This is a genomic window from Limibacillus sp. MBR-115 (assembly GCF_040549425.1).
Lineage (GTDB): Bacteria > Pseudomonadota > Alphaproteobacteria > Kiloniellales > CECT-8803 > Limibacillus > Limibacillus halophilus.
Genome location: NZ_JBEPTJ010000004.1, coordinates 168,342 through 283,684, shown reverse-complemented (window position 1 = coordinate 283,684; position 115,343 = coordinate 168,342). Strand labels below are relative to the sequence as shown.

The 115,343-nt window shown below is 59.2% G+C and carries 100 protein-coding genes, 1 tRNA gene, 1 other RNA gene and 1 riboswitch (2 of these 103 cut by a window edge); of the genes, 55 read left to right on the top strand and 47 right to left on the bottom strand.

Going from position 1 to position 115,343, the window contains the following annotated elements; genetic code table 11:
• Positions 1-710, top strand: the end of a protein-coding gene (locus tag ABIE63_RS11015; protein ID WP_354504521.1) for a PAS domain-containing protein. It extends 2,560 nt beyond the left edge of the window; 710 of the gene's 3,270 nt are visible here — the last part of the coding sequence; its start codon lies beyond the left edge, outside the window; its stop codon occupies positions 708-710.
• 177 nt (positions 711-887) lie between these two features.
• On the opposite strand, the gene ABIE63_RS11010 is transcribed toward ABIE63_RS11015, so the two are convergent.
• Positions 888-1,715, bottom strand: a complete 828-nt coding sequence (locus ABIE63_RS11010; RefSeq protein WP_354504520.1) for an NAD(P)H-binding protein — start codon at positions 1,713-1,715, stop codon at positions 888-890.
• A 113-nt stretch (positions 1,716-1,828) separates the two neighbouring features.
• Here ABIE63_RS11010 and ABIE63_RS11005 point away from each other — a divergent pair, with 113 nt between their 5' ends.
• From ABIE63_RS11005 to ABIE63_RS10995, 3 genes are all read left to right on the top strand, one after another.
• Positions 1,829-2,425 (top strand): TetR/AcrR family transcriptional regulator, encoded by a 597-nt coding sequence (locus ABIE63_RS11005; protein WP_354504518.1) that lies wholly within the window; start codon positions 1,829-1,831, stop codon positions 2,423-2,425.
• 124 nt (positions 2,426-2,549) lie between these two features.
• On the top strand, positions 2,550-2,819 hold the full coding sequence (locus ABIE63_RS11000; protein WP_354504516.1) for a hypothetical protein: 270 nt from the start codon (positions 2,550-2,552) through the stop codon (positions 2,817-2,819).
• A gap of 638 nt (positions 2,820-3,457) precedes the next feature.
• Entirely contained in the window at positions 3,458-6,382 is a 2,925-nt protein-coding gene (locus ABIE63_RS10995; protein WP_354504515.1) for a PAS domain-containing protein, read from the top strand.
• Positions 6,383-6,901: 519 nt separating this feature from the next.
• On the opposite strand, the gene ABIE63_RS10990 is transcribed toward ABIE63_RS10995, so the two are convergent.
• The 4 genes from ABIE63_RS10990 to ABIE63_RS10975 all read right to left on the bottom strand — a co-directional run bounded on the left by ABIE63_RS10990 (position 6,902) and on the right by ABIE63_RS10975 (position 11,558).
• Positions 6,902-6,976 (bottom strand) — tRNA-Gln (locus ABIE63_RS10990).
• Between the two features lie 92 nt (positions 6,977-7,068).
• Positions 7,069-8,004, bottom strand: a complete 936-nt coding sequence (locus tag ABIE63_RS10985; protein WP_354504514.1) for a 4-(cytidine 5'-diphospho)-2-C-methyl-D-erythritol kinase — start codon at positions 8,002-8,004, stop codon at positions 7,069-7,071.
• A complete protein-coding gene (locus tag ABIE63_RS10980) occupies positions 8,004-9,689 on the bottom strand; it encodes a tetratricopeptide repeat protein (protein WP_354504513.1) in 1,686 nt (561 codons plus the stop codon). The genes ABIE63_RS10985 and ABIE63_RS10980 overlap by 1 nt, the downstream gene beginning before the upstream one ends.
• Before the next feature lie 213 nt (positions 9,690-9,902).
• Complete coding sequence (locus ABIE63_RS10975; protein WP_354504512.1) at positions 9,903-11,558, bottom strand: electron transfer flavoprotein-ubiquinone oxidoreductase; 1,656 nt, start codon at positions 11,556-11,558, stop codon at positions 9,903-9,905.
• A gap of 220 nt (positions 11,559-11,778) precedes the next feature.
• On the opposite strand from ABIE63_RS10975, the gene ABIE63_RS10970 reads away from it, so the two are divergent.
• From ABIE63_RS10970 to moaB, 3 genes are all read left to right on the top strand, one after another.
• Positions 11,779-12,690 (top strand): uracil-DNA glycosylase, encoded by a 912-nt coding sequence (locus ABIE63_RS10970; protein WP_354504511.1) that lies wholly within the window; start codon positions 11,779-11,781, stop codon positions 12,688-12,690.
• Positions 12,691-12,935: 245 nt separating this feature from the next.
• The gene (locus ABIE63_RS10965; RefSeq protein WP_354504510.1) at positions 12,936-14,723 is read left to right on the top strand and encodes a lytic transglycosylase domain-containing protein; all 1,788 of its coding nucleotides are present in this window, start codon (positions 12,936-12,938) and stop codon (positions 14,721-14,723) included.
• Between the two features lies 1 nt (position 14,724).
• Positions 14,725-15,273, top strand: coding sequence for a molybdenum cofactor biosynthesis protein B (gene moaB / locus ABIE63_RS10960; protein WP_354504508.1), 549 nt, complete (start codon positions 14,725-14,727; stop codon positions 15,271-15,273).
• On the opposite strand, the gene ABIE63_RS10955 is transcribed toward moaB, so the two are convergent.
• Both ABIE63_RS10955 and ABIE63_RS10950 read right to left on the bottom strand, forming a co-directional pair.
• Positions 15,270-15,929: a TIGR04282 family arsenosugar biosynthesis glycosyltransferase gene (locus ABIE63_RS10955; RefSeq protein ID WP_354504507.1), complete on the bottom strand. Its 660-nt coding sequence runs from the start codon at positions 15,927-15,929 to the stop codon at positions 15,270-15,272. The two genes, moaB and ABIE63_RS10955, sit on opposite strands and share 4 nt — an antisense overlap.
• Positions 15,926-16,618 (bottom strand): TIGR04283 family arsenosugar biosynthesis glycosyltransferase, encoded by a 693-nt coding sequence (locus ABIE63_RS10950; protein WP_354504506.1) that lies wholly within the window; start codon positions 16,616-16,618, stop codon positions 15,926-15,928. Before ABIE63_RS10950 ends, ABIE63_RS10955 begins: the two co-directional genes overlap by 4 nt.
• 144 nt (positions 16,619-16,762) lie before the next feature.
• Between ABIE63_RS10950 and ABIE63_RS10945 the strand changes: the two genes are divergently transcribed.
• The 6 genes from ABIE63_RS10945 to uvrC all read left to right on the top strand — a co-directional run bounded on the left by ABIE63_RS10945 (position 16,763) and on the right by uvrC (position 23,187).
• Positions 16,763-17,869 carry an aminoglycoside phosphotransferase family protein gene (locus ABIE63_RS10945; protein WP_354504505.1) on the top strand — a complete coding sequence of 369 codons (1,107 nt, stop codon included), beginning with the start codon at positions 16,763-16,765 and terminating at the stop codon, positions 17,867-17,869.
• Between the two features lie 70 nt (positions 17,870-17,939).
• The gene (locus ABIE63_RS10940) at positions 17,940-19,022 is read left to right on the top strand and encodes a PA0069 family radical SAM protein (protein WP_354504504.1); all 1,083 of its coding nucleotides are present in this window, start codon (positions 17,940-17,942) and stop codon (positions 19,020-19,022) included.
• A gap of 111 nt (positions 19,023-19,133) precedes the next feature.
• Entirely contained in the window at positions 19,134-19,547 is a 414-nt protein-coding gene (gene msrB / locus ABIE63_RS10935; protein WP_354504503.1) for a peptide-methionine (R)-S-oxide reductase MsrB, read from the top strand.
• Between the two features lie 22 nt (positions 19,548-19,569).
• Positions 19,570-20,355, top strand: a complete 786-nt coding sequence (locus tag ABIE63_RS10930) for an SDR family oxidoreductase (RefSeq protein WP_354504502.1) — start codon at positions 19,570-19,572, stop codon at positions 20,353-20,355.
• Between the two features lie 16 nt (positions 20,356-20,371).
• Positions 20,372-20,773 carry a dihydroneopterin aldolase gene (locus ABIE63_RS10925; protein WP_183416846.1) on the top strand — a complete coding sequence of 134 codons (402 nt, stop codon included), beginning with the start codon at positions 20,372-20,374 and terminating at the stop codon, positions 20,771-20,773.
• 491 nt (positions 20,774-21,264) lie between these two features.
• Positions 21,265-23,187: an excinuclease ABC subunit UvrC gene (uvrC, locus tag ABIE63_RS10920; RefSeq protein WP_354504577.1), complete on the top strand. Its 1,923-nt coding sequence runs from the start codon at positions 21,265-21,267 to the stop codon at positions 23,185-23,187.
• A gap of 28 nt (positions 23,188-23,215) precedes the next feature.
• Here uvrC and mutL read toward each other — a convergent pair whose 3' ends face one another.
• The 10 genes from mutL to ABIE63_RS10870 all read right to left on the bottom strand — a co-directional run bounded on the left by mutL (position 23,216) and on the right by ABIE63_RS10870 (position 36,358).
• On the bottom strand, positions 23,216-25,024 hold the full coding sequence (mutL, locus tag ABIE63_RS10915; RefSeq protein ID WP_354504501.1) for a DNA mismatch repair endonuclease MutL: 1,809 nt from the start codon (positions 25,022-25,024) through the stop codon (positions 23,216-23,218).
• Between the two features lie 89 nt (positions 25,025-25,113).
• The gene (locus ABIE63_RS10910; RefSeq protein ID WP_183416848.1) at positions 25,114-26,397 is read right to left on the bottom strand and encodes a glucose-6-phosphate isomerase; all 1,284 of its coding nucleotides are present in this window, start codon (positions 26,395-26,397) and stop codon (positions 25,114-25,116) included.
• A 109-nt stretch (positions 26,398-26,506) separates the two neighbouring features.
• On the bottom strand, positions 26,507-27,907 hold the full coding sequence (locus tag ABIE63_RS10905; RefSeq protein ID WP_354504500.1) for a pitrilysin family protein: 1,401 nt from the start codon (positions 27,905-27,907) through the stop codon (positions 26,507-26,509).
• A 16-nt stretch (positions 27,908-27,923) separates the two neighbouring features.
• Positions 27,924-29,273, bottom strand: a complete 1,350-nt coding sequence (locus ABIE63_RS10900) for a pitrilysin family protein (RefSeq protein WP_183416850.1) — start codon at positions 29,271-29,273, stop codon at positions 27,924-27,926.
• Between the two features lie 178 nt (positions 29,274-29,451).
• Positions 29,452-30,051: a DUF3035 domain-containing protein gene (locus tag ABIE63_RS10895; RefSeq protein ID WP_221205863.1), complete on the bottom strand. Its 600-nt coding sequence runs from the start codon at positions 30,049-30,051 to the stop codon at positions 29,452-29,454.
• 26 nt (positions 30,052-30,077) lie between these two features.
• Positions 30,078-30,575, bottom strand: a complete 498-nt coding sequence (lspA, locus tag ABIE63_RS10890) for a signal peptidase II (protein ID WP_183416852.1) — start codon at positions 30,573-30,575, stop codon at positions 30,078-30,080.
• Between the two features lie 5 nt (positions 30,576-30,580).
• Entirely contained in the window at positions 30,581-33,418 is a 2,838-nt protein-coding gene (ileS, locus tag ABIE63_RS10885) for an isoleucine--tRNA ligase (protein ID WP_183416853.1), read from the bottom strand.
• A gap of 91 nt (positions 33,419-33,509) precedes the next feature.
• Positions 33,510-34,457, bottom strand: a complete 948-nt coding sequence (locus ABIE63_RS10880) for a bifunctional riboflavin kinase/FAD synthetase (protein WP_354504499.1) — start codon at positions 34,455-34,457, stop codon at positions 33,510-33,512.
• 99 nt (positions 34,458-34,556) lie between these two features.
• Complete coding sequence (locus ABIE63_RS10875; RefSeq protein WP_354504498.1) at positions 34,557-36,005, bottom strand: hypothetical protein; 1,449 nt, start codon at positions 36,003-36,005, stop codon at positions 34,557-34,559.
• The gene (locus ABIE63_RS10870; RefSeq protein WP_354504497.1) at positions 36,002-36,358 is read right to left on the bottom strand and encodes a hypothetical protein; all 357 of its coding nucleotides are present in this window, start codon (positions 36,356-36,358) and stop codon (positions 36,002-36,004) included. Before ABIE63_RS10870 ends, ABIE63_RS10875 begins: the two co-directional genes overlap by 4 nt.
• Before the next feature lie 206 nt (positions 36,359-36,564).
• On the opposite strand from ABIE63_RS10870, the gene ABIE63_RS10865 reads away from it, so the two are divergent.
• Complete coding sequence (locus ABIE63_RS10865) at positions 36,565-37,743, top strand: YncE family protein (RefSeq protein WP_354504496.1); 1,179 nt, start codon at positions 36,565-36,567, stop codon at positions 37,741-37,743.
• 27 nt (positions 37,744-37,770) lie between these two features.
• Here ABIE63_RS10865 and ABIE63_RS10860 read toward each other — a convergent pair whose 3' ends face one another.
• From ABIE63_RS10860 to ABIE63_RS10840, 5 genes are all read right to left on the bottom strand, one after another.
• Complete coding sequence (locus tag ABIE63_RS10860) at positions 37,771-38,889, bottom strand: glycosyltransferase family 4 protein (protein ID WP_354504495.1); 1,119 nt, start codon at positions 38,887-38,889, stop codon at positions 37,771-37,773.
• A gap of 89 nt (positions 38,890-38,978) precedes the next feature.
• Positions 38,979-39,926, bottom strand: a complete 948-nt coding sequence (locus tag ABIE63_RS10855) for a calcium/sodium antiporter (RefSeq protein ID WP_354504494.1) — start codon at positions 39,924-39,926, stop codon at positions 38,979-38,981.
• Positions 39,927-40,194: 268 nt separating this feature from the next.
• On the bottom strand, positions 40,195-41,289 hold the full coding sequence (locus tag ABIE63_RS10850; protein ID WP_354504493.1) for an energy transducer TonB: 1,095 nt from the start codon (positions 41,287-41,289) through the stop codon (positions 40,195-40,197).
• Entirely contained in the window at positions 41,286-42,098 is an 813-nt protein-coding gene (locus ABIE63_RS10845) for an ABC transporter ATP-binding protein (protein ID WP_354504492.1), read from the bottom strand. Before ABIE63_RS10845 ends, ABIE63_RS10850 begins: the two co-directional genes overlap by 4 nt.
• Complete coding sequence (locus ABIE63_RS10840) at positions 42,095-43,096, bottom strand: iron ABC transporter permease (protein ID WP_354504491.1); 1,002 nt, start codon at positions 43,094-43,096, stop codon at positions 42,095-42,097. The genes ABIE63_RS10845 and ABIE63_RS10840 overlap by 4 nt, the downstream gene beginning before the upstream one ends.
• 86 nt (positions 43,097-43,182) lie before the next feature.
• Positions 43,183-43,406: riboswitch (cobalamin riboswitch) on the bottom strand.
• Positions 43,407-43,630: 224 nt separating this feature from the next.
• Here ABIE63_RS10840 and ABIE63_RS10835 point away from each other — a divergent pair.
• Complete coding sequence (locus ABIE63_RS10835) at positions 43,631-45,493, top strand: autotransporter assembly complex family protein (protein ID WP_354504490.1); 1,863 nt, start codon at positions 43,631-43,633, stop codon at positions 45,491-45,493.
• Positions 45,494-45,522: 29 nt separating this feature from the next.
• Complete coding sequence (locus tag ABIE63_RS10830; protein WP_354504489.1) at positions 45,523-49,716, top strand: translocation/assembly module TamB domain-containing protein; 4,194 nt, start codon at positions 45,523-45,525, stop codon at positions 49,714-49,716.
• Positions 49,717-49,738: 22 nt separating this feature from the next.
• Here the strand turns inward: ABIE63_RS10830 and glxR are convergent, their stop codons facing one another.
• The gene (glxR, locus tag ABIE63_RS10825) at positions 49,739-50,632 is read right to left on the bottom strand and encodes a 2-hydroxy-3-oxopropionate reductase (RefSeq protein ID WP_354504487.1); all 894 of its coding nucleotides are present in this window, start codon (positions 50,630-50,632) and stop codon (positions 49,739-49,741) included.
• 38 nt (positions 50,633-50,670) lie between these two features.
• Entirely contained in the window at positions 50,671-50,958 is a 288-nt protein-coding gene (locus tag ABIE63_RS10820; protein WP_354504485.1) for a hypothetical protein, read from the bottom strand.
• Between the two features lie 236 nt (positions 50,959-51,194).
• Between ABIE63_RS10820 and ABIE63_RS10815 the strand changes: the two genes are divergently transcribed.
• From ABIE63_RS10815 to ABIE63_RS10795, 5 genes are all read left to right on the top strand, one after another.
• The gene (locus tag ABIE63_RS10815; RefSeq protein ID WP_354504484.1) at positions 51,195-52,133 is read left to right on the top strand and encodes a cation diffusion facilitator family transporter; all 939 of its coding nucleotides are present in this window, start codon (positions 51,195-51,197) and stop codon (positions 52,131-52,133) included.
• 60 nt (positions 52,134-52,193) lie between these two features.
• Entirely contained in the window at positions 52,194-52,979 is a 786-nt protein-coding gene (locus tag ABIE63_RS10810) for a SapC family protein (protein ID WP_354504483.1), read from the top strand.
• Between the two features lie 23 nt (positions 52,980-53,002).
• A complete protein-coding gene (locus tag ABIE63_RS10805) occupies positions 53,003-53,512 on the top strand; it encodes an Lrp/AsnC family transcriptional regulator (RefSeq protein ID WP_354504482.1) in 510 nt (169 codons plus the stop codon).
• Between the two features lie 163 nt (positions 53,513-53,675).
• Positions 53,676-55,172 carry an NAD-dependent succinate-semialdehyde dehydrogenase gene (locus ABIE63_RS10800; protein ID WP_354504481.1) on the top strand — a complete coding sequence of 499 codons (1,497 nt, stop codon included), beginning with the start codon at positions 53,676-53,678 and terminating at the stop codon, positions 55,170-55,172.
• A gap of 46 nt (positions 55,173-55,218) precedes the next feature.
• Positions 55,219-56,628: an aspartate aminotransferase family protein gene (locus ABIE63_RS10795; protein WP_354504479.1), complete on the top strand. Its 1,410-nt coding sequence runs from the start codon at positions 55,219-55,221 to the stop codon at positions 56,626-56,628.
• A gap of 60 nt (positions 56,629-56,688) precedes the next feature.
• On the opposite strand, the gene ABIE63_RS10790 is transcribed toward ABIE63_RS10795, so the two are convergent.
• Positions 56,689-57,030, bottom strand: coding sequence for a helix-turn-helix domain-containing protein (locus ABIE63_RS10790; protein WP_354504478.1), 342 nt, complete (start codon positions 57,028-57,030; stop codon positions 56,689-56,691).
• 150 nt (positions 57,031-57,180) lie between these two features.
• Here ABIE63_RS10790 and gstA point away from each other — a divergent pair, with 150 nt between their 5' ends.
• Genes gstA through ABIE63_RS10775 form a run of 3 tightly spaced genes read left to right on the top strand, consistent with a single transcriptional unit; the run spans position 57,181 to position 58,456 of the window.
• Positions 57,181-57,795, top strand: coding sequence for a glutathione transferase GstA (gstA, locus tag ABIE63_RS10785; protein ID WP_354504477.1), 615 nt, complete (start codon positions 57,181-57,183; stop codon positions 57,793-57,795).
• 40 nt (positions 57,796-57,835) lie between these two features.
• A complete protein-coding gene (locus ABIE63_RS10780; protein WP_354504476.1) occupies positions 57,836-58,207 on the top strand; it encodes a nuclear transport factor 2 family protein in 372 nt (123 codons plus the stop codon).
• Positions 58,208-58,243: 36 nt separating this feature from the next.
• The gene (locus tag ABIE63_RS10775) at positions 58,244-58,456 is read left to right on the top strand and encodes a 4-oxalocrotonate tautomerase family protein (protein WP_183416875.1); all 213 of its coding nucleotides are present in this window, start codon (positions 58,244-58,246) and stop codon (positions 58,454-58,456) included.
• Between the two features lie 9 nt (positions 58,457-58,465).
• Here the strand turns inward: ABIE63_RS10775 and ABIE63_RS10770 are convergent, their stop codons facing one another.
• From ABIE63_RS10770 to ABIE63_RS10760, 3 genes are all read right to left on the bottom strand, one after another.
• Entirely contained in the window at positions 58,466-59,281 is an 816-nt protein-coding gene (locus tag ABIE63_RS10770) for a hypothetical protein (RefSeq protein WP_354504475.1), read from the bottom strand.
• Positions 59,282-59,358: 77 nt separating this feature from the next.
• Entirely contained in the window at positions 59,359-60,129 is a 771-nt protein-coding gene (panB, locus tag ABIE63_RS10765) for a 3-methyl-2-oxobutanoate hydroxymethyltransferase (RefSeq protein WP_354504473.1), read from the bottom strand.
• 9 nt (positions 60,130-60,138) lie between these two features.
• On the bottom strand, positions 60,139-62,184 hold the full coding sequence (locus tag ABIE63_RS10760; RefSeq protein WP_354504472.1) for a protein meaA: 2,046 nt from the start codon (positions 62,182-62,184) through the stop codon (positions 60,139-60,141).
• 280 nt (positions 62,185-62,464) lie between these two features.
• Between ABIE63_RS10760 and ccrA the strand changes: the two genes are divergently transcribed.
• The 7 genes from ccrA to ABIE63_RS10725 all read left to right on the top strand — a co-directional run bounded on the left by ccrA (position 62,465) and on the right by ABIE63_RS10725 (position 69,279).
• Complete coding sequence (gene ccrA, locus ABIE63_RS10755) at positions 62,465-63,775, top strand: crotonyl-CoA carboxylase/reductase (protein ID WP_183416878.1); 1,311 nt, start codon at positions 62,465-62,467, stop codon at positions 63,773-63,775.
• Between the two features lie 27 nt (positions 63,776-63,802).
• Positions 63,803-65,506, top strand: coding sequence for an acyl-CoA dehydrogenase family protein (locus ABIE63_RS10750; protein WP_354504471.1), 1,704 nt, complete (start codon positions 63,803-63,805; stop codon positions 65,504-65,506).
• A 54-nt stretch (positions 65,507-65,560) separates the two neighbouring features.
• Positions 65,561-65,755, top strand: a complete 195-nt coding sequence (locus tag ABIE63_RS10745; RefSeq protein WP_183416881.1) for a twin transmembrane helix small protein — start codon at positions 65,561-65,563, stop codon at positions 65,753-65,755.
• Positions 65,756-65,771: 16 nt separating this feature from the next.
• Positions 65,772-66,335 carry a cob(I)yrinic acid a,c-diamide adenosyltransferase gene (locus tag ABIE63_RS10740; protein ID WP_183416882.1) on the top strand — a complete coding sequence of 188 codons (564 nt, stop codon included), beginning with the start codon at positions 65,772-65,774 and terminating at the stop codon, positions 66,333-66,335.
• 238 nt (positions 66,336-66,573) lie between these two features.
• On the top strand, positions 66,574-67,323 hold the full coding sequence (locus ABIE63_RS10735) for an electron transfer flavoprotein subunit beta/FixA family protein (protein WP_183416883.1): 750 nt from the start codon (positions 66,574-66,576) through the stop codon (positions 67,321-67,323).
• Between the two features lie 3 nt (positions 67,324-67,326).
• Positions 67,327-68,259, top strand: a complete 933-nt coding sequence (locus ABIE63_RS10730) for an electron transfer flavoprotein subunit alpha/FixB family protein (protein ID WP_183416884.1) — start codon at positions 67,327-67,329, stop codon at positions 68,257-68,259.
• 126 nt (positions 68,260-68,385) lie between these two features.
• The gene (locus ABIE63_RS10725; RefSeq protein WP_354504470.1) at positions 68,386-69,279 is read left to right on the top strand and encodes a 3-hydroxybutyryl-CoA dehydrogenase; all 894 of its coding nucleotides are present in this window, start codon (positions 68,386-68,388) and stop codon (positions 69,277-69,279) included.
• Between the two features lie 82 nt (positions 69,280-69,361).
• Here the strand turns inward: ABIE63_RS10725 and ABIE63_RS10720 are convergent, their stop codons facing one another.
• The gene (locus ABIE63_RS10720) at positions 69,362-69,994 is read right to left on the bottom strand and encodes a DUF6134 family protein (RefSeq protein WP_354504469.1); all 633 of its coding nucleotides are present in this window, start codon (positions 69,992-69,994) and stop codon (positions 69,362-69,364) included.
• Between the two features lie 115 nt (positions 69,995-70,109).
• On the opposite strand from ABIE63_RS10720, the gene ABIE63_RS10715 reads away from it, so the two are divergent.
• Complete coding sequence (locus ABIE63_RS10715) at positions 70,110-70,757, top strand: class I SAM-dependent methyltransferase (protein WP_354504468.1); 648 nt, start codon at positions 70,110-70,112, stop codon at positions 70,755-70,757.
• A 29-nt stretch (positions 70,758-70,786) separates the two neighbouring features.
• Here ABIE63_RS10715 and ABIE63_RS10710 read toward each other — a convergent pair whose 3' ends face one another.
• Complete coding sequence (locus tag ABIE63_RS10710; protein WP_354504466.1) at positions 70,787-71,389, bottom strand: redoxin domain-containing protein; 603 nt, start codon at positions 71,387-71,389, stop codon at positions 70,787-70,789.
• A gap of 15 nt (positions 71,390-71,404) precedes the next feature.
• Between ABIE63_RS10710 and argH the strand changes: the two genes are divergently transcribed.
• Genes argH through ABIE63_RS10690 form a run of 4 tightly spaced genes read left to right on the top strand, consistent with a single transcriptional unit; the run spans position 71,405 to position 76,937 of the window.
• Entirely contained in the window at positions 71,405-72,832 is a 1,428-nt protein-coding gene (argH, locus tag ABIE63_RS10705) for an argininosuccinate lyase (protein WP_354504465.1), read from the top strand.
• Positions 72,833-72,841: 9 nt separating this feature from the next.
• Positions 72,842-73,039, top strand: coding sequence for a lipoprotein (locus ABIE63_RS10700; RefSeq protein ID WP_183416957.1), 198 nt, complete (start codon positions 72,842-72,844; stop codon positions 73,037-73,039).
• Positions 73,039-74,337, top strand: coding sequence for a diaminopimelate decarboxylase (gene lysA, locus ABIE63_RS10695; RefSeq protein ID WP_354504463.1), 1,299 nt, complete (start codon positions 73,039-73,041; stop codon positions 74,335-74,337). The genes ABIE63_RS10700 and lysA overlap by 1 nt, the downstream gene beginning before the upstream one ends.
• Positions 74,338-74,357: 20 nt before the next feature.
• Positions 74,358-76,937, top strand: a complete 2,580-nt coding sequence (locus ABIE63_RS10690) for a TIGR02302 family protein (protein ID WP_354504461.1) — start codon at positions 74,358-74,360, stop codon at positions 76,935-76,937.
• A 26-nt stretch (positions 76,938-76,963) separates the two neighbouring features.
• On the opposite strand, the gene ABIE63_RS10685 is transcribed toward ABIE63_RS10690, so the two are convergent.
• Positions 76,964-77,611: a DUF3426 domain-containing protein gene (locus tag ABIE63_RS10685; protein ID WP_354504460.1), complete on the bottom strand. Its 648-nt coding sequence runs from the start codon at positions 77,609-77,611 to the stop codon at positions 76,964-76,966.
• Between the two features lie 219 nt (positions 77,612-77,830).
• Here ABIE63_RS10685 and ftsE point away from each other — a divergent pair, with 219 nt between their 5' ends.
• The 5 genes from ftsE (at position 77,831) to ABIE63_RS10660 (ending at position 83,163) form a co-directional block, all read left to right on the top strand.
• The gene (gene ftsE, locus ABIE63_RS10680) at positions 77,831-78,511 is read left to right on the top strand and encodes a cell division ATP-binding protein FtsE (RefSeq protein ID WP_183416893.1); all 681 of its coding nucleotides are present in this window, start codon (positions 77,831-77,833) and stop codon (positions 78,509-78,511) included.
• Positions 78,508-79,389 carry an FtsX-like permease family protein gene (locus ABIE63_RS10675; protein WP_354504459.1) on the top strand — a complete coding sequence of 294 codons (882 nt, stop codon included), beginning with the start codon at positions 78,508-78,510 and terminating at the stop codon, positions 79,387-79,389. Before ftsE ends, ABIE63_RS10675 begins: the two co-directional genes overlap by 4 nt.
• 18 nt (positions 79,390-79,407) lie before the next feature.
• The gene (locus tag ABIE63_RS10670; protein WP_183416895.1) at positions 79,408-80,013 is read left to right on the top strand and encodes a YdcF family protein; all 606 of its coding nucleotides are present in this window, start codon (positions 79,408-79,410) and stop codon (positions 80,011-80,013) included.
• Positions 80,014-80,016: 3 nt separating this feature from the next.
• A complete protein-coding gene (locus ABIE63_RS10665; protein ID WP_354504458.1) occupies positions 80,017-80,733 on the top strand; it encodes a lysophospholipid acyltransferase family protein in 717 nt (238 codons plus the stop codon).
• 78 nt (positions 80,734-80,811) lie between these two features.
• Positions 80,812-83,163, top strand: a complete 2,352-nt coding sequence (locus ABIE63_RS10660) for an adenosylcobalamin-dependent ribonucleoside-diphosphate reductase (RefSeq protein WP_354504457.1) — start codon at positions 80,812-80,814, stop codon at positions 83,161-83,163.
• 15 nt (positions 83,164-83,178) lie between these two features.
• Here ABIE63_RS10660 and ABIE63_RS10655 read toward each other — a convergent pair whose 3' ends face one another.
• The gene (locus ABIE63_RS10655) at positions 83,179-83,787 is read right to left on the bottom strand and encodes a gamma-glutamylcyclotransferase (RefSeq protein ID WP_354504456.1); all 609 of its coding nucleotides are present in this window, start codon (positions 83,785-83,787) and stop codon (positions 83,179-83,181) included.
• A gap of 111 nt (positions 83,788-83,898) precedes the next feature.
• On the opposite strand from ABIE63_RS10655, the gene ABIE63_RS10650 reads away from it, so the two are divergent.
• Positions 83,899-84,936 carry a DUF2125 domain-containing protein gene (locus ABIE63_RS10650; protein ID WP_354504455.1) on the top strand — a complete coding sequence of 346 codons (1,038 nt, stop codon included), beginning with the start codon at positions 83,899-83,901 and terminating at the stop codon, positions 84,934-84,936.
• Between the two features lie 19 nt (positions 84,937-84,955).
• Here the strand turns inward: ABIE63_RS10650 and ABIE63_RS10645 are convergent, their stop codons facing one another.
• From ABIE63_RS10645 to ffs, 8 genes are all read right to left on the bottom strand, one after another.
• Positions 84,956-85,894 (bottom strand): prephenate/arogenate dehydrogenase family protein, encoded by a 939-nt coding sequence (locus tag ABIE63_RS10645; protein WP_354504454.1) that lies wholly within the window; start codon positions 85,892-85,894, stop codon positions 84,956-84,958.
• The gene (gene hisC / locus ABIE63_RS10640; protein WP_354504453.1) at positions 85,891-86,976 is read right to left on the bottom strand and encodes a histidinol-phosphate transaminase; all 1,086 of its coding nucleotides are present in this window, start codon (positions 86,974-86,976) and stop codon (positions 85,891-85,893) included. The genes ABIE63_RS10645 and hisC overlap by 4 nt, the downstream gene beginning before the upstream one ends.
• Positions 86,976-87,860, bottom strand: coding sequence for a chorismate mutase (locus tag ABIE63_RS10635; protein WP_354504452.1), 885 nt, complete (start codon positions 87,858-87,860; stop codon positions 86,976-86,978). The genes hisC and ABIE63_RS10635 overlap by 1 nt, the downstream gene beginning before the upstream one ends.
• A gap of 124 nt (positions 87,861-87,984) precedes the next feature.
• On the bottom strand, positions 87,985-89,406 hold the full coding sequence (locus ABIE63_RS10630) for a DUF4139 domain-containing protein (protein ID WP_354504451.1): 1,422 nt from the start codon (positions 89,404-89,406) through the stop codon (positions 87,985-87,987).
• A gap of 91 nt (positions 89,407-89,497) precedes the next feature.
• Positions 89,498-90,100, bottom strand: a complete 603-nt coding sequence (gene recR, locus ABIE63_RS10625; protein ID WP_183416903.1) for a recombination mediator RecR — start codon at positions 90,098-90,100, stop codon at positions 89,498-89,500.
• 28 nt (positions 90,101-90,128) lie between these two features.
• Positions 90,129-90,452 (bottom strand): YbaB/EbfC family nucleoid-associated protein, encoded by a 324-nt coding sequence (locus ABIE63_RS10620; protein WP_183416904.1) that lies wholly within the window; start codon positions 90,450-90,452, stop codon positions 90,129-90,131.
• The gene (locus ABIE63_RS10615) at positions 90,449-92,311 is read right to left on the bottom strand and encodes a DNA polymerase III subunit gamma/tau (RefSeq protein ID WP_354504450.1); all 1,863 of its coding nucleotides are present in this window, start codon (positions 92,309-92,311) and stop codon (positions 90,449-90,451) included. The genes ABIE63_RS10620 and ABIE63_RS10615 overlap by 4 nt, the downstream gene beginning before the upstream one ends.
• Positions 92,312-92,373: 62 nt before the next feature.
• Positions 92,374-92,470: signal recognition particle sRNA small type (gene ffs, locus ABIE63_RS10610), an RNA gene on the bottom strand.
• A 112-nt stretch (positions 92,471-92,582) separates the two neighbouring features.
• Here ffs and nudC point away from each other — a divergent pair.
• Positions 92,583-93,509, top strand: a complete 927-nt coding sequence (nudC, locus tag ABIE63_RS10605; RefSeq protein ID WP_354504449.1) for an NAD(+) diphosphatase — start codon at positions 92,583-92,585, stop codon at positions 93,507-93,509.
• A 28-nt stretch (positions 93,510-93,537) separates the two neighbouring features.
• On the opposite strand, the gene ABIE63_RS10600 is transcribed toward nudC, so the two are convergent.
• Together ABIE63_RS10600 and ABIE63_RS10595 are read right to left on the bottom strand one after the other, a co-directional pair.
• A complete protein-coding gene (locus ABIE63_RS10600; protein WP_354504448.1) occupies positions 93,538-94,398 on the bottom strand; it encodes a prephenate dehydratase in 861 nt (286 codons plus the stop codon).
• A gap of 66 nt (positions 94,399-94,464) precedes the next feature.
• Positions 94,465-95,226 (bottom strand): 3-deoxy-manno-octulosonate cytidylyltransferase, encoded by a 762-nt coding sequence (locus ABIE63_RS10595; protein WP_183416954.1) that lies wholly within the window; start codon positions 95,224-95,226, stop codon positions 94,465-94,467.
• Positions 95,227-95,459: 233 nt separating this feature from the next.
• On the opposite strand from ABIE63_RS10595, the gene ABIE63_RS10590 reads away from it, so the two are divergent.
• The 7 genes from ABIE63_RS10590 (at position 95,460) to ABIE63_RS10560 (ending at position 104,388) form a co-directional block, all read left to right on the top strand.
• Complete coding sequence (locus ABIE63_RS10590) at positions 95,460-96,509, top strand: cytochrome c family protein (protein WP_354504447.1); 1,050 nt, start codon at positions 95,460-95,462, stop codon at positions 96,507-96,509.
• 203 nt (positions 96,510-96,712) lie between these two features.
• Positions 96,713-97,525: an inositol monophosphatase family protein gene (locus ABIE63_RS10585; RefSeq protein WP_322091251.1), complete on the top strand. Its 813-nt coding sequence runs from the start codon at positions 96,713-96,715 to the stop codon at positions 97,523-97,525.
• Between the two features lie 129 nt (positions 97,526-97,654).
• Positions 97,655-99,541 (top strand): extracellular solute-binding protein, encoded by a 1,887-nt coding sequence (locus ABIE63_RS10580; RefSeq protein WP_354504446.1) that lies wholly within the window; start codon positions 97,655-97,657, stop codon positions 99,539-99,541.
• A gap of 10 nt (positions 99,542-99,551) precedes the next feature.
• A complete protein-coding gene (gene yejB, locus ABIE63_RS10575; RefSeq protein WP_354504445.1) occupies positions 99,552-100,661 on the top strand; it encodes a microcin C ABC transporter permease YejB in 1,110 nt (369 codons plus the stop codon).
• A gap of 5 nt (positions 100,662-100,666) precedes the next feature.
• Positions 100,667-101,788 carry an ABC transporter permease gene (locus ABIE63_RS10570; protein ID WP_354504444.1) on the top strand — a complete coding sequence of 374 codons (1,122 nt, stop codon included), beginning with the start codon at positions 100,667-100,669 and terminating at the stop codon, positions 101,786-101,788.
• Complete coding sequence (locus ABIE63_RS10565; RefSeq protein ID WP_354504443.1) at positions 101,788-103,425, top strand: ABC transporter ATP-binding protein; 1,638 nt, start codon at positions 101,788-101,790, stop codon at positions 103,423-103,425. Before ABIE63_RS10570 ends, ABIE63_RS10565 begins: the two co-directional genes overlap by 1 nt.
• Before the next feature lie 33 nt (positions 103,426-103,458).
• A complete protein-coding gene (locus ABIE63_RS10560; RefSeq protein WP_354504442.1) occupies positions 103,459-104,388 on the top strand; it encodes a glyoxylate/hydroxypyruvate reductase A in 930 nt (309 codons plus the stop codon).
• Between the two features lie 30 nt (positions 104,389-104,418).
• Here the strand turns inward: ABIE63_RS10560 and ABIE63_RS10555 are convergent, their stop codons facing one another.
• Positions 104,419-104,862, bottom strand: a complete 444-nt coding sequence (locus ABIE63_RS10555; protein ID WP_183416914.1) for a universal stress protein — start codon at positions 104,860-104,862, stop codon at positions 104,419-104,421.
• Positions 104,863-104,984: 122 nt separating this feature from the next.
• On the bottom strand, positions 104,985-106,373 hold the full coding sequence (locus ABIE63_RS10550) for a leucyl aminopeptidase family protein (RefSeq protein WP_354504440.1): 1,389 nt from the start codon (positions 106,371-106,373) through the stop codon (positions 104,985-104,987).
• Between the two features lie 112 nt (positions 106,374-106,485).
• On the opposite strand from ABIE63_RS10550, the gene ABIE63_RS10545 reads away from it, so the two are divergent.
• Positions 106,486-107,133 (top strand): glutathione S-transferase family protein, encoded by a 648-nt coding sequence (locus ABIE63_RS10545; protein ID WP_354504439.1) that lies wholly within the window; start codon positions 106,486-106,488, stop codon positions 107,131-107,133.
• Between the two features lie 25 nt (positions 107,134-107,158).
• Here ABIE63_RS10545 and ABIE63_RS10540 read toward each other — a convergent pair whose 3' ends face one another.
• Positions 107,159-108,301: a TAXI family TRAP transporter solute-binding subunit gene (locus tag ABIE63_RS10540; RefSeq protein ID WP_354504438.1), complete on the bottom strand. Its 1,143-nt coding sequence runs from the start codon at positions 108,299-108,301 to the stop codon at positions 107,159-107,161.
• Between the two features lie 203 nt (positions 108,302-108,504).
• Between ABIE63_RS10540 and ABIE63_RS10535 the strand changes: the two genes are divergently transcribed.
• The gene (locus tag ABIE63_RS10535; protein ID WP_354504437.1) at positions 108,505-110,028 is read left to right on the top strand and encodes an AMP-binding protein; all 1,524 of its coding nucleotides are present in this window, start codon (positions 108,505-108,507) and stop codon (positions 110,026-110,028) included.
• Between the two features lie 46 nt (positions 110,029-110,074).
• Here ABIE63_RS10535 and ABIE63_RS10530 read toward each other — a convergent pair whose 3' ends face one another.
• Positions 110,075-110,551, bottom strand: coding sequence for a hypothetical protein (locus ABIE63_RS10530; RefSeq protein WP_183416919.1), 477 nt, complete (start codon positions 110,549-110,551; stop codon positions 110,075-110,077).
• Between the two features lie 175 nt (positions 110,552-110,726).
• Here ABIE63_RS10530 and ABIE63_RS10525 point away from each other — a divergent pair, with 175 nt between their 5' ends.
• On the top strand, positions 110,727-112,517 hold the full coding sequence (locus ABIE63_RS10525) for an SLC13 family permease (protein ID WP_354504435.1): 1,791 nt from the start codon (positions 110,727-110,729) through the stop codon (positions 112,515-112,517).
• Here the strand turns inward: ABIE63_RS10525 and ABIE63_RS10520 are convergent.
• Positions 112,467-114,158: a tetratricopeptide repeat protein gene (locus tag ABIE63_RS10520; RefSeq protein WP_354504434.1), complete on the bottom strand. Its 1,692-nt coding sequence runs from the start codon at positions 114,156-114,158 to the stop codon at positions 112,467-112,469. The two genes, ABIE63_RS10525 and ABIE63_RS10520, sit on opposite strands and share 51 nt — an antisense overlap.
• Positions 114,159-114,337: 179 nt before the next feature.
• On the opposite strand from ABIE63_RS10520, the gene ABIE63_RS10515 reads away from it, so the two are divergent.
• Positions 114,338-114,754, top strand: a complete 417-nt coding sequence (locus ABIE63_RS10515) for an OmpA family protein (protein WP_354504433.1) — start codon at positions 114,338-114,340, stop codon at positions 114,752-114,754.
• Between the two features lie 93 nt (positions 114,755-114,847).
• Positions 114,848-115,343 carry the 5' portion of a transglutaminase-like cysteine peptidase gene (locus ABIE63_RS10510; RefSeq protein ID WP_354504432.1) on the top strand. It continues 167 nt past the right edge of the window, so the window shows 496 of its 663 coding nt (coding positions 1-496); the start codon lies at positions 114,848-114,850; the stop codon falls past the right edge of the window.

The window sequence follows — 115,343 nt, the reverse complement described above, 5'->3', positions numbered from 1 at the left end:
TAGAAACCGAAAACGTTTCTGCCGCATCGGACGCGGTTCTCCAGAAAGCCAACCTACAAACCGGCGACTATCTGCTTCTTTCGGTGACGGATAACGGTTCGGGCATGGACGCGCAAACACTTGCCCATGCCTTCGAACCCTTCTTCACGACCAAGGAAGTCGGGAAGGGCAGCGGTCTGGGTCTCAGTATGGTTTATGGGTTCGTGAAACAATCCAAGGGACACATTGACGTTCAATCAAAACCCGCCAAGGGAACCCGTACAAGGCTTTACTTCCCCCTTGCGCAAGGTGAGGCGCCGCAAAGGACGCATCAGACACACAGGCCCAGAAGTGCTGCGGGAACCGAGAAGATTTTGTTGGTGGAAGATGATGATCTGGTCCGCCGAAACGTTTGCAGCCAGTTGACGCTGCTGGGCTACGACGTGACCAGTGTTGCCGATGGCCATCAAGCTTTGCAAAAACTCGAGGAAGATCGCTTCAATCTATTGTTTACGGACTTGGTTATGCCAGGCGGAGTTAGTGGCCAGAAACTTGCCACGGAGGCAAGACGCCTGGACCCGGCACTGCCAATAATCTTTAGCTCGGGGTACTCCGAAGACGCTGTTGTGGGTAAAAGGGGTCTGGAAACCGGCGTTCACTTGCTGGCCAAGCCATATCGCCGCCATCAGCTTGCCGAAACGGTTCGCAAGGCCCTCGACACCGGCACGTAGGGAACCGAAGGGTTGACGCCGGGTCAGCTTCCTACGGCGCTGCGAGTCCAAAGAGCGGCATCGGATTTTCCATACCGCGAAGAGAATACTCTCCAAGCGCCCGCCAGTCGGCCGACGTCGCCGATGCAGGCCTGTCCCTGTGATGATCATCTCAGGGACAGGCCCTTGCCAACTCCTTCAAGCTGCGGCTTTCCAGAACCCCTCCGCGGCCGATGCCCGGCAGAAATCCGCGAAGTCACGGGGTTCCCGCCCGAGGGCCCTTTGCACACCATCACCCAGGAACTGGTTCCGTCCGTCCAACGTTTGGCGGCATATCTCCGTCAGGATATCGGCAATGAAAGCTCCGCTGATCGCGACCATGGAGGCGTGGAACGCCTCAAGAGAGATCGAATGGTAGTCGATCTTGCGCCCCAAGACAGAAGAGACCTCGGCTGCGGCATCCGCGAAGCTCAGTAACCGCGGACCCGTCACTTCATAAAGCTCACCCGCATGACCCTCCTCGGTTAAGGCAGCGACTGCTACATCGGCGATATCGTCGGCATCGACGATTGGCTCAAGCATCTCGCCCGCCGGAAGAGCGATCGCGCCGCCAAGAAGATGCGGGAGCAGATAGCCCTCGGTGAAGTTCTGAGCAAACCACGCGCACCGAACCAAGGTATACGCCACACCGCTGTCCGCAACGATGGCCTCGCAACGCTGTGCATGCAGTTCTCCGCGACCCGATAGGAGGACGAGACGTTGGACGCCCGCTTCGGCGGCAATCTTCGTTAGCGCCTCGATCTTTTCCGCCGCGCCCGGGAACGCGAGGTCGGGAAAGTAGGAAATGTAGAAGGCTTTAGTGCCGGCAACAGCGGCGCGCCACCCCTCCGGCCTGTCCCAGTCAAAAGGTAGCTTGGCTTGGCGCGATCCTTCACGCACCGCTTCCCCACGGGCTCGCAGTCGCTTGACGATACGAGAGCCGGTCTTGCCGGTAGAGCCGATAACGAGAATTGGCTGAGTGGACATTGCTGTTCTCCTTCAGGTTTCCAATTGAGCGGGAGCGCTACCGCATCTCCCCTTCCCAACGAACTTTACACCATGTAAATTGACACCATGACAATTAGGCGGAGGTTTACACGGTGTCAAGTAAAATTGGCGATACGCAAACCAGAATTTTGGCTTCAACCTGGGAACTCCTTGAAAATGCGAGAGGAAAAGAAGTGCGTATGGCCGATATCGCCAAGCACGCAAAGGTCAGCCGTCAGGCCCTCTATCTCCATTTTCCTTCGCGCCGGGACCTCTTGATCGCGACGACGCACTACATCGACAAGATGAAGGACGTGGACGCCAGGTTAGCCGCCAGCCGGTCGGCGAAGAACGGGCGGGATCGGCTCAATGCCTTTATCGAGGCCTGGGGAAACTATATTCCCGAAATTCACGGTCTCGCGCGGGAGCTGATGGCTATGAGCGACAGGGACGAGGCCGCCAAACTTGCCTGGAACGAGCGAATGACCGCCCTGCGCCAAGGATGCCATGCCGCGGTGATGGCTTTGCGCCGGGATGGGTGCCTCTCTCCTGAGCACACTGTCGAGACGGCAACGGATATTCTTTGCGCGCTGGTCTCGGTGAGAAACTGGGAGTACTTCACGATTGACCGCAATTGGTCTCAGCAAACCTACGTCACGAAGATGAAGACCGTCGCGCTACAGGTGCTCGTGCACCAGGACACCGTCTAGTCACCGTGAACAGCCCAGCGTTGCCTGATGTCACCCTGATAATGGCGCAGAAAGCGCCCAATGATACTTTTCCCGGCGCAAACACAAAGCGTCGCGCGCACACCGGTCACCGGGCCGAATAGAAATGGCTGGGGCGGCTCTCACCGAAGCGGTTCATGAGTACGAGCAGACTTGCCGACATCCGGACCTTCCCGCGTTCGAGATCAGTCCGACCTATGACACTCATACGAACCGGGACACCGGTTATCCTTTCGGAGATACGGCCGACTGCTACGCCTTCTTCGATGCAAACGAGAAGCTCGTCTATATAGGCAAGGCTTCCCTGAGCCATATTCTTGGCCGGAGAATTGATAGCTACATCCTCCGCGCCGGAAGTTCACCGACGCCGTCTTGAAGCACCAGTGGGAGTCACCCCTCGCTTTATCGTTTCGATCGCCGTTACCAAGCCTTACAAAGCCCCTTCCCTGGAAGAGTTCCTGATCGACAAACTTCAACCAGCGGAGAATTCGAGGGGACGGTACCAGGTGCCACGCAGGCACCTCCAAACCCCTCGGTAAGAGCATAAATGACTGCAAAGCGCTTTGGGTGCTGAACGTCACACTTCGGCATTACAGGAGGCTTTTTCTGGCGCTGGCCTTTTTGGGAAACAAAGTTCCTGTGTGTACCCGCCCCACAAAGAGCAGTTGCCCGCCGGCAAATCCAACATTCAGGCAGCACTTATCAGTCAACAAGGCCGCCTTCTCCCCATATCTCAGAAAATCAAGGCGTGCCTTAATCATAAGCTGATGTGTTTGGTTTATCTTATGGGGCAACTTTTTTACATACTCAGCGAAGCTAAAATAATTAAATTACTTGATTTTTATTTCATATTTAACAGATCATTTTTGTAATTTTATTCAATTGACGTCAAAATCTTTAAACCACACCTTTATATCTTAATACTGATCAACGGGACGAATACCGTCCCTGATGGGTTAAGAATGATACATATGGTTGAACAAGGAGGCACTTCTCAATTTCAGGAGGTTACATTTGCGCATTACTCCATCCATAGGTCGTCGGTTGCCAAGATATGCTCCCGTTCTTGGGATAGGTTTTAGCACGTTGATTTTTGCTGCCGGGAACTACGCTTTCCGGAACGACCAGTTTCTGCGTAGCGCTTGGAACGACACACTTTGGACCCTCGCTGCGCTCGTCGTGACGATGGAGTGCGTAAAAACGGCAAGATATTTCGGTCTTAGACGATCGAATGCCTGGAATGCCTTTAGCGTTGCCGGCATTTGTTGGCTTTCAGGCATGTTGATATGGAGCTTTCAGGAACTGATTCTTGGCCATTACACGCCATTCCCGGGCCCAGCTGATATAGGCTTTCTACTCTACCCTATATTCATCATAGCCGGCTTTTTGCTGATACGCACCAAGCACAATCTGAAATTCCAAACGCTATGGAAGGTTTCTACATTATCTGTGTTTTTCTCTGCTGTTTTATTCGTAATGGTAATATTCCTATTTAGCGACATGAAACAAAATACTGATCCGTCTATATTTATAGCTTCACTTTACCCGTTACTATATGGCGTATCTTTTGTGTATTCGGTATTTCTGACAATAAATCACTGGAAATCAAATTTATTTATTGTTTTTCTTTTGATTTCATTGTCGATGGCAGCATTTGTGCCTACGAATATCATCTATGCTGCTTATTTGATAAAAAATATTTACCTGGTCGGTGCGTACTTCGACGCGTTCTGGATAATTGCCCTGGGATTCATGGCGTGGGCAGCATACGAACGCCGTAGTCTCCCCATTTCTGTCGAGACATCACCTGCATTCGGACTGGTTGCGGAGGTTATCGTGCCAGTTCTGTGCGGAGTGACTGGCGTACTAACCTTGGGCGTATTCTTCATGCAGATGGAGGTCGCATCTGCTCCGTGGCTAGGGTTTTTTGCAATTACTTTTCTAATCGGCAATGGCCTTCAAAAATATAGCCTTCTGCGTTCAGAGGCAGACCGCGCAGCAGAGGTCCAACTAGCAAATCAAAAACTAAAAGAGGGCGAGACGCGTTTTCGTAACCTAGCAGAACTCACGGCCGATTGGTTCTGGGAGACGGATATGGAGCAGCGGTTCACATACTTAACCGGCTCGACGGTCTTCGAGGGCGCGGGATTAAAAGCCGAAGATTGGATTGGAAAAACCCGCAAAGTCATGCACGAGGCCTTCACGGATCAATCAATCCACAATGAGCTGCAGGCATACATGGACAAGGGTGAGCCATTCTACAACGTGCGCCGACGTTTCTTGCATCCGACGGCCGGAGAGTCTTGGTTAACTATTTCCGGCACGCCGATTCGTGACATTAACGGAAACTTGACCGGATACCGCGGCGTCGGCCGGAACATCACCGCGGAAGAACGAGCACACCGCAAGCTTCAAGAACAGGAATCGCTTCTTCGTCTCATCATGGAAAGCGTTCCCGCCTCCGTTTATTTGAAAGACCTCTCATGCCGATACCTGCTCGTGAACCAACGTCATCGGAGCTTCATTGGCGTGAGCGACGATATCGTCGAAGGCAAGGCATTACGCGATCTCACGGATGAACCTTGGGGACGTGAATTTGAAGAACAAGACAGACAGGTCATTGAAGCCGGCAAACCACTCCACTTCGAGACCCAATTGACTTCGGCTGGCGGAGAGGAACGGCATTTCGACGTCACCAAGTTTCCCGTATACGATGCTGACGGCGCGCTCGTGGCGATAGGAGGAATCAATCTCGAGATTACAGACAAACTCGCGCTGGAGCGTCAATTGCGCCAGTCTCAGAAGCTGGAGGCGGTTGGAATGTTGACGGGCGGCATCGCACACGACTTCAACAATCTCCTTGCCGTCATTCTATTGAACGTCGAAAGCTTGGTAGAAGAGCTCCGCGATGCACCAGACAAGCTTGCGCTCGCTGAAGGTATTTTGGAAGCAACTGAGCGAGGGTCCCAACTCTCCCATCGGCTCTTGGCTTTTTCCCGCAAACAAGACCTGAAACCGCGAACCCTTGATGTCAATGAGCGCATCTCCGGCTTTCGCCTACTACTGGCGCGAACCCTTGGGGAGAACATAGAGATAAAGATGCTGCTGGACAGTCATTCTTGGTCAGCCGTCGTCGACCCCGGGCAGCTTGAGAACGCTATCTTGAACTTGGCCATCAATGCGCGCGACGCCATGCCAAATGGTGGGAAGATTGTCATAGAGACCCGGAACGTTAAAATCGCTCCTGACGAAGTGCTCGAGGGAACGGACGCTCGTGCTGGCCGCTATATCTGCTTAAGCGTTTCTGATACCGGTGAAGGAATGGCTCCAGAAACCCTTGAAAAGGCCTTTGACCCATTCTTCACGACAAAAGAAACCGGGAAAGGAACAGGCCTTGGACTCAGTATGGTTTATGGCTTCCTCAAACAATCTGGTGGATGGGCAAGCATTTACAGCGAGGTCGGGGTTGGCACGACCGTTCGCCTTTATTTACCGAAAGCTGACGGCGACAACGACGCTAATGAGAACACTAGCGACGACGATTTGACGATCGCTACTGGGACAGAGACGATCCTGGTAGTGGAAGATAATCAACTCGTCCGGACGTCCTTGGTAAGGCGACTTAAAACACTGGGCTACCAAGTGTTAGAGGCCGGCGGCGGACTGGAAGCACTTGACATCCTTCGCAGCGAGGCAAATGTCGACCTTCTCTTCACGGACATGATTATGCCGGGACTGCACGGTTACGAACTTGCCAAGACAGCGCGGCAAATGCGGCCCGACATCAGAGTAGTATTTACAACAGGCTTCAGTGGAATCACAGACCTTGAAGTTCACGAAGAGTTAATAGGTGCCAAGGTACTTCAAAAACCCTATCGCATGGCCGAACTCGCGACCTTGATCCGAGATGTTCTGGATGGTGGCGCCGAGAAATCTTAAACAGAACAGTTAAAGCAAGGCTCAAAAAGCCAGCCGGCATACCCCAGAGGAGATGGTTCCAAGGAGAGGCGGGGGCGAGATGGCTTGCAGCTGCAAGCACTCCCCCGAACTGCGCCGGCGGCACAAGTCCGACGAAGGCCTGCAACAGAGCCGTCGCCGAGCTGCCGATCAAGTTGACACCCCAAAGGTGGGCCGTGCGCAGGAAGCTGCCGCGTGAAGGCGTCTAGGAGAGGGCCGCCATCCGGAAGTAGATTGCGCGCAGAAAAAATTGCCGATCGATTCACGCTTCACGAATGCCCATGCTTGAACGCCCGTGCTTCTACAACTGGAAGCAAGAATTGAGACGATCGCAGCACGCGACCATTACCTAGTGGAGCTCTGGTATGTCTTGCGTTACTTGACCGCTAACGCGGCCGTCATTTCTACCGTCTCAGTAATACAGGAAACTGTTACGACCCGTCCCAATCCAATCCCGGAAAGGTCAGCCTAAACTATTGATAATAAAAATTTCTCAAGAAATGGCTGGGGCGGCAGGATTCGAACCTGCGAATGCCGGTACCAAAAACCGGTGCCTTACCGCTTGGCCACGCCCCAACAGCCAGGGCCAACCGGCCCGAAGTGAGCCGGAAGATAGCGCCCCTTTCCGGGCACTGCAACGCCCTCTTTTCGATTAGCCGTCTCTTTCGTCATTGTCGGCGGCACGCTGCCGCGCGGACCCACCACTCTGGCCTTGCCACCTGAAGCGCCGCCGCGCCATGGCGCGCTTCTTGTAATGTCGCAAAGAGTCCGAAGCAACTCGCGCCGCTGCCCGACATGCGGGCCAAAACACAGTTGGGGAGAGCTTCCAGCCTATCCAGCACCTCTCGCACTGACGGTTGCAGGCTGATCGCTGCAGCTTCAAGATCGTTGGGTCGATCTTCCAGAGTCGCCACGAAGCTCTGAAGATCGGCAAAGGATTCCGGCCAATCGGTAACCTTCGAGAAAGCGCCCTGCCAAGCGCGAAAGACATCCGGCGTCGCCAAAGCCACCCCCGGATTGACCAAGAGCAGCGAGAAATCAGGTAGCTCTGGCGCCGGATCGATAACCTCCCCTACTCCACGCATGATGGACGCCTGACCATGCAGGCAGACCGGAACGTCCGCCCCCAGGGACCGGGCCAGTTCAAACAGTTTTTCAGGCTCGATGGGGAGCTTCCATAAGGCACGCAAGCCATCGATCGCCGCTGCCGCGTCAGCCGAGCCACCGCCCAGCCCGGCGGCAACAGGTAGACCCTTTTCAAGGCGAATTGCAGCCCCCGGTGGATTGCCTTCAAACGTCGCACCCGCCAACAGTCCTCCCGCAGCGCGCAGAACCAAATTTTCCTTAGTGTCCTGCAGCGCCGCGGCGAAGGGTCCCGCAACTTGGAGCGATACCGTCGCGGAAGGCCGGAATGAAAGCCGGTCACCGAAATCGGCAAAAACCGCGAGGCTTTCCAGTTCATGATAGCCGTCTGGGCGTTTTCCGATGATCTGCAGAGAGAGATTAACTTTGGCGGCGGCCATGCGGACGATGCCGGCTTCCTCTCCCGCTCTGCAGTCCTGCTTCCCGCCTGCGGGTACTGACCCGGAAGGCAACGCTGTCATCAGATGTCCTTCGGCGAATCCGTCAGGCCAGTCTCAAGCTTCTGCTCGATGAGCAGCCGCTGTTCCTCGTCATCCTGCAACCCCAAAGCGCGGATCCATTGAAAGCGGGCCTCCCGTTTGCGCCCGACCTGCCAGTAGGCATCACCCAGGTGATCGTTAATGGTGGGATCTTGCGGACGCAACTCCACGGCACGCTCCAATCGATCCGCCGCTTCTTCGAAACGACCGAGACGGTAATAGATCCACCCCAGGCTATCGACGATGTAACCATCCGAAGGACGTGCCGCCACGGCCTGCTTGAGCATCTCCTCGGCGCGCTCAAGGTTGATACGCAACTCGACCCAGGAATAGGCGAGATAATTCAGGACGTTCGGTTGTCCCGGCTCAAGCTCCAACGCTTTTAGGAAGTCGGCTTCGGCCATACTCCACTGATCAGACTGCTCGTAGGCAATGCCGCGGAAATAGTATATCGACCAATGCCGGCGTTCCGACACGCCGATACGCTCCAATGCCTTCGAGTACGCATCAACGGCCTGCGTAAAGCGCTCCTCGGATCGAAGCAGATTGCCAAGCCGCACCAGCGGCTCGAAGCGATCCTTGCGGTCGGCAGCAAGTGTCTTGAGTACCCATTCCGCTTCATCCACTTTTCCGACCTCGGCCAACTCTCCAGCAATCTGGAGCAAGGCGGTCCAGCCAAGCGGGGTCTTTTCGTCGATGCGTCGGAACGCATTGATCGCCGACTGCGATCGACCTTCATTCTGGTGAATTTCGCCAGCGAGCATGTTGGCTACATCCAAGTCCGACCGCAGATGTAACGCTAGTTCGGTGAAGATCAAAGCGACGTCGTTCGCGCGCTGCTGGCGAAATATCGTCGCCAAATGAAAGAGCGATTCCGAAAGTCCATCAAGTGGCGAGGCAATCAAGGGCTTCGGTACCTGGCCAACATCGAGGCGCGTAAAGGCAGGTTCGAAAAGATTACCATCCGATTGCTGCGACGCCTGATCCTGGTACAGCGCACGTGCCTGTGCCGCCTTTCCGCTGCGTTCGAAGAAATTCCCGATTACCAGCGCCGAACGGTAGGAGATCCGTTCACGGTCGCTCAACAACGCCTGATAAGCCGTATCTGCCGCCACGACCTCGCCTGCCAAATCATTGATCATTCCAATGTGAAGGTCGCGTAAAGCCGAGGCACCCTGCAGTTTATCCAAAGGCTGAAGCGCGAGCAGCGCGCCCTCGCGATTGGATGCGGCCATGGCGACCCAAGCCTTGAGCGGCGGGCCGACAAGTTGAGCCACGCCACTATTGGGCAGGCTGTCCAGAAAACTCTGGGCCAGCGAAACCTTGCCGCGCTTCAGATCATCCACCACCAAGACCGTTAGCGCCGTCGCATTAGCGGGATCCTGGCTGTAAAGCTGCTGCGCCAATGGCACCGCTTTTACCAGCTGTCCCGCCGACGCCAAGAGCGAGAACGTGCGTCGCAACAACTCAACGTTCTCCGGGTCCCGGGTCAAAGCGCGTTCGTAATAATGCGCCGCTTGCACGATATCGTTTTGCAGGTCCGCGTGGCGGCCCGCCAGATAGTCGCCTGCGGCCTGCGCCATGGCGCTTCGCGGCAAAGGTGCCAGCGACAAACCAAGGATGAAGACACCGGCCGCCAGCCGGCGAAATACTTTCAAGTCTTTCATAGTGGTAACAGCCACAAGGAGGCCTCGCTTCCCGTTGATCGGGGGTTTTCCGTTACGGACGCCTTTTGGATGTCTCCTGCGAGATACACCACCAGCACGTCACCCGTCACGATAGTCTAGCGCTCAAGCACAAGCCGCCTCAATCGCCGAATGATGGAGTAAAGGGGAAGTGACCGGGTAACCAGCCACTGATCCTCCCCCTAAATCCAGCGGTTACATGTTCGGATAGTTCGGGCCGCCGCCGCCCTCGGGTGTTCTCCAAACGATGTTCTGTTTCGGATCCTTGATATCACAGGTCTTACAGTGCACGCAGTTTTGCGCGTTGATCACGAACTGCGGGTTCTCGCCCTTATCGTCATACACGACCTCATAGACACCGGCCGGGCAGTAGCGCTGGGCCGGCTCGTCGAAAAGCGCCAGATTGTGCGAGATCGGCACTGAAGGATCCTTCAGATGCAAGTGCACCGGTTGATCTTCTTCATGGTTGGTATTGGATAGGAAAACGCTCGAAAGCCGGTCGAAGGTAATCACGCCATCAGGTTTCGGATAGGCGATCTTCGGCATTTCCGAGGCCGGCTTCAGGCTCTCGTGATCGGCGTGCTTGTGATGGAAGGTCCAGGGCGCCTTGCCGGCAAGCACCTTGAGATCAAAGCCACCGTACAGCGTGCCGCCGAGCAGTCCCCAGCGAGCAAAAGCCGGACGGAAATTCCTGGCTTCGTGCAGCTCCTTGTAAACCCAAGATGATTTGAATGCCTCCGGGTAGGAATCCAGCGTCGGCGCCGGGCTGTCGTAATCGGACTCTAGCGCCTGGGCGATGGACTCCGCCGCGAGCATTCCGCTTTTCATCGCGTTGTGGCTACCCTTGATTTTGGGAACATTCAAGAATCCCGCCGTACAGCCGATCAAGGCGCCACCAGGGAAAATCAGCTTGGGGATGGACTGCAGTCCGCCTTCGTTTAGCGCACGCGCTCCGTAGGCAATCCGCTTACCGCCATCCAACAACGCGCGGATTGCCGGATGCGTTTTAAAGCGCTGCATCTCCTGGAACGGGCTTAGGTGCGGATTCTGATAATCCAGCCCAACCACGTACCCGACGTAAACTTGATTGTCGGGCAGATGGTAAATAAAGGAGCCGCCGTAGGTCGCGCCATCCATCGGCCAACCCGCGGTATGGACAACCGTGCCTTCCTGGTGCTTCGACGGATCGACTTCCCACAGTTCCTTGATGCCAAGTCCGTAGGTTTGCGGGTCCGCTCCGTCGCGTAGATTGAATCGCTGCTCCAGGGTTTTGGTCAATGAGCCACGGCACCCCTCGCCAAACAGCGTGTACTTGCCATGCAACTCCATGCCCGGCTGATAGGAGTCCTTGTTGTTGCCGTCCTTGCCGATGCCCAGATCACCCGTCGCCACGCCTTTGACCCGGCCGTCCTCGTGATAGAGCACTTCAGCGGCGGCAAAACCCGGATAGATCTCCGCGCCAAGCGCCTCGGCCTGCTCGGCCATCCAACGGCACAGGTTTCCAAGCGAGATGATATAGTTGCCATCGTTGTGAAGCTGCTTGGGCAACAGGGCGATGGGAAAATTGAACGCTTTCTTCTCGGTCAGCATCATAAATTTCTCATGCCGTACCGGATTTGTGAGCGGTGCGCCTTTCTCCTTCCAATCCGGGATCAACTCGTCCAACGGCCTGGGCTCGAACACAGCGCCCGAGAGAATATGTGCGCCAACCTCGGACCCTTTTTCCAAGACACAAACCGTGATCTCTCGGCCGGTTTCCTGCGATAACTGGCGCAACTTTATGGCGGCGGCCAAACCGGCAGGTCCGGCGCCAACGATGACGACATCGTACTCCATATACTCGCGTTCCATAGCTTTCCTCCGTCACCGTGGCGCGTTGCAATCACCCGACATACTAAGGGCAGATGCCAGCCCTGCAAGTCCTGCGGCAGCATAAATCATTCATTGCCCTGACTTAATTTGAGGCTCTATCGCCGATGCGACAGATTTCACCCTGACTGGCGTCTTTAGGCGCTCTCAAATCGCAAAAATTCCCTGCCATCGGGCGCCTCGGGTGCTAGCTTGTCTCATCATGAGTGGTGACAACGACAAAACGGATGCCAAAGCGGCAGATCCTGGGCGAGCCGCGGCGCTCGAAGCCCTCCGCTGGCAGATCGAGTTAGGCGCGGACGAAGCAATCGCCGACCTGCCGCAGGATCGCTATGCGGAATCGAAACACGAGCCCGCTCCGCTCCCCGCGACACCCGGCAAGGCGATGCCGAAGCCAGACAACAAGACTGTTGCTTCCCACACGGCCAATAAGCGCGGGCCAGAGGAGAACTCCGGCCCAGCGACAGGAGTATTCGAACCCAGGGTTTCCGAATTGCGATCCCAGGATGCCGCCGTCGCAGAGGCCCGCGCTCTTGCTACGACCGCTTCGACACTGACCGAACTGCGTGCAGCGCTTGAAGGATTCGATGCCTGTCCTTTGAAGAAAACCGCAAGCAATACGGTCTTCGCCGACGGAAACCCCGAAGCCGACCTGATGATCATTGGAGAAGCGCCGGGGGCCAATGAAGACCGTAAGGGTCTGCCCTTCGTCGGCGACGCGGGCCAACTGCTCGACCGGATGCTGGCAGCCATCGATCTGGATCGGACGCGGGTCTACATTTCGAACGTCGTCTTCTGGCGTCCGCCCGGCAACCGCACGCCCACCCCGGCGGAAGTGGCGCTTTGTTTGCCCTTTGTTGAAAAACACATAGCGCTGGTTCGGCCGCGCCATCTGCTTTTTGTCGGCGCTAGCGCCGCTAAGACCCTGTTGGATACGACCGAGGGTGTATTGCGGCTGCGCGGTCGCTGGTTTGACTACAAGAATGAATTCCTCGACCAACCCCTACCGACGCTGGTGACATTGCATCCTGCCTACCTGCTCCGCATGCCGCAGCAGAAAAGCTTGGTCTGGCGAGATCTGCTATCACTCAAGGCGCACAGAGAAGAAGCTTGATCTCTTGCTTCCTGAAGGCCCGGCGAACACATCGTTTGATCGGAAAAGTACGGCCGCCGGCAGGCCGCTACGAAACCAAAGCATGAGCCGCCCGGACGAGACGCTTGTCGCGCCGCCCCGCCCGCGTCTAGACTTCCCGCTTTCCATAAGGCGTCACCCCTGGTTTGAAGGGGGGCCGAACAGGCTCAACGATCAAGGAACCGCTATTGCCATCCCCTTGTAGGATTTCCACAGCAATTGTGAGGATGGCAGCCTTTATCTGTCTGCTAGTGGTCAGCCTTGTGCTTTCCGGCGAACCGGCGATCGCCGCGGACAAGGTGGAGGCCACTGGGGTCCAGAGCCTGCCAAGGCTACTCAGTCAGGCCGACGCAGAGCGCTACCAAAAGATCTTAGCTTTGCAACGCCGCGGCCAGTGGGATGCTGCAGACGGGATAATTTCCGAACTGGAAGATCCCCTTTTGCTGGGGCACGTTCTTTTCCAGCGCTACATGCACCCAACCGCCTATCGGTCGCGTTATGGCGAACTGGCGGCGTGGTTACGGGATTACCGAGACCATCCCGGCGCGGACCGCATCTACAAGCTTGCCCTTCAGCGGCAACCGGCATCGGCACCGGCGCTCGTCGAACCCAGAGCAAGCGGTGTCCTGCTGCCTCCCTTCTCCCTGGCGCTCGACCGGACGCCTGCTTATGTCTCGCCCCGGGCTCGCAGTTCTTCAGAAAGGCAGCAGGCTACGGAAATCCTGACGCAGGTCCGGCGCAACGTAATGCGCGACCGACTGAGCGCGACCGAGGCTTGGCTTGCCAGCGCCGAGGTCCGGCAGGTTCTGGATCAGGTCGAGCTCGATGTTGCCTACGGTGAGGTTGCAGCAGGCTGGTACTATTTGGGGCGCGACGACCGCGCCCTGGCCTTGGCCGCACCGGCGGCTAAGCGCTCCGGCGCCATGGCGCCCTATGCGACTTGGATCGCCGGGTTGGCAAGCTGGCGGCTGGAAAGGTTCGAGGACGCCGGCGCCTTCTTCGGAAAGCTCGCTGGAAAGGGGCGCGCGTCACCTGCAAACCGTGCTGCCGGCGCATACTGGGCTGCGCGTGTCGCGTTGCGGTTGAAGCAGCCTCAGGCCATGAGCCACTGGCTTAGACTCGCCGCCGCCGAAGGCCATAGCTTCTACGGCCTCTTGGCCCGCGACGCCCTCGGCATTGCGGCAGTGCCGTCGATCCCGCCGAGCAATCTGGCGGCGCTCGGCGGTTTGGAGGCCAATCCGGCTATCAAACGCAGCATGGCCTTGCTGCAGATTGACCGCCGTGATCTCGCGGAGGCGGAACTTCTCCAATCCGGTGGTTGGGAGGAAGAAGTCGGTGCGCGTCAGTTGCTCATTCTGGCTGATGCCGCCGGGCTGCCGCACCTGTCCTATCGCTTGGCCGGGCAGCTCCTTCGTCTGGGTGTCGCGCCCGATGACCCGCATGTCATTACCGGCCTTTATCCTCTGCCGCACTGGAAACCGGAGAGCGGGTTCCTCCTCGACCGGGCCTTGATCTTCGCGTTTGTGCGCCAGGAGTCCCGCTTCGATCCGCGGGCACAAAGCAGCTCAGGCGCACGCGGCTTGATGCAGATATTGCCGTCGACAGCCAGCTACATCTCCGGAGACTCCCGCTATAGCAACGGCCGTTTACGAAATCTTTACATTCCTGAAGTAAATCTTGATCTCGGCCAGAGCTACCTTAGCTATCTGCTGGACCAGTCGATGGTGGAAGGTGATCTGTTTCGGCTTGCGGCCGCCTATAACGGCGGCCCCGGTAACTTGTTGAAGTGGCAAAGGGAAACCGACCACCGCTATGACCCGCTACTCTTCATCGAATCGCTGCCATCGCGCCAGACTCGGTTTTTCATCGAACGCGTGTTGGCAAACTTTTGGATGTACCGGGCGAGACTCGGACAGGAATCACCTTCATTGAAAACACTGGCAGCCGGTGATTGGCCTCACTATTTATCCTTGGATGACCCCCTTCAGGAGGCCGCACGGCGCGGCACGGAATAGCATGGCGCGAATTGACGAGACACTTCCATTTCTTCCCGTAAACGTTGCAGTTCTGACCGTGTCCGATACGCGCACGCCGGAAACCGACAAATCAGGCTCTCTTCTGGAACGCATGATCCAGGAAGACGGCCACAAGGTCGTGCAGCGCGAAATCGTGACCGACGACCAGACCGGTATCGCGCGCGTCCTGCATCGTTTGATCGAAGATCCCCTGATCGATGTCATCATCACCACGGGCGGCACCGGGGTAACGGGACGCGACGTGACGCCGGAGGCCCTGCGCCAGGTGATGGACAAGGAAATCGAGGGCTTCGGCGAGCTGTTCCGCTGGCTGAGCTACGAAAAGATTGGGACCTCCACCATGCAGAGCCGGGCTGTCGGCGGCGTGGCGCGCGGCACCTACCTCTTCGCCCTGCCGGGTTCGCCCAGCGCCTGCAAGGACGGTTGGGGGCAAATCCTGCGCTATCAGCTCGACAGCCGCCACAGACCCTGCAACCTCGTCGAACTGATGCCCCGCCTCCAGGAGCACATGAACAAAGCCGCCGGTTAAGCGCTGCTGCGCCAACGCGCCAAATCATCGGCGGTGTCGATGTCGATGAGCGGGCGAAGAAGCGCGAGGTCTGCACCTTGTGCTTCCAGGTTGGCCGCGGTGTCTGCGCGCGAGGAACTGCCACCCCAGCGCACCTGGTCGAAGGGGTCGTGCCGCAAGGCGCCGTTCGCCAAGCCACGCCGCAGGCCGATCAACCAGTAGCCGCCATCCTCCGATGGCCCCAACACCGCGTCGTGGCGCTGTAGACTCTGGAAGGCAGAGGCTATATCGGCGCGCTCAATGCCCGGAATATCCGACCCAACGATCACCAGCGGACCCGGCGGCAGAACTGTAAAAACCCGTGCCATGCGCCGGCCGAGATCGCCTTGCCCCTGACCCAGGAGACGCACCCCGCGCGGGAGAGGCCACAGGCCCCCACAGCCGCCCGCACCCCCGGCGTAGGGCCCGGAGGCAGTCTTCGGATCCGGCGTGACCGCAAGCCAAGCGGTCCAGCGCCGGTCGCAACCCAAGCGGCGCAGCAGCGCCGCCGTGGTATCGCGGTGAAAGCGCCAGGCGGCCACCGCCCCCAAATCGCGCGCCAGGCGCGTCTTGACCGTCCCCAGGCGCGGCGCCCGGGCAAAGATCACGAGATGGCGTTGCAGCGGTCCCAAGGTCACCGGTAGCGCTCCGCCAGCCACGTCGGCGACGCACCCAGGAAGTAGAGCCCCAACAGCCAGAGGTTCTTGAACGGCCGCCGCCACCAACCGTCCTGACGGTAACGCGCCGCGGAGGTCACGGCGATCAGATTCAATGGACTCAAACGGCGGCGGCCAATCTTACGGACCAGGGCCACATCCTCCATCAGGGGTTGGTCCGGATAACCGCCCAGATCCTGATAGAAAGCGCGGGCGATCAACAGACCCTGGTCACCGTAGGGAAGACCCAAAGCCCTTGCGCGCCAGTTCGCCAGGGCCGCCACGCGTGCCGCGGCGCTGCCCGGCTCGTCAAAGGCCAGTCTGCAATAACCGGCGCGGCGGCGGTTGCCCGCATCGCCGATAAAATCGAGAACGACCCGCCGCCAACCGTCACCCAGGCGCGTATCATCGTGCAGGAAGAATAGCCATTCGCCGCGCGCTGCTTCGGCGCCCTGGCGAAGCTGCGGCCCCCGCCCCTTGGGTGCTGCGATGATACGGGCGCCGGCCGCACCCGCTAGCGTGACGCTGGCATCGCTCGACCCGCCATCGACGATCACCAACTCACATTCGAGCGCGCGCGCGCCGTTACCCGCAGTGAGGGCCGCCAGGCATCCAGGCAAGCGCTGAGCGCCATTGACCGTTGGAATAACGATGGAAAGCGATGTCTGCATATCCTGCCCGTGATAGCACGCCGGCGCGCGGCGTGATATGCCTTCCGATAGGTCCGGCGGCCACGATTTTATGATCGCTGGACTTCTTGGCAAACGTCGGTAAAGCGCGTGGGGACGGGCTTTTAGGGGTACGCGGTCGGAAAGATGGTGGAAACGCAGATCATACGAGCCTTGCACGCGCGGCTGACCGCCGTTGCAGGCTTTTACCGCCTGCCCATCGAGGCGCTTGAAGAGATGGATGCCAAAGGCTTGGCGCACGATCACCTGCGGGTAAAGGGTACAGGCTGGTTGCTGCGTGTCCCCAAACAAAGCCAGTTCGGGTTTTCCGCAAGCGAAAACCTAACCTATCAAGCCGCTTGCTTCGGGCGGGTCGGGGCCAGCGGTCAGGCGCCGCGCCTGAGAAGTGTTTTCGAGCCGGGCCCCGATCTGCCCATGGGGGCGCTCCTGGTTGAGGAAATCAATGGCATGGCGCCCATTCTGCCGCGCGATCTTCCTCTCCTGGCCGAAGCCATGGCGCGGGTTCATGCCCTGCCCCTGCCGCCACCTGCGGAACGGCCGCCGCTGGAGGATCATAGCGACCCGGTCGCCGGGATCCTCAAGGAGATCGAATCCCAGGCGCGCTATTTAAAACCTGCCGGATTGGACCCGCGTGCCGAAGCCGCCATCGAAGGTGAACTTGATTGGGCCCGCTCCTTTGCCGCTGCGGTTCGACGCCGAACATCGCCGCAACCGGTGACATTGGTTCTGACGGACACGCATCCCGGCAACTTCCTGATCACCAGCAGCAAAGCGGTCATCGTCGATCTTGAGAAGGCCCTCTACGGTGCGCCCGGTATCGATCTTGCTCATGCAACGGTCTATTCCTCGACCACTTGGGACAGCGCCACCTATGCTGTTTTGACGTTGGCGGAGATCGCCGGTTTCTATCGAACTTATCTGACTCAGGTCGCCGCGCTTAAAAGTATGGACTTTGCCGTGCAGCTGGAGCCCTGGCTGATTCCGATGCGGCGCCTTTTGCTGCTGCGTGCGCTGACATGGTGCGCACTCTGGCGCGTCGAGCATAAGAAGGCCGCAACCAGCGACAAGACCTCCGCAGCCGAGACACGCGATTGGTCTGCCGATAACACCGATGCCACAGTGATCGACCATGTCCGTGACCGGGTCGATCACTACCTGAGCGGCGACACGGTCGCCATGATGCAGTCCGAATGGTTGGAATCGCCGACGCTCGAAGGCCTTATCGATCTCTGACACCATTTTAAAGTTCTTGTTTTGTTCTGTTTCTCTGCTACCCTCTCGATAAGCAGAAAGGATAGCGGCGATGACGAGGCAAGGTGTCCATAAAGGCAGAGGCGCGTTGTCCAACAGCGATGGTCGTTATGAGCGGTTCCAGCATGAAGCCGTCGACGATGGGTGGGGTTCTTTGGAAGCGGAAAGCGAGCATGAAAAACCGCAAACTCAAATCCAACCGGATCGCAGTCGCAGCATCCTGGCACACAACGATTCACCAGATGTGCCCTTCGATCGCTCGATCAATCCCTATCGCGGTTGCGAGCATGGTTGCGTCTACTGCTTCGCACGGCCGACGCATGCCTTTCTAGGGCTTTCTCCGGGTCTCGATTTCGAAACCAAACTCTTCGCCAAGTATGACGCCGCATCCTTGCTGCGCCGGGAGATCAGCCGTCCTGGATACCAACCCTCGCCGATAGCTCTGGGTGCCAACACCGACCCCTATCAACCCTTGGAAAAGAAGCTGACGCTCACGCGGCAGATTTTGGAGGTTTTGGCGGAAGCGAAGCACCCGGCCACCATCGTCACGAAATCCGCGCTGGTGCTGCGTGATTTGGATATTCTGACGGCAATGGCAAAGCAGCGCTTGGTGCGGGTTTGCGTCTCGCTCACCAGCCTTGACCCGCGGCTTTCCAGAATCATGGAGCCGCGTGCCGCCAGCCCGCAAAGGCGGTTGGACACGGTTGCGGCTCTCAGCCGGAACGAGGTTCCGGTTACCGTTCTGACTGCCCCATTGATCCCGGCAATCAACGATCATGAATTGGAGGCACTCCTTGAGGCAGCGGCAGAAGCCGGCGCGGGGCACGCGGGTTATGTTCTCTTGCGCCTGCCATTGGAAATCAAGGATCTCTTCGAAGAGTGGCTGGAAACACATTTCCCGGATCGAAAGAACAGGGTACTGGCACGCCTCAAGGCGATGCGCGGCGGTAAGCTGTACGATGCGCGCTTTGGCCGCAGGATGTCGGGCGAAGGACCCGAAGCACAACTGTTATCGCGGCGCTTCAAACTGGCCTGCAGGCGGCTGGGCTTGGAGCCTAACCGTGAAACCTGGTCTTTGGATGTGAGTCTTTTTCGCAGACCCATGGAAGACAAAGGTCAAATGAGCCTGTTATAAGGCTCTCACGAAATGTGAACGGCCTTGAACCGGAAACGCTGGACAGTAAGCTGCGCCGCGCCCACCTTTTCTCGCAGGCAAGTCAGGTTCGAAGTCAGGAGATTGTATGCCATGACCCAGCGAAAATTCAGCCAGGACGAATTGCGTCAGAGACTCTCGCTAGAGGCTTATCACGTGACCCAGGAGGAAGGCACCGAGCGGGCCTTCACGGGTAAACTTTGGGACAACAAAAAGGCTGGCACCTACCACTGCGTGGTCTGCGGCGAAGCGCTCTTTGCCGGTGATCATAAGTTCGATTCGAGAACGGGATGGCCCTCGTTCTGGCAACCGGTAAGCGAAGCGGCGGTAGAGACCAAGACCGACCGGAAACTGTGGATGAAGCGGACGGAGGTGCATTGCGCCACTTGCGGCGCGCACCAGGGGCATGTCTTCGAGGACGGCCCGCAGCCGACCGGCTTGCGATACTGCATAAATTCAGCCTCACTCACCTTCAAGGCAAAGGAAGGCGACGGCGAGGCTTCTTAAGCAAGATGGAGAAAGAAACGGCATGAGCCCCAGGGTGCATGACAAAGACTATCCTAAGGCGGCTTTGGTTACCGGCGGCGGTAAACGCATAGGGCGCGCCCTGGCGCTCAAGCTGGCCAAAGAGGGGTATGCCGTCGCGGTGCATCACAATCGTTCCTCGAGCGAGGCGCTTGCCGTTGTGCGCCAGATACGCGAGAGCGGCGGGAAAGCGGTCGCGCTGAAGGCAAACTTGGCAGACGAATCACAGGTCGCCGAGCTGCTGCCGGAGGCGCAGCGAGCCCTGGGTCCACTCGGTGTCTTGGTCAACAACGCCTCCACCTTCGAATGGGATACTGTTGCAAGCACCGACCGGAAGACGTGGGACATGGCCATGGAGCCCAACCTGCGGGCGCCTTTCGTCCTCGGCCAAGCCTTCGCGAGAGCTTTGCCGGATTCCGCCTGTGGCGTCATCGTCAACATGCTGGATCAGCGGGTTTGGAACCTGACACCCTATTTCATGAGTTACACAGTCTCCAAGGCGGCGCTTTGGACGCTCACACAGACCATGGCGCTGGCGCTGGCTCCGCGCATCAGGGTGAACGGCATAGGCCCCGGCCCGGCACTTCCCAGCCCGCGCCAGAGCGACGAAGAGTTTCGTCGCATGGCGCGGTCCATGCCCCTGGGCCAGGGCACCAGCCCCGAAGAGATCGCTAGCGCACTGTCATTCATCCTTGCGGCGCGTTCCATGACCGGGCAGATGATAGCGCTGGACGGCGGCCAACATCTCGCCTGGAGCCTACCCAAAGACACCCGCCCCCCACAGGAATGAATGAGCACGAGGTATCATGACTTTGGATATTCCCGACCCCAAAGCGCTCGGATGCGTTGTCAGCGGGCAGAAAATACGGGTGCACAATATGGTTGTGGAAAGCCATATCGGATATCCCGACTGGGAACGTGAGGAACGACAACGCCTCAGGCTGGACCTGGAAATGACGACGCGGGTGATCCGCCCCCTTGACGACACAATCCATCACGTCGTGGATTACGGCCCCATCCTGGATCGCATCCGCGAAATCTGTGCAAACAGCCGTGCCCGTCTGTTAGAGGTATTGGCCGACCGGATCGCCGCGACCTGTCTTGAAGCTGAGTTTGTCGAATCCGTCACTGTATCGATTGGCAAGCTGGAACTTTGCAACGATGCGGAATCTGTGGGTATCGAAGTTACTTGGCAAAGAAACACTTAAAGATTCGGATATTCGGCAAGCAATTTTGGACCCCACTTTGAGGCTTTCACCTCTCGGTTAATTTCAAGCAAGGTCGTTAAGTCTTTGGAATCAATGACGCTGGTCCATCGCATCAAAGGCGAAAGTTTTACACAGTCAATTTGAGGGTTCCTTGTAGCACAGTGAGTCAATGTAAAAAAGACGATCGTGACATTTTAATTGCAGTTGACAGGCCGTACTTATAATAAAATCAATGGGTTATAAACTTTGCCCAAAAATTAGGCAAAGCATAGAAAGGCTAGGAGGGCCTAGGAGGGGACCACCTCCCCGAGAAGTTAATCACAGCTTTGTCCACAGGAATGGTGGATGACTGCGGGAACGGTTTTCCGAAGGATCAACAACCCTTAGAATTTATTTGCAAATCCGCAACAGACCCCGAAGGCATCATGGCCCAACGAAAAGGAACCAGACGACCGAAGGACCTGAGCCAAGGCGGCAAGCGGGCACCTATGATGCTGGCCGAAGAGGCTGAGGCTTACCGGGCCGAAGCAAAGCCGGAAGCGGAATCCAAAAATAGTCCACGCGGCATTTCCCGCGGTGTCGAAGCCATTGCCGCAACAGTGCGAACTCTGCCCCATCAGCCGGGCGTCTACCGGATGCTCGACAGGCGTGGCGATGCGCTCTACGTGGGAAAAGCCCGCGACCTCAAGAAGCGTGTCGCAACCTATACACAGATACAAAAATTGCCACGCCGCCTACAACGTATGGTCGCGTCAACGCAATCCATGGAGGTTGTCACAACCGCCAGCGAAGTCGAGGCCCTGCTGCTGGAAAGCAATCTGATAAAGCGATTGATGCCTCGCTACAACGTCCTGCTGCGCGACGATAAATCCTTCCCTTACATCCTGATTACCGGGGATCACGCCTTCGCACAGATCACCAAGCATCGCGGCGCGCACAATCGGCCGGGCAAGTACTTCGGCCCCTTCGCTTCGGCCGGCGCGGTCAACCGCACGGTGACGGCTTTGGAGAAGGCCTTCCTGCTTCGGTCTTGTTCCGACCATGTGTTTTCCAGCCGTACACGCCCCTGCTTGCTGTTTCAGATCAAGCGGTGCTCAGCGCCCTGCGTCGAGCGCATCAGTCAAGAAAATTACGCCGCGTTGGTGGATCAGGCACAGGCCTTCCTCTCGGGAGCCAGCAACCAGATTCAGCGCGAACTGGCGAGCCGGATGGAGGCCGCCTCCAATGCTCTCGATTTTGAAACGGCGGCCATTTACCGCGACCGCGTGCGGGCGCTGAGCCACATTCAGTCGCACCAGGAAATCAATATTGAAGGGTTGGAGGATGCCGATATCCTGGCCTTGGCCGAGGAGGGCGGACAGACCTGCATTCAAGTTTTCTTTTTCCGCGGCGGGCGGAATTACGGCAACCGGGCCTACTTCCCAAGCCATGACAAAAGCGAAAACGCCGAGGCGGTCCTGGGTGCCTTTATCGCCCAATTCTATGATAACAAGCCTCCGCCGCCAGATATTGTGATGAGCCATCAAGTGCCGCAAGCAAGCCTGTTGGCTGAAGCGCTGAGCTTGAAGGCCGGTCGCAAGGTGCGCCTTGCCAGACCCCTTCGTGGCACCCGCCGCAAGGTGATGGAGCAAGCACTGAACAATGCGCGCGAGGCTTTGGCGCGGCGGTTGGCGGAAAGTTCCGCGCAACGCAAGCTGCTGGCCGAGCTTGGCGATCTCATGGGATTGGACGGCACACCGGAACGGGTCGAGGTCTACGACAACTCTCATCTGCAAGGTACGTCCCCCTACGGCGCAATGATTGTCGCCGGGCCGGAAGGATTCCAGAAGAACGCCTATCGAAAATTCGGCATCCGCAGTCCGCAAACGGAAACCGGTGGTGACGACTACGGAATGATGCGCGAGGTCATGCAGCGGCGTTTCAGCCGGGCCCAGAAGGAAGACCCCGACCGCGACAAGGGTCAATGGCCCGATCTTGTCCTGCTCGATGGTGGTAGGGGCCAGCTATCGGTCGCCCTGGAGGTATTGGCGGAGCTTGGAATTGACCAGCAACCCATCGCCGCCATCGCCAAGGGTCCCGACCGCGATGCCGGTCGTGAACGAATTTTTCTGCCGGGCCGTGAACCGATCCTGTTGGCGCAGCGTGACCCCGTACTCTATTTCATTCAGCGTCTGCGCGACGAAGCCCACCGCTTTGCCATCGGCTCGCACCGTCTGGGCCGCGCCAAAAAGCTCACGGCATCACCACTGGACGAAATTTCAGGGATCGGCGCGCGGCGCAAAAAAGCTTTGCTGCTCCACTTTGGTTCCGCCAGAGCCGTCAGTCGCGCCGGTCTTGCCGATTTGACGGCTGTTGAAGGCATCAGCGAAACCGTGGCACAAAAAATCTACGATCACTTTCATCCGCAGCCATGAGGAGTGCCTGGCCTCCGGCCCGGATGGGTCAGCGCCGACCGAAGAGCTTCTCGATGTCGGCGAGCTTCAGTTCGACATAAGTCGGGCGCCCATGATTGCATTGCCCCGAGTGAGGCGTCGCCTCCATTTGCCGCAACAACGCATTCATCTCCTCCGCCGCGAGGCGGCGTCCGGCACGGACGGAGCCATGACAGGCCATCGTACCGCAGACCTCACCCAAACGCTCGGTCAAGGCGAGCGCCTGATCCATTTCGGATAGCTCATCGGCGAGATCACGTACCAGCCCCTGCACATCTAGTTTGCCGAGCAGCGCCGGCACCTCGCGCACCACCACCGCACCAGAACCGAAGGCCTCCAGCACCAACCCCAGCGCCGCCAATTCTTCGGCTCGATCAGCTAGGCGGCGAGCATCTTCCTGTTCAAGTTCCACGACTTCGGGGATCAGGAGTATCTGTCGGGCGACGCCTGCACCCGCCATCTGCTCTTTCATGCGTTCATAGACCAGGCGCTCATGCGCGGCATGCTGGTCGACGATGACGATGCCATCTGCGGTCTGAGCGACGATGTAGGTCTCGTGTAGCTGTGCGCGAGCGGCGCCCAACGGGAAGTCGGTTGCCGGGCCGCTAGGCTCCTCCGGCGCGCCGTCAATACTCCGGGCACTGCCGTCGGGCGCAAGCGGCTCGCCTGCCAAGCCGGACAACGGCGCCTGATAGTCAAAGCCGCGATCCGAAAGACCGCGGGGCAAGGCACTCCCCCGGTAGCTGCCCGCGTAGTTTCCAGGTTGCTCCCGACGGAATGCGCCCAACGCACCTTCCGCCACCGTCGTGCTGGCCCTATGCCCGGCTTCGGCGAGCGCATGGCGGCAGGCGCTGACGATCAAGCCGCGCACCACGCCTTGATCGCGAAATCGGACCTCGGCTTTCATGGGGTGAACGTTGACGTCCACCTCATCGGGCGGAATATCGAGAAAGAGCGCCAGAAGCGGATGGCGGTCATGCGCCAAGAAATCACGATAGGCGCCACGAACAGCGCCGTAGAGCAGCTTATCGCGAACCGGTCGCCCATTGACGAAGAGGTACTGCAATTGACTCGTCGATCGGTTGAGCGTCGGCAGACCGATAAACCCCGACAGGCGAATGCCCTCGCGTTCAGCTTCGATAGGCAGGGCATTCTCGCCAAACTCCCGCCCCATGATGGCGCTCAGGCGCTTGAGGCGTTGGTCGAAAAAGTCTCCCTGTCCGGCGGGCAGGCGGAGATGATCCCGGCCATCCTCTTCCAGCGAGAAGGCAACCGAGGGGTTGGCCATCGCCAAACGCTTGACGATGTCGAGTGTGTAACCGGTCTCGGTTCGGCTTTGCTTGAGGAATTTGAGCCGCGCCGGGGTCGCAAAGAAAAGGTCACGAATTTCAACCCTCGTGCCGCGATCCAACGCCGCCGGCTTCGGCTTTTGTTGCTTGCCACCTTCCACCACCAGGGCCCAGGCTTCGTCGGCACCGCTCTGGCGGCTGGTCAGTGTCACCCGTGCCACGGCGGCGATTGACGGCAAGGCCTCCCCCCGGAATCCCAAATGACGGATATGCACCAGGTCGTCATCGGGTAATTTGGAGGTGGCATGCCGTTCCACGGCCAATTCCAACTCTTCGCGTGTCATGCCGCAACCATCATCGGTGACGGCGATTAACGCCTTGCCGCCATCGCGCAGGCTGACATCAACCCGTCGAGCGCCAGCGTCCAGAGCGTTTTCGATCAGCTCTTTAACTGCCGATGCCGGACGCTCGACCACTTCGCCGGCGGCGATTTGGTTGACCAGGGTTTCCGGCAGTCTGCGGATTGGCATAGCGAACTCTCCCAGTGCCGCGGCACGTACCACGGCCTCCTAGACCCCAACTGGCTCCTACCCCCGGAGGCCGCGTCCGTTGGCGGCTCTCAGACCTCCTTCAGGTAATCGCGTGCCAGACGTTTTCCGGTCTCGACCGCAGGCTGGCCGAAGGGATCGACACCGAACAAGTCCGCAGCCAGGATGGTTTCCAGCATGAAATGCATGAAAAGCGATCCTAACTCATGCTCGTCGAGTCGCTGCAGTGTCAGTCGGCGAACCGGCCGACCGGCCATAAGCAGACTGTCCGCCGTGGCTTGCGCCGACGCCCTCAAAAGATCCCCCATCTTGTGACCGCGCAGGTATCGCAAGTCAGGGTCGTGCGTCAAATCTTCGGCAAAGCGTGCACCGCCCCCATTTTCCTCCAACTCGATGAAGGTGAAGAGCTTGTCATCAGGCCCATCGAGATAGAGTTGCAACTGACTGTGCTGGTCTACCGTGCCCAGCGCGTTGATCGGTGTCGTACCCTGCTTTTCCTTGCCCAGACTTTCCGCCCAAATCTGTCGGTACCAGTAACCGAAGGGCTGTAAACGGTCGCTGTAGGGCATCATGATCGACTGGCTGATACCCCGCGTTTGGCAAAGGCCAACAGAGATCGCGGCGCCTACCGCGGGCAAGTTTTCGTCGCTCTCACCCGATACCAGACAGCGGTTCAACGCCTCAGCGGCACCTGCGCGAAGGGCCGCACAGTCCAGCCCGGCCAGACGCGCCGGTAGCAACCCGACATTGGTCAAAACCGCAAACCGTCCGCCGATATCGGTCACATGATCGGTTCTCGGTAAGGAAAAGCGCGCTGCCAAACGACTGAGCGCGGAATCGCGCTGCTCGGTCAGAACAAGAAAGTGCGCGGGCAAGGCAGCTTCATCCAAGGCGCTGCGAAAAAAATCCAAAACCAGCGCGGCTTGCGCCAAAGTCTCGGCGGTGCCGCCGGATTTGGAGATAACGATGACGCCGGCGCGCGCCGGGTCGCAGTCCGCCAGACGATCCGAGACGCTGACCGGATCGACGTTCTCCAAAAAGATAAGCCGCGGTTTGGATGAAAACCCCGCCAACCGGGTGATTGTCCTGGCGCCGAGCGAAGAACCGCCGGTTCCCAGAATAAAAATCTGATCGAAGGACTCCCGGAACCGGGTCGCCAAAGCCTCTATCTCGTCCAGATCCGATCGCCACTCCGGCACCTGCAGCAACGCCATCTGGCCACTTGTCCGCTGCCTGGCAAGGCCTTCGCAGGCCCGCACGGCGCGGCGCAGCATGCCGCGATAGGTTGCCTCCGCCAGTCCTTGTTCGCCGATAACGCTGGCCAAGCAACCGTTGCTGTCAATCCTGTAGCTCATATCTGTTCACTGCCCCCCATTTTTTCATAGAAGAACCGCGCCGGTTCCACAATGCAAGGGAAGAAAGCGAACAGGAAGACATTGAGCCCCCGACCCTATCGCCCGGGCCCTACCCCTGGGTTTTTCCTTCGGTGTCGGCGGGCTGCCCAGCCGGCGGCTCCTCTGGCGCCGCGCGGGTTGGCACGACGTTCTGCGGCTGTCCGACAACGACTACCGTCAAGTTCTTCACATCAAACAGCTTACGGGCGACGCGGCGGGCATCCTCCAGCGTGACCGCGTCGATATAGTCGTTTCGGCGCTCCAGGTAATCGATCCCAAGATTTTCGATCTGCATGCCCAACAACATGCCTGCGATCCGCCCGCTGTTGGAGAACCTAAGTGGGAATGAGCCGGTCAGATAGGTCTTGGCCGCTTCCAATTCCTCTGCCGTCGGCCCTTCTTCGGCCAAGCGTTCCCACTCCGCACGGATCAAATTCAAGGAATCGCCCACTCGTTCACCCGCGGTTGCGACGCCGCCATAAACCAACGCCGTATGGTCGAGCGGCAGCAGATAAGAGTATACCGAATAGGCAAGTCCACGCTTCTCCCGCACCTCGGCAAACAGGCGGGAGGTGAAACCGCCGCCGCCAAGGATGTGGTTGACCACGTAGGCGACGTAGTAATCCGGGTCGTCACGCTTTAGACCCGGTTGGGCAAAGGCAACGATGGATTGCGGAATCGGCGCGTCGATCACGACCGTTTCACCCAGGTTGGCCGGCGCGACATCGGCAACCAGGGTCGTATCGCCGGCCGCTGGCAGCGCGCCAAACGCTTCGTCCAGCAGGCTCGCAAGCTCGCTCGCCGTGATATCGCCTACGACACCAATTTTCAGGCGTTTCAGGTTCAAACGTTCGGCCACGAAGGCCCACAGGTCCTCGCTATCAATCGCTGCAATGCTGTCTACCGTTCCCGAGGTTTCGCGCCCATAGGCATGATCCGGATAGAGCAGTTGCCAGAGCGTCCTTCCCGCCAGCGCGTCGGGGTCTTTTTCGCGCCGCGCTATACCGGTCAGTATCTGCGCCTTGATGCGCTCCAGCGGTTCGGCGTCGAAACGGGGCTCGGTGAGCGAAAGCCGCAAAAGTTCCACAGCCTTTTCCCGATTACGCGTCAAAGTCCGCAAGCTGCCGGAGAAGGTATCCTTGCTCGCACTGTAAGAAAGGCTGATCGAATTGTTTTCCAAGGCCGTTCTGAAGGCCGTTGAGTCATAAGAGCCCGCCCCCTCGTCCAACAGGCCAGAAACCATGTTGGCAAGCCCTTCCTTGCCGGCCGGGTCTAAAGCCGCGCCGCCGGAAAACGCGAACTCGATCGCAAGAATCGGATTGCTGTGATCTTCGATCAACCAGGCTTCAATTCCGCCTGGGCTGAGGACTTTCTGTACCTCCGCGGCACGCACCGAAGCCGCGAGCGAGAGGATTGTCAGGAGGGCGAGCCCAGCAACAGCCGAGAGCCGCAAAAATCTGAGATGCAGCATGTTACGCTTTCCTCTCTTAGCTCGTAGGCTTTGGCAATAGCAGGCGCGTGACCGAGCTATTGTCCTTTAGAATGGCGCGGGCCGCCGCTTCCACCTGCTCAGGGGTCACCGCCTCGATACGTTCCGGCCAAGATTCAATATCATCCAGAGTCTGGCCGGTTACCAACGCTTGTCCAATAGCACGGGGTGCCGTGGAAAGGTCGTCACGCGCGAAAATCGCTGCGGCGGTAAGACGTTGCTTGGCATCGCTCACCTCCTGCGGCGTGACACCCCCTTCCAAAAGCGTGGCAATCTCGGCTCGCAGCGCCTCTTCTGCTATCTCCACGTCCACACCGGGCCTAGGCGAGATGTAGAGGCCGAAAGATGACAGATCATAGTCGCTGGCGTCGTACCAGCTTCCGGCGCCTGCCGCCAACCCCTGGTCAACCACCAGGCGTTGGTATAGTCGGGAAGAACTAGCGCCACCAAGCAATTCGGAAAGAATTTCCAACGCGTAGGGATCAGCCTGCGCGAATTCATCAGTGCTCCGATTGTAGCTTGGCGCGAGATACTCGATCGAGAGAGAGGGCTGGCGCACCTGCTCGCTTTCCAAGGAAACACGGCGCGGGGCCGTCTGTGGTGGTTCGCTTGGACGCACGCGGTCTGGAACATCGCGGCGGGGCACAAGTCCGTATGTCGACTCGGCAAGCGGCTTCACCTCTTGTGCCGTGACATCGCCGGAGATCACCAACACGGCATTGTTAGGGGCATACCATTGCCGATAGAAATCGATAGCATCCTGGGTCGTCAGCGCAGAAACCTCCTGCGGCCAACCGATAATCGGCGTTCCGTAAGGGTGATGCAAAAACAGTGATGCACGAGCCATTTCCGAAAGCCGCCCACCCGGCTCATTGTCGGTCCTGCTGCGGCGCTCCTCCAGGACCACGTCCCGTTCCGGCAAAACAATGGCATCGACCAGTTTCAGATTGGCCATGCGATCCGCCTCGTGGCGCATCATGATCTCAAGACGGTCCTTTGCAACGGTCTGATAGTACCCGGTGTAGTCCCAGGAGGTGAAGGCGTTCTCGCTGCCGCCATTGGCGGCGACGATCCTGCTGAACTCGCCCGGTGCAAGCTTATCGGTTCCCTTGAACATGAGGTGTTCGAGAAAGTGGGCGACACCCGATTTTCCGACGGGTTCGTCCGCGGCGCCGACCTTGTACCAAAGCATATGCGTGACGATGGGTGCGCGCGCATTGTTCACAACAACAACCTGCAGACCATTGTCCAACGTGAAGGATTCGGGATCGAAGATGCGCGCAAAAGCCGGAACCGAGAGCGCCAGCAAAACCGGCAGAAACAGTAATGGTAAGGTGAATCGGCGCATGCTCTGCATTCCCATCTTGTTTCATCTACCCACACTTGCGACAGCCGCCACGAGGAGCAGCCTGCTCAGTAGATAGCGCGAAAGGAAGCTTACGCAACTGCAGGATCGCGGATTTGGCAGGCGCGCACGATAGTTTGATGGCGCACTTTATCCGGTCTCAAGCTACCCAAGAAAGAAACTAGAACAGGCTGCCGCCGTCCAGCAAACCTTCAAAGATCGCTTTTTCCTTGCGCTGTATGCTCGGTGTGTCACCGGTTGTGACGGCTTGTCCCAATGCTTCGTTCTCGCGCAAGCGCTGCGATTCAGCAGTGGCGTCGATCACGGTGCCCGGCTCTTCCTGCTTGCGCCAGAAAATCAAGCTGTTGATAAAGCTGTCCTGCTCTTCGGCTAGAGCAGCCGCCTCGCGATTGACCTCCTGGCGAATCGCTGGGTTGGCATTGAGAGCGCCCGCTTGACGCAGCAACGCTACTTCGCCTTCGCTGCGTCCGTCGCTGACAGTCACCTGCTGGTCGAGCGGAACCACCTGCCCTTCACGCCTGAACACCGCATTGCGCGCTTGGTCTGTCGCAGAACCTTCCTGCGGACGCACAGCACCGGGCGCCGGCGGACGCAAAGCAAAATCAGGCGGCAGCGATAGCGGTGCGCGGGCAACCACGCGGAATTCATCAGGCGGCCGCTTGCGCTCCAACCCGAACTGTTCGCGTACGCCGCCGCAACCAACCAGCAGCACCGCCATCAGGCAGAGAATCGCCCCATTCATCTTGCCTCGTGCGGTCATATTCTGTCCCTTCGTGGAAACGTCCCTCATTGGCCCTTCGTTTTACTCTTTGTCGCGCCGCCAAACAAGCCATCCAAAAGGACAAGTGCGACACCCAGGAAAAGCGCGCTGTCCGCGACGTTGAACGCTGGCCAGTGATAACCGGCGGCATGTAAATCAAGAAAATCCACCACGGCGCCGATCCGCACCCGGTCCAGCGCATTACCCAGCGCACCCCCCACGATCAGACCGAAGGCAGCGGCAACTCTTGGGCCTGCACTGCGAAAAGCCCAAACCGTCAACCAAAGAGAAATGGCCACGGCTAACCCTGCCAGCAGATAAGGTTGCCATGCCAAGCCGAGTCCGCCGAGCATCCCAAAGCTGACCCCCCGGTTGAAAACCAGAACCAGGTTAAAAAACCCAGTAACCTGCACCTGCCATCCGATCCCCTCGGCCAGATCCAGAATCGCCAGCTTGCTTCCCTGGTCCAACAGAAAGGCGATCAGCGCCATCGATAGGAAGAGAAAGCGAGGACCGCGCACCATCTCGGTCAGGCCACCCCGCCCAAGGCGCCGACGGCATCGGCGCAGCGACGGCAAGTCCGTGGTACTTCTTCGATCTCACCGACCTCGGGAAGGACCTTCCAGCAGCGCTCACATTTCTGCCCCTCGGCGGTTATCGGCACCACAGCGACGCCTGCGATATCCTCCAATCTGAAGGCTTCATCGGGCCCATTTCCTGCTTCAACACGAATCTGGGAGGTGATGCAGATAGCCGCCAGATCGACACTCCCGACGACGTCGCGAAGACCGGCATCTTCGATATGAACCAGAGGGCAGGCTTGGAGAGATGAGCCGATACGCTTCTCGGCCCGCTCCAACTCCAACGCGCCGGTCACAACACGGCGAACGCGTCGGACCTTCTCCCATTTGTCGGCAAGCGCATCGTTGCGCCAGTCCGCCGGGATCGTCGGATGGACCCTCAGGTGAACACTTTCCGGCGCCTTGCCGCGCGCCAGCCAGGCCTCCTCAGTGGTGAAGCAGAGAATGGGCGCCAGCCAAGAGGTCAGGCAGTCGAAGAGAATATCGAGCACCGTTCGGCAGGCACGCCGGGTGAGATCGTCCGGGCGATCACAATAGAGCGCGTCCTTGCGAACGTCGAAATAAAAGGCGGAAAGATCGACGGCGCAGAAGTCGTGCAGCGCGCGATAAAGCGCATGGAACTCAAAGGAATTCGCCGCATCGCGCACTTGCTTGTCCAATTCCTGGACCCGGTGCAAAACCCAACGCTCCAGTTCCGGCATCGCTGCGACCTCGACACGCTCTTTCTCCTCAAAGTCAGAAAGCGCGCCTAGCAGATAGCGCAGCGTATTGCGCAAACGCCGGTAGGCGTCGGCCTGATGCTTGATGATGTGCTCGCCGATTCTCAGATCCTCCGAGTAGTCCGATCCGACCACCCAAAGGCGCAGGATGTCGGCGCCATATTTCTGCATGATGTCTTCAGGCGCCACCACGTTGCCCAGCGACTTGGACATCTTGCGAGCCTTTTCGTCCAGAACGAAACCGTGCGTTAGCACAGCGTCATAGGGCGCGCGGCCGCGCGTGCCGGAGGACTCCAGCAATGACGAATGGAACCAACCGCGGTGCTGATCCGATCCTTCCAAATACAGGTCGGCCGGCCACTTCAACTCTGGACGCGCCTCAAGAACGAAAGCGTGAGTCGAGCCGGAATCGAACCAAACTTCAACCACGTCGCTGATCTGCTCATACTCTGCGGGATCATAGTCGTTCCCGAGGAAACGGCTCGCGGGCGACGAGAACCAGGCGTCGCCGCCCTCCTCCTCGAAAACTGCCGCGATGCGATCTACGACGGCTTGGTCCCTCAGGGGTTCGCCGGTCTGCTTGTTGACGAAAATCGGCAGCGGCACACCCCAAAGGCGCTGACGGGAAATGCACCAATCCGGCCGTTGGGAAATCATTGATCGCAGTCGCGCCTGTCCCCCTGCAGGCACAAAGCGCGTGTCATCGATGGCCTTGAGCGCCTTTTCCCGCAAACCGTTCGTTTCCATGGATATGAACCATTGCGGTGTGTTGCGGAAAATGAGCGGCGCCTTGGAACGCCAGGAATGCGGGTAGCTATGGCGCACACTGCCTTTGTTCAGCAGTTTTCCTGCCGCCGCCAAAGCCCGAATCACGGCGACATTGGCATCACCTTCCTTGCCGTCGCTGGTGTAAACCACCGTACCGGCAAAGAGGGGAACGTGCGGCAGAAAGCGACCCTCGCCGTCGATGTTGTTGGTGATTTCCAACCCCTTGCGGCGACCTAGGTCCCAGTCATCGGCGCCATGTGAAGGCGCCACATGGACGAAGCCGGTGCCCTGGTCCATGGTCACGAAATCAGCCTCGTAAAGCGGCACCTCGTAGTCATAACCCTGGCCGCGCAGCGGATGAGCGGCAACGCTGCCGGCAAGCGCGGACCCAGGGAACTCCGCTTCGACTTCATAACTTTCCAACTTGGCGTCGGACGCAACCTGTTCAATCAGTGCCTTGGCGATCACGATGCGCTCGCCTGGTTCGGCCTTGCTGTTCTCCAGCACCGACCCGACCTTCAGCACCACATAAGTTTCCTCCTCGGCGAAAGCCACGGCGCGGTTCGAGGGGATGGTCCAGGGCGTGGTCGTCCAGATAACGATGCTGGCTCCCTCCAATTCACGACGGCTCGCCGTGACAACCGGGAAACGCACCCAGATGGTATGCGACTTATGCTCGGCGTACTCGACCTCGGCATCCGCCAGCGCCGTCTTCTCCACAACCGACCAAAGCACCGGCCTGGCACCGGCGTAAAGCCCGCCGTTCATCAGGAACTTGCCCACCTCGCGAACGATTTGCGCCTCGGCGGAGAACTTCATGGTGGTATAGGGGTTCTCCCAGTCGCCGATAACGCCTAACCGCTTGAACTCGCCGATCTGGATATCGATCCACTTTTCGGCAAAGGCCCGGCATTCGCGTCGGAAAGTAACCTTGTCCACGGCGTCTTTATCCTGGCCACGCTCGCGGTACCCTTCCTCGATCTTCCATTCGATCGGCAGGCCATGACAATCCCAACCCGGCACATAATGCGCGTTCTTACCGAGCATCTGCTGTGCCCGGTTGATGGTGTCCTTAAGAATCTTATTCAGGGCATGGCCCATGTGAAGATGGCCGTTCGCGTAGGGGGGCCCGTCATGCAAAACGAACAATTCGCGGTCTTTCGATTCCTCGCGCAGGCGATCGAACAGACCGAGCTTTTCCCAGTGTTCCAGGATTTCCGGCTCTTTTTGCGGCAGACCCGCGCGCATAGGAAATTCGGTCTTTGGCAAAAAGACGGTGGACTTGTAATCGACGGTCATCACTCAACACCTCGGGAGAGCGCTAGATTCGCATGATGCGAATGCGCCTTAAAGAACTTCGCGCGCGATGTTAGTCATGCGCGGGGCCGGGTCAAGCATCCCCTTGCCCCAATCGCGCTCGGGCCAAGGCCGCATCGCGGTGCATCTGCTCCGTCATAGCCTCCAGGCTGTCGAAATTCTCTTCCGCGCGCAGGAAAGAAATCAATTGAACCCTTAGATGTTTGCCATAGAGGTCACCGGACCAATCAAAGAGATGAACCTCCAGCAGTGTGTCCTTTCCAGCGACGGTCGGACGGCGCCCCAGATTGGCCACCCCATCGATGAAGCGCGTCGCCCCGCCTGCGTCGATACCGGCACGCACGGCGTAAATGCCATGCGCCGGCTCCAGATAATCGTCCAGCCTCACATTAGCGGTTGGAAAACCCAGGGTGCGGCCAAGCTGCTTGCCTTTTTCGACGCGCCCTTCGATCTCGAAGGGGCGGCCCAATAGACGCGCAGCGAAATCCGGTCGCCCAGCTTGCAGTTCCTGACGAATCAGGCTGGAGGAATAGATCTCCGTCGAACCGTCGCGCACCGGCTCGACCACCGTCACGCCGAAACCCAATTCCGCTCCCTTGGCCCGCAGCAGCGCAGCGTTGCCCTGGCGCTTGTTACCGAAACAGAAGTCCCAACCAATGACCACATGCTCAACCCCCATACCCTCGACCAGGATGTGCTGGATGAAGTCCTCGGCGCTGATGGCGGCAAAAGCCGTGTCAAAATGCGCCACCACCATGTGATCAATACCCAACGCCTCGAGCGTGCGGGTCTTGATGCGGAATGGCGTCAACCGAAAGGGCGGCAAGTCGGGTTGAAAAATGGAACGCGGATGTGGCTCAAATGTCAGGACCAGGCTTGGAACGCCCAGAGCTGCAGCGCGTGTTCTTGCCTCGCCTAGCAATACCTGGTGCCCCAAATGCAAGCCGTCGAAGTTCCCGATCGCCACCACGCCCTTGCGTGCTTCTTGCGGCAAACGTTCGCTATGCCTGTAAATTGCCATCCAGTCCGATCACCAAATCCATTGACTTGCCCGCCACCTCTGGCGCGCCGCACCATAGCCGCTGCCGCCACAGGTGAACAGACCCGACGCGCAAACTTTCTAGGGTGAGACGACGACCGGCTGAGCGAGTATCCACAGCGATGCCATGGTGAAGCCGATCATCAGTATTGTGATCGGCGTTTGGCTGCGGATTGCCTTGTCATCATTCGGAAATTGGCGCAGCGCCTCGTAGTGGGCCAGCACGACTGAAATTACATGCCCGGATATGACGGAGGTGATGGCCAGGTACCAGACCGCCTTGGCGTTCATGACGCTAACGTCGATGACATAATCTCGGGTGCCAAAAACGTTCCAACCCAGGCCGAAGGGGTCGGAAATCAGGGGAATTGCATACTGCCCAACGAGCGCCAGATAGGAGAAGTAGTGCGCAAGGTGGTAGGCAATGGCGATCGGCAGCAGCGTATGGGCAAAGCCGCGGACCAACTGCATCGTGGTCAAACCGCCCGCCAGACGCGCTGATATCCAGCAGGTCAGGACATAGAAGCCGGTGACAATCAGCGGCGCGGCCAACAAACCCAGCGTCTTGATCGCAGTCAAAGGCTCTATATCGGCCCGGACGGCAACAAGAAGCCAGGGCCTGACCTCCGCGCTTTCGGCAAACCACTGTAATAAGTCCACCCAAAGCGGTGTTTCGGAGAAGCCGTCGAAGGTGACCGTGGCGAGCACGGCCATGACGAACACAACGCCGGAGAGCTCTTTTGGGGGATCGCCGAGCAATCCCTGGGCGGGTAAACGGACAACCGCGAAGGCACCCGGGTCCTCTATGGATCGACCCATAAAGCCAAAACGCCCGAGCAGGTTAAAGAAGCGATGAAACGGATCGAACCGATCCAGCCAAACCTGCCGCCCGTAGAGCGCCATGCCAAGCCAAGTCATGGCGCTGTAGGCTAGTATCAACCACCCCAAGCGACGCGGATCGTCACCGAAATCGCCGATCATCTCCGCCCAGGCAAACCCCAGGAACAGTAGCACCGCCGGCCAAACCCCGAGCCAATCCGGCAAAGCGCGCGGCGCCACGAAATCCGCGATACGGCTCCAGGAGAAAAGCGTTGACCAAGGGTTAAGGGCATTCCAAATGTTGCCGACAAAGGCCGTGAAATGGGCAAAGCCAACCCACCAGATGACCCACACGATCAAGGTGGCAAAGTTTCGCGTTGGCGATGGGTCGCCGAAAAAAGCAACCGACAGCGCGAATAGAAAAATGCCGACCCCCAGGATACGGACCGGCAGGACCAACCCCGCCAGCATTTCGCCAAAACCCCAATCCGACACCAGAGGATATTCCAAAGGTTCGGGCGAACTACGCGGCCGCCCGATGACAGTCAGTATCAGGAAGGTGATGGCAACCGCTGTGCCGGCGGCAAAGAGGTAGAAACCAATAGGCAGGGGCAGGTCATAACGGCCCCCAAATGCATGGGCGATTGCGTCCGTCGGACGCAACGACAGGACAAGAGTGGCCGCTATCCAAAGCCAAGTGCGGCGCATCATTTTGGATAGACTTCGTAATAAAAGAGGACGCCCTTGCCATGACCGCCGTCATAGTGATGGATCTCGGCCGGGAAACGTCCGATGAGATGGCTCGGCAGGTCAATCTGCAGCGGCGTTCCGGCCTGCAGCGCATATTCCAGGTCGTAACCGTGCAGATGAACGACCAACGCTTTATCGCTCACAAGTGATAGTGAGACGGAATCATCCTGATTGACGGTGATGGTATCGCCTCCTTCGCTCAAAGCGCCGCCGACAGCCTGCAGTGCAAAGCTGCGCGTGTCAGCCAGCACCGTCGCCGCCACAACCAGCAGGGTGGAACTCAACAGAAAGCCTGAAATCAACTTTCGGTTCAAACCTTAACGTCCTTTCGACCGTAAATAGAGTCTGCTGTAACGGGCATTCTAATTGACGAAACCGGGTTGGTGGCAGAAGATTTGTCGAGCTGAGTAATTCAAAAAACTGCATGAGAGGCTCTCAGCCGAGCAGCCCCCGAAGGCTAAGCGGCGATCATATCAAGAACAACTCTCGGGGCGTTTCACCTACTAGGGAGAGAGTTCCTATGAAAGTTCTTACGATGACAACAGCGCTTGGCATTGCAGCAATGCTTCTGAGCGGAACATCCACGCAAGCTGAAATTCTCGCCATGATGAACTACGAGAGCAAGACAGCGGATTCGCTGAAAGCGCTAAAGCTATCCGGACCGGGCGAGCGGCGAGAGGGAATAGCGATTATCGATGTCGATCCGGGGTCCGGTTCCTTCGGCAAGATCATCATGGACATTCCCATGCCCGCCGATCAGGTGGTCCATCATATCTTCTACGATAGGACCATGACCAAAGCCTACGTAACCTCACTTGCACAGCCCTCGCTGATGGTGATGGACATGCAGCGCTATCCTTATCGTTTGAAGCCCATCGCGCTGGAAGGCTGTCAGATGGCGGAGGATGTCATTTTTGACGAAACCAACGAGCGGTGGTTCACGACCTGCATGAACTCGGCCAACGTCTTCGTAGGTCGCGTCTCTAACGATGAAATTTTGGCGGAGATCAAGCTGCCGGGCACCTATCCGCATGGTCTGGCAGTCAACAGCAAATCCAATCGGGTTCTGGTCACCAGCACGATCAGCGGCGACCTGAAGAGCCCTGATGAAGTTGTTTCTGTCGTCGATGCAACGACCTATCAACCGCTGGGATCACACCGGCTTTCGATGAAGCCGGAGGGGTCCGGAGAAGCCCCTGTAGAGATTCTTTTTGTCCCTGGAGCAGAACCTCCAATAGCCTACGTCACCAATATGTTCGGCGGAACGCTCTGGACCATGACCTGGGACGAGGGCTCACAGGACTTCAAGTCGGAGCAGGTCTTCGATTTCGCTTCGCTGGAGGCAGGCGTGCCCCTTGAGATGTACTTCAACGATGCAGGCGACCGGCTCTACGTAACGACTGCCAAGCCAGGCCATCTCCATGTCTTCGATGTCGGAATGGACCCCGGCAAGCCGAGCTTGATCGAAAGTCTTCCCGCCGGAGAGGGTGCTCATCACGTTGCCATCACCAAGGACGAGAAGTACGGCTTCGTGCAGAATGCCCTACTGAACCTCCCGGGCATGAGCGATGGCGGCGTCACGGTCATAGACCTTCAGCAGCATAAGGTCCTGGGGTCGATGGATACCCTGAAGAATGCGGGCTTCAATCCCAACTCGATCGTACTGTTGCCCGAATGGAATCACTTAGCCGGACACTGACCGGGCTCACGCTGGCACCCTGGAGGTTCACGTAATCTCGCGATAAACCTCCAGGGTCGCAGCGGTAATCTGGGCGTCGCTGAAACGCTCCAAAACCAAATCCCGGCTGGCCTTGCCAAATTGCGCAAGGAGATTTCTGTCGCCCGCGAGCTTTCCCATCGCAGCCGCTAGGGCCGGGACATTGCCCGAGGGCACGATGAAACCGTTTCTCTTATCCTGGGCGATGGCCCGGCAACCGGGCAGTTCGCTGGCGATCAAAGCTCGGCCAACTGAAGCGCCTTCGAGCAGACAGCGCGGGATGCCTTCGCCGTAGGCGCTCGGCAGGACCACCGCATGAACCGAAGCCAAAAGGCTCGGCATGTCGGCGCAGTAACCGACCCATTCAATCGTGCCCATGCTTTTCCACCGCTCCAGCAGGGCGCGCTCCAGTCCGTCCGGATGTCTTGAATCCAGATCGCCGGCCAACAAAAACTCAGCCCTGACACCGGCTGCCCGAAGCTCGGCCGCGGCAGCGGCGTAGCTTTCTATGCCCTTCGACTTAAGAAGCCGGGAAGCAAGAAGAAACCGAGTGGGGCCGTTGGGCAGCGGCGCCGGAGCAAAGCTTTCGGTATCCACGCCCGATCCGTCGATAACACGGGCGCGGGCGCGCAGACCCGGCGTCCAGGCAAGAAGAGCCCGGTCGCCCGAATGTTCGGTCAACAGCCTGGCCTGTGCAGGCGTCGCCAGACAAACTGCAAGTTTCACCGGCCAGCGCAGCAACCGCCAATCCCAGGACTCGGCGGTAAAAAGGTAGCCCAGGCCCGTCACGGCATGAACCATCGCCGGAACCCGGGCCAAGCGGCCCGCAAGGCCGCCCAAGACGACGGCCTTCAACGTCACGTGGTGCACTAGATCCGGACGCCGGGTGCGGTAAAGACGCCAGATTGCCGCCAGCGACAAAAAGGCGCCCAGGAGGTTGCGGCCATGACGGCGGAAAGGCAGTGAGTGGACGACAAACCCCAATGCGGCGATCTCCGCTTGCCGGGCGTCGGGGGCCGTTGCTACCTCAACCTCCCACCCGGCCGCGCGCGCCGCTTTCGCCAATGCCAGGCGATGGCCCAGGAAGTATCCTGCATCAGGAACCAGAAAGATTAGCCTTCGCACCATTCAAACCTCGACTTCGCCAGGCGCGCCGCCAAGCTCAGGCAGAGATAACGGCTCTGTCGCCAAGGGGAAACAGGAAACCGCTCTCGCGCTTAGCTGTAGAGATAAATGATGTAGCCCGCATAGGCGGCGAGAAGGAGACTTCCCTCGCTCCGTGACAAGCGCTTCTCGCTCAGAATCAAGACTCCCACCAGAAGCGTCGAGGCAATGCAGATCCAGACATCGACCTGCGCTATTTCCGGAGAAAAGGGGATGGGCGTAATCAGAGACGCCGCGCCCAGTATGGCAAAAACATTGAAGATGTTGCTGCCCAGGACATTTCCAAGCGCCACATCGGAATGCCGGCGGATGGCGGCGACAATCGAGGTTGCCAACTCCGGCAGGGACGTCCCCACCGCTACCAGGCTAAGACCAACGACGGCCTCGGAGATACCAAACTGCATCGCGATGTCTATGGCACCTTCAATCAGCAAATTCGATCCCAGCACCAACGTCGCAATTCCGGCTGCGGAGACAACGGTACCCACACCCAGATTCGCCGCCGTCGACTTGCTTGGCAAGCGCATCTCATCAAGCAGTTCTTCCTCGGCCATCGGTTGACGGCTCTGCCTGCAATAGGTGTAGACCAGGAACGCAGCAAGCAACGCCAACATGACAATGCCCTGCCAGAACACGATGATTCCCATATAGCCGAGCGGTATCAGCAGCAGCGCACCGAACAATACGGCCAGCGCCTCTCGCCAGATCTGATTGAAGCGTGCGGGCATCGGATAAATAACGGCGGCAACGCCAAGAATAAGCAGGAGATTGGCGATGTTACTGCCGACGATATTGCCTACGGCAATGTCCGGCTTGTTCACCAAGGCCGCCTCGACCGAAACCACGAACTCCGGCGCCGACGTTCCAAATCCTACGATAACCACACCGACGAAAAGCGGTGAAACGCCCAGCGCTCGGGCCAGCACAACCGCACCACGAACGAGTGCTTCGCCTCCGACAAAGAGGAGAACCAAACCTGCTCCGACCAGAAAATAACTCATGGAATGATAGGCTCGTGCTGCAGCAATTCTATCCCCGATGGGCTATCCGGGTACCGGAGCCAAACGTATAAAGATAAACGCAACAATTGGCGCATTATACGAGGACTTTTCACCCGAGCTATCACCGGAAGGCAATGACGCGTCATATTGGACCGCGCTGCGTGATTGCAAGGGCTTAGTTAAATTTGCCGACCGGGGAGAAACGGCGGCGCATCGGCCTTATCACGCGAAATTCCAGCGCGAAGGAAGTCAAACCTACTTTCCGCGCCTAGTCGGTCAGGCGAAACCGAACGGGTATTTCAAGCGTCGCTGCTATGCTTTGGCCAGCCCGCACCGCGGGTTGGAACCGCCAATCTTCCACCGCATCGACAGCCGCCCGGTCCAGGATCGAATGCCCGCTGCTGGTTGCGATCTGCACCGCGGCCACCTGACCGGCGGGCGTGACTTCCACACGTAACAGAACAAGCCCTTCCTGGCCGCGACGGCGGGCGATGTTCGGATAAGCGGGGGGTCGATTGCCTGGCGCCGCGACCGCCAAGCTGCCGCCAGCACCGCTGAAGGCCTTGCTGTCCGAGGAAGCCGGGCTACCAATCGGGTCGACATTGTCTCCCGGTCCCACATCTTGCTTTGCGTCCAAAGTGGCTGAGTGATCGGGCAAAGCTGCCGTTTGTCTGTCGCCGGGTTGCTCCCGAGGTTCTTCTATCGGGGCCCTCGGCGTGAGCGCCTGTTGATATGCGACACCGGCATCTAGAGGCGGAGCCGGTTTGATCGGCGGCGGGCTGGGCAAGGCCTTTGCGAGGGAAGCTTCCTGAGGCTTTTCTGCCGAGCTTGGCGATGACCGAAGTAAAGGCGCTTCAGGATGAACCGTCACAGGCGGCTCCGAGGAAAGGATATCGCTAGAAAGGGCCGACGCCTGTTCAGGCATGGGTCCCGGTGGTGTGACCGGGTCCACGACCTTGGCAACGCTCGACTGCGTCGCCGCCACATCGTCCAGCTTTGTCGCCAAGGTTGGTCGGCTGAACCGCGATTGGGGCGGCACGGCGTAGGGAACACTGGGTGTCTTTTCCGCATTTCGTTCATTCTGTGCCTCGCGCTGCGAGGGCAATTCCCGCGCTCCAGACGTCGGCGAAGCACTCTCAACCAACAGCACCTCGATGGTCTGAATGTCCCCCATCTCAACCTGAGCACTGCCACTCCATCCGATGAGCGCGGCCAAGGCGACGCCGTGCAGCAGCAATGACAGAAATGCCGTGATCAAGGTTGGTAGGCCCGCAAGACGGCCTGACGAAACGATCGCCGTCGGCAACAAAGGCCGCTCCACCGCCGCTTCCAAACTTACGCCATGCCGCACCGCTTGGGTCATCGTGCTTTCCCACCCTCGGCGCTTTCCGAGCGCCCGCCGTCCAACCTGCGCCAAGGAACAACAAAGAAGCGGTCTCCCTGCTCGCCTGTCAGCGCCTCGACCCGGTAAATCTCCGCCAGGCGGGCGGCGGTCATTTCCGTCCTGGGATCACCTTCCGCGACAAGGCGGCCCTGATCGAATAGTGCAACGCGGTCGCAAAAGCGCCCGGCCAGGGTTAAATCGTGCAGGACCACGGCCACACCCATCCCTCGACCAGCCAAAACGGTCAGGCACTCCATCATCTCCAGGCGGTGATATGGGTCGAGTCCGGCGACCGGCTCGTCCGCAAGCAGCACCTTGGGTCGCCCGGCTAGCGCTCTGGCCAGCATCACACGGGCACGCTCGCCACCCGACAACTCCGTTGCAATTCTCCCGGCGAGGTTCTCCACATCGCCGAGCTGCATAGCCTCGGCCACCGCGGCCTCACCCTCGGGATCACGACCCCAACCCGTCTGGTGCGGCAAGCGCCCCAACGCAACCACGTCGCGAACTGGCAACGGCCAGTGGACCTCGGCAGCCTGCGGCAGGTAGGCAAGATCACGCGCCAGCAAAGTACGATCCCAGGTTTCAACCGGGCGCTCGGCAAACCGCACCGTACCCGCGCTCAGCGGCAGCAAGCCGACGCAAGCGCGCAGGTAGGTCGTCTTTCCCGCGCCGTTTGGGCCGATCAACCCCAGGACCTCGCCGGGGTGCAGCGCCAGTGAGACCTGCGAGAGTACGCTCCGCCCCGCAAGCTCAACAGAGAGTTGATCGGATTCCAGAAGGGTCATAGCGCCCTCCTCTGTCGCAGCACAAGCCAGAGGAAGAACGGCGCTCCGATCAGGGCCGTCACCACGCCCAGCTTCAACTCCTGCCCGTTCGAGAAGAGCCGTACCACGAGATCGGCGGCGAGAAGCAGCAGACCTCCACCGAGCAGGCTAGCGGGAAGAAGTCGGCTGGGCCGCTGGCCGACGAAGGGCCGTAGCAGATGCGGCACCACAAGGCCGACGAAGCCGATAGCCCCGGCGACCGCCGTAGCCGCGCCAACAGCCAATGCGGTACCGCCCACCAAACGCCAGCGCAAGCGCACGACGTCGACCCCCAAAGAAGCCGCTGCGTCCTCGCCAAGCGTCAGGGCATCGAGCGAACGGCCCGTGGACAGCAGCAGAAGCCAACCCACAAGAATAAAGGGCAACACCAACCACAACTGCGGGAAACTTCGATCGGCGAGTGAGCCGAGCAGCCAGAATACGATCTCCAATGCGGCGAAGGGACTTGGAGCCAAGTTCAAAGCGAGCGACGTCAGGGCCGAGGCAAAAGCGCTCACGGCAACGCCTGCCAGGATCAGGGTCACGCTACCGGCCTGCCGACCCGCCAAAAGCTGGACCAGCAGCACAGCCGCCCCGGCCCCCAAAATTCCGGCCACCGGCAACAAAGCCGCAAGCTGCCCCGCAAGCCCGAAATAGAAGGCTAGAACGGCGCCCAGGGATGCCGCGGCTGAAACGCCGATGATCCCCGGTTCCGCCAGGGGGTTGCGGAGATAACCTTGAAGCGCAGCGCCAGCCAGCCCGAGGCTGCCGCCAACCAGCAAGGCAAGAAGCGTGCGGGGCAGACGTAACTCGCCAAGGATTATGACGACCCGTTCGTCACCGCCAAGCAGGCCCCGCCAAAGATCCAGGGGACCTATATCGGCCGGGCCTATAGCAAGCGAAGCCACCGCCGCCAGGAACACAAGCAGCAGCAACACCAGATACAATATACCTGAGGAGGAGTTCGACCCCTCTGCCATCAAAGCACCCGTCGCTATCAGCCCTACACCTTTCGGTGCGCCACCGCTACGGCTGACCGCCCTGTCGAAACACCCCGTTCGTCAGGTGGGTGACGCTTCATTTGGGCCGGTCTCCTGACTTTGCGGGTCACAGCCAGCACTGCCGCCTTCCCAGTCGCTTCGCCGTCTCATGAAGCTATACCAGTGGCCGATTGGCAGTGCTGCTCGCCGCTTACAGTTGCGGGGGCAGCCGCGGAATGGCACCGCGTTCCCGTAATCCCCTTTCTCATCACATCGAAAAAGAGGCAAAACCCAAACTTCCGCGCAGTATCGTGACTTGCCCTGAAGCTGTCAACGAAGCGAGAACGACCGGAAATTCGGCGACATTTTTGCCTTTGTCTCATATGCCTCTAAATTAACGGTTCCCACGGAATCCCTTTCCGTGGGAAAGAGGCATTTCTGCCGCAATTGTTTGCTATTGCCTCAAAGGGCGCAGAACCAGGGGAGACATAGACTATCGACGCTTACCGGTTCACATACCTTGCTAGCCTAGCCATGCTGGTTCTTTTCGGAGCCGCGCAAACCCTGTCGGCTGAGGAACGCGATCTCTCTTTGGTCGATGCCCCGAACATCGCCGATGATCTGGCCAAGCCGGCGAGCGACCCTGCAAACATCAACACCAACACGGATACCGAGGAAAGTACGGGCGGAGAATCCTACAGTGTGACGATCACAGGCCTGGAGGAGTCGAAAAAACTCGAAGAGCTTATCCAGCAAACCTCACAGCTGCTATCGCTTCAGGATCAAAGGCCGCAAACCCGCGGTGGTTTGCGACGGCGTATCGACAACGACATCGAGCGCTTTTCGAAGACGCTCCGTTCGGAAGGCTACTACGACAGCAAACTGTCCTATGAGATTTCGGAAGGCGACCCGGCTGCCGTGATCATCTCCATCGAGCGTGGCCCGGCCTACCGACTGGCGGAATACAAGATCATTGATGACGCCGAGAATCAGCCTGGCACAGCTTACGAGCAACGCCTGGAGGACTTGGGACTGGGCCTGGGACGACGTGCCCACGCGCCGACTATTGCCGCAGCCCAAACCAAGCTTTTACAGATGCTGCGTCGCGAGGGCTTCCCCTTCGCCAAAGTCACCGACCGCAAGGTCTATGTCGAACACGACAAGCAGATTCTGTCTGTAGAATTGTACCTGGATAGTGGTCAGCCGCACAAATTTGGCGAGGTCCGCTTCAATGGGGTTGAGAGCATTGATGAAAGCTATTTGCGGCACCTGATCGTCTGGCAGGACGGCGCTCTCTACGACGAGCAGTTATTGGACGAAAGTGAACGCAATCTCATGTCCAGCGAGCTGTTCGACAGCGTGACCATGGAGCCGCTGGCCGCCGAGGTCACGGATCACAAACTGCCCGTCGAGGTGGTGGTCCAAGAACGGCCTCAACGGACTATCGGATTCTCGCTCAATTTCGATTCCATCGATGGACCGGGTGGCTCGGCGCGCTGGCAGCACCGCAACCTTTTCGGTGCCGGTGAGCGTTTGACCCTTGAAGCAAAGGGCTCGCTTCTGGAGCAAAGTCTGACGGGCCGTCTGCGCAAGCCCTGGTTCCTGGGCGAGGATCAAACCCTGCTCGCAGAGGGGGGCTTTATCCGCGAGGACACCGACGCTTTCGAATCGAAGGCGATAACATCCTACCTTGGCCTGGAACGCACCTGGGGCGAGGATTGGACCTACAGCCTTGGCGGCAGTCTTGAGTTTGAGCAAAGCACCGACGCCCGCAATACGGAAGCCCGTACACTGGGGCTTGTCGGCGTGCCGATGGCCGCACAATACGACGGCACCGACAATTTGCTCGATCCGACGCATGGCCAGCGATTGGGTGTCGTGCTGACGCCCTACTTCGCGACCATTGAAGAGAGCTTTTCCTTCACCTCGACGGAAATCAACGCTTCAACCTATCACGCCCTGGACGAAGACAGCCGTTACGTCTTTGCCTTGCGCGGCCGGCTAGGCAGCGCTTTCGGTGCAACCGCCGGGGAACTGCCTGCTTCCAAGCGTTTCTACGCTGGCGGCGGCGGTTCAGTGCGCGGCTACGCCTTCCAATCCGTCGGCCCGCTCGATGCGAGCAATGATCCGCTCGGCGGAAAATCGGTGGCCGAGATAAACGCGGAATTTCGCCTGCGCGTCACCAAGGACATAGGTGTGGTACCCTTCTTGGATGGCGGAATGGTCTCCAGCAACACAATGCCGAGCGGTAGTGAGCCGTTTCGCTGGGGCGCCGGGCTTGGATTGCGCTACCACACAGCCGTCGGCCCGATCCGCTTTGACTTCGCCGTACCGTTGAACAAGCGGGACAGCGATGACAATTACGCATTCTACATCAGCCTCGGTCAGGCGTTCTGACATCGGGGCCGCTGACGGAAGGGAAATCCTTGCGCCGAATTCGCCTGTTTATCCTGCTGCTGTTGTTACCGCTGCTCGTGGTAACCGCCGCGATTGCCGCTGCGACCTATTGGCTTCGCAGCGCGGAGGGGCTTGCGTGGCTGAAGACGACCATTGAAGAAGCCGCCTCGACCCCCGGCGAAATGGAACTCCGCATCGCAGCCTTGAACGGCGACCCCTTCTCCAGCCTGGAGGTTACCGGTCTTTCGCTAGGCGATCCCGATGGCACTTGGTTGGGTCTCGATCGGCTGCGCCTGGAATGGCAAGTCGATGCCCTCTTCTCTCGTCGCCTGGAAATCTCCTCTCTTGAGGCAGGGACGCTTTCGCTTGCGAGGTTACCTGCTGCAACCGCCGACGAGCAGGAAACCAGAAACGAGCTATCCATTCCGGAGCTCCCTTTCGGTTTTCAGATCGACAGGTTGGTAATCGCGCAGATCGATCTCGGCCAGGATGTTATCGGTGAAGCGGCATCGCTCTCACTTTCCGGTCGATTGAAGGGCCGCGAACCGGGCGAATTGACCTCTTTCCTCGACCTGCAGCGTCTGGACGGCGATCTACGCGTCAAGGCCGATGCCGCTTATTCGATCGGCAGCGGCAGGTTGCGCCTCTCTCTTGACGCCTCTGAAGGCAGCGGCGGGTTGATCGCCAAGCTTGCGGGGGATCCCGCCTTACCGGCTGTCGCGCTGCATCTGACAGGCGACGCCCCCGTCACGGAATGGAAAGGAGAAATCGCGGCTTCGCTGGAGGGGCAGGCTTCGCTGGACGGAACCCTTCTGATCAGTTCGCAAGACGTACTTGAGGTTGCCTTCGACGGGCTCTTGGACCTGCCGCTCACCGCCGACAGTGCAGCGGCAGAATTGTTGCCCGGCCATCAGGAATTCAGCTTGCAACTTCGGCTCCCGGAAAGCGACCGGCTTGAGATAAAGCGCTTCGTCCTTGCCGGACCCGTGGCCGCCGCGCGCGTAACCGGGACCGTCAATATGACGAGTCTGGAAGCCGCGCTGGAAGGTAGCGTCAATCTGGTTGACGCAAGCGCGTTGACCAAACTGGCCCCCGATGTCCAGTTGGACAGCCTCGCATTCGTCTTTTCGCAGACCGGGCTACTGACGGCACCGGCCCTGCATCTGGAAGCGAGTATCTCGGGACTCCGCCTGCTGCAGCACCCTGGGGCCGGGCCGAGCGCGACCTCGGCGAGCCTTGTTCTCGACAGTCAACTTCTGGACCCGGAAAGCAAGCACCTGGCGTTATCAGGAGTCATCAAACTCGATGGTCTCGCGCTGCCGGACATGCCCCAGCCACGTGTGCTTCTCGGCGGCAGTCCAAGCCTTGAGGTCGCGGGTGAACTCAATGGCGATGCACTGGTGCTGACCCTTTCGCGCCTGCACCTTCAAGGCGCTCTCCTCGATGCGCGTGCGAGCGGCGTTCTGCCCTTGAATGGGGGTGACGCCGACCTTTCGCTCGAAGCCGAGATGCCGGATATCGCACCGCTGGGTGCAATGGCCGGACAAGCGCTGACTGGATCGGCCCTGCTGACCGCGAAGGTCACCGGCCCGCTCGATGGAAGCGGCGCCAAAGGGCAGGCAAAGCTGGATATCTCGGAATTCTCTGCAATGGATCAACCGCAGTTGGGCGCGCTCATTGAAGACAGTCTCGTCCTTGCCACCGACTTTTCCTTTGGTGCGGACAGCGGCGTGGCGCTGTCCAATCTTGCTTTAACTGCAGCAAATCTTTCGGTCGGCGGAAGTTTGTCGCTTGGCGCGGATTTCGATGAATTGGGCGGAAACTACAAAGTTTCCATCGCCGATATTTCCAGACTGGCCGTCGACCTCGGCCTACCAATCGAAGGTGGTTTCACGATTGACGGACAGCTTCTGGGGAGTATCGCACAACCCGGCAGCCGCTTTACCGCCTCCCTCCCCGGGTTGGAGGCTGCCGGCTCTCTTATCTTGCCGGCGAACGCGACCTTGCCCCAGGGGAATGTCACGCTCAGCGTTGCCGACGCCAAACACTGGCGCACCCTCGCCGGTTTGCCGCAGCTTCAAGGTAGCGGCCAGATAAAAATCACCCTCGCCGGCTCTACCGCTGCGCCCGAACTGCAAGCCGCCGGTAAACTGGATCAACTGGTGCTGGCCCCGTCACAAACGATCGAATCGGCGATATTCGAGGCCCGCTTGACAGATTTGCTCGGCAACCCCGGCGGGTCGTTCACACTCGATTTATCGGGCATTGCAGCGTCCGACACCACGCTGGAAACGGCCCGCCTAACAGCCAAAGGAACAGCGGAAAAACTTGATCTGCGCCTGGACGCCAAGGGGACCCAACCACTGGCCAGCAAACAGCAGCCCCTTGCCCTGACACTCGAAGCCCGGGCCAGTGAGCTCGCTGGCGGCCAACCGCGAATCGTCGCTCAATCGGGCCGCCTGGAGTTGGCCGGTCAGGCTCTTTCAATCATGCAGCCCGTGGACCTGCGGATCACCGAAAACGGTATCCGGCTCGCCGCGCCGGAACTGGCGCTGGACGACGCCAGGTTCGCCGTCACCTTCACCAAGAGCGCACGCGGTGGCGATCTCGACGCGCAGATCTCAAATCTGCCGTTGGAACTGATGGAGTTGGTTTCTCCCGACGCAGGCGTTGCCGGTCGCCTCGACGCCAAGGTCAAGGTAAGCGGCAATCCGATGGCAACAGGCACCATCGACGTTTCAGCCAGCGATCTGAAGTTCTCGGCGGAAAAACGCCTGAACCCCCTACGGGCTACGCTTGCGGGGCGGCTCGACGGGAAAACCCTCGACATGAATGTCGAAGCAACCGGCTTCGCCGAAGATCCCTTGACGGCAAGGGTCAGTTTGCCTTTCCGGGTGAATATGGCGAGTTTGTCCGCCGACCTGCCTCAGACCGGGCAGCTCACCGGCGACATGACCTGGGCAGGCGATCTTGCCCCCTTCGTCGATATCTTCGGCCCTGCCAACCAGCGCATGGGCGGCCAGGCCAGACTCGATGCACGGCTTTCCGGCACGCCTGCCTCACCGCGCGTAGATGGCAACTTGAACCTCGACGGGGGCTTTTACGAAAATCTGGAGCAAGGCACCCTGCTTCAGGACCTGACAGCAGCGCTCAGGTTCAATGGTGATCGAATCATTTTGGAGACCCTGACAGCGAGCGATGGCAGTTCGGGGACGCTGTCGGCAACGGGTAACGTCGAACTCCAGCCGGAACGTGGCTACCCGGTATCCCTCGCCGCCGAGCTGAGTCGCATGGATCTGGTAAAGCAGGATGATTTGAAGGCCACGATCTCCGGCGACCTCACCTTGCGGGGCAGTCTGGTTGACCCGATTCTGGAAGGTGATCTGGCCAGCGATTTGGTGGAGGTTTCCATCGCCAACGACTTGCCCGCCGAAGTGGTGGACCTGGAAGTCATAGACCGCAATGCGCCGCCACCGGTTGAAGCAGGCGACCAAGGTCCCCGCCTGTTTGCCGACATGCAGCTCGCGCTGAACGTCGAGCTGCCTCGTCAAGTTTTTGTCCGTGGTAGAGGGCTTGATTCAGAATGGTCCGGCGGCTTCGACGTCTCTGGCAAGCTTAGCGAGCCCTTCGTCATCGGCAGTCTGGAAGTGGTGCGTGGCCAGATGACCATCGCCGGCAAGATTTTCAAGATAACCAAAGGCACCATCCGGCTGCCCAACCGTCCCGGCGCGCCGCCGGTGATCGATCTGACGGCGGAATACAAGACCGATGGCCTGCAAGTCATCGCCAAGATTTTTGGCCCCAGCGACGCCATCGAAGTGGAATTGAGCTCTGTGCCAACGCTGCCGCAGGATGAAATACTCGCGCGGGTTCTGTTTAACAAACGCGGCAGCGAGCTGAGCGCAGTGGAAGCTCTGCAACTGGCCTCTGCTGTCGGGCAGCTATCCGGGAAAACCGGCGGTGTCGATCTCATGGATTCCATCCGCCAGGGATTGGGTGTCGATGTCTTGCGGGTTGACGGTGGAAGCGAAAACGCAGGGCCCAGCGTCGAGGCCGGCACCTATCTATCCGAAGATCTTTTCCTGGGTGTGGAGCAAGGGGCCGACCCGCGCAGCAGCGGGGTCAGTGTCGAGCTGGAAGTAACGCCCAACATCTCGGTGGAGAGCAAGCTCAAGCAAAGCGGCAGCAGCAACCTCGGCGTCCTTTTCGAGTGGGACTATTGAGGCGCTGCCGCCGGGTAAGCGATCAATCCTCGGCGACTTTGCTGTTCGCCAGCTTTTCCAAGGCCTTCACCATTCCAGAATGATCCCAGCCAGAGCCGCCCATGGCCGCACAGGCATTGAAGAGCTCCTGGGCTGTGGCGGTATTTGGCAGACTGACATTCAGATCGCGTGCAGACTGCAGCGCCAGATTGAGATCCTTCTGATGCAGTTCGATCCGGAAGCCCGGATTGAAGGTCCGCTTGATCATCCTCTCGCCATGAACTTCCAGAATTTTCGATGATGCGAAACCGCCCATCAACGCTTCGCGCACCTTCGCCGGATCGGCGCCCGCCTTGGCTGCGAACACCAACGCTTCCGAGACGGCTTCGATGTTCAGAGCAACGATGATCTGGTTGGCGACCTTACAAGTCTGACCATCTCCATTGTTCGTGCCGACCAACGTGATGTTCTTCCCCATCAACTCAAAAAGCGGCTTGATCTTGTCGAAGGTTTCCTGCGCGCCCCCCACCATGATCGTCAGCGCAGCGTTCTCTGCCCCAACCTGCCCCCCTGACACGGGCGCATCCAGATAGCCGCAGCCGGCAGCCGTGATACGCCGGGCAAAATCCTTGGTCGCCGTCGGGGAGATCGAACTCATATCGACGACGGTCTTGCCCTTCGACAGACCCGCCGCCACACCGGATTCACCAAACAGCACTTCCTCTACCTGCGGGGTATCCGGAACCATCAAAATGATAATCTCCGACTTCTCCGCGACTTCCTTGGCGCTGGCGCAACTGACCGCACCCTTGTCCGCATTGACCTTGGGAACCGGGTTTCGGTGCGTCACCGTAAAGAGCTCGTGCCCTGCGTCCTGCAAGTGGGCCGCCATGGGGCTTCCCATGATCCCCAAGCCGATGAAACCGATTTTTGCCATGTCCTATCTCCCTCGAATCAAACCTGATCTATATCTCTTCACGCGTTTGCCGCGTTGACAATGCCGCGATATGGCGCAACCGGGTAGAACTCGAAGGTAAGCAAATTCTTTTGAGCTAGCGGCAACTCCGACAGGCGTTGACGCGCTTCGTCTTCGCTGGCTGCCTCGCAAACCATGACCGCGCCCCTGCCATCGCTACGGCTGTAAATCTCGCGCACGAAGTCTTCGGCCATCAAAGACAGTGCCTTTTTCGACTCTGGCCCAAGCAACGGCTGAAACTCCTCGGCGGGACGATCCGCACGCGTCGCGATCACAATGATTTTCATCTGATTTTCTCCTACTCTTGTTTGCCGTCGCCAGGCTAGGTCTCTTGGAAATGGATGTTGACCCCGAAAGGTGCGTGTTAGCGCGGGGGCTTCTTGAGCTGCCGGCCCTTCACCCGTTTGGCTGTGCTGAACTTGCCCCCGGCTGACATGTGGGTCAAAGTCTGGCGATATGAACCACAAGGGGCAAGCCTCTTGAAAGGATTTGAGGAAACCAAGCCAATGAAGGTTTCGTGAGGATGGCCGCTTCAGGTTCCAAAACAGTTATTTATGCCGCCTTGGTCGGCAATCTTCTGATCGCGGTGACGAAGTTCGGCGCTGCCCTTTATACAGGCAGTTCCGCAATGTTGAGCGAGGCCATTCACTCATTAGTGGATAGCGGCAATCAGGGCTTGTTGCTCTATGGTCTTCGTCGCGCCAAGCGGCCGGCCGACGACCGCCACCCCTTCGGTTACGGCATGGAACTCTACTTTTGGGCTTTCGTGGTGGCGATTCTGATATTTGCGGTCGGATCGGGCGTCTCGCTTTATGAAGGCATCTTGAAGATACTTGAGCCGCATCCCATTACAAATCCACTCATCAATTATGTAGTCCTGGGCGCCGCCATCATTTTCGAAGGCGTTGCCTGGACAATGGCCTTCAAGGAATTCCAACGCACCAAAGGAACCCGCGGTTGGATGGAGGCCGTGCGTCAAAGCAAGGATCCGGCACTCTTTACGGTCCTGTTCGAAGATAGCGCCGCCATGGCCGGGTTGATTGTCGCGCTGGTCGGCATCTACCTGTCGCAAGCCCTGAACATGCCTTGGCTGGACGGCGCCGCGTCGGTGGGAATTGGCATCATATTGGCCGTGGTTGCGATGCTCCTGGCTTACGAGTGCAAAGGACTCCTTATCGGCGAATCTGCCGACAAAGCTTTGGTCGATAACGTATCCCGCATCATACGGAGCGAGCCGACCGTCAATCGCCTCAACGAGTTGCGTTCGATGCATCTGGGACCGCGAGATGTGTTGCTGGCCGTCAGCATCGACTTCCGAGACGGGCAAACCGTCGGCGAAGTTGAAAGCACGGTTTTCCGCCTGGAGCGGCGGATCAAGCAACAATTTCCGGAGGTTCGCCGCATCTTTATAGAGGTACAATCGCACGGCGATCATAAACGCATGGTCGCGTCGGAACGCTAGCGCTCAAAGGCCCCTCGTGTTAGTGAAAGCATCGAGGAGTCAACAAGAAAGGGTAGGGGAATGAGCGACATAGCCGGATCTAATGGCGCAAGCACGAGCGGGAGTGGCGAAACGACCCAGCCGCAACTGCCCCTGTTCTACAAGACCTTGGTACCATTGGATTCCACCAAGCACGCCAAGCTGCGCCGCAAAGCCGGTGCGAACTATGCCTTCGCACGCGGTAGCAACCTGGCTCCGTTGCTTGCGGTTGAGTTTTCCGTTGCACAGAAACACTACCCCATCGTCTTTGCCCGCAGCGCGCCCTATTTGCCAATGGCACTGCTGGGTTACGAGCAAGGCAAGAATGTCTTCGTGGACGCCGAAGGGAACTGGCAGCAAGGAAAGTATGTGCCCGCATATATGCGCCGCTACCCCTTCTCGTTGGTGCCAACGACCCAGGATACCAACCAGTTGGCGCTGTGTGTCGATGAGACAAACACCGTGCTTGAGGAGGGACCCGATAGCGTGCTCTTCGAGGGTCGCGACCTCAGCGACGCAGGCAAGAAGATAATGAGCTTTTGCCAAGAGTTTCATCGCCATCTCATGGCTACTCAGGAACTGGGCAAGCTTCTCAATGAACTGGGCCTGCTGCAGGAGAGCTCGCTTCGCATTCAATCCAGCGGGCGTACTTCTGAACTCAAGGGTTTCATGATCGTCAGTGAACAAAAGCTGGGCCAACTATCCGACGACGACATGTTAAAGCTAAGGCCAAGGGGCCAGATCGGCGTCCTTTATGCGCACTTAATGTCGTTGGGCAGCGGGCAATCGGTCGCACTGCAAAACCGCGGCTTGCCGGAGATCGCTTGAACCCACGGATGGGGTCTTAACTCTTGGCCAGAAAACCGAACAACCTTGGCCTTGACGCCATCGACATTCGAATCCTCGCCGCCTTGCAGCGCGAAGGCCGCATCACCAAACTCAAGCTGGCTGAGCGGGTGGGATTATCCCCAACGCCTTGCTGGGAGCGTTTGCGACGCCTGGAAGCTGTCGGAATCATCGAGGGATATCACGCTCAACTGGCGCTGAAGAAACTGACCGCGTTCACCGCCGTCCTGGCGGAAATCACACTCGAACAGCACACCCAAGCCGCCTTCGAGCGTTTCGAGCGGGCGGTGATGGGCGTCCCGGAAATCGTTGCCTGTTGGTCCACGGGCGGCGGTGTCGACTACATCGTCAAGTTCGTGACTCGCGACGTGGACGCCTATCAGACTTTGATCGACCGGCTGTTGACGGCTGAAATCGGCATTGATCGCTATGTGACCTACATCGTCACCAAACCGGTCAAGGAAAGTCACGAATTGCCGCTGGCTCACCTGCTGGAAACCGACGGTCGCAGCTAGGCTTCCGTCGGCGGTAGAAACCGCAGCAGAGAATAAATCTGGTTTCCCACCCGGAAAGCGTCAGAATTTCTTCGCGATGATCGACCTTTGGTCACACTCTCTAGGTTCTCTTGCATACCCTGGCCGTCTGGAATTCCGCTTCGGTATCGCAAAGGGCCCAGCGATGAAACAATCTGCAATGCACGTATCCTATTCCCGCGGTCTGGACAGTCTCAGTGACACCCGCTTGTGGTGCTCGCACGCCTATATCGATGGGCGGTGGGAAGCCGCGGACAGCGGCAGTGACCTCATGGTTTACAATCCGGCCAATGGTGCATTGCTGGGGCAGGTGCCAGCCATGGGCGTACGCGAAACCGAACGGGCCATAGCCGCGGCCCGTACCGCCTTTAGTTCCTGGCGGCGGAGCTTGCCACATCAGCGCGCCGCCCTATTGCAAGCCTGGCACCGTGAGATCATTGCCGCCAAGCAAGACCTTGCGCTGATCATGGTTCTGGAACAGGGCAAGCCCTTTGCCGAGGCCTTGGGCGAAATAGACTACGCTGCCGACTTCGTCGCTTGGTATGCCGAAGAAGCCAAGCGATCCAACATGGAAGGGATCACCAGCCATCTGCCAGACGCCGAGATGAAGGTAGTCCGGCAGCCGCTTGGTGTTGTGGCTCTGATCACGCCTTGGAACTTTCCCTGCGCCATGATCACCCGCAAGGCGGCGGCCGCCGTCGCGGCAGGCTGTACCACGGTCATCTATCCTTCGCCGGAGACGCCGTTTTCCGCGCTGGCCCTGGCGGTGTTGGCAGAACGGGCCGGATTGCCTGCCGGCTTGATCAACGTGGTTACCGGGCACCCGACCGAGATCGGCTCGACACTGGCAACACACGCCGACGTTCGCGGCGTCAGCTTCACCGGCTCAACCGAGGTCGGCCGTCTCATCGCCAAACAAGGTTCAGCCACCGTGAAGCGTCTGGTACTGGAACTGGGCGGGCACGCGCCGTTTATCGTTTTTTCCGACGCGGATCTGGAGAAGGCGGTGGACTCTGCCATCTCCGCGAAGTTCGCAACCTCGGGACAAGACTGCCTGGCAGCCAACAGAATCTATGTCCAACGCCCTGTCTACGATGACTTCCTGAAGGCTTATGCTGATCGGATAAGAGCGCTCAAACTTGGTGAGGGACTGGAGCCCGGCGTCGATATTGGACCCCTGATTCACGAGCGCGCGGTCACGAAGGTCGAAAGGCAAGTCGACGATGCGATGGCCAAAGGAGCAAAGCTTCTGGTCGGCGGAAAGCGGACATCGGCAGGCAGCTTATTCTATCAACCGACCCTGCTGGCAGACTTGCCGGACGACGCCTTGATGGCCCGCGAGGAGACTTTTGGCCCCGTGGCGGCCGTAAGCCCCTTTGACGAGGAAGCCGAAGTTCTGAGCCGAGCGAACGCGACCGAGTTCGGTTTGGTCGCCTATCTTCATAGCCGGGACCCTGATCGCATTCATCGCATGACTCGCGACCTGGAGTTCGGCATGGTGGCGGTTAATCGAACAAAAATCACCGGCGCGCCGATCCCATTCGGCGGGATGAAACAATCCGGCCTCGGGCGCGAAGGGTCGCGCCTCGGCATGGAAGCTTTCACCGAGGTCAAGTACATCTGCCTGGACAGGCCCAATTGAACACAAACGACGCGATAGAAGATCGCTGGAACCAAGGAGACGGATCATGGATGACAACAGCACCCGCGTGAACCGCGACGAGCTAACCGCCTGGGACAGGGATCACTTCTTCCACCCTTCGACCCATATGGCCGGACATGCGCGTGGCGATACTGCAAACCGTGTGGTAACCGGCGGCAGCGGCGTGCGGATCGAGGACCGGGACGGCAAGGTCAGCCTAGACGCCTTCGCTGGGCTTTACTGCGTCAACGTCGGTTATGGTCAAACAAAAATCGCCGATGCAATCGCTGAACAGGCGCATAAGCTGGCCTACTACCACGCCTATGTCGGCCACGGCAGCGAACCCGCCATCAAGCTGTCGCGCATGATCGCCGAGCGGGCGCCGGCTGGGCTTAATCACGTCTACTATGGGCTTTCCGGTTCCGACGCGAACGAAACCAACATCAAGCTGGTTTGGTATGCCAACAATATCCTTGGCCGTCCGGAGAAGAAGAAGATCATCTCGCGCTGGCGGGGTTACCACGGCTCGGGCATCATGACCGGCAGCCTGACCGGGCTGGAGCTATTCCACAACGCTTTCGATTTGCCGCGCGCACCCATCCTGCATACGGACGCCCCCTACTATTTCCGCCGCACCGACCGCTCCTTGACCGAGGAAGCCTTCTCCCAGCTTTGCGCGGATAATCTGGAAGCCCTGATCCTCAAGGAAGGGCCGGATACGGTTGCTGCGTTCATCGGCGAACCCGTGCTAGGCACCGGCGGTATCGTACCCCCGCCGCAGGGTTACTGGCAGAAGATTCAACGCGTTCTGAAGAAGTACGACATCCTGTTGATCGCCGACGAGGTCGTCACCGGCTTCGGACGCCTTGGCAGCATGTTCGGTTCGGCGCACTACGGTATGGAGCCGGACCTCATCACCATCGCCAAGGGCCTTACCAGCGCTTACACGCCGCTGTCCGGCGTGATCGTCGCGGACGGTCTTTGGAAGGTACTGGAGCAAGGGTCGGACAAGTTGGGCCCAATTGGGCATGGCTGGACGTACTCCGCCCACCCGCTCTGCGCCGCGGCGGGTGTCGCCAACCTCGAACTGATCGACGAATTGGGGTTGGTCGACAATGCCCGTGACGTCGGAGCCTACTTCAGGCAGTCCCTCGCAGAAGCCCTGGGCGACCATGCAATGGTCGGCGAGGTTCGCGGCGAAGGCTTGCTCGCCGCCGTCGAGTTCGTCAAGGACAAGGACGGGCCCAAGGGCGGGCCGGTATTCTTCGACGCCGCCTTGAAGGTCGGGCCACAGGTGGCCGCTTCGCTGCTCGAACGCGGAGTTATTGCCCGGGCCATGCCCCAGGGCGATATCTTGGGCTTCGCGCCGCCGCTCTGTCTGACAAAGGCTGAGTCCGACGAGATCGTCGCGGCCACCAAGGGCGCTGTTGGGGCAATCGCAGCCAAAGTCCTGTAAGCTCAAAGCCTGCCAACAGAAACAGTTAGAGCCCCTTCCGGTATCCGGGAGGGGCTTTTTCTATTGCTGCTTTATTTTGTGACCGACGGCGACGATGGCCTCGATAGCCGGCACCAGTTCTTCACCCAGTGCTGTCAGGGAATACTCGACCGAAGGCGGCGAAGTTGGTCTGACTTTGCGGTTCACGACACCCTTTTCCTCCAACCCGCGCAGCCGCATCGTCAACACCTTCGGCGATACTGGAGGAATATCCAGCCGCAACTCGCTAAAGCGTCTGGGGCCAGCCCGTAGACTCCAAATGACGTTCGGCGTCCAGGCTCCGCCGATAACGGACATGCACTCAGTAAGTGGGCAACCCGGAGGTGGCTCCGGGCTCCGGTTCTTTCGTATTTTCAAAGCCATAGACGTTCTCTTCCATGGTATTCCGGTTACCGTTTGGAAACGCGATTCTTCAAGTATCAAAAGGATATCACGTTTACAAAAGAAATTTCTATTCCTAGCTTCTGCGCCAGACCCTGCGGCGGTTCCGCAGACTTACTATGGAGATGGAATATGAAGCTGTTTTACAAACCGGGAGCCTGTTCCCTGGCGCCGCACATTGCGTTGCGGGCTGCTCGCGCGACCTTCGAATTGGAGCAGGTCGACACCACGAAAAAGACCACTGCAAGGGGCAGTGATTATCAGCAGATAAACCCGAAGGGTTACGTTCCCGCGCTCCTTCTAGACAGCGGCGAGGTTTTGACCGAAGCGCCTGCCATTCTTCAGTATATCGCCGATCTCTATCCCGCAGCGGCCTTGGCGCCGCCGCCTCACGGCCTGGCGCGCGCGCGGCTCCAGGAGCATCTTAATTTCATATCCTCCGAACTGCACAAGGCGTTTTCACCCTTTTTCGGTGCGGCGCCGCTGGCAGACACCGAGCGCCCCGCGGTGGTAGCGAATATCGCGCGTCGCTTCGCTATTTTCGAGGCTCAACTATCCAAGGGTGGGCCTTACCTGATGGGCGACACCTTCACGGTGGCTGATGCCTATTTTTTCGTCGTGGTCAATTGGGCCAACTTTGTCGATATCAGTTTGAGCCAATGGCCACATATCGCACACTACATGGGCCGCGCCTCGGACCTGCCCGCCATCAAGCAGGCGATGGTGGCCGAAGGACTGATAAACTGACCATCATGAACGACGTCAAACCAGCTGGAGTACTCTGAAAATGGATCCTCGCTACGCAGATGTGGTCGCATTGCTATCGCGCTATTTCGACGGGCTTTACACCAGCGACAATTTGGCATTGGCCGAAGTCTTCCACCCGAAGGCAATCTATGTCTGTGCCAGCGAGGAACCGCTGGTCCAACTTACGATGTCGGAGTACCTGCCCATCGTTGAGAAACGTCCCTCGCCCGCCAGCCGCAACGAGCCGCGCAAGGATCGCATTCTTTCGATCGCTTTTGCCGGCCCGGTGACCGCGTTTGCGCAAGTCAATTGCGCTATTGGAGATAGGTACTTCACAGACTTCTTGAGCTTAATTCAAACCGAGGGTCGCTGGCAGATCATCTCCAAGGTCTTCCATTACGATCGAAACTAATAACCCCCTCAAGTATCTACATTGCACGGAGCCAACATGCCTTACGTGAACATCAAGATCACCCGCGAGGGTGCAACAAGCGAACAGAAAGCGACCCTGATCAAGGGCGTGACCGATCTACTGGAGACGGTGTTGAATAAGAACCCGGCAACGACCTTCGTCGTAATCGATGAGGTGGAAATGGAGCATTGGGGAATAGGCGGCCTGCCGGTGGAAGAGTATCGCCGGAAAATCGGCACAAAGCCTTAGACCAATTTCTCAGTTGCCGAGTTGCTGTGTCAGTAAGACCGCACCGACTGCGGGAGCCAGCAAACCGATGAGGAACACCAGCACGCGCAGGCTCCCCGCAACACTCTTGCCCAGGCCATCGTTGCCGCTGACCGAACGGGCGGCGAAAAGATCGGCGAAAAAGATCGGCAACAGGAAGATAACGGGCCAGGGACTGACACTGGTATAGAGCAGGAGGATCGTTGCCAGCCCCACCAGCGACCCGCCGCCCACGAGCAAGAGAGAACCGCCCAGGACGAGGCCGCCGCCCCGTGCAAGAAGCAGACCAAAGGCGGCGCCAACCGTCCCTGCCCCAAGGGCCGCTATTAGCTTAGCCATGCCGTGTGCGTTGCTGTAGTGAGCGATGGCGGATAGGGCGAAAGCCGCAACCAGCAGCATCATGAAAGAAGCCCCACCGCCGCTTTCCCGCAGTCTTCCAACTGCAAGACTTCCGGCAAGCGCAATTGCGATCGCCACTGCGATGGCAATCCAATCGGGCGCAGAAACCACCGGCCAGGCAAGCCAGCCAACCACCAGCCAAACCCAACCCATGGCCACGACCTGCATACCGCGGCCGGCTGATACCGCCTCTATCAACAGCCCCAAGGCCAGGGCGACACCGGCAAGGTAGGACAGCTTTTCAAGGGCCCCGTCCGGCGGAAAATGCAAGGGGCCATGCAGAACCCAAGTCACGGCGACCAAAGCTGCCGCAAGACCGAGCGCAGGCCAGAAATCAGGCACGCGGCCCCGTCCGATTACGACCGCACCCAGCCAAGTGATCAGGCAGGCGGCAAACAACGGCAGCACTAACGCCTGAAGGTTGGGGTTCTGTAGTAGATCCGTATTAATTACGCCTGCTCCTCACCATAATGATCCATGCCGGATCAAGCCTTTGGCTTGGTCAGACTCTCCGCAAACTCGCTGAGAGCTTTGCGCATGGCATCTTTGATACCGGAATCGGCCTCGACGAACCCCGGCGGATTCGGCGTCACGCCGAGCAAGTCCTCGGTAACACGAATCTCGCCGTCGCTCGCGTCGCCTGCTGCAATACCGATGGTCGGAACTTCAACGCCTGCCGTTACAGCGCGGGCGACCTCCTCCTTCACGCCTTCAACCACCAGGGCAAAGGCGCCCGCCTGCGCAATGGCACGGGCATCGGCTACAACCTTATCAACATCCGACTCACGGCGAAAACCGCCTCTTGCGTGGACGTGTTGAGGCATCAGGCCGACATGACCCAGCACCGCGATACCACGCCGGGTCAGGAAGGAAACGGTTTCCGCCATCTCCTCGCCCCCCTCAAGCTTAATCGCGTGGCAACCTGTTTCAACCAGAACCCGGGCCGCATTTTGAAAGGCTTGCGCCGGTGATTCCTGATAACTGCCAAAAGGCATATCCACCACGACACACGCTCGCTTGCTGCCACGCATCACCGATCCGCCGTGCGCGATCATCATCTCCAGTGTCACGGGCAAGGTCGACTCAAAGCCATAAAGGACGTTGCCCAGGCTGTCGCCGACCAGAATCAGATCGGCGACTTCATCGACAAGAAGCGCCATGGGGTGGGTATAGGCGGTCAGACAGACCAGCGGGCCACCCTTCTTGGACCGTATGTCGCGGACGGTCAGCCGTTTCTTTGCCTTTAAGTAGGTCATAGCGCGGTACTATGCCGCCTCCAAACTGTGCGCGTCCACGATCTCGACGACTTTTCCCATGATTTCCGTCAAATTAAAATTCTTCGGCGTGAAAACAGCGGCTACGCCGGCGTTGGTCAGCGCAACCGCATCTTCCGGCGGAATGATTCCCCCGACAACGACCGGCACGTCGCCCAAGCCGCGCTCCCGCAGTGATTCGAGAACCGCCGTAACGAGCGGAAGATGACTGCCGGACAAGATCGAGAGTCCCACCACATGCACGCCCTCTTCGAGCGCCGCCGTGGCAATCTGGATCGGTGTCAGGCGGATACCCTCGTAGACAACCTCAAATCCACAATCGCGTGCCCTGACGGCGATCTGCTCGGCGCCGTTCGAATGACCGTCCAGCCCGGGCTTGCCGACCAGCATCTTCAGTCGACGGCCGAGCCTATTCGAAAGCTTTTCAACACTGCCCCGCACGTCCTCAATCGCCGTACGTCCGCCGCGTCCAAGCCGTCCGCTGGCTCGCCCGACACCGGTCGGCGCGCGGTACTCACCGAAGACACGGCGCAGACAGTCCCCCCACTCACCCGTGGTTACGCCGGCGTGGGCGCAGGCGATCGAGGGCTCCATCACGTTCTCGCCGTCACGCAGCGCGATCTCCAAGGCTTTGAGGCTTTCGGTCACGGCCTTCGTGTCACGCTCGCGCCGCCAAGCATTCAAGCGTTCGATCTGACCGCCCTCCTCCGCGGGATCCACGGTCAAGATTGCAGCCTCGCCGCTGGACAGGGGAGACGCTTCGGTTTCCTGATAGGCATTGACCCCGACGACGACCTGCTCACCGGATTCGATTGCCGCCAAGCGCTTTGCATTCGATTCCACCAGGCGTTCCTTCATGTAGGCGTTCTCGACCGCGGCGATCGCACCGCCCATTTCCTCTATCCGATCCATTTCTTCGCGAGCCTCGGCGATCAATTCGGCGACTTTCGCCTCCACGACCGGCGAGCCGTCAAAAAGATCGCCATACTCCAGCAAGTCCGTCTCGTAGGCCAGGACTTGCTGCATGCGCAAAGACCACTGCTGGTCCCATGGTCTCGGCAGGCCCAGGGCCTCGTTCCAGGCGGGAAGCTGCACCGCGCGGGCGCGCGCGTTCTTGGAGAGCGTCACAGCCAGCATCTCCAGCAGGATGCGATAGACATTGTTCTCCGGCTGTTGCTCCGTGAGTCCCAGGGAGTTTACCTGGACGCCGTAGCGAAAGCGCCGGTACTTCTCCTCTTCGACGCCATAACGCTCGCGGCAGATACCATCCCAGAGCTCCGAGAACGCGCGCATCTTGCAAAGCTCCGTCACAAAGCGCAGCCCCGCATTCACGAAGAAGGAAATTCGCCCGACAACCTTTGGAAAATCCTCGGGTGGCACCTGCCCGGAGTCCCGCAGGGAATCCAACACCGCAATCGCCGTCGACAAAGCAAAGGCCAATTCCTGCGCCGGTGTCGCCCCGGCTTCCTGCAGGTGATAGGAGCAGACGTTGGTTGGGTTCCAGCGTGGCACCTGCCCATAGGTAAAAGCCACGACGTCGGTGGTCAGCCGCATCGAGGCCTGTGGCGGAAAGATATAGGTACCGCGGCTTAGGTACTCTTTGATGATGTCGTTTTGTGTCGTGCCCGAGAGCGCAGTGCGCGCGATCCCCTGGCGCTCGGCGGCGGCGACGTATAGTGCCAACAGCCAGGGCGCCGTTGCGTTTATCGTCATCGAGGTGTTCATGCGATCCAGCGGTATGCCGTCAAGCAGCGTCACCATGTCGCCTAGATGAGAGACAGGGACGCCGACCTTTCCGACCTCGCCGCGCGCCAGCACGTGATCGGAATCATAACCGGTCTGCGTCGGCAAATCGAAGGCAATGGAAAGGCCCGTCTGCCCTTTTGCGAGATTACTGCGATAGAGCGCATTCGAAGCAGCCGCCGTCGAATGCCCTGCATAAGTGCGAAAAAGCCACGGTCGGGAGGGCTCCACCGCCGCCTTGGCGTCCTCGATTTGCGTTGCAGCATTTTGTGGGTCTTTGCCCAATCTTGCCATATGTACCTCCAAAAACCGCCTTTTTATTGCTGATATTATGATTGAAGCGATCTAAAATTTCTCTATTGATAATCTAATAGAAAGAAAAACACATTTGTGCATTGCAAACAATCCCAGAAGCCGGTAAGAGTCAAGAAAATCATAGTAAATGACTGGATTTTCAAAACGACGATCAAAAAATTCTGCTGCAGCGCACGCAAAATGGGTGAAACCGCCCGCAACCAGCAGGATCAACCGGGTTCAATGAACGGACGAACAGGAACGGGAAAGGGAAAGAGGCATGAGCCAAGGTACAAATCAGGCCACGAAGAGTCAGGAAGCTGACGTGATAACGCTCGATACGCCTCAGCGGCCGCAAAAGGCGCTTTATGAAATCGGCGAAATTCCTCCGCTCGGCCACGTTCCTAAACAAATGTACTCCTGGGCGATTCGCCCGGAGCGGCACGGGCCGCCCGAACAAGCCATGCAGCTTGAGGTCGTCGATACGCCGAGCATCGATCCCCAGGAGGTTCTGGTGATGGTGATGGCGGCGGGCGTGAACTACAACGGCGTGTGGGCCGGGCTCGGGACTCCAATCTCAGTTTTTGACGTGCATAAGGCCGATTACCATATTGCCGGGTCCGATGCCGCGGGGATCGTCTGGGCAGTCGGCGACAAGGTAAAGCGCTGGAAGGTCGGCGACGAGGTTGTCATCCACTGTAACCAGGACGACGGCGACGACGAGGAGTGCAACGGCGGCGACCCCATGTTCAGTCCCAGCCAGCGTATTTGGGGATACGAAACCCCGGATGGCTCCTTCGCCCAGTTCACGCGCGTTCAGGCGCAGCAGCTCATGCCGCGGCCAAAGCATCTGACCTGGGAAGAAAGCGCCTGCTATACGCTGACCTTGGCGACGGCCTACCGCATGCTCTTCGGGCATCGGCCTCATATCCTGCGACCCGGTCATAATGTGTTGGTCTGGGGTGCTTCGGGTGGCCTTGGCTCCATGGCCATTCAGCTCATCGCGACTGCCGGCGCGAACGCCATTGGCGTCATCTCAGACGATAGTAAGCGCGATTTCGTCATGCAGATGGGCGCCAAGGGCGTCATCAACCGCAAGGATTTCAACTGCTGGGGCCAACTGCCGCCGGTTAATTCTCCAGAATACAAGGAGTGGTTCAGCGAAACGCGCCGCTTCGGCAAAGCCATTTGGGATATCACCGGCAAGGGCAATAACGTCGACTTCGTCTTCGAGCACCCGGGCGAGGCGACTTTCCCGGTCTCCTGCTTCGTGGTCAAACGCGGTGGCATGATCGTGTTCTGCGCGGGCACCACCGGCTATAATATCACCTTCGACGCCCGCTATGTCTGGATGCATCAGAAGCGCATCCAGGGTAGCCACTTCGCCAACCTGAAGCAGGCCAGCCAGGCCAACAACCTGGTCGTCGAGCGCCGCCTTGACCCCTGCATGAGCGAGGTCTTCTCGTGGGACGATATTCCCCGCGCCCACACCAAGATGTGGAAGAACGAGCACAAGCCGGGCAACATGGCGGTTCTCGTCCAGGCGAAACGGCCAGGTCTTCGCACACTGGAAGATGTGGTCGAAGGCTGACATCGACAGAGGGCTTGGGAGCGGATCATGAACCACGCAAAAGCCGTCCCGGCATCGGAGGGCTCTCCAGGAGTGCGCCTTCCCGCGCTCCTGGAGACCTGCTCGAAAGCTCTCGCGGCGGCAGAAATCTATGGCGCTGCCGCCCGCCAGGGTCTGATCGCCCTAGTCGCGCCGAACGGCAGGGTCGACGGAGACCTGTTGGAGCGTGAACAGTTCGCCGCCCACGGCTATGCCTGGCTGGCGACTTACCTCGCGGCGCTGCGTGAGATGCTGGCTTGGGCGACCCACCTGGAAACCGCCGGGAAACTGGGCGAGCTCGAAACCCTCATGTTGCAGGCCGCATACGGCGAGTATCTGAATCAGATTTTGGGCGGGCTACCTCTCAGTCAGGTCGAAGTCGTGCGGCCTGACGACCTCAAGGCCGACGCAGCCGCCCGATTGCTGGCTCAGAACGAAGCGGTCGCCACTCTTTGCCGCTCGGGAAACACCGCTGCCCTGCGGAGTCGGCTTGCCACGCTTCTCGCCGAGGCCCTGGAGGGCGGTTCATTCGGCGACGCGGACCTGGGCGATGAAACCCTGGTGATGATCCGCGATCAATTTCGCAGGCTCGCGGATGAACACCGCGAAGCCGCCCACGGCTGGCACCGCGACGACAGCTTGATCCCGATGGAGGTCGTCCAGCAGCTTGCCGATCTTGGTGTCTTTGGCCTGACGATCCCCGAAGAATGGGGCGGTTTGGGCCTTGGCAAGACTGCCATGTGTGTTGTGACCGAGGAGCTGTCGCGCGGCTACATCGGCCTTGGGTCACTCGGAACCCGTTCGGAGATTGCCGCCGAGCTCATACGCCTTGGCGGTACCGAGTCGCAAAAAGCTCACTGGTTGCCCCGCATCGCCAGCGGCGAGATTCTACCAACCGCCGTCTTCACCGAACCGGGCACCGGCTCCGATCTCGGCTCTCTCAAGACGCGCGCGATCAAGGACGTCCAAACCTATCGCATTACCGGCAACAAGACCTGGATCACCCACGCGGGACGCAGCGACATTATGACGCTCCTGGCGCGGACCGACCCGACCGAGACGGGCTATAAGGGCCTTTCCATGTTCATCGCCGAGAAGCCACGTGGCAGCGATGCCGACCCCTTTCCGGCTCAGGGTATGACAGGCGGCGAGATCAAGGTGCTCGGCTACCGCGGTATGAAAGAGTACGAACTGGCTTTCGACGGCTTCGCGGTGGCGGCGGAAAACTTGCTCGGCGGCGTCGAAGGCGAAGGCTTCAAGCAACTGATGGCGACCTTTGAGTCGGCCCGCGTCCAAACGGCCGCACGGGCGGTCGGCGTTGCCCAATGCGGGCTGGAACTCGGTCTTGCCTACGCCCGTGAGCGCCTGCAGTTCGGCAAACCTATCTATAGCTTCCCGCGCGTGTCGGGGAAGCTCGCCTGGATGGCCGTCGAGACCATGATCGCCCGGCAACTGACCTACCACGCAGCGCGCGAGAAGGACAGCGGCCGACGCTGTGATATCGAGGCGGGGATGGCGAAGCTGTTGGCCGCGCGCGTCGCTTGGGCCAATGCCGATAACGCCTTGCAGATACACGGCGGCAACGGCTATGCGGAGGAGTATCCGATCTCGCGGGTGCTGTGCGATGCGCGCATCCTCAACATCTTCGAAGGTGCCGCGGAGATCCAGGCGCATGTCATCGCCCGCGGCCTGCTGGCGCCAGGACGGAACTAACCGCATCGGTTTCTTTTCTCGACCGCCAAAGGCAAAGGGCCTATATCGACGGATATGAGCAACTTGATTTTCATACTGATCGGCATCGCAATGGCAATCACCCTGGGCGTGCTGTTCGCTGGCATCGTCGTTATGGCCAAGGGTGGCCAAGTCAATGCCAAGTACGGGAACAAACTGATGCGTGCGCGCATCATCGCACAGGGTTGCGCTTTAGCGCTCCTGGTGCTGGCATTCCTTATCGGCAAGTGAACGGGGGAACCGTGCGATGGTGCAACTGACGCGCATCTACACACGTGGCGGCGATAAGGGAAAGACCTCGCTGGGCAATGGCCAGCGACGCCCCAAGTATGATCGGCGGATCAGCGCCTACGGCACAGTTGACGAAGCAAACGCGGTTCTGGGGATCGCCCGCCTGCACTGCGATGGGCGGTTGGACGAAATGCTCGGCCGTTTGCAGAATGACCTTTTCGACTTGGGTGGCGATCTTTGCACACCCGAGGAAGACAATCCGAAGTATCCTCCCTTGCGCATTGCCCCTGAACAGGTGTTGCGACTGGAGCGGGAGATCGACGAACTTAACGCCGATCTGCAGCCTTTGAAGTCCTTCGTCCTTCCCGGTGGTAGTGCAGCCGCTGCATACCTGCATCTCGCCCGGACCGTGGCCCGCCGCGCGGAGCGGGAAATGGTCGAATTGGCGGAAATCGAAACGGTCAACGCAGAGGCGATTCGCTATATCAATCGCCTCTCCGATTTGCTGTTCGTCATGGCCCGGTGGGCCAATGACCAAGGCCACGCGGAAGTGCTTTGGGTGCCGGGACAGAACCGCTGACTTTGCTCTGCAGGGCAGTGAGTTCAAGAAAGGCGGAAAACGTACAGTAATGGACGCTCCGGGTCGATTGACTCGCTTCGGGCATGAAATTATTGTGCAGGCGCGAAAAACGCCGGGAGCGAGCCTGGGCAAACGGCGGAAATAAACTGCCCGCCGATGGTGCCGGGGCTCAAAACTATAATATCCGCGTCGGTGGCCCCGCCAGGAGGCCGCTCGCGCGACGGACCGAGAGGGACCCATGAAAGTTCTCGTCCCCGTGAAACGGGTGATTGACTACAACGTGAAGGTGCGTGTGAAGGCGGACCAGAGCGGCGTCGAGTTGGCCAATGTCAAGATGGCCATGAACCCCTTCGATGAGATCGCCATAGAAGAGGCGATCCGGATGAAGGAATCAGGCAAAGCAACCGAAGTCGTGGCAGTCTCAATCGGCCCGGCGCAAGCGCAGGAAACCATCCGCACGGCCTTGGCCATGGGTGCTGATCGCGGCATTCTGGTGCAGACCGATGAACTGGTTGAACCCCTGGCCGTTGCCAAGATGCTCAAAGCACTGGTCGAGAAGGAAGAGCCCGGAATCGTACTTCTCGGCAAGCAGGCCATCGATGACGACGCCAATCAGACCGGCCAAATGCTTGCCGGCCTGTTGGGCTGGCCTCAGGGCACCTTTGCCTCGAAGCTGTCTTTCGAAGGCGATGGACTCAAGGTTACGCGCGAAGTGGACGGCGGCTTGGAAGCCATTCAAGTCAAGCTACCGGCGATCGTGACGGTCGACCTGCGCCTTAACGAACCGCGCTATGCCTCGCTGCCGAACATCATGAAAGCCAAGAAGAAGCCTATCGATACCATGGCGCCCGCCGATCTGGGCGTCGAGGTAGCGGCACGGCTGAAGGTCTTGAAAGTCACCGAACCGCCGAAGCGCGCGGGCGGTGTCAAGGTCGCGAACGTCGCCGAACTGGTCGATAAGCTCAAGAACGAAGCGAAGGTGATCTGAACCATGGCCATTCTCGTAATCGCAGAACATGATGCACAGAACCTGGCGCCGGCGACCCTGAATACTCTGGGCGCTGCAAAGGCGATCGGCGGCGACATCCATGTGCTTGTTGCCGGTCAGAACATCGGCGGCATCGCCGAACAGGCCGCCAAGGTCGAAGGCGTCGCCAAGGTGTTGAAGGCGGATGCTGAGGCTTATGCGCACTCCGTCGCCGAAGCTCTGACGCCCCTGATCGTTGCGCAAGCGGCCAACTACAGCCACGTCCTGGCGCCCGCCACGACTTTTGGCAAGAATGTGTTGCCACGTGCGGCAGCGCTCTTGGACACGCAGCAGATTTCCGACATCTCCGGCGTCGAAAGTGCCGATACCTTCGTGCGCCCAATCTATGCGGGCAATGCGTTGGCGACGGTTCAGTCCAGCGACGCCATCAAGCTGATCACCGTCCGTTCGACGGCTTTCGAGCCGGTTGCTGCCGAAGGCGGCTCCGCCGCCATTGAAGATGTCCCTGCGACGGAGAGCCAGAACCTCGTCAGCTTCCTGGGTCAGGAGCTGACGAAGTCCGAGCGTCCGGAATTGACTACGGCAAAGATCGTTATCTCCGGTGGCCGCGGCATGCAGTCTGGCGAGAACTTCGTCATGCTTGAGCGTATCGCCGACAAGCTGGGTGCCGCTGTTGGCGCCAGCCGTGCCGCAGTGGACGCGGGCTTTGTGCCGAACGACTATCAGGTCGGCCAGACTGGCAAGGTCGTGGCGCCTGACCTCTACGTCGCGGTCGGTATTTCCGGCGCCATCCAGCATCTGGCGGGCATGAAAGACTCCAAGGTGATCGTCGCTATTAACAAGGACGAGGAAGCGCCGATTTTCCAAGTGGCCGACTATGGGCTTGTGGCAGACCTCTTTGAGGCTGTCCCGGAACTGGAGAAAGAGCTGGGCTAGAAACGACCTGAGCCGGCGATAAGCCGGAATTGAAGCACCGATGCGGCGAAGGTCGCCGCATCGGTGTCTTGCCCTTCCATCCGGAAAGGCGCAAAACGAAAAAGACAAAAGAGATAGGCAAACTCAATGAGTGAATCGACCCTGCCCGAAATCAAGACAGTCGGCGTCATCGGCGCCGGTCAAATGGGGAGCGGCATTGCCCACGTCTGTGCGCTGGCCGGATTGAATGTCCTCGTGTCTGATATCAGCGAAGCGCAACTCGAAAAGGGTGTTGCTTCGATCGGCCACAATCTTGATCGGCAGATCAAGAAGGGGTTGATCTCGGAAGCTGACAAGAGCGCCGTTCTGGATCGCATTTCGACCGGCACCAGTCACGATATTTTTGGCGATTGCGATATCGTCATCGAAGCCGCGACCGAGAACGAAGAAATCAAGCGCAGTATCTTCAAGGAGCTCTGCCAGCATTTGCGGGACGACGCGATCATCGCGAGCAACACCTCCTCGATCTCGATCACCCGTCTGGCATCCAACACTGACCGCCCGGGCCGATTCATCGGCATGCATTTCATGAACCCGGTGCCGTTGATGCAGTTGGTCGAGTTAATCCGAGGTATCGCCACCGACGAGGACACCTTCGCCAGCGTCAAGCAATTTACCGACAAGTTAGGCAAGAACGCCGTTGCGGCGGAAGATTTCCCCGCCTTCATCGTCAACCGTATCCTGTTGCCGATGATCAACGAGGCCGTCTACACGCTCTACGAGGGCGTTGGTTCGGTGGAAGCCATCGATACCGCGATGCGATTGGGTGCCAACCACCCAATGGGACCGTTGGAACTGGCGGATTTCATTGGCCTGGATACCTGCCTGGCCGTGATGTATGTGCTTTACGAGGGCCTTGCCGATTCCAAATATCGCCCCTGCCCGCTGCTCGTGAAGTATGTCGAGGCTGGTTGGGTCGGTCGCAAATCGGGGCGCGGGTTCTACGATTATTCGGGCGACAAGCCGGTTCCGACCCGCTGATTACCGCCGCCGAAGAATGCAAAAAGCCCCGGCTACACACCGGGGCTTTTTTGCGCTGCTAGATTGTGGCCACTGGTCTCCGTCAGCGGCGCCGATATTCGATCTGTGAATCCCGACTGACGAAAGTCATCAGCAACAACCGACCCTGGTCGTCATACCAGAGATCTCGGGCGAAGGCGCCGCCGGTGCGCAGATGTTCGGCTTCAAAAGTGCCCGCGGGCACCGTAATGCTTTCCGTGCCCAGGTTCTCGAGCATTACCGGATCATAGATTTCGTCGCTTTGCGCCGAAAGCCCCTTGGCTTTGCCAGTTGCCAGGGCGCGATTCCAGTCGGGAACCGGCGCAAAATCCGCACCGAAGCTCTCCGTAGTACCGTTGACCGTTCGCTCGTATCCTTCGCCATTCTTGACAAGTTGCAGGGAATAGGGCGTTCCATCATCGTCGGTTTCGGCTTCGAGATGCACGAGATTGCCGCCGTCCCATGTCTCGACACGGCGGTGGGTCCGGCGATAGACCGTCACGAAGAGCGCCTTGACGGATACTTCCATGGTGACCGTCACTTGATCGCCCGCAATCTCGACGACCTGGGCGCCGACATCACTGCCGTCGCGCAGTATCTCGTATCTCAAGGTTTCTGCCGTTGCGGTCTGCCAGGCCGACAAACCCAGAAAAACGACGATCGCCCAAAAGCAACGCAGCCAAGTCCTGTACCGCAAAACCAGCCTCCAAAATTTGCTCGCTATCCACTTGAGCATTATATCGCTCTCAGACCTACAAGATCGCAGTTTTTTGTCGTATGCTCGTTTCGGGAGAATACAAGCGAGGCTACACGTGAGTTATGAATTCGACCCGAGCCTGAAAAAATATCAGCAAAATCCAGCCACCTGGGGTGCCAAGGACCCACGATACCAGCAAGCGAACACGCACGATCTGTTTCGCGAAAAACTGAAGGCCATGCACCAACCGCGCGTTTTGGAGATCGGCGTCAAGCGCAGTATTCCGGATCGCCCCACCATTCATCGCGGTTGGGCCCCACACGCCTCGTCTTACATCGGCGTTGATCTCGAAGACGGTCTCGATGTCGATGTGGTTGCCGACATACACGAACTGAGCCACCACATTTCGCCCAACAGCATCGATGCTTTGTTGTGCATCTCGGTACTGGAGCACGTTGAACGCCCCTGGGTCGCCGCCTGTGAGATCGCGAAGGTCCTAAAGCCGGGCGGATGGGTCTTCTGCGCAACGCATCAGACGTTCCCGATTCACGGGTTCCCAAAGGACTATTGGCGTTTCACCCGAGAGGCGCTGGAATCATTGTTCAGCCCGGAGGTTGGTTTCGCCGACGTTACGTCGTTCTATGCCTTTCCCTGTGATATACGAGCCGAGGAAGCAAGCGACACCTGGCAGCACTTTTCCTTCCTTCATGCCTCGATCGTGGCGCGGAAGGAGTGTGACCCCAAGGAGTGGGTTTTGCGATAGCCCGGCCGCATGCAGCGGCATAGGTGGGATCAACTGTCCTTGGGCTTGTCTGCCAGGTAATAGCGAATCAGGTCCAGGACTTCCGGCGCGTCCCATTCAAGCGGACCCTCACTTCCGCCCACGAGGCGCCCCTGGCGATCTACCAGATAGGTCGAGGGCAGGCCGCGCAACCCATACTCCTGTGCGTACTCACCTCTAGGGTCTAGGAAAATCGCAAGATTCTCCAGCCCCAGGCGCTGGTAGAAGGGCAGCACGGCATCGATCCCGCCGCGATCGATCGATACGGCCATTACCTTGAAACCCTCGGCGGAAAGCGCGGCCTGTAGCCGGTCGAGTGAAGGCATCTCCCGCACGCAAGGTGCGCACCAAGTGGCCCAGAAGTTCACCAGAACCACCTGCCCGCGATAGTCCGCAATCGAAACCGCTTCGCCAAATTCCCCGGACATGGTCTTGTTCGGCGCTGGAACCGGCTCGTCGAGCAGGGTAAAGTTGCCCTCCAACTGACCCTTGAGGGGCGGTTGATCGACAGCAGCAAGCGAAGGCGCAAACGGCACGGCCAACGCCAGCAAGAAGACGAACACCAAGCCGTATCCGATGACACGACGTATTTTTTTCCGATTTAGGGGCAGCAAGACGCAATCTCCATCATGACAGCATCCAAGAAAAAGAACGGCAACGAAAGCACCCAGGATTCCAGCGCCAACAGCATGTGGGGCGGTCGTTTCAGCGAAGGCCCCGCCGAGGTTATGGAGCGTATCAACGCCTCGATAGGCTTTGACAAGAAACTCTATGCCCAGGATATCGCCGGTTCCAAGGCGCACTGCCGCATGCTGATGAAACAAAAAATCATCTCCAAACAAGATGGTGAGCAGATCCTCAAAGGTCTAGACACGATCCTGCGAGAAATTGAAGCGGGCGATTTTGTTTTCGACGCCAAGCTGGAAGATATCCACATGAACGTGGAAGCCCGCTTGTCGACCCTCATCGGCGCAGCGGCAGGAAGGCTGCACACGGCAAGGTCGCGCAACGATCAGGTGGCGACGGATTTCCGCCTCTGGGTGCGCGGTGCCCTGGATGATCTGGATCTGGCTGTGCAGGGCTTGCAAGCCGCACTGATCGATCAGGCCGCCGCCAATGCAGAGACGATCATGCCGGGCTACACGCATCTGCAAGTCGCCCAGCCGGTTACACTCGGCCACCATTTTTTGGCTTATGTAGAGATGCTGGGCCGCGACCGCGGCCGCCTGAGCGATGCACGGGCGCGGCTTAATGAAAGCCCGCTGGGTGCGGCGGCCCTTGCCGGGACGGCGTTTCCCATCGACCGCGAAATGACCGCCCGCGAACTGGGTTTCGATCGAGCGATGGCAAACTCCCTGGATGCGGTATCGGACCGCGACTTCGCGATGGAGTTCCTGGCGGCCGGGTCGATTATCGCCATCCACCTCTCGCGGCTGGCTGAAGAATTGGTGCTTTGGACCAACCAGGGTTTTGCCTTCGTGGAGCTGTCGGACTCCTTTACTACCGGGTCTTCGATCATGCCGCAGAAGAAAAACCCCGATGCCGCCGAGTTGATCCGCGGCAAGTCAGGCCGTGTCATCGGTGCCCTCAACAGCCTCCTGGTTACCATGAAAGGGCTACCGCTAGCCTATGGCAAGGACATGCAGGAAGACAAAGAGCCCGTGTTCGACGCCGCCGATACGTTGTTGGTTTCGGTCACGGCCATGCAGGGCATGATTGCCGATTTGAAGGCGCGGCCAGACAAACTGCTGGCCGCAACCACGGCCGGGTTCATCACCGCAACCGATTTGGCGGACTGGCTGGTGCGCGAACTCGGGCTGCCATTCCGGCAGGCGCATCATGTCACCGGCAGCCTGGTTGCCGAAGCCGAGCGTGCCGGATGCGACTTGGCGGAGTTGCCGCTGAGCAAGATGCAGGCTGTCGAACCCGCTATTCACGGTGGCGTTTTTTCCGTTCTCTCGGTAGAAAAGGCGGTCGCGTCACGCCGCAGCTATGGCGGTACGGCGCCGGACCAGGTGCGGGCTCAGGTTGCACGCGCTCGTGAACGATTTTTGTGAGGAAGCCTCATGACCCGACGCTTGTTGCTGATGACACTGCTGATGGCCGCCACGGCGGGCCTGTCGGCCTGCGGCAAGCGGGGCGATCCGCATTTGCCGGAAGGCACGGTCGGCACCTATCCGCGCGCCTACCCGGACCCCGCCACGGTACGCCCGAATACAAGTGCGGGTAACAGCGGTCAGGAATCCGAAGAGCAGACAAACTGATGAACAGCACGGCCCTCTTGCCGCAGGAAGGTTTTTCCTTCCGCGAAGGTCTTCTTCATGCCGAAGGCGTTCCCATCGACCGGATCGCCGAACAGGTCGGCACGCCTTTTTACCTCTATTCTTCGAGTGCGATGGAAGCGGCCTATCAGCGCTTCACCGCCGCGCTTGCCGGGCTCAATGCCAAGGTTTTCTACGCGATGAAAGCCAACAGCAATCAGGCCGTCGTGCGCAGTTTCGCCGAATGGGGTGCCGGGTCGGATGTCGTCTCCGAAGGCGAGTTGCGGCGCGCTTTGGCAGCCGGCGTGCCTGGCAACAGAATCGTCTTTGCCGGCGTCGGCAAGACGCAGCGGGAGATGGCCTTTGCCTTGGAGGCCGGCATTCTACAATTCAATGTGGAGTCCCTGCCGGAGTTGGAGCAGCTCAATCAGGTTGCTCTGAGCATGGGCCGAACGGCGCCGGTCGCCTTGCGCGTAAACCCGAACGTCGATGCCCAAACCCACACCAAGATTGCCACCGGCCGCAAGGCCGACAAGTTCGGTATCGATCTTGACCACGCACGCACCCTCTACCGCGATGCACAGGCCATGAAGGGGATTGCCGTCGAAGGGTTGGCGGTTCACATCGGATCGCAATTGACGCGCATGGAGCCTTTCCGCGACGCTTTTCAGAGGACGGCGGATTTTTACCGCGAGATGCAAGCCGCCGGAGTTCCGTTGCTGCGTCTTGATCTGGGCGGCGGTTTAGGTGTGCCTTATCATCACGATCAGGCACCCGATCTGCAGCGTTATGCCGAAATTGTGAAGGAAACGACGGCGGGCTTAGGTGCCGAGCTCGCCTTCGAGCCGGGCCGCTACCTCGTTGCTTCGGCAGGCCTTCTGGTAACCAGGGTCGTCTTCGTTAAGGAAGAACGCGGGCGCCGTTTCATCATCGTCGACGGTGCGATGAACGACCTGATCCGCCCAACGCTTTATGAAGCCTGGCACAACATCATTCCCTTACGTCAGGCCGATTCCGGGGCCGAACTGACGCCCTGCGACGTGGTCGGGCCGGTATGCGAATCTGGTGATTTCTTTGCCAAGGAACGCGATCTCCCGCCGCTGAAGAGCGGCGATCTTCTGGCGCTTTGCGACGCTGGCGCCTACGGCTCCGCCATGGCGTCGAATTATAATTCACGGCCATTGGTGCCCGAAGTCATGGTGCGCGGTGATGAGATGGCGGTCGTGCGTCCGCGCCAGGATTATGCCACAATGATTGCCCAAGATCGTTTGCCCGGTTGGCTCCCCGCCCTACATAATTAGTCAGGCGGCCCGGCCGGACGGTGATTGAAACCACCGTTTTGCAAGAGCAGTCTGGTGGCAAGGGAGTTCTGGCACTGGTGACGGAACGCAAGCGTGCCGAGGAAACACTAAAGGACCTGGAAGGTGTGAAGCCTCTGGTCTTGGTGGCGCGTTCGTTCCTGTTTTGGGAGAAACTTTGGCCCGCTCTCTGGCCGTCCCTGGCAGTGCTTCTGGTCTTTGTCAGCCTCGCCCTGAGCGACGCGCTCACGCTTTTGCCCGGCATCCTACATTTATTTGTCCTGCTCGCCTTCGCAATGGCTTTGGCCGCCAGTCTGTGGGTTGGATTGCGACGGGTCCGGTTACCCAACACGACAGCGGGACTGCGCCGCTTGGAGAACGATAGCAATCTGCGCCACAGGCCCCTCACCGCTTTGGCCGAAATCCAGGAAAGCGGCACCGCCGACCCGCAGAGCCGCCGGCTATGGGAAGCGCACCGCCATAGCGTACAGCAACAGTTCAAGAATCTTCGGCTGAAGGTGCCGAGCCCCGGTTTGCCGGTGCGCGATCCGATAGCCGTGCGCGTGCTGCTGAGTTTGGTGCTTCTGGTTACGCTGGTGCGCGCTGGCGACGACTGGCAGGAGAATCTGATCCGGTCGGTCCAACCGCACCTATCCGGCGCAGTTGCCGCTAATAACATTCAGCTTGATCTCTGGGTCTCGCCCCCCGCCTACACCGGTCAAGCACCCCTGGTGCTGGCAACAGCGAATTCCGACAATACGGCGGATGACGAGCCCGATAGCGCAATCGATCAGCCCGTACAGCACTACGAGGTGCCGCAAAGCAGCAGTTTGCTCGTGCAAATTCAAGGTGGCGAGGGTCCGGCATCGGCGACGATCAACGGACTTTCGACCGCAACCTTCAAGACATTGTCGGGCAACAGCTTGCGGGCGGAAGGCACGATCAGCGGGTCCGGCACCCTTCAGGTTACCCGTGGTGGTGAGACGCTTGGCAGTTGGAATATCACCGTCATCGCTGATGAAGTACCAACAATCGAGTATCTGAGCCCGCCCCAACGCAGCGAACGGGCATCGTTGCAGGTCAAGTACAATGCCGCCGACGATTATGGAGTCGCCTCCGTATCTTTACGGGTCACGCTTTATGATCGGCCCGACCTTGCGCCCGAGTTGGTGGAACTGCTGCGCCCACGACCCGGCATCACCGATATCGACCAAAGCAGCTTTCAGGATTTCACGCCACACTCCTGGGCCGGCCTGCCGGTCGAATTGACCCTGTTGGTCGAAGACGCACTGGGTCAGAAAGGCGAGAGCGATCGGATACTCACGGTGTTGCCGGAGCGTATCTTCCAGCATCCGGTCGCCCGCGCGCTGGTGGAGCAGCGCAAGGCCTTGACGCAGGACCCCGAGAAACGTTTTCCCGTCGCCCGCGTGCTGGCGCAGCTTTACCAACGGCCGGAGCACTTTTTCGACGACATCGTGGTCGCCCTGGCCATACACAGCGCGCAGCGGCGCCTGCTTTTCGACAAGAGCGACGAGGCCATCCCCGCCGTGCAGGATTTGCTATGGAAAACAGCGCTTCGTATCGAGGAGGGCGAGCTGTCGCTTGCCGAACGGGATTTGCGGGAGATCATGGAGGCGTTGCAGCGCGCGCTTGCTGAAGGCGCTCCCGATGAAGTCATAAAACGCTTGATGGATCAGTTGCAGGCTGCCCTGGATCGCTACATGGACGAACTGGCACGCCAAGCCATCAAGGACCTGAATGAAGGTAATTTTCCGCAAGCCAATATCGATGACAACAGCCAGACAATGGGCCGCGAGGATTTGCAACAGTTGCTCGACGCAGCCCGTCAGATGACCGAAGCCGGCGCCAACGAGAGCGCCCGCGAACTTCTCGCCCAGTTGCAGCAGATGCTCGAAAACATGCGCGCCGCCACGAGCGGCTCGCAGGAAGCCCGTGAGCGCCGGGAAGCTATGGAAACCATGGAGCGCATGAACGGCATGTTGGGCCGTCAGCGCGAATTGTTGGACCGCAGCTTCGAACGCTCGCAACGGGGCGAAGGCGATCAGGGGCAGCCACAGGGCGAAGGCGAGGACGGGCGCGACCAAAATCGTGGCGAAAACCAGCGCGATGCGTTTAGCCAACAACGCTTGCGCGACGAACTCGGCCAGATGATGGAGCAACTTCGGGGCATGTTCGGCGGCGATGTTCCGCAATCCCTGGGTGAAGCACAAAATGAAATGCAGAGCGCCGAAGAGGCACTGCGCGGTGATCAACCCGGTCATGCCGTCGAACCACAGCGTCGCGCCTTACAGGGGCTTCAGCAGGGCGCGCAAAGCCTTGTTGATCGCTTCATGCAGCAACTTGGCCAAGGCCAGGGTGGCAGCGCCGGAACCTTCGGCGAAGGCCCTGGCACCAGACGCGACCCGTTGGGCCGCAACCCGGAGGGGCAAGGCATGGGGCGTGTGGAGGGTGTCGAGGTTCCCGGTGTCTCCGAGCGGGAGCGCGCGCTCGGCATCAAACGGGAGTTGCAACGCCGCGCCGGTGAACGTGATCGACCACGGTTTGAACTGGACTATCTGGAAAGACTGCTCCGCCCCTTCTGAGAATGGGGATGACAAGGACGAAGGCGCTACTCTGGTTCGATGAAACGGATCGCAGCCTCGGTCTGAACCGAAGGCGCGTCGCGAAGCGTACTGGAGAAAAACACCTTTTCACCCGCTAGCAGACTGGGGCGCGGAAGCGGCGTCACCCAACGCTCCAGCTCCTCACCGGCCTGATCGATCAGACGAATTTGCAAAGCGGGCAGCGTTTTCTCGGAATTCGTCGGATTCTCAACAGTCCCCTCGACGATCAGTGTTCGCGTTCCCTCGTCGAGACGGGACACCGAACGGACCCCTGTCAGCAGCAATCCCTCGCCGGGTACACTGTCAACAAAGCTCAGGGAATCATAAAAGGTCGCCATCCCTGGAAACTGCCGCACCAACGAATCACGGCCCAACCATAGGATCATCGCGACGCTGACGACCACCAACAACGCAGCCAACAGGATGGTGGATACCCTGCCGTTCGTCCCTGGCGAATCGGCATCGCCCGAGGTCTCCTTTAGCTTGCTGCGAAGGCTTTCGACCGGATCGGCTACGGGTTCTTCTTCCAGGTCTTCCTGCTGGGCATGCCACTGGTGGCTACAAAGATGGCAGCGGACCTTCGCACCCGAATCGCTCAATTGCCCACCATCGATCTGGTATCGGGTGGCACAGGAGGGACAGGTGAGAATCATGAATTACCCATTTCTTTTCGGCGCGGCTCGAATTATGGGCCACTTTAGGTAGGCTCCCCAAGACGTGCAAGCCGTCGCAGACCCCTTTGCGAAGAGAGAGAGCCAAGGCTATTGTCCCAGAAGGCGTTTGTCCCGGCGTCGCTTGTCACAACGAACCCGGGGCGAGTGATCTCGAATCGAAAGACCGGAAGCGGTCCAACGGGCGGCAGGAGAAGAAGCTTGATCCAATTCGAGGATGTGGCGGTGCGCTATGGCAGGATGGCAGATGTCCTGTCGGACGTCACCTTTCGCCTTGAGCCGGGATCGTTCCACTACGTCAGCGGACCCAGTGGCGCCGGAAAATCTTCGCTATTGAAACTGATGTATCTGGCCATGCCTCCGACGCGCGGACGCATCAGCCTGTTCGGCCGCGATGTGGAGAGTCTGGACCGAAACGAGCGCGCCCTGCTCAGACGCATGGTCGGCGTGGTTTTCCAGGAATTCCGGCTGCTCAATCACCTGACGGTTTTCGAGAATGTCGCCCTGCCGATGAAAATCTCCGGCGAACGCCCGTCGCGGCGCCAGGCCCATGTCAAGGAACTGTTGGAATGGGTTGGCCTTGGCAGTCATCTTCATGCCGCCCCCTTGACGCTCTCAGGCGGCCAGCAACAACGTGTCGCCATCGCCCGGGCGGTCATCACGCGGCCAAAACTTCTGATCGCCGATGAACCGACAGGCAACATGGATGATCGAATGGCTGTCAGGCTCATGTACCTATTCGAGGAGTTGAACCGGATCGGCACTACGGTGGTGATCGCCACTCACAACGATCGTTTGATCGAGCGCTTTGCGCACCCGGTCATACATTTGAATGAAGGCCGACTGTCGATCCTGGAGCCAGGTGAGCAGGTGCTCGCATGATCTGGCGCAGCGACGTACCGCTACAAAGAGACCCTTCGGCGAGATTTCTTCCGCTGCTCGTTGGCTTCATGGTGTTCCTTGCTGCCCTGGCGCTGGGCGCCTCGCTGGCGATGAACCGTGTCGTGGGCGAGTGGGAAACCGCCTTCACAGGAAAACTAACTGTGCAGTTGCCGCCCCCGGAGGAAAGTGGCGGGGACCAGAAGCAACGCCTCGACAAGGTCGTGGCGCTGTTGGAGGCGGTACCAGAAGTCACCGACCTTCACGTTCTGCCGGAGGCGGAAACCCGCGCGCTCGTCGAGCCCTGGCTTGGCGCTGGCGCAAACGTCGAGGAATTGCCAATTCCAGATCTCATCGCGGTCTCATTTGACAGCGGGAGTGATCCCGATGTCACTGGCCTTGCTATTCGCATTGAAGAAGCGGTGCCGGGGGCAACTCTGGACAATCATCAGCAGTGGTTGTCTGACGTACTGGAAAGTATGCGCTTGTTGGAGATCGTAGCCCTATTGGTGGTTATCGTGGTCGGCTTTGCGGCAGTGCTGGCGGTCATCTTCGTGACCCGAACCGGCCTCGCAATCCACCGTGATGTGATCCAATTACTACACTTGATTGGCGCCAAGGACAGTTATGTGGCGCAGCAATTTCAGCGACACGCGCTCGTATTGGGATTGAAGGGCGGTATCATCGGACTGCTTCTGGCGCTGCCTGCTATTTTCCTGATCGGAAAGTTCCTCGGCAGCAGTCAAACCGCGATCCTACCGACTGTCGATTTCGGTTGGTTCGAATGGACCGCCCTTGTCAGTCTGCCGTTCCTCGCTGCCTTAATAGCCAATTTGACGGCTCGCCGCACCGTCATGCGAACTTTATCCCGACTATCTTGACCGGGCGCTGCTATGCGAATGCACTTCAGACCCACCCGCCATCGATTGGCAAAACGCCTGGGCTTGCTGCTTTTTCCCTTGTTGGCCGCCTGGATAGCCGGACTTATATGGTTTGCCGCGCAAATTCCCGACAATGAGGAAACTTCGACGACTGCAAATGATGCCATCGTCGTTCTGACAGGCGGGAGCGAGCGACTGGGCGAAGGCGTTCGGCTGTTGGCCGAAGGGCAGGGCAAGAAGCTCTTCGTTTCCGGGGTTTATCGAGGAGTCGACGTGCGTGCCTTGCTACGGTTGTCACAAGATGCCCCGGAAGAACTGGCGTGCTGTATCACCCTCGGTTACGAAGCGGATGATACGCGCGGAAATGCCCGGGAGACGGCTGCCTGGATCGCAGAAGAAGGGTATAGCTCCCTCCGCCTCGTCACGGCAGCCTACCACATGCCGCGAAGCCTATTACTGTTCCGCCGTGCCATGCCCGATGTTGCCATCCTGCCGCACCCTGTTTTTCCTGAAGGTTTTCGCAGGGAGGACTGGTGGTTACGTCCGCGCAGCGCCTGGCTGCTGATCAATGAATACAGCAAGTTTCTAGTCGCCTTGGCAGTTAATCACATTCGGGACATCTAAGGGATGCGTTACCTAGGCTCCATAGCGTTCAATATCCTCTTTGTCGTCTGGACCTTGCTGATTTTCATTATCGGCCTGCCGGTGCTCTTGCTCCCTACCCGCTATGTTTTTGCGTGGGGGTGCCTCTGGGCCTGGGTGACGTTGAAGTTGCTGCGCTTCATCGGCGGAGTCGACAGCCGTTTCATCGGTATGGAGAAACTGCCGGAGGGACCCTTCATCCTGGCCAGCAAGCACCAATCGACCTGGGATTCTTTGGTGCTGCCGCGCCTTGCGCCAAACTCCGCTTACGTGCTCAAGCGCGAGTTGACAGAGATTCCATTATTCGGTGCCTACGTGAAGCGGGCAGGTATGATCCCGGTGGACCGGGAAGCGGGCGCACCGGCTATTCGCTCAATGCTACAGCAGGCCAAGGCCGCCGTTGCCCAAGGCAAGATTATAGGCATCTATCCTCAGGGAACGCGCACGGCGCCGGGAACGAAGCTACCCTATCATCCGGGCGTCGCCGCGCTTTACACGCACTTGAAACTACCGGTGGTCCCTGTCGCCCTGAACTCGGGCCTTTTCTGGGCGCGCCGCGCCTGGTTCCTGCGCCCCGGCACGATCACGCTGGAGGTTCTCGACGTCATTGAGCCTGGCCTCGATCGCAAAACTTTCCTGTTGGAGCTGGAACGACGCATTGAAGAAGCCAGCGATCGCCTCGCCCGCGAGAGCGAACAATAAGGGAACATTTCTTGACCGACGACCCTTCGCCGCCTACTCTTTAGGCTAGGAGAGGTAGCCCAAAGCTGCCTGCTGACCATGACCAAAAAGGTAAAGACGGACAAGCGCGATCTGCCCCCCATCTCTCAGGACATCTGGGAGATGAAGTATCGATTGCGAGCCCTTTCCGGCGACGCGCTGGACGAGACACTTGACGATTCCTTCCACCGCGTCGCCAAAGCCTTGGCTGCTGCCGAGGAAAAGCCGGACGACTGGGAGTCTCCCTTCTTCGAGGCCATGCGCGACCTGCGGTTCCTTCCTGCCGGACGCATTCTTGCAGGGGCTGGCAGCGACCGTGACGTCACGTTGTTTAACTGCTTCGTCATGGGGCAGATTCCCGACAGTATGGATGGCATTTTCAGCCAACTCCGGGAAGCGGCCCTAACGCTGCAAATGGGTGGCGGGATCGGCTACGATTTCTCGACCCTGCGCCCACGTGGCGCGGCTGTCATGGGCGTTGGCGCCGATGCGTCCGGCCCGCTCAGCTTCATGGATGTTTGGGATTCCATGTGCCGCACGATCATGAGCGCGGGTTATCGTCGGGGCGCGATGATGGGGACGCTGCGCTGCGATCACCCCGACATAGAAGATTTCATTGCCGCCAAACAGGATCCCGGCAGGTTGCGTATGTTCAACCTATCCGTCCTGGTGACGGATGCCTTCATGCAGGCTCTTCGCGAAGACAAAGATTGGGACCTGACCTTCAACGGCAAGGTGACACGCAGCCTGCGCGCGCGCGACCTCTGGGATAGGATGATGCGCGCGACCTATGACTATGCGGAACCCGGCGTGATATTCATCGACCGGATCAATCAGCAAAACAATCTCGCCTATGCCGAAGAGATTTTCGCGACGAATCCCTGTGGCGAGCAGCCTTTACCGCCCTACGGGGCCTGCCTGCTTGGGTCGGTGAATTTGGCGCGGATGATTGACAACCCCTTCAAGAAGACCGCGACGCTGAACATCGAGGCCTTGAAGAATACCATTGGAACCGCCGTGCGGATGCTTGACAACGCAATCGATGCGTCCCGCTTTCCGCTTCCGGCACAGCGCGACGAGGCCATGGCTAAACGGCGCATCGGCCTTGGCATAACCGGCCTGGCGGATGCCCTGATTTTCTGTGGCCAGCGCTATGGGAGTCGAGAGGCGGTTGCTACCGTCGAGCAATGGATGCGGGCATTCCGCGACGCCGCTTACGAGACCTCCATAGAACTCGCCAGGGAAAAGGGCGCGTTCCCGCTCTTCGAGAAGGAACCCTACCTGAACAGCCCGCAGGTCAAGGACTTACCCGAGACGCTCCGCCAAGCGATTGGCGAGCATGGTATCCGTAATGGTCTTGTTACCTCGGTCGCGCCGACAGGTACCATTTCCCTTCTTGCCGGCAATGTATCCTCAGGCCTGGAACCGGTGTACGCCTTCAGTTACCGCCGTAATATTCTGCTGCCGGACGGTAGCAGCCGCCAAGAAATCGTCGAAGATCATGCCATGCGCCGGTTCCGCAAGATGTTCGGTGACACAGCAGAAGTTCCCGAAAGCTTTGTCGACGCCCAGCATCTGGAGCCCGGTGCTCATTTGGTCATGCAGGCAACGGTGCAGCGTTTCATTGATTCTTCGGTTTCCAAGACCATCAATCTGCCCGAGCAAATTTCATTCGATGGCTTCAAGGATGTGTACCTGCGCGCCTATGAAATGGGTTGCAAGGGATGCACGACCTACCGCCCCAACCCGACGACCGGCGCGGTACTGGAGCCCATGGCGGCGGTCGAGCAAGGTGACCCTGCGCCTGCCGCCGGGTCAATCGAGGCCGATGGCCAGGTCGTCTACATGTCCCAACCCCTGGACCGGCCGCAGGCCCTGCCGGGGCGCACCTACAAACTGCAGTGGCCCGAAAGCGATCACGCCATTTACATAACACTCAACGATATCGTGCAGGATCAGCGCCGGCGGCCTTTCGAAATCTTCATCAATTCCAAGAACATGGAGCATTACGCCTGGACCGTTGCTTTGACCCGCATGATCAGCGCCGTGTTCCGGCGTGGCGGTGACGTGTCCTTCGTCGTGGAAGAGTTGAAGGCCGTGTTCGATCCGCGCGGCGGCGCCTGGGTGAAGGGCCGCTACCTACCGTCGCTGTTGGCGGCCATTGGCGAAGTAATCGAGCGGCATATGCTGGATATCGGTTTTCTTGCTCGGCCCGAGACCTTGGTTGAACCGCAGCAGGAAACAGCGCGCGAAGGCGCTAAGAGCGACCCTCCCTATTCCATTTCTTCGCACAGCAGCCACCAGCCCGGCCAACGTGGTCCGGCACAGTGTCCCCGCTGTGGCGCAGCAGCTGTTATCAAACAGGAGGGTTGCGATCTCTGTACGGCTTGCGGTCATTCGCGCTGTTTCTAAGCCGTGTCAGCGAAGCTAGGTGGTTTCAACCAACTGCAAGAGCCTGTGCAGGCTGCGGTCATGCATGCCCAAAGCTTCCAGATGGCGGACGGTGTTGCGCAGATACTCCTGACATGCGCCTCGTTTGCCGGCACCTTGGCAAATCAAGGCGGCCGTTTCGCTGTCCGAAAGAGCGCCAGCATACTGCTTGTGATGCCGATCGACCACAAAACCAAGCGCCGTCACCGAACGTCCCCTGTCGTCCTTCAGAGCAAGCCAACGCGGGATATAGACCCCTGTCATCATCTCGCGCTCATAGAGATAAGCCATCACTTCGGCGCCCTCGGCGCGGGGGACACGGTAGGCCAGTCCCCAGCAGGATCCGCCGCGATCGAGGCCGAGCACCAGTCCCGGCCGCTCCGGAGTACCACGATAATTATAGGAATAAACGCAAAAACATCGGCGAAAGCCATGCAATCGGGTCGCACGCACTTCAAGATGCGGGAAGCCCGGGTCCCACATCAAGGAGCCATACCCGAAAACCCAATAGTCATCCCGAGGAATATCCATGGCCGGGCGTTTCAGGCCCTCCTGGGCCAAACGCCGTTCTAAAGTGGCAATTCGTTGGGATGCGGTTTCGGTCATGATTTTCGACATGATACTCAAAGAGATTGGGACGACAAGCGCCAGCCCAATGTTTACTATGGACTGACGGATTTTTTCCGACCAAAGAGAATCCCCAAAAAGAGAGGATCCATGTCGCGTCGCCTCCTTGTTTCGCTCGTTCTTTTGGTTGTCGCGTCAGGCTCGTTGTCCGGCCTTTGGTATTGGGGCACAGGGATCATGCTCTCCCGGATGAACGAATGGGCCGAAGCCCGAAGAGCGGAGGGAATTGCCGTTTCCTGGCAGAAGGCCGAGCGCGACGGCTTTCCTCTATCCATTGCGGGTCGAATAACCGCACCGGCGGTAGACCACCCCTTAGGGTGGCGCTGGTCCGGCGCGGCCTTGCGCATGGAGACGACCTTGGCGCGGCTTGACCGCTATGCCCTGCAAGCGCTGGGCGAACAAACGCTATCCTGGCCGGGCCTAACCGAAAACCAGACGCCAGCCAGCCTAGTCGCCGCCGAAGCGCGCGGGGAAGCAAGTTTCGATTTCGACGGCCAAGCGGAGTGGCTGGAAGTCACCTTGAAGGATTGGAAGGCGCGGGGGCCCTTCAAAGGCGAAGAAATCTCGGGCGACGGCGGCGATATCCGGCTGGAACGGGCAAAGAGCGACCTGGGATATCCGGAGGGCGCTCTGGGCCGAACCGAGGTTCGGGTTCGCCGCCTCGTCCTGCCGCCCGAATTCGAGGCCCCTCTGGGAAACGAGGTGGCTTTGCTCGACTTACAGGCGGTGTTGACAGGTAGCGCAGGCGACCTCAAAGCGACCCCAAGGGAAATTCTCGCTGAATGGCGCGACACCGGCGGGACATTGGATGTCATGCATTTGGCGCTCGATTGGGGGCCCCTCAGCGTCAAGGGCGACGGCAGAGTGACGCTGGATGATGCGTTTCGTCCGCTTGGCGCTTTCTCGCTGAAAGTAAAGGGGCTCGGCAAGACGCTCGACCTCCTGGCGCGCAAGGGCCTCATAGAAGGAAGCGCTGCTTTTGCGTTGCAGGCCGGGAGCTTAGCGCTTGGAAAGGTAGATCCCGAAGACGGGCGGGCGGAAATTCAGCTCCCCTTGACGCTCCAAGACGGCTGGCTGTCTCTCGGCCCCCTGCCTATTCTGAAGCTCAAGCCGCTGCCGTTGCCATAGTAAACCCGACCGACTGATCTCAGTCCTCGGACTCCTCTGGCGTCTTACGCTCGCGCGTGTCGAAAGTTCCGGCCTGTCCCAACTCAACGACGCCGCGTCGAATTTCGCGCGTCCGGGTAAAAAGAGTTTCCAATACATCACCTTCACCCCAGCGGATCGCCCGTTGCAACGCAGTCAGGTCCTCGGTAAAGCGCTGAAGAATTTCAAGCACCGCTTCACGATTATTGAGGAAGATATCGCGCCACATTATCGGATCCGAGGCGGCAATACGGGTAAAATCGCGAAAACCACTGGCCGAGTAGCGAATGACTTCCTGGCGGGTTGCTTCCTCAAGGTCCTGGGCCGTTGCGACAATCGTGTAAGCGATCAAGTGAGGCAGATGCGAGGTGATGCCCAGCACCTTGTCGTGGTGCGCGGCATCCATGATCTGTACGGTGGAGCCGCAAGCCTCCCACAAGGCCTGAACCTTCTTTACCGCCGCGTCATCAGTGCCCGGCGGTGGCGTCAGAATGCAGTAGCGATCCTCGAAAAGCTCGCCAAAGGCCGCGGCGGGCCCGGAATGCTCCGTGCCGGCGATTGGGTGGCCGGGCACAAAATGCACGCCTTCGGGAACGAAGGGGCCGAGATCACGGATCACCGCATTCTTGACCGATCCCACATCCGTGATGATCGCACCTTTCTTGAAGGCGCCCGAAATCGCCTCTCCCAAGGCGGCATAACTACCGACTGGCGTACAAAAGATGATCAGATCGCTGTCTCGCACCGCTTCGGCAGCATCGCCCGTGACGGTATCAGCAAGACCCAGCTTCTTGATCTGCTCGCGTGTCTCCTGACGGCGCGCAACACCGACGATCTCCCGCGCCAGGGACTTTTCGCGCAGATTGATCGCCAGCGAGCCGCCGATCAATCCGACGCCCAGCAAGCAGACCCGCCCAAATAAAGGCGTCGCAGAGGTCATGTCAAAAACTCCGCGATTGCATCACGGGTAATTTCCATCTCTTCCCGCGAACCAACCGTGACACGCACGCACGCTGGCAAACCATAGGACGCCATGCCGCGCAGGAGCACACCACGATTCTTGAGCGCTTCGATCGCCTCGCCCGCTGTCTTGCCAGACGTTTCCGGAAACTCGACCAGAAGAAAGTTCCCCTGGCTGGGATAAACGGTCAAACCCAAGGTCGTGAAGGCATCGGTCGACCATGCGCGCACCTCGTTGTTGCTGCGTCGCGACTCCTCGACGAACGCCTGGTCTTCAAGTGCCGCGATCCCAGCCGCCTGCGCAGCCTGCGACACATTGAAGGGACCCCGCACACGGTGCAATACGTCAGCAACGGCAGGCGGGCAGTAGGCCCAGCCGAGCCGCAAAGCCGCCAAACCATAGATCTTCGAGAAGGTCCGGGTCATCACAACGTTCTCGTGCCGCTCGACCAAGCGCGCGCCGCTCTCGTAAGCCTCTGCATCAACGTACTCTGCATAAGCGGCATCGATGACCAACAGGCATTCCGGCGGCAAGCCAGCTTGCAAACGCTCAATCTCGGCGGATTCCAAATAGCTGCCGGTCGGATTGTTAGGATTGGCCAGGAAGAGGATACGGGTTCGCGGCGTCACTGCCTCCAATAGGGCGTCAACATCCGCGCGTAAGTTCTTTTCCGGCGCCTGCACCGGACGGGCGCCCGCTGTCCGTGCCGCAATATCGTACATCAAGAACCCATGACGGCTGTAAAGCACTTCGTCGCCCTCGCCCGCATAAGCACGGACCAACAGCGCGATCAACTCATCGGAGCCCGCGCCACAAACGATTTGCGATTCATTGAAACCATGCACCTTTGCCAAGGTTCGGCGCAAAGCGACCGCGCCACCGTCCGGATAGCGATGCAATTCGTCGGCCAATCCAAGATAGGCCTCACGCGCCTTGGGGCTGCATCCCAAGGGATTTTCGTTCGATGCCAAGCGGATAATGCGATTCACGCCCGCCGCATTGGACTCTCCTCCAACATAGGCCTGTACTTCCAAAATTCCCGAACGTGGTGACGGCGCCATTACTTTTGCTTTCCTTTATCGGCAGGTTTCTTCTCAATTGCATTGGCCGTCAGCGGTACCGCCGCAGCCCCCAGAAACCAACACTGACCGATCCGGGCGTCCTCAAGTGCATTCAGGGCGTCAAATGCCTTATCCGCCTCGGTTACAAAACCCTCAACCTCTAGCAGGGACAGGGTGCTGCCGCCGCTTTCAAGATAGGAACGCAACGAAAGCACCTCGAGACCGGCCTTTTGCAACAAATCGCGAAGCCCGCTGCGCGAAATCTGCTCATGGGTTTCGACAACCAGGAAGCTCGTATCCTCGCCACTGGCTTCCGGCTTAACACGTGAAATAGCAAGGGCTTCGACCTTGTCTTCACCGCCGGCCATGCTGCCAAACGGCAGACGGGCGATGATCTTGGGCACATCGCTTCCGCTGCGTGCCAAGGCTTGCCACCAGGAATCCTGCTCTTCGAGTTGAGGAAAGGGGAGAACGCCAATCACATGCGGACTTTCGGAAACGTGCTGAAGCACCTGCGCCGCCGAGCCACAGGGGATAAGCCCCGCCAAAGTTCCGTAATGGTCGCGGGTGATGGAGCGCAAAATGGGCCCGACATCACCACAAAAATAGGCCACGTCGAAGTGGCCCTGAATCAAGCTGCTCGAAGAAATGATCTCTCGCCAGATTCGAAGCATGCCGCGCAACGGGAAAGAGCCGCTGTGACGTTCGACGATACGGCGGAGCACCTGTGCCTCACGGCCAGGCCGCGTTACCGGCCCCTTACCCTTGTGCCCAGCAATTCGTTCCACGATTGAAGCACGCTCCATCAGCAGTTTCTGCAGACGTGCATCCACATCGTCGACCTGCTGCCGAAGGTCATCCAAGCTATCTTTTTCGTCCGCCATTCCTAGACTGCCTCTTGATCGCCAAGCCGCGAGGCGAATTGATAGTCTCTGATACAAGCAAAATCAAAGGGGCATTATGCGAAAAACCGCCGCTCCGCCCCCAGACTCGACTTTTCGACTAAGATCAGTAACTGACGAGCACCCGGTACACCAGAACAGATTCACCCTTTGGCGGGACCTGCAGGTTCCAAAGCAGGCGCGTCGCGGAAACGGCTTCATGAGCCTGGGTCTCTTTCAAAACGCGCGTGTTCGGCGGGTAATCGCCAACCAACTCGACCTGAACCGCTTCGTTCTTGGCATTCTTCACCGTGACGGTTTGTTCGGTTTCGAAGGAGCGGTTCGACACCTGCTTGTAGTCGTTCGTTACAGCTTCGGCCGTGATATCGAAGGCTGCCCCCAGCGTCAGGGTAGCCTCGCCGTTCTCAGCCAGATGATCCTGGCGGGATTCCCCCAACAGCAAGGCGCCGCCTTCAGGCGATTCTCCGTAGACACGCCAGACACCGGCAGGAAGTGGGCGACCAAGCCCCTCCGATCTCTCGTTTTTCAACAGCATATCGACTGAAGCGTTGACCGGCCCCAACTTATCTCCCTGCGTTGTTTGCGCGCGCAGCAAGTTCTCAATGCGATAACGCTTGGTGACGGCAACCGAGTTCGCCTCTAGGAAGACGACTTGTTTTACCGTTCCGGCCGGAAGGCTGACACGGGATGGCAGCACGTAACGGTGATATTCGCCCGCAGTTTCCTGCTGCGGCATGGCGGCGCGCATGCCAGCACTCGCATCGCCTGACATCATCTCGAACTGTGCTTTGACAGGCATTGCCGGCTGCGGCCGCACACGGGAAATGTCACCCGCCACCAGGCTCACATGGGCATGCTCATAGCTTTCATCGGTATCATTCCGGAGCGTTGCCTTGGCGACAATGGCAAGGTGTTCCTCGTTGTTGTCCAATTTGGCGACGTAGTCGGCAGTCCATGAGAAACCCTGCGCAAGGTAACCAATCACCGCATCCCCTGCCCCGGCATTCTGTGTATCGAGCCGCACCTCCAAAAGGTCGTTGGCATCCAGGGCGTCCGGAACGCCCGGGAAAAGCACCCTATCGGCCGCTACGATGCGGACTTCCTCACCGATGCGCACCAGCGCGCCACCATCAACCGACAGCAACTCTCCCTCGACAATTCGAATGTCGCTATCGTCCCCTTCGGCTGCGATCTCGACCCGTACGTTCTCGCCCACCGAAGCGCGCAGCAGCGCTGCGGGCGTCAAATTGGCCGGGCGGAAGCTTTGCTCCTGCACGTGAAAACCCTTTCCCTCGACGAAAAGGCTTTCCGGGATCAGATTTTTACTGATTCCCTCGATCTCAAGGATTGTCTCGCCTTGTTGCAGCGTTACCGCACGCGCATCGGCGAAGAACGCTAGATTGCTGGTGTAGATCGTCACCGATAGATCTCTTTGGGACGATGGCAGCCGCAACGGCTCGGCCTGGCCTGATCCGACGCTAGCCAACAGAATTAGGGCGGCTGCAACGCAAGCTCGCGAATTGACCATGATCTGCACCCCTTACTTCATAGAAAGAAAAACCGCTATGCGCAGACTCGATTGTAACCGAACCTAGGCTAAGAACATGGCAGGATAAAGATCAAGAAGAGGCGGCTGGACTGCGCGCGCGCATAGCCGCGGTAAGCGTACCGTCATCCAGATAGTCGAGCTGTCCGCCGACCGGGACGCCATGTGCAAGCCGCGACAGCCTGACATCGCAACCAGCCAGCCTTTCGGCCAGATAATGGGCCGTGGTTTGGCCATCGACCGTAGCGCCCAGGGCAAAGATCACCTCGACCACCTTCGTGTCGGAGGCACGCTCGACAAGGCTTGCAACACGGAGTTCCTCGGGGCCGCGGCCATCAAGCGCCGACAGGGTCCCGCCCAAGACATGGTAGCGCCCCTTGAAAGCGCCGCTACGTTCAAGCGCCCAGAGATCCGCTACTTCTTCCACGACACAGATGAGACTGTCGTCTCGAACAGGATCGACACAAAGGCTGCAGGGGTCTTGGGAATCGAGGTTGCCGCAACGACCGCAGGACACAACCCGCTCCGCGGTCTGCTGCAACGCCGCGGCCAGTGGCACCAACAGCTGCTCGCGCCGCTCCAACAGCGCCAGCGCCGCCCGGCGCGCGGATCGAGGGCCTAGTCCCGGCAAGCGGGCCAAAAGCTGTATCAGCCTCTCGATTTCACCAGCGCTCACAGCGGTACGAAGCTCCTTCGCCTGAGGCTCAAAACGGTAATTTAAGGCCGGGAGGAAGCTGCATACCGCCGGTAATTTCCTGCATCTGTTCTTGCACGTAGGCTTCGACTTTCGCCTTCGCGTCGTTTGCTGCGGCGACGATCAGGTCCTCCAGAACTTCCACGTCATTCGGATCAACCAATGATGGCTCAATGGAGAGATTCCGTAACTCGCCCTTCCCATTCATCGTCACCTGCACCAAGCCACCCCCAGCAACGCCCGTGACTTCCGCGGCCGCCAATTGCTCCTGCATCTCCGCCATCTTGGCCTGCATTTGCTGGGCCTGCTTCATCATCTGCCCAAGATTCTTCATTCCAGATCCTCCCCATCGCCCAGGAAAGCTTCCAGAGCTTCCGGGTCCACTTCCAAATCGTCATCCAACCCTAAATTCGACAGGGCCTCCTCGACAGCCTCCGTTTCGAGGGAGGCGCCCGTGATCGCGATCAACTTCGCGCCGGGGAACAATTCCTGGACGCTGCGCACCAGGGGTTCCGCCAGAACCTGACGACGTTCGGCCGCCTCGGCATCGGCGCGTTGCTCAGACAGAGTTGCCTCTCCGGCGGCGCCGGAGACCGTAACCACCCAGCGCATTTGCGTCCACTCGGTCAAAAAGCGCGATAGGCGTCCGGCCAAATCACGCGGCGCACGCTCACTTGGGCGGATTTCTATACGACCGGGCTCGAAGGCGACAAGATTTACCTCATTGACCAATAGAGCCGCCAATCGTGGCTCCTTCATCCGGCTACAAAGAGCTGCAACCGCCTCGAAATCCTTGGGAATTTCCGCCTGAGGCGCTGGCGCTGTAACAGGCTCGGGGGCATCTTCGCTTTGCGGCTCGCTTTCTGAACTGGTCTGCGGCGCCTCCTGCGGTTGCGGCAAGCCGGCGCCACCGCCACCGCTACTGACCAACCGGGCGCGGGGGGCATCGCTGCCACCCTCGGGCCTGCCTTTCGTGTTGCCTGGAGTGCCGCCTGAAGCGTCCTTCTGACCCATCAAGCGCTTTACCAGGTCGCCCGGTGGCGGCAGGTCGCTGATATGGGCCAGGCGGATCAATACCATCTCGGCGGCGCTAAGCGGCGCCGGAGCGAACTGGGTTTCCTGCAAGCCCTTCAGCAGAATCTGCCAAGCGCGCGACAGAACCGGCATCGAAAGCGCTTCAGCCATGGCCCGTCCCCGAACGCGCTCTGCCTCCGGCAATCCGGCTTCCGCCGCGTTCTGCGGAATAAGCTTTGCCCGGGTCAGCCAGTGAGTCAGCTCAAGAAGGTCTTGCAAAACCACAGCAGGATCAGCGCCCTTGGCATGTAGATCGCCCATCACCGCCAAAGCTTCTTGAATGCGGCCGCCCATCAGGTGATCCAGCAAATCGAATATCTGGGAGCGATCGGCTAACCCCAGCATCTCCCGCACCAGTTCGCTCTCCACCTTTCCGCCGCCCAGCGCGATGGCTTGATCGAGCAGCGATAGCCCATCTCGGACCGAGCCGTCAGCGGCGCGAGCGATCATGGCAATCGCCAAGTCATCGGCTGACACCTTCTCGCGCGCCAGCAGGCTTTGGAAATGCGTGACCAGCTCCACTTGATCGACGCGGCGTAGATCAAAGCGTTGGCATCGCGAGAGAACGGTGACGGGAACCTTGCGAATTTCCGTCGTGGCAAAGACGAAAACCACGTGCTCAGGCGGCTCTTCAAGGGTCTTCAACAGCGCGTTGAACGCGCTGGTTGAGAGCATATGCACCTCGTCGATGATATAGACCTTGTAACGCGCGGAAACCGGACGGTACCGCACACCGTCGAGCAGTTCGCGCATATCGTCGACGCCGGTGCGGCTGGCCGCGTCCATCTCTATCACATCAACGTCGCGGTCCTCGGCTATGGCCTTACAATGATCGCAAACGCCGCAAGGCGCCGCCGTGGCCTGCCCGCTACCGTCCGGACCAATGCAATTGAGGGCTTTGGCCAGAATCCGCGCGGTGGTGGTCTTGCCGACACCACGCACACCGGTCAATACGAAAGCATGCGCCAAACGCCCGCCGTTGATGGCGTTGGTCAAGGTGCGCACCAACGCCCCCTGGCCGATCAGCTCGGAGAAATTACTGGGCCGATACTTGCGTGCCAGGACTCGATAAGGCGCCTGGGGCGCGGTGTCGGTCCTGTCGGCGGTTTCATCGGTCATAGATGCTTGGGGCTGTTGCGGGAATTACGACCTCGCCGTCACGGTCTCATGACCGCAATGGGGTGGGAGGCTGGACAGACGACCCGAGCCGAACTCGTTACGGCTGCTTCCTTCCGGACCTGACCGGGTTGGCGAGGGACTCGTCCGCCGCCAGCCACCCAAGCCCACTATAGCCACAGAAAGGGCGCTTGGGGCAAGGGTAAAGCGGCGCAAAAATCCTGTGTCATCGGTTCCCGTTGCCAGACTCTGAGGAAAGGGGCAGTTTAGCGTCATGACACGGACTAATTTCTATAGCGGCGGAGGCTTGGATCGCGCAGAACTTCTGCGCCGCGATCCGGCATGGATAACCCTGGCGATTCGGACCGGACGCCTGCGGTTGGTACCGGTGTGGCGCAACCACAACCTCATTTCAAATCCGGAAGCGCCGCGGCCCCTGTTTCTGGATAGTCTGGATCAGATGGAACGCTTGCTGGCGAGCGGTCATGAGCCTTTCCTCCTGGGACATCGCGAAGAAGTAACCTTCGCCGCGCTCGATCTCAGTCAGTACGACAATCCGAGCGATGTCACCGTCATTGAAGCCCTGGGTGAAGCCAACTTCGAGGATCTGCGGCGGGTCGGACCGCTGCTCGATCGTTGGGAGGGGTCGCTGCTGGCCTATGCGCGCGGCCTGTGCTGGTGGCACCAGCGGCATGGGTACTGCGGGGTTTGTGGCTCGCCCACACGATCGGAGAATGCCGGGCATCAGCGGCGCTGCACCAATGAGGGGTGCGGCGCGCTGCATTTCCCGCGCACCGATCCCGCCGTCATCATGTTGGTGCACGACGGCGAGCGCTGCGTCCTGGGCCGCCAACAAGCTTGGCCGAGCGGCATGCACTCGACATTGGCTGGGTTCGTCGAGCCAGGCGAAAGCCTGGAGGAGGCCGTCGCCCGAGAGGTGTTCGAGGAAGTCGGCTTGGCGGTAAGCGATGTGGTCTACCACTCGTCCCAGCCCTGGCCTTTTCCCTCCTCCATCATGTTGGGATTTTTTGCCCGTACGAACGAACACACCCTGAAAATCGATCCCAACGAGTTGGAGAGCGCCGCTTGGTTTACACGGGATGAACTCTTGAACGCCCCGGAAGACGACACACTGCGTCTGCCAAGGCGGGATTCCATAGCCCGGCACCTAGTGACAAGCTGGCTGAACGACGACTTTTGAACCCACCAAGCGCCGTCGCCTACGCTGTTCAGAATCCCCCGGTGCCGTTTTCCTGTCTGCGAAATGGGCTGGCCGGATAAACACCGAGAATCTTCACTTCTCGAGAGAAGAAGCTGAGTTCTTCCAGGGCCAGCCTCACAGAACGATTATCAGGGTGACCTTCGATATCGGCATAAAACTGCGCGACATTGAAGGATCCATCCAGGATGTAGCTCTCCAACTTGGTCAGGTTGACGCCGTTGGTCGCAAAGCCGCCCAACGCCTTGTAAAGCGCCGCCGGAACCGAACGCACGCGGAATACGAAACTCGTTACGACCGGACCCGTCTCGGGCTCGGGATGGATCGGATCGCGGGCCATGATTATGAAGCGCGTTGTATTGTGCGCCTCGTCCTCGATGTTGCTGGCCAGCGATTTCAGGCCGTAAATCTCGCCCGCCAGCTTGGATGCGATGGCGGCTTCGTTGGGAGACTTCTTCTCCGCGAGTTCGGCAGCGGAACCGGCGGTGTCGGCATGAACGATCGCCTTCCAGCCTCGCTCCTTGATCATACGCCGGCACTGCGACAGGGCATGCACATGGCTACGTACGATTTTCACATCCTCCAGCGTCACACCCTCCGGCGCCAGGAGTTGATGTTCGACCTTATGGAAATGTTCGCCGATGATATGCAGGCCTGAGCTTGGCAACAAATGATGGATGTCGGCCACACGCCCGGCACTGGAGTTGTCGATTGGGATCATAGCGAATTGGGCGTTGTCCGAGACCACCGCGCCAAAGGTATCCTCGAAAGACGAGCAAGGCAGTGTTTCGTAGGCCGGGAAAACCGTCCGGCAGGCCATGTCGGAGTAAGCACCCGGGACGCCTTGAAAGGCTATTTTTTTCTGCGCCATCTGCTGGTCTCGCAATTTGCTGATGATAAAGGTCTGGTCACGCTTAAAAGTCCCGGTTCTCGCGCTTCAAGTGCGGGCCGAAAGCATCTGCCGGGCGCGCTCCAAGTCGGCCGGAGTATCGACACCCAGTGGTATGGTGTCAACGCAGGCGACGCCAAGCCGCATGCCAGCTTCCAGAGCCCGTAATTGCTCCAGCTTCTCGCGCTTTTCAAGTGGTGATGGCGGCAAAGACACAAAACGATCCAAGGCCTGGCGCCGGTAAGCGTAGATACCGATGTGGTGATAGAGCGGAAGAGCGGTATTGCCTTGGTCCCAAGGTATCGGCGCTCGACTGAAATAGAGCGCCTTCGCCTGACGCCCTGGACCTTCGAAAAGACAGGCGATCTTGACCACGTTCGGGTTGGTGCGCTCGGCTTCTTCTTTGATTTCCGCGCAAAGGGTCGCGATATCCACGCTGGTATCGCTCAGCGGGACCAGGACAGTGCGTAATGCCGCCGAATCCAAAGTCGGAAGGTCGCCTTGGAGATTGACCACGACATTGTGCCTGCGCTCGGGGTCGCAACGTTCCAGGGCCTGATGGATTCGGTCGGACCCGCTGGGCAAATCCGGATCCGTCATAATTGCACGGCCGCCCGCCGCTTCCACCGCCTCCAGGATTTCCCGATCGCCTGCCGCCACGACAACCGGTCCGACATCCGCCTCTTGAGCGCGCCGCAAAACCTGCACGATCATTGGCACCCCTGCAATCTGGGCAAGCGGCTTGCCGGGCAGGCGGCTTGCCGCCATGCGGGCCGGAATTACAACGATCGGGTTTTGGGCCTCGGCCATGATATCCTCGTCTTTTGGGTTGAAGCGCCACCTTCTATGCTGGCGCTGCGACTCTCTGCCGCGTAAAAAGCCTTCGAACCGAACGCAAACTGTATCTGGCTTTACCGCGTGCGAAAGGTTAATGAGGGAGGCGGAAAGCTAAAAGTGCTTTTCGCTGTCCATGCTGTTGATTGCCGGGCGCGTGCGCACTAAAGTCCCGCGCCAACCATACTTGTACATCCAGGGGAAGCGTGATGTCCCTCGAACTGAATAAAATTGCTGCAGCCGTTTTAACGGGAGGCGTAATCGCCATGGCGTCGGGCTTCGCCGCCCATCTCCTCGTGCCTGAGCACGAACTGGAGGAAAGCGTCTACCACGTTGCCGGTTTGGAATCAGCAACCGATGCAACGGTGGATGAGGGTCCGACCGTCGATCCGGTCCTGGCTCTGCTCGCCGACGCCAATGTCGAAGACGGCCAGGGTGTCGCCAAGAAATGCACCGCATGTCATACCTTTGAGGAAGGGGGCGCAAACAAGGTCGGCCCCAATCTCTATGGCATCGTGGGAGCCAAGGTCGGACACAGGGACGACTTTTCCTATTCCGATGGACTGCTCGGCTCCGCGAGCGAAACCTGGACTTATGAGGCCCTTAGCGCTTTCCTGGCCAATCCGAAGGATTACGCCCCCGGCACCAAAATGAGCTTTGCCGGAATCAGCAAGCCGGCCGACCGGGCAGCTCTCATCGCCTATCTGCGCAGCTTGAGCGCGTCGCCCCTGCCGTTGCCGAGCCCGGAGGAAAGCAATGCCTCCGACGCGCCAGCCGAGGGTGCCGCCAGCACTGTAGCCGAGGCCGCAAGCGATGCCGCCAGTGCCGTCGCAGAGGCTGCGGGTAGCGCGGTAGGCGCTGTCACGGATGCCGCCGAAGCCGTGGCGGGTGCTGCGGCCGTGACTGCCCTGATGATCACCGGTGATGCCGAGAACGGGCAGAAGGTCGCGCGCAAGTGCGCCGCTTGTCATTCATTTGACGAGGGCGGACCCAACAAGGTCGGGCCGAATCTTTACGGCGTGGTCGGCGCAGACATCGCGAACCACGAGGGCTATCGCTACTCTGACGCGCTGGCCGCCAAGGAAGGTGCTTGGGATTTCGGCAGTCTCGATAGCTACCTCAAGAGCCCCAAGGAATTTGCACCCGGCACGAAGATGACATTCGCCGGGATCAGCAATGACCAGGACCGCGCCGATTTGATCCTTTATCTGCGGTCTCTGTCGGCCTCCCCGGCCCCCTTGCCGGAGAAGGATTCCTAATAGAGGACACGCGCCTCGGACCTGTCACAAGGACTATGGCTCGAGGAGCCACGTGCCGTTGAAGAATGAAGAAATTGGGGCCGAATCGAATCGGCCCCAATTTTTTTGCCGCCCCCCGCAAGCCTTGCTTGCTCTTGGTTCGCCCGAGGCCTTGTGGGAATATGCCGTTCCGCTTCCGTCCCCTATCATCCAGGAGTTTGCGCGTGCCCCAGGTCTTTCAGGATACAGACTTCTTGAACCGCTGTTTGAGTATCGCCGCCGAAGCCGCCGATGCGGCAGCAGCGGTGACGCGAGGGTACTTCCGGCGGGAAATCGATGTGATCAGCAAGAACGACGAGTCACCGGTCACCCGCGCGGACCGGGAAGCTGAGTTGGCGGCGCGTGCGGTTTTCGAAAAACACTTCCCAAAGCACGGAATCATCGGCGAGGAGCAAGGCGTCAGCCGCGGCGATGCGGAGTTTATCTGGGTAATCGACCCGATTGACGGCACCAAGCAGTTTGTCACCGGCAATATTGGTTACGGGTCGCTTTTCGCGCTCACCTGGAATGGCGAGCCTTTGCTGGGATTGATCGACATGCCCATGAAGCATGAGCGATGGGCAGCGGCGCGCGGGCTGGGAACACTTTTTACCGATTACAGAGGCACGCACAAAAGTCATGTTCGCGCCTGCCCTACCCTGTCCGACGCCATGCTGACGGCAACGGCGCCGGAGATGTTCAAGGGACCGAAAATTCCTGCCTTCCAACGTCTCAGCGAGGCGGTTCGCTTCACCACCTGGGGCAACGATTGTTACGGTTTCGGATTGCTTGCCAGCGGTTTCGTGGACCTTGTGGTGGAGTCGAGCCTGGGCGTGTACGACTACATGGCCTTGGTTCCGGTGATCGAGGAGGCCGGTGGTATCATGACCGACTGGCAAGGCGCGCCTTTGACCCTGCAATCGGACGGCAGCGTGATTGCAGCGGGAGACCGCAGGTGCCTGGAGGCAACTCTTTCCCTCCTTGCCGAGTCGCTTTAGGCTGCATTCGGTTCAGGCAGGGTCTTGACCTGTCGCGAAAAGGCCATCACATCGTTGGCTGACCGGTGTCCGACCAGAACCTCATCGAGGTTCAACGAGAAACCCTAACGGGAGGCAAAGTCGCTGGAGATGTCGCCAACGCGCAGGTTCCTGTTTCCAGTCCTGGCAATCGCAGCAGCCCTGTTGTGGCCCTCGAGCGATGTCACCGCGCAGCAATCCGAATCAGGTCCGGCCGTTCACAAATCGAATGCCATCGCGATGCATGGCGAACCCAAGTACGGGCCCGACTTTAAGCACTTCGATTACGTGAATCCGGAAGCACCCAAAGGCGGCAGCTTGCGGCTCGCGGATGTTGGCGCTTTCGACTCCTTCAACAACTTCATTATCAAGGGCGAGGCGGCGGCCGGCATCGGGAGAATCTATGATTCTCTGATGGAATCCAGCGCCGACGAGGCCTTTACGGAGTACTGCCTGCTTTGTGAGAGCGTCGAATGGCCGGATGATCGCTCGTGGGTGGCCTTCACGCTGCGTGACGATGCCTACTGGCATGACGGCAAGCCGATCACCGTCGAGGACGTTATATTTTCTCTCGATCTCTTGCGGACCCAGGGCCATCCCTTCTACCGCTTCTACTACGGGAGCGTGGCCTCGACGGAAATTACCGGGCCGCGAACGGTCCGCTTCACCTTCAGCGAGACCGGAAACCGGGAGTTGCCGCTCATCATCGGGCAGTTGTCCATCTTGCCGAAGCATTACTGGGAGACCCGGGATTTTTCGACGACGACCCTGGAACCTCCCCTGGGCAGCGGTCCTTACAAAGTCGAAAGTTTCGAGCCTGGGCGGTTCGTCACCTACAAACGGGTCGAGAACTATTGGGCGCGCGATCTGCCGGTACAAAAGGGCCGTAACAACTGGGACGAAATTCGCTACGACTATTACCGCGACGACACCATCGTGCGCGAAGCGCTCAAGGGCGGCGACATCGATCTGCGCGTCGAGAATCAAGCCAAGGCGTGGGCCGTCGATTACGATGTTCAAGCGGTGCGAGACGGCAAGGTGATTCTGGCGGAAATTCCAAACGAACGGCCGACCGGCATGCAGTCGTTTGCCATGAACACCCGCCGCGCGCCTTTCGACAATCGTCTCGTTCGACGGGCTTTGGCCTTTGCGTTCGACTTCGAATGGACGAACCGCAACCTGTTTTTCAGCCAGTACACCCGCACAGAAAGCTATTTTTCCAATTCGGAACTGGCATCCCGTGGATTGCCGACAGGCGCGGAACTGGAAATCCTGGAATCCTATCGCGACAGCTTGCCGCCGGAAGTCTTCACCGAGACCTACAGCGTTCCTTCGACCGACGGCAGTGGTTGGCCGCGCGACAACCTCCGGCAAGCCTTCGCTTTACTCGAGGAAGCCGGGTGGGTTGTTCGTGACATGAAGATGGTGAACGCAGAGACCGGCAAGCAGATGGGCTTCGAGATTTTGCTATCCTCGCCGGCCTTCGAACGCATCGTCCTTCCCTACATTCGGAACCTACGGCGCCTCGGCATCGACGCACGGGTCCGGCTTGTCGATTCCTCGCAGTACGTCAACCGCATCCGCAGCTTTGAGTTCGACATGATTGTCGGAAGTTGGGGTCAATCGGATTCCCCCGGCAACGAGCAGCGCAATTTCTGGGGGTGCCAGGCTGCCGAGTCACCGGGCAGCCGCAATCTGACCGGTGTTTGCGACCCGGTCGTCGATAGCCTGATCGAGCAACTGATCGCCGCGCCGGACCGCGAAAGCCTCGTGGCCACGACGCGTGCGTTGGATCGTGTCCTTCTATGGGGTCATTACGTGGTCCCAAATTGGCACATCCGCATCGACCGCATCGCTTATTGGGATATCTTCGGACAACCCGAGATCGTACCTAAGAATGGCGCGCAGATAGATTCCTGGTGGATCGACAGAGCCAAAGCGGACAAGCTCAGCCGACGCCGTCAGACCGCCGACAGCAACAGCAAAGCGACGGAGTAAGGTAAGACCCATGCTGGCCTATATCATCCGCCGCCTCTTTCTGATCATCCCGACGCTCTTCGGAATCATGGTGATCAACTTCGCCGTCATCCAGGCAGCCCCCGGCGGTCCGGTCGAACAGCTGATTTCCCAGATTACCGGCGAGGGCACCGCCATCGTCGAGCGCGTATCTCGGGGTGGCGGCGGAGAGGTTGCCGGCGGCGGCGGCAGCAGCACGACAGCCGCTGGGCAGCAGGGTACCTATCGCGGCGCGCAAGGTCTCGACCCGGCCTTTATCGTCGAGTTGGAGCGCATGTTCGGCTTCGACAAACCGCCGCTAGAGCGTTTCTTCCTGATGATGCGGAACTATATCGTTTTCGATTTCGGCAAGAGTTTCTTCCGCGACCGGGACGTCGTCGAACTCGTCATAGACAAGCTACCGGTCTCTATTTCTCTCGGACTCTGGTCGACGATCCTGATCTATCTGGTTTCCATTCCGCTTGGAATATCCAAAGCGGTCCGCGATGGCAGCCGCTTCGATATCTGGACCAGCGGTGTGGTCATCGTTGGCTATGCGATACCGTCTTTCCTCTTCGCGATTCTGCTGATCGTGGTGTTCGCCGGCGGCAGTTATCTCGATTGGTTCCCGCTGCGCGGTTTGACGTCAGACAACTTCGACCAACTCTCGTGGCCGCAAAAGATCGTGGACTATTTCTGGCATCTCGCACTGCCGATAACGGCCATGGTGGTCGGCGGCTTCGCCGGATTGACGATGCTTACCAAGAATTCGTTCCTCGATCAGATCGGACAGCAGTATGTGATTACCGCCCGGGCCAAGGGGCTGACGGAAAGACGCGTGCTTTACGGCCATGTCTTCCGTAACGCCATGTTGATCGTCATTGCCGGTTTTCCCGGCGCATTCATATCGGTGATCTTCACGGGCGCCCTATTGATCGAGGTTATTTTCTCGCTCGACGGCTTAGGCCTCTTGGGCTTTGAAGCAGCTTTCCAGCGCGACTATCCGGTCATATTCGGCACGTTGTTTTTCTTCTCCCTATTGGGGTTGCTGCTCAACTTGGTGGGCGACCTGATGTACACCATCATCGATCCAAGAATCGACTTCGAAAGCCGGGAGGTCTGAACATCATGACCCGCCCGAACACCGTAAAGCAGGATCGTTTTCTTGGCGTGTCCATCTCACCGATTACGCGACGGCGGCTGCACAATTTCCGCGCCAACGGCCGAGGATTCTGGTCGCTTTGGATTTTCCTGGCGCTGTTCTTCATCTCCCTTTTTGCGGAAGTCGTGGCAAACGATGAACCGATCCTCGTCTACTACGACGGCGGCATTTATCTGCCGGTGCTCAAGGATTATCCGGAGACGACCTTCGGCGGCGAGTTCCTCACCCGAACCGACTACGGCGACCCTTATGTGCGCGCGTTGATCTCGGACAAGGGTTTCATGATCGAGCCGATCATTCCCTATGACCACCGCACCGTCGCGTGGGACCTGCCGACGCCCGCACCCTCGGCCCCTGACGGAGAACACTGGCTAGGCACGGATGATCAAGCCCGCGACGTTGTCGCGAGGCTGATTCACGGCTTTCGCATTTCCGTTATCTTCGGTCTGGCCCTGACGCTGATCTCGTCGGTCGTCGGCGTAGCCGCGGGCGCCGTACAAGGCTACTTCGGCGGTTGGACAGATCTGATCTTCCAGCGGTTCATTGAAATCTGGTCCGGTCTGCCGATTCTTTACCTGCTGATCATCCTGGCCAGTTTGATCGAGCCCAACTTCTGGCTCCTGCTGGGACTGATGCTGCTGTTCTCCTGGATGGGTCTCGTTGGTGTCGTGCGCGCGGAGTTTCTGAAGGTCCGCAATCTGGATTATGTGCGCGCGGCGCGCGCGCTTGGCGTGACCGACCGGGTGATTATGTTCCGGCACGTCCTGCCGAATGCCATGGTCGCAACGCTTACCTTCATGCCCTTTATCCTTTCAGGCTCGATCACGACGTTGACGGCACTCGATTTTCTGGGGATCGGCTTGCCGCCGGGGTCGGCCTCACTGGGCGAACTTCTGGCGCAGGGAAAGGCCAATCTCCAGGCGCCGTGGTTGGGCCTGACCGGTTTCTTCACCATCGCCATCATGCTGAGCTTGCTGGTTTTCATCGGCGAGGCCGTGCGTGACGCCTTCGACCCGCGCAAGCTGTTCGCCGGGGAGCCACCGCCGCCCGAGACCGCAACCAGCGCCACCATCGAGGAACCCGCCTGATGAGCGAGAAAAGTCCCCTTCTTGAGATCAGGAACCTCTCGGTCGATTTTCGGCTGCCGGGGCGCACCGTGCAAGCTGTCCGGCGCCTTAGCTACAGCCTGGACAAAGGCGAGACCGTTGCGCTGGTCGGCGAAAGCGGGTCGGGTAAGTCCGTATCCGCGCTCTCTATCTTGCAACTGCTGCCCTACCCTGTCGCCAGCCACCCGGCAGGAAGTTCAATCCTGTTCCAGGGCGAGGAACTGGTTGGCGCCTCTACGAAGTCATTACGCTCGGTTCGGGGCAACAAGATCTCCATGATCTTTCAGGAGCCGATGACCTCGCTAAACCCGTTGCATAGCGTCGAGAAGCAGATCGGCGAAACGCTGTTGCTGCACAAGGGTCTAGGTCGCGAAGCCGCGCGCAAACGCACCCTGGAGCTTCTCAAGCTTGTGGGGATTCCAGATCCGGCGCGCCGCCTGGCGGCCTACCCGCACGAACTTTCCGGCGGGCAACGCCAGCGCGTGATGATCGCCATGGCGCTTGCCAACGAACCCGACTTGCTGATCGCCGACGAACCGACCACGGCGTTGGACGTCACCATCCAGGCTCAGATACTCAAGCTGCTGAAGGAACTGCAGCAGGAGATGGGTATGGCCATGCTGCTGATCACCCATGACCTCAACATCGTCCGCAAGGTGGCCGATCGTGTCCTCGTCATGACCGATGGAGAGGCCGTGGAACAGGGCCCGGCCCAGGAAATCTTCGAGAACCCGCAGCATCCCTATACACAACGGCTGTTGGCGGCAGAGCCGAAAGGCACACCCCTTGAGACCTCCCAGGAAGCAAAGCTCCTTCTGGAAGCCGAAGACATCAAGGTTCACTTCCCCATCCGCAAAGGGCTGTTGAAGCGCGCGGTGGACCACGTGAAGGCGGTCGACGGCATAACCCTCGCCCTGCGCCAGGGGCAAACGCTTGGTATCGTGGGCGAAAGCGGCTCGGGAAAGACAACGCTTGGGATGGCGGTGTTGCGCTTGATCTCCAGCAAGGGCGGCATACGTTTTGAAGGGCGGGATTTGCAGCCGCTCTCAAGCGGCGATCTCCGCCCGTTGCGCAGTCAGATGCAGGTCGTTTTCCAGGACCCTTATGGTTCCCTATCCCCGCGCCTGTCGATTGCCCAGATCATTGGCGAGGGCTTGCAGGTGCATGCCGCCAATCTGTCCCACAGCGAGCGCGACTCTCTGATCGTCGAGGCGCTCGAGGAGGTTGGTCTCGACCCTGAAAGCCGCCATCGCTACCCCCACGAATTTTCCGGCGGCCAGCGCCAGCGCGTGGCCATTGCCCGCGCCATCGTTCTGAAACCGCGCCTCATCGTTTTGGACGAACCGACCTCGGCACTCGATATGTCTGTGCAGGCCCAAATCGTTGACCTGCTCCGCGACCTGCAGGATCGCCACGGTCTGGCATACCTGTTCATCAGCCATGATCTTCGGGTTGTGCGCGCCTTGGCGCATGACGTCATGGTGATGAAGGACGGCATCGTCGTGGAGCAAGGACCGTCCGCCTCAATCTTCGACGCGCCGCAAGAGGCTTATACCAAAGCCCTTATGCGCGCCGCCTTCGAGTTGGAGGCAACCGAAGACGGCGTCGTTCGAACTTAGTCCCACCAAAAGACGAAGGATTATTGCTGCACCATGGCGTTACTCTTCAAGACCGATATTGACCGGGGGACGGCCTGGGCGCAGGCCTTCGCCAAGCACGCGCCCGAGCTTGAACTGCGCCAATGGCCTGAGATCGGGAATCCCGATGATATCGAATATGTGCTGGTTTGGGCGCCACCGGAGGGTGTGCTCAGCCGCCTGCCCAACCTCAAGGCTATTTTTTCTGTCGGCGCTGGAATTGACCACTTGATGGCGGCTGGAGAATTGCCCGAGGGCATCCCCATTGTTCGCATGGTCGAACCAGGATTGACCGCCGGAATGACCGAGTTCGTCGTCATGGCGAGCTTGATGTTGCACCGCTTCATGCTGGAGTACCGATCGCAGCAAACGGCCCACCATTGGGAGGAAATAAACCAGATTCCCACCGGGCAGCGCCGGGTCGGAATTTTGGGCCTGGGTACCCTGGGTCAGGAATCGGCGCGCGTTCTATCGACTTTCGGCTTTCCGGTCGCCGGGTGGAGCCGCACCCGGAAGGAGATTCCCGGCGTCGACTCCTTCGCCGGAGAGACCGAGTTGAAGGCCTTCTTGAGCCGTAGCGACCTGCTTGTTTGCCTGTTACCCCTGACACCGGAGACCGAAAGCATTCTGAACCGCGAAACCCTGGCCCAGCTTCCAAAGGGTGCGCTGTTGGTGTCTGTCGGACGTGGGCGTCAGGTCGATGAAGATGCGCTGCTAGAGGCCCTGGACAGCGGCCAGATCGGCGGCGCTGTGCTCGATGTTTTCAGGCAGGAGCCGCTGCCGGCCGAAAGTCCCTTTTGGGATCATCCGAAGGTCATTCTAACCCCGCATGTTGCCTCCATGACAAACCCGGAAACCGCCGTACTGGCGGTGCTCGACAATATCGCACGTATCAAGAAAGGCGATGCGCCAAGTCACACCGTCGACCTAAAGCGGGGGTACTAAACCCGATTGATGGTATCGGTGGGAAGCCCTCTAGCGAACCGTAACGACGGTACACTTTGAAAGCGACGCGACCTTGTGCGAAACACTGCCGAGCAAGGCGCTTTCGATATCACCGAGGCCACGGCTTCCCAACACGATGGTATCGATGTCATGGCGATCGGCGTACTTGACGATGGTGCGCGCGGGCGGGCCTTCCTTAACCACCGTCTTTATGTTGGAAACGCCGTCATGGTCGGCTGCCTCCAACGCGCCCTCGATTACCTGTTCGGTATAGTCGTCAAGCACGTACTGAGGCTCACCGGAGAGATGTTCCATCTCCATATAGCGGCGAATCTCGGTGCTGAGCTTGATCTGCTTGGTGACCGCCAAGATCGTTAGCTTCGCATTGAACTGCGCCGCCAGCTCGGCCGCGGCCTTAGCCGCTCTCAGGGAATGGTCGGACCCATCTACCGCGCACAGGATATTCTTGAACATTTGCCACCCCCAAAAGGCTTCAAGCAGTCAAAGAGAGTAACAGTCTCTTCTGCCTTGGCAAGACCACCAGACCGACCCATTCTTTCCAAAGAATGCTGTAAAGGGGTCGATTCAGGGTCTTTCTACGCGCTGACCAGCTTTTCAATGCACCTCGCCGCCGCGCGCAACCCCATCGCCTCTGCGCCTTGAGGACGCCCCGGTCGCGCTCGACTGTTCCAGGCCATCAAATCGACATGCGCCCAGGGGATTCCCTCCTCCACGAAGCACTCCAGGAACAGGCCGGCAATGATGGCGCCCGCATAGGGTTCGCTTGAGATGTTGTTCAGATCAGCGACCTTGCCGTCGAGCTGCGACCGGTAAGCGCGATGCAACGGCAAGCGCCACAAGGGATCGCCTTCCGCCTCGGATGCCTCCAGAATCGCGCTGGCAAGTTTGTCGTCGTTGCTGAACAACGCAGGCAATTCCGGACCCAATGCGACACGGGCGGCACCGGTCAAGGTTGCGAAATCAAAAATCGCATCGGGTTTATCCCGGCAAGCCTCTGCCAGGGCATCGGCCAACACGATCCGCCCCTCCGCATCGGTATTGCCGACCTCAATCGTCAGGCCCTTGCGCGTTCCGATCACATCAAGCGGCCTGTAGGAGGTGCCGGAAACCGAATTCTCGACCGCGGGTATCAGCACGCGCAAACGCAAAGGCAAGCCTTGCGCCATGATGAAACTGGCAAGGCCCAGGGCATGGGCAGCCCCACCCATGTCCTTCTTCATCAACAGCATGCCGCTGGAAGGCTTCAGATCAAGTCCTCCGCTGTCGAAACAAACGCCCTTGCCAACCAGTGTGATAAGCGGACCGGTGCTGCCCCAGGTAAGATCGATCAAGCGCGGGGCCCGCGCACTGCCCTTGCCCACCGCGTGGATGGCCGGATAGCCTCTAGCCAGCAAATCCTCACCCTCGATAACGGCGACGGTGGCCTCGTGTTTCACAGCAAGGTCCTGCGCAGCCGCTGCAAGTTCTGCGGGTCCCATGTCATTGGCCGGCGTGTTGATCAGATCCCGGGTCAGGAAGATGCCTTCCAACAACGCCTCGACCCTTGCGCGCCTGGCATTGGTCGGCCAGACCAACTGCGCAGGCTTGGCCTCGTCTTTGGGTTTGCCTGAGCGATAACGGTCGAACCGATAGGAAGCCAAGCCCCAACCTAGGCTGGCGCGGTCGGCTTCAGCTTCATCCATATTCCCCTGCAGACGATAAAGTCCGGCCGGAAGCTTGGCCGCAAGAGCTGCGTAGCTCCATAAGAGATCGTTCAAATTCTGGCCGTAGACCACACAAGCTACCGTTCCCCGCTCGCCGGGGACGAGAGCCAGTTGCCCGGCGGCGGCATCAAACCCCGTTGCCTGCAACCAAGTTCGCACGCCCGGAGGCTGGGTCCCCAGCCATTCGTCAAACTGCGCCTTGTAAAGGCAAAAGACAGGAACCGCCTCGGCTCCGCCATCTGCGCTCAGATTGCCAACCATATATCGCTCCAGGAACTCGGATTATAAAATGCCTTGATTGCAGCCCGAAGGGGCGCTCACATTTTGTCAGGTTCCCCGTGCAAGGCAATCGCAATAAGACGGAACGAGGACTATGGCGAACTGGTGCTTGATAATTGGCAATAGAAACTACTCTTCTTGGTCACTACGCGCCTGGCTGGCGCTGGAGGCGACCGGTGTCGACTTCGAGGAAGTCGTGATTCCCCTGGATCGCCCGGATACCGCCGAGAAGCTGCGGCAATGGTCGCCATCTCTTCGCGTGCCGGTTTTACAGCATGGCGACCTGACAATCTGGGATTCGCTGGCGATCAGCGAATACCTGGCGGACACCTTTCCGGAGGCCAAGCTTTGGCCGCAGGACGCCGAAGCCCGCGCTATTGCCCGCTGCCTTGCTGCGGAAATGCACAGCGGCTTTGCCGACTTGCGGGAGGAACTGCCGATGGATATGCGGGCACGCAGAGAGCGCCCCGCCATGCGAGCGGCGACCAAACGGGATATCGCGCGAATTGTGGAGCTGTGGGAAGGCGCACGTGCCCAATACGCGTCCCGAGGGCCTTTCCTGATGGGTGAATTCAGTATCGCAGATGCCTTTCATGCACCACTTGTAAGCCGTTTTCTGACCTACGACATAGACCTGCCGAAAGCCAGCGAAGCCTACTGCGATACAATCACAGACTATCCGCCCTTTGCCGAGTGGTACCGTTTGGCCAAGCAAGAGAAATGGGTCATCGCCGAGCCTTGAGAACAGCGCCCTGCCGCAAGCGCTGTTAGCCCTCAGGCTTTTCCTTTGGAATCACGCCTGCCGGTTTGGGTTCGCCGTCTTGCGATCCGCTTTCTTGCGGCGGCAGTACTTTCGGCAGGTTTTCCATCAGCGCATCGTCGAGAACGCCAATCTCGCGATAGTAACGTTCGGCGCCTGCATGCAAAGGAACCGACAACCCGGCAAGCGCCGTTTCGATCCGAATCAGGGCACCTTTCGGATGCCCGCCGCCTAGCAGCCTTTTGGTGTTCTCATGCCAGAGCGCTTTCGTGAGTTGATAAACGAGATCATCGCTTACGTCTGAACTGACCAGCCACTGGGCGCCGACACTGATGGTTTCCACCGCGCCGACATTCGGATAGGTTCCCGGCGAAATGAAATCCTGTGAAAAGAAGGGATAGGCCTTCAACAGTTTTTCAGCAGGCTCGCCGGTAATCGGCACCAATCCGATTCTAGAGGTCGCCGCAAGCTGCGTCACCGCTTCGGCGGGCGTGCCGGCAACCAGGAAGAAACCGTCGATTTCGCCCAAGGCAAGACGATCCGCTGCAACCCCCGGCGGCAGAGCCAGGGCCTCCATGTCGCTTTCCTTCAAACCGTAGGCCTCCAACACCAGCAAGGTGTCAACTCTGGTTCCCGAACCTTCCCGGTCCAGGGATATCCGTTTACCTTTTAGCTGGCTCGGCGTGAAGACGGCCGCGCTTTCGCTGACCACAAGATGTAGGGACTCCGGATAAAGGTTGGCGATTGCCCGCAGCTTGGCGGCCGGACCTGACTCGGCGAACTCCTGCTGGGCGTTGTAGGCCCAATAGGCGACATCTGATTGCGAGAATCCCGACTCGATCTCGCCTTTTTGAATCGCCTTGACGTTAGCGACAGAGCCGTTCGTCGACTGCGCCACGGCAATCAAACCGCTGACGCCACAGCTTCCGCCCTCGCCACAAGTGCGACTGCCCGGAGGATTGGACATGGCCGCGGCAATAAGACCACCGATAGGGAAGTAAGTACCGCTAGTCGAACCCGTGCCAATCCTGAAGAATTCAATATCCTGGGCCTTGCCCGAAGAAACCGCGCCTATGATAAGCAATAGCGACAGAGAAAGCGCGCGCGTGGCTGAGATAGAGCGATTTCCGGGGCGTAACACAGGAGACATGCTGGCCGTCCAATGATCTGCGGCTAAGCGGCGCGAAAAATCAAGCTTGCGCGCGAAGCCAAGGAAAAACTATTCGAACGAAGAAAGGCTGTTACATACGATAACGCCCTTGCCGCCCTATAGCAGCAAAATCCTTCAGGAATTAGCCTTTAACCTTTAACTACGTGCAGAATTCACATGAACTTCTCACCCGGAGCCTGGACATGAACCTTGCTAACCTTCTTATCCGCAGCGCCCAACGCAGGCCGAATTCCGCTGCAATCAAGGTCGGCTCCACGATCTTCGCTGATTATCGTGATCTTGCGTCTCGGACACGCAGGATCGCAGCGTCGATGGTTCAGCAATTCGGCTTGCAGCGCGGCGACCGCGTCGCCATCGCAATGAAGAATACCCCCACCTATCTTGAAGTTCTCTACGGCGCATGGATTGCCGGTTTGGCCGCCGTGCCAATGAACGCCAAACTCCATCGTAACGAGTTTCGCTACATGCTGGAGCACAGCGGCGCAAAGCTTTGCTTCGCAACGAAGGACTTGGCGAGCGACCTGTCCACACTATCCAGCGAGCTGCCGAACCTACGAGAGGTTATCGACGTTGATAGCGCCGACTACAGCCGCCTCCTGGAAAACGAACCTCTCGATTGCGTCCCGGTTGAAGCCAACGAAATGGCTTGGCTATTCTATACCAGCGGCACGACGGGACGCCCCAAGGGCGCAATCCTTACCCATCAAAACCTCCTCGCCATGACTTTGTGCTACTTCGCCGACGTTGATGCGGCGACAAGCGAGGACCATTGGTTGCAGGCAGCGCCGATGTCCCACGGTTCCGGCCTCTACAACATACCGATCGTCGCCGCAGGCGGTTGCCAGGTCATCCCGGAAAGTGGCCAGTTCGACCCCGAGGAAATTTTCAAGCTGCTACCCCAAACGCCGAACCTTTGCTTTTTTGCGGCGCCCACGATGGTAAAGCGCTTGGAACAGGCCGCCGCCAATTGGGATGTAGACAGCCGCAACCTCAAGACCGTCGTTTACGGCGGCGGGCCGATGTACGTCGCCGACCTGAAGGCGGCCATGGCCCGCTTCGGCCCCGCCTTTGTGCAGATTTACGGCCAAGGCGAGAGTCCGATGACGATCACGGCGCTGGGACGCGGTGATCACCTCGATACCAACAATCCACGTTACGAAAAGCGTTTGGCTTCCGTCGGGCAGGCGCAAAGTGCGGTTGAAGTCAGAATTGCCGATGAGGAGGGCAATCCTCTCCCCAAGGATGAAGTCGGCGAAGTTCTAGCCCGCGGACCTTCCGTCATGCCGGGCTACTGGCAGAACCCGGAAGCAAGCCTCATGACTTTGCGGGACGGCTGGCTGCATACAGGTGATGTCGGTGCCCTGGACGACGAGGGATACCTGACACTCATGGACCGTTCGAAGGACGTGATCATATCCGGGGGCAGCAACATCTATCCGCGTGAAGTGGAAGAGGTCCTCCTCCGGCACCCCGCCGTCCTCGAATGCTCCGTCGTCGGCATGCCACATGCCGAATGGGGCGAGGAAGTCGTGGCCTTCGTCGTAGCCCGCCCGGATGCAGCGGTAAACGAAACTGGCTTGGACGCGTTGTGTCTGGCCGAAATAGCGCGCTTCAAGCGACCGAAGAAGTACAGATTCGTGGAAGGTTTGCCGAAGAACAACTACGGCAAAGTTCTAAAAACCGAGCTGCGCAAAATGATCGAGTGAGCCGCCCCCCCCAACAACGGTCGCGGCTCACCCGGCTTCAGGCGACCTAGCTGTCGGCGCTGACGACCAAACGGTAGTCCGGTGTCGTGTTCAAAGGGCAAGAGTACAGATACTCACCTTCCGTCAAGGTGATCTCGTAATCCTTGGTGACGCCCGTGTTCAAACCGCCACCGGAAACGCTGGGCAGCGTCGCTCGGCTCACCAACCCATCACCACGCAACCAGAAACCCAACCCATAAGGCACATCTTTGTTGGTCACCCGGAAGACGTACTTGCCGGGCTTCAGCTTGAGTACTTGCGCCGCATCAAGGCGCGTTTGCCCGGATTCCGAGTTGATCGCCTCGCAATCGGCCTTCTTCGTCGTCGTGAAATTGTGATCGACGCCATTTTCCGACTCAACAAACTGACAGGCAACCTGTGTAAGCTCGATGACGGTCGCCTGCTCTTGCGCCTGAGCGACCAACGACCCGCCGAACAGCAGAGCTGCCGCGTAAACGGGTAAAAGAAGGGGGGATTTCCTCATACTCTAACCTCGCCTTTCATACTTGCTTGCCGGAGCCGCTGTTGCATCGCGCTGTTCCGGCGTATTACGTGAACGGATACAATATGAGCGACGCCGTCTGAGCTTCGAATCAAGCTTCGTCACGGGGGCGTGATTGGCCTTGTTGTCAGCCACCACGGCAGGGCACAATCCTATAATGCTTTCTCTTCCCACATCTTACGACCAAGTCGCGATTCTGGCGATCGTTATCGGCTTTTTCGCGCTGCTTGCCTGGGGCCGATTCCGCTATGATCTCCTGGCCTTTGCCACTTTGATAATCACTGTCGTCCTGGGTTTGGTCCCGGCGACGGAGGCCTTCATGGGGTTTGGACACCCGGCGACCATCACCGTGGCGTTGGTGCTGATACTCAGCCGTGCGTTGGCGGAATCCGGCGCTATTGATCCCTTGACCCGCGCCATCTCGCCGCTCACCGGACACACCTCTACCCACGTTGCCGGCTTAGCGGGCAGCGGCGCACTGCTGTCCGGATTCATGAACAACGTCGGTGCACTGGGATTGCTGATGCCCGTTGCGCTGCAAAGCGCTCTCAAGGCAAAACGGCCCGGATCGCTCTTGCTGATGCCGTTGTCCTTTGGCTGTATCCTGGGCGGGCTCGTAACTCTGATCGGTACGCCGCCGAACATTATCGTCGCCAGCATCCGCGCAGATGTTCTGGGCGAAAGCTTCCAGATGTTCGACTATACGCCAGTGGGGGGAGCGGTGGCCCTTGTCGGCCTGGTTTTCCTGGCAGTCGTCGGGTGGCGGCTTGTGCCAGCGCGCCAGAATGGCAGCGCCGAGCAATTGTTCGATCTCGGCGACTACGTGACCGAAGTCCAGGTCGTGGAGGGCAGCAAAGCCGTCGACGGCACCATCACCGAACTCACCGAACTGACCAAGGACGTGGACGCCGAGGTCGTGGGCCTGTTACGGCAAGGACGCCGCCTGCCGCGCCTGCAACGACGGGAAGTGCTGCAGATCGGCGACTTGCTGCTGATCGAGGCGGCTGCCAGCGAGATAGAAAAGTTTGTGAAGGCCACGGGCTTCAAGCTCGCAGAGGACCGCGGCAAGGCTGAAGAGCTATTGCGCAGCGGCGAAGGCGAAATCCTCGAAGCCGCCGTTCCGCCGGATTGCCCTGTGGTCGGGCGCAGCCTTGGGCAATTGCGACTGTCGGCGCGCCATAATCTCGTGGCCATTGGATTGGCGAGGCAGGGTAAGCCCTATCACGGTCGCTTGCGCGATCTGCGGCTGCAGGCCGGTGACATATTGCTGCTCCACGGCGAACGGGATCACTTGGCCGAGGGTTTGAAAACCCTCGGCCTGCTGCCGCTTGCAGAGCGCGGCCTAAGTTACGGATTACGTGACGGAGCTTGGTGGATCGTCGGCTGTTTCGCGGCCGCCATCGCTATAGCCAGCACAGGTGTTCTGCCTGCCGCCGTCACCTTCGGCGGGGCCATCGCGGTGTTGGTTTTTGGCGGCCTGCTTCCCTTGCGTCAGGTTTATGCAGCCATCGATTGGCCGGTGATCGTCCTCTTGGGCGCGCTAATTCCCGTCGGTTCGGCGCTTCAGACAACCGGCGCCACCGATACCATCGTCGACGGCATTCAATGGATGACGCAAGGCTGGCCCGCTGCGGCAGTCCTCACGTTGATTTTGGTCGTCACGATGACCGTTTCCGATGTTCTCAATAACGCGGCGACCGCCGTGATCATGGCGCCGATCTCGCTCATCCTGGCCGACCGTATGGCCGTCAACCCCGATGCTTTCCTGATGGCTGTGGCCGTGGGGGCATCCTGTGCATTCCTGACGCCGATCGGGCACCAGAACAATGCACTAATCCTAGGCCCCGGCGGCTATCGCTTCGGTGATTACTGGCGGCTAGGGCTGCCGCTCGAGATCCTAGTTGTCGGCGTTGCGGTTCCTATGATCCTGCTGGTCTGGCCCCTGTGATCGCTTGGTTTGCGAAAGCTGTTTCACCTTCTCCTGCAACCGCACTCTCAATGCGTTGTAGGCCTTGCTATCAGGCCGTAGCAAGCAGGCTGCTTTGGCTTCCTTTAGCGCTGCCCGAAAGCGCTTCCGGCGTTCAAGGAATAACGAAAAAGAATAGTGCGCCCGCTCTGGGTTCAATTGGCCGGCAGTCGCCTGACGAAAGCTTTCCTCCGCCTTCTTGAAGCGACACAACGATTCCTGCAAGTCGGCTTTCCGCAGGAGCACGGCCGGATCGTTCGGCACGATCTCCACGGCTTCGTTCAGCAACGCCAAAGCTTCCTCAGCATCGCCCACAGCCTGTCGGACCTCGCTCAGCCAGAGATAGGGCAGGATGTTGAGCGAGCCATCCATCTTGATGGCTCGGCGCAACGCATTCTCCGCTTCAGACCATTTCTCCCGGGTCTTCAGCACGTAACCGAGGCTGCGGTATGATTGGGCGCTTTCAGGGGCCAACTCCACGATCCGCCGGGCGTGGGCCTCGGCCTCCTCTAGCCTGCCCTGATTGACCAGGACCGCCGAAAGGCTCTGATAAAGCAGTGGCCGTTCCGGCTCCAGTTTCAAAGCCTTCTCGGCAATTGCTTCAGCCTCCTCAAATCGGCGGGCGGCGCGATGGAAGGCTGCTTGATCACGCGCCAGTTCTTGACGCTGAACAATGAGCGCGCGCATGGCCAGTTGCGCAATCTCCGCCGCCGTCACACCGGTTGGGTTCGCACCTGACTCGGGCTGGGCAAAGTAATCCTCGGAAAGCGGTGTAACCTGTTCGGAAAAAACCCGATTGACCGCGAGGAAGCGGCTATGAACAAGGCGCCTTTCCGCCAAAGTAAAGAAAGGATCCCTCCCTTTTACCCAACCCAACTCAAGAGCTGCGGTATTCAGTACGTCGACGAGCTCTTCGTTGTAGGTCTCCATAGAGGTCCACGGTTCGGCAGCATTGGAAAACAGTCGATTAGCCTCCAGAAACGCTGCGCTGGTGGAAAGGTTCATGCTCGATTTTCGATAGTCCGGGATGTCTATAACGGCCGCAATCCCTGACGCTTCGCAGAAGTTTCCGAACAAATCGCCCTTCAGGTTCTCAAACACCAGGAATCGCAGGTTCGCAGCACCAAATGCGTTTGACCAGTTGGCGTGGAGCAGATTGAAATCGAGTATCGATTCCATGGTTCCCAACGCCCGTTCGATAAAGGCCGGACGATCTTCCCGGCAAAACATCTTGCCGGTTTCGTTGTAAAGCGATTCCAGATAGTCGACCTGATTGCGCAATGTCGCGATAACGCGCACATCAAATCGCTCAAGCTTTGTTTTGAGTTGTGAAATGGCCGCCGGAGAGATGCCCGATAGATCTTCTGCGCTGATCAAAAAGTAACGATGCTGGCTTGCCTCCATGTAGGCCACCGCATCGTCCCAGGTGCCAAGCGCCGCGTCGAATCCGGGCAAGCCGGCGATTTCCCAAGCCAGATTGTGCTGTGCGCCGCCGATGTGCCTGCCTATTGGAATGAAGTCCAGCCCGTGTCGGCGAAACAGGTGACTTGCTGCCTGAAACGTCTGCTGCACGGTTGTCGTGCCGGTCTTGTGCAGGCCGATGTGCAGGAATAGTGTTTTCATTGAAACGCCCGCTTTTTTCTTATTATGGCTGGGATAGGCGATCCCGCCGTTATATCGCTGGTCCAACAAGAGCGTCAAACATTGCCTTGTCCGATAATCCGGCCGTTGCCGACAGCGACTGGAATTTCCCGGAATTCCAGTGATAAACTTTTCGAGAGCAATAAGAGTGGGAGGGAACGATGCGAAAGATTCTTGCAACCGTCCTGTTGGCCGCAGGCACCATCCTTTCGGCAACGGCGCAAGCGGCCGATTGCCCGGGTGCCGAATATGGGATACAGGTGCTGACCTTCGATGTCGGCAGCACCAAGGTATCCGCCGAAGGCCGCGCAAAGCTTGAAAAGTTCGCTGACACCGCCAAGCACCGAACCCTTGTCTGTGTGGTCGGTCAGGCCGACAAACAAGGCGATAAAGCGACGAACGAGCGCTTGGCCCGCGAACGCGCCGTCGCGGTCAAGAAAATACTCATTGAGTTCGGCGTCCCCGAACGAACCATCGAAACCCGCAGCCGCGGTGAAGCCTTTGGTAGTTCTAGCGTTTTTGGCCTGCTGAGCGACAATGAAGACGATCGGAGAGTGGAAGTCAGCTACAGCCGTTGATGGTCACGCCGCTTCACTTCATCTACTGCAACATCGTGCTTTCTGTTACATACTAATACCCAGGACCGTGGGCGATTCGGCGCAGGAAGCAGCATGACTGGAAGCAGCAAACGAAGACTGAGAGGCGCAGCACTGTTCGCGGCCGCAATATTTTGCGCCACCTCAACCATGGCAATGGCCAACATGGAGCCGGTATTCGGCGCCAAGGAGCGAAGCATCAAGGGCGTCAGCTTGTTGAGCAAATGGGTTCGTGTACTAAAGCTAACAGTCGAAGCGGATGCGGAACTGCCGGAATGTAATGGAGAGGGGAACGCGGCGGTGCCGCCCTGCCGCCTTTCGGATTGGCAGGATATCCGCGATCAGGCGATTAACATTCTTGATCGCCGGACCCAGATGCAGTTCGTGAATCGGCAGTTCAATGAACAGCCCTACATCTTGGACATCACCAATTGGGGTGTTTCCGACTACTGGGAGACGCCCAAGGAGTTCAAGATGGTCAGTGGTGATTGCGAAGACTATGCGATTGCCAAATTCCTGATGCTCCGAGAGCTGGGTTGGCCGGAGGAGGCCATGCGCATCGCCGTCGTGC

Bases quoted from the DNA above. Each gene is read 5' to 3' on its own strand.
- ABIE63_RS11010 (WP_354504520.1), bottom strand. From the start codon at position 1,715: ATGTCCACTCAGCCAATTCTCGTTATCGGCTCTACCGGCAAGACCGGC.
- ABIE63_RS11000 (WP_354504516.1), top strand. From the start codon at position 2,550: ATGGCTGGGGCGGCTCTCACCGAAGCGGTTCATGAGTACGAGCAGACT.
- ABIE63_RS10985 (WP_354504514.1), bottom strand. From the start codon at position 8,004: ATGACAGCGTTGCCTTCCGGGTCAGTACCCGCAGGCGGGAAGCAGGAC.
- ABIE63_RS10980 (WP_354504513.1), bottom strand. From the start codon at position 9,689: ATGAAAGACTTGAAAGTATTTCGCCGGCTGGCGGCCGGTGTCTTCATC.
- ABIE63_RS10975 (WP_354504512.1), bottom strand. From the start codon at position 11,558: ATGGAACGCGAGTATATGGAGTACGATGTCGTCATCGTTGGCGCCGGA.
- ABIE63_RS10970 (WP_354504511.1), top strand. From the start codon at position 11,779: ATGAGTGGTGACAACGACAAAACGGATGCCAAAGCGGCAGATCCTGGG.
- ABIE63_RS10965 (WP_354504510.1), top strand. From the start codon at position 12,936: ATGGCAGCCTTTATCTGTCTGCTAGTGGTCAGCCTTGTGCTTTCCGGC.
- moaB (WP_354504508.1), top strand. From the start codon at position 14,725: ATGGCGCGAATTGACGAGACACTTCCATTTCTTCCCGTAAACGTTGCA.
- ABIE63_RS10950 (WP_354504506.1), bottom strand. From the start codon at position 16,618: ATGCAGACATCGCTTTCCATCGTTATTCCAACGGTCAATGGCGCTCAG.
- ABIE63_RS10945 (WP_354504505.1), top strand. From the start codon at position 16,763: ATGGTGGAAACGCAGATCATACGAGCCTTGCACGCGCGGCTGACCGCC.
- ABIE63_RS10940 (WP_354504504.1), top strand. From the start codon at position 17,940: ATGACGAGGCAAGGTGTCCATAAAGGCAGAGGCGCGTTGTCCAACAGC.
- msrB (WP_354504503.1), top strand. From the start codon at position 19,134: ATGACCCAGCGAAAATTCAGCCAGGACGAATTGCGTCAGAGACTCTCG.
- ABIE63_RS10930 (WP_354504502.1), top strand. From the start codon at position 19,570: ATGAGCCCCAGGGTGCATGACAAAGACTATCCTAAGGCGGCTTTGGTT.
- ABIE63_RS10925 (WP_183416846.1), top strand. From the start codon at position 20,372: ATGACTTTGGATATTCCCGACCCCAAAGCGCTCGGATGCGTTGTCAGC.
- uvrC (WP_354504577.1), top strand. From the start codon at position 21,265: ATGCTGGCCGAAGAGGCTGAGGCTTACCGGGCCGAAGCAAAGCCGGAA.
- mutL (WP_354504501.1), bottom strand. From the start codon at position 25,024: ATGCCAATCCGCAGACTGCCGGAAACCCTGGTCAACCAAATCGCCGCC.
- ABIE63_RS10910 (WP_183416848.1), bottom strand. From the start codon at position 26,397: ATGAGCTACAGGATTGACAGCAACGGTTGCTTGGCCAGCGTTATCGGC.
- ABIE63_RS10905 (WP_354504500.1), bottom strand. From the start codon at position 27,907: ATGCTGCATCTCAGATTTTTGCGGCTCTCGGCTGTTGCTGGGCTCGCC.
- ABIE63_RS10900 (WP_183416850.1), bottom strand. From the start codon at position 29,273: ATGCGCCGATTCACCTTACCATTACTGTTTCTGCCGGTTTTGCTGGCG.
- ABIE63_RS10895 (WP_221205863.1), bottom strand. From the start codon at position 30,051: ATGACCGCACGAGGCAAGATGAATGGGGCGATTCTCTGCCTGATGGCG.
- lspA (WP_183416852.1), bottom strand. From the start codon at position 30,575: ATGGTGCGCGGTCCTCGCTTTCTCTTCCTATCGATGGCGCTGATCGCC.
- ileS (WP_183416853.1), bottom strand. From the start codon at position 33,418: ATGACCGTCGATTACAAGTCCACCGTCTTTTTGCCAAAGACCGAATTT.
- ABIE63_RS10880 (WP_354504499.1), bottom strand. From the start codon at position 34,457: ATGGCAATTTACAGGCATAGCGAACGTTTGCCGCAAGAAGCACGCAAG.
- ABIE63_RS10875 (WP_354504498.1), bottom strand. From the start codon at position 36,005: ATGATGCGCCGCACTTGGCTTTGGATAGCGGCCACTCTTGTCCTGTCG.
- ABIE63_RS10865 (WP_354504496.1), top strand. From the start codon at position 36,565: ATGAAAGTTCTTACGATGACAACAGCGCTTGGCATTGCAGCAATGCTT.
- ABIE63_RS10860 (WP_354504495.1), bottom strand. From the start codon at position 38,889: ATGGTGCGAAGGCTAATCTTTCTGGTTCCTGATGCAGGATACTTCCTG.
- ABIE63_RS10855 (WP_354504494.1), bottom strand. From the start codon at position 39,926: ATGAGTTATTTTCTGGTCGGAGCAGGTTTGGTTCTCCTCTTTGTCGGA.
- ABIE63_RS10850 (WP_354504493.1), bottom strand. From the start codon at position 41,289: ATGACCCAAGCGGTGCGGCATGGCGTAAGTTTGGAAGCGGCGGTGGAG.
- ABIE63_RS10845 (WP_354504492.1), bottom strand. From the start codon at position 42,098: ATGACCCTTCTGGAATCCGATCAACTCTCTGTTGAGCTTGCGGGGCGG.
- ABIE63_RS10840 (WP_354504491.1), bottom strand. From the start codon at position 43,096: ATGGCAGAGGGGTCGAACTCCTCCTCAGGTATATTGTATCTGGTGTTG.
- ABIE63_RS10835 (WP_354504490.1), top strand. From the start codon at position 43,631: ATGCTGGTTCTTTTCGGAGCCGCGCAAACCCTGTCGGCTGAGGAACGC.
- glxR (WP_354504487.1), bottom strand. From the start codon at position 50,632: ATGGCAAAAATCGGTTTCATCGGCTTGGGGATCATGGGAAGCCCCATG.
- ABIE63_RS10820 (WP_354504485.1), bottom strand. From the start codon at position 50,958: ATGAAAATCATTGTGATCGCGACGCGTGCGGATCGTCCCGCCGAGGAG.
- ABIE63_RS10815 (WP_354504484.1), top strand. From the start codon at position 51,195: ATGGCCGCTTCAGGTTCCAAAACAGTTATTTATGCCGCCTTGGTCGGC.
- ABIE63_RS10810 (WP_354504483.1), top strand. From the start codon at position 52,194: ATGAGCGACATAGCCGGATCTAATGGCGCAAGCACGAGCGGGAGTGGC.
- ABIE63_RS10800 (WP_354504481.1), top strand. From the start codon at position 53,676: ATGAAACAATCTGCAATGCACGTATCCTATTCCCGCGGTCTGGACAGT.
- ABIE63_RS10795 (WP_354504479.1), top strand. From the start codon at position 55,219: ATGGATGACAACAGCACCCGCGTGAACCGCGACGAGCTAACCGCCTGG.
- ABIE63_RS10790 (WP_354504478.1), bottom strand. From the start codon at position 57,030: ATGGCTTTGAAAATACGAAAGAACCGGAGCCCGGAGCCACCTCCGGGT.
- gstA (WP_354504477.1), top strand. From the start codon at position 57,181: ATGAAGCTGTTTTACAAACCGGGAGCCTGTTCCCTGGCGCCGCACATT.
- ABIE63_RS10780 (WP_354504476.1), top strand. From the start codon at position 57,836: ATGGATCCTCGCTACGCAGATGTGGTCGCATTGCTATCGCGCTATTTC.
- ABIE63_RS10775 (WP_183416875.1), top strand. From the start codon at position 58,244: ATGCCTTACGTGAACATCAAGATCACCCGCGAGGGTGCAACAAGCGAA.
- panB (WP_354504473.1), bottom strand. From the start codon at position 60,129: ATGACCTACTTAAAGGCAAAGAAACGGCTGACCGTCCGCGACATACGG.
- ABIE63_RS10760 (WP_354504472.1), bottom strand. From the start codon at position 62,184: ATGGCAAGATTGGGCAAAGACCCACAAAATGCTGCAACGCAAATCGAG.
- ccrA (WP_183416878.1), top strand. From the start codon at position 62,465: ATGAGCCAAGGTACAAATCAGGCCACGAAGAGTCAGGAAGCTGACGTG.
- ABIE63_RS10750 (WP_354504471.1), top strand. From the start codon at position 63,803: ATGAACCACGCAAAAGCCGTCCCGGCATCGGAGGGCTCTCCAGGAGTG.
- ABIE63_RS10745 (WP_183416881.1), top strand. From the start codon at position 65,561: ATGAGCAACTTGATTTTCATACTGATCGGCATCGCAATGGCAATCACC.
- ABIE63_RS10740 (WP_183416882.1), top strand. From the start codon at position 65,772: ATGGTGCAACTGACGCGCATCTACACACGTGGCGGCGATAAGGGAAAG.
- ABIE63_RS10735 (WP_183416883.1), top strand. From the start codon at position 66,574: ATGAAAGTTCTCGTCCCCGTGAAACGGGTGATTGACTACAACGTGAAG.
- ABIE63_RS10730 (WP_183416884.1), top strand. From the start codon at position 67,327: ATGGCCATTCTCGTAATCGCAGAACATGATGCACAGAACCTGGCGCCG.
- ABIE63_RS10725 (WP_354504470.1), top strand. From the start codon at position 68,386: ATGAGTGAATCGACCCTGCCCGAAATCAAGACAGTCGGCGTCATCGGC.
- argH (WP_354504465.1), top strand. From the start codon at position 71,405: ATGACAGCATCCAAGAAAAAGAACGGCAACGAAAGCACCCAGGATTCC.
- ABIE63_RS10700 (WP_183416957.1), top strand. From the start codon at position 72,842: ATGACCCGACGCTTGTTGCTGATGACACTGCTGATGGCCGCCACGGCG.
- lysA (WP_354504463.1), top strand. From the start codon at position 73,039: ATGAACAGCACGGCCCTCTTGCCGCAGGAAGGTTTTTCCTTCCGCGAA.
- ABIE63_RS10685 (WP_354504460.1), bottom strand. From the start codon at position 77,611: ATGATTCTCACCTGTCCCTCCTGTGCCACCCGATACCAGATCGATGGT.
- ABIE63_RS10675 (WP_354504459.1), top strand. From the start codon at position 78,508: ATGATCTGGCGCAGCGACGTACCGCTACAAAGAGACCCTTCGGCGAGA.
- ABIE63_RS10670 (WP_183416895.1), top strand. From the start codon at position 79,408: ATGCACTTCAGACCCACCCGCCATCGATTGGCAAAACGCCTGGGCTTG.
- ABIE63_RS10665 (WP_354504458.1), top strand. From the start codon at position 80,017: ATGCGTTACCTAGGCTCCATAGCGTTCAATATCCTCTTTGTCGTCTGG.
- ABIE63_RS10660 (WP_354504457.1), top strand. From the start codon at position 80,812: ATGACCAAAAAGGTAAAGACGGACAAGCGCGATCTGCCCCCCATCTCT.
- ABIE63_RS10655 (WP_354504456.1), bottom strand. From the start codon at position 83,787: ATGACCGAAACCGCATCCCAACGAATTGCCACTTTAGAACGGCGTTTG.
- ABIE63_RS10650 (WP_354504455.1), top strand. From the start codon at position 83,899: ATGTCGCGTCGCCTCCTTGTTTCGCTCGTTCTTTTGGTTGTCGCGTCA.
- ABIE63_RS10645 (WP_354504454.1), bottom strand. From the start codon at position 85,894: ATGACCTCTGCGACGCCTTTATTTGGGCGGGTCTGCTTGCTGGGCGTC.
- hisC (WP_354504453.1), bottom strand. From the start codon at position 86,976: ATGGCGCCGTCACCACGTTCGGGAATTTTGGAAGTACAGGCCTATGTT.
- ABIE63_RS10635 (WP_354504452.1), bottom strand. From the start codon at position 87,860: ATGGCGGACGAAAAAGATAGCTTGGATGACCTTCGGCAGCAGGTCGAC.
- ABIE63_RS10630 (WP_354504451.1), bottom strand. From the start codon at position 89,406: ATGGTCAATTCGCGAGCTTGCGTTGCAGCCGCCCTAATTCTGTTGGCT.
- ABIE63_RS10620 (WP_183416904.1), bottom strand. From the start codon at position 90,452: ATGAAGAATCTTGGGCAGATGATGAAGCAGGCCCAGCAAATGCAGGCC.
- ABIE63_RS10615 (WP_354504450.1), bottom strand. From the start codon at position 92,311: ATGACCGATGAAACCGCCGACAGGACCGACACCGCGCCCCAGGCGCCT.
- nudC (WP_354504449.1), top strand. From the start codon at position 92,583: ATGACACGGACTAATTTCTATAGCGGCGGAGGCTTGGATCGCGCAGAA.
- ABIE63_RS10600 (WP_354504448.1), bottom strand. From the start codon at position 94,398: ATGGCGCAGAAAAAAATAGCCTTTCAAGGCGTCCCGGGTGCTTACTCC.
- ABIE63_RS10595 (WP_183416954.1), bottom strand. From the start codon at position 95,226: ATGGCCGAGGCCCAAAACCCGATCGTTGTAATTCCGGCCCGCATGGCG.
- ABIE63_RS10590 (WP_354504447.1), top strand. From the start codon at position 95,460: ATGTCCCTCGAACTGAATAAAATTGCTGCAGCCGTTTTAACGGGAGGC.
- ABIE63_RS10580 (WP_354504446.1), top strand. From the start codon at position 97,655: ATGTCGCCAACGCGCAGGTTCCTGTTTCCAGTCCTGGCAATCGCAGCA.
- yejB (WP_354504445.1), top strand. From the start codon at position 99,552: ATGCTGGCCTATATCATCCGCCGCCTCTTTCTGATCATCCCGACGCTC.
- ABIE63_RS10570 (WP_354504444.1), top strand. From the start codon at position 100,667: ATGACCCGCCCGAACACCGTAAAGCAGGATCGTTTTCTTGGCGTGTCC.
- ABIE63_RS10565 (WP_354504443.1), top strand. From the start codon at position 101,788: ATGAGCGAGAAAAGTCCCCTTCTTGAGATCAGGAACCTCTCGGTCGAT.
- ABIE63_RS10560 (WP_354504442.1), top strand. From the start codon at position 103,459: ATGGCGTTACTCTTCAAGACCGATATTGACCGGGGGACGGCCTGGGCG.
- ABIE63_RS10555 (WP_183416914.1), bottom strand. From the start codon at position 104,862: ATGTTCAAGAATATCCTGTGCGCGGTAGATGGGTCCGACCATTCCCTG.
- ABIE63_RS10550 (WP_354504440.1), bottom strand. From the start codon at position 106,373: ATGGTTGGCAATCTGAGCGCAGATGGCGGAGCCGAGGCGGTTCCTGTC.
- ABIE63_RS10545 (WP_354504439.1), top strand. From the start codon at position 106,486: ATGGCGAACTGGTGCTTGATAATTGGCAATAGAAACTACTCTTCTTGG.
- ABIE63_RS10540 (WP_354504438.1), bottom strand. From the start codon at position 108,301: ATGTCTCCTGTGTTACGCCCCGGAAATCGCTCTATCTCAGCCACGCGC.
- ABIE63_RS10535 (WP_354504437.1), top strand. From the start codon at position 108,505: ATGAACCTTGCTAACCTTCTTATCCGCAGCGCCCAACGCAGGCCGAAT.
- ABIE63_RS10530 (WP_183416919.1), bottom strand. From the start codon at position 110,551: ATGAGGAAATCCCCCCTTCTTTTACCCGTTTACGCGGCAGCTCTGCTG.
- ABIE63_RS10525 (WP_354504435.1), top strand. From the start codon at position 110,727: ATGCTTTCTCTTCCCACATCTTACGACCAAGTCGCGATTCTGGCGATC.
- ABIE63_RS10520 (WP_354504434.1), bottom strand. From the start codon at position 114,158: ATGAAAACACTATTCCTGCACATCGGCCTGCACAAGACCGGCACGACA.
- ABIE63_RS10515 (WP_354504433.1), top strand. From the start codon at position 114,338: ATGCGAAAGATTCTTGCAACCGTCCTGTTGGCCGCAGGCACCATCCTT.